We start from the raw sequence: 115,343 nt of genomic DNA, 5'->3' as shown, positions 1-115,343 counted from the left end.
CGATCTTCATATTCTCAAACTCTCAGTTTATCTAGCGCAATATCCTAATTCCTTATTCTAGCCTGTGTTTTCTTATGGTCACTTCATTAGTCCCACTGTGCCTACAATATAGCCTGATGCCCAAAAATGTTGATTTTCAAACTCAAATTATTATTTTCATGTTTACCAGAAATTATTAACGTCCTTTTTCTTTTAAATAGCTTGTAAAACTGGACATGCATATTTCATTAATCTACAGTCGGAAAGGTTGTGCCATATCTAGCTATGAGAAATAAGCCGAAGAATCCAAAAATAGTTCCTCCTATTTTTGGTATTCTTCGGCAATTTTTTGTCAAAGCAACTTCTTGAACCATGTGGATAAGGTCATGAAAGAAGCGATCAGCTCCAAATTTTTTTGAACGAATGTGATAAACATCAAGAAAAGAATTTGACGTTAAATGCTCCCTCCAGGAAGTAATGAGATTGGCAAAATGTAATCCTTGCTTGTCTTTTCATTCTTCATTTTTTTCAGAAGAACATCAACAATCAGACTTGCGATTTCATCAATTGGTTGTCTGATTGTGGTCAATTGTGGGAAAAATTTCTCAACAAATGATGTTCCATCATAGCCAATAATTTTTAGATCTTCTGGGATATTAAGTTTAAGCTGATGAGCAATTTTCATAGTAAGAATGGCTGTTAGATCATCAGAAACAAAAATACCATCTGGTTTGTGACTTAGGATCGTCGACTTGATTTCCATTTCTCGACGAATCGTAGAGAGATTATTAGGAATTTTGAAAACTTTGCCATTTGGATTTTGAAAAGAAAAACCAAGCGCACGTAACCCTGTTGGAGAATCCGTATTGTCATTTCCTGTAATCATAATACTATTTTGACAACCATTTTTTTGTAACGTTTTAGCAGCCAGTTTTCCACCTTCAAAGTTGTCTGAAGAAACAATGGAAACATTGGGAGCTAAGTTTCTATCAAAAGCGACAATAGGTGCTCCCACACGCTCATAATCAGCAATTCCAAGATTATGACTAGATGAGATAATCCCATCAACTTGATTCGCTTCAAGCATTTCAATATATTCCCGCTCTTTAGCAGGATCGTTCTGACTATTGCAAATAATTGTTTTATAGCCATGTTTGAATAATTCGATTTCCAGATACTCAATCAGTTCAGAGTAAAAGATATTACTGATATTAGGAAAAATAAGCCCAATAAGTTGGGGTGACTTTCCTTGAAGTCCACGTGCTAGATTATTAGGTTTGTAACCAAGAGTTTTCATAGCTTCATGAACTTTTTGTTTTGTTTTTTCCGATAGATATCCCTTATTGTTAATGACACGTGAAACGGTAGTTGGGCTAACTCCAGCTAGTTCAGCGACATCAGATAATTTTGCTACCATATTAATATTTTAATTCAAAGTATTTTCCAGTCGGTTCACCTGATTTAAGTTGAATACCATTTTGGTGTTTCTCAGGGAATACGCGACTAGTAAATACTTTTTCTCCTTTATTAATAAAAATCTCAATGATTGAATTATCTACAAAAATGTTAGCAATTGTTTCTTTAGTATCAATTGAGCATTCACGAATCGTACCAAAGTCAGTGGCATATTGAATGCCTGCTTTGCTGCGATCTAAAATAATTTTTCCTTCTTTGGTATCTACAATCAAACTAAGTCCATTTCCTTTACTATCAGAGAAAAGAAGTAACTCCGATTTCTGATTTGGAGGAAACGTTAGTTCAAGTTCATAAGTATTATTTGTTTCTGCTTTTGCTGTAAATTGTTCAGAACTAGCACGTAATGATGTAATAGCTTCTACTGGATATTGGTAAAGTTTACCATCTTTTATTGAAAGTTCTTTTACAAGACTCATTGCTCCCTGATAATCATACTTATCAGTTGGATAATCGATATCAGGTAGTCCAATCCAACTGACAATCAGAGCACGACCATCAGGAGTATTGAATCCTTGAGTCGCATACGCTTCAAATCCATAATCAAGATTTTGAATTTCTGAAGCGCCCACAAGTTTCACTTTTTCTATGTCAAGCGATTGACAGATCTTAAAAGTATTCGGATAGATATTCCCATAATTAAGCTCAGATTTATCCAACCCTTGAGGACAATAAATGAGAACAGGTTTTTTGTCTACAAATACCAGGTTTGGACACTCAATCATGTATTCTGAACCAGTGCCGCTAAAATCAAGGTTTCCAACTTCCTCCCATGTTTCCACGTTATTGTCATCCGCTTTGTAAAGTTTGATAAAGCCTGATTTTTCTAAATTTTGTGCTCCAACAATCGCATACAATTGTCCTTCATAATTAAACATTTGTGGATCACGAAAATGATCAGTTACATCAGCAGGTGGATGAATAAGAACATTCTCACCTTTCGTAATGTTGTAGTCTTTATCCATCCATGCTCCGATTTGAAGTGTATCACGTTCCCAATTTTCATTTCGAACGTTCCCTGTATAGAGTAAGAATAGATTCCCCTCTATTTCATATGCAGAACCGGAATAAGCGCCGTGGCTATCTCGTTTTGTGTCTGGAAGAAGTTCTGCTCCTGTTACATGAAAATGAACTAAGTCATCTGATTCAGTGTGCACCCATTCTTTCAACCCATGAGCAGCTCCAAATGGCCAATTTTGATAAAAAAGCGTATATTTTCCGTTAAAAAAAGAAAAACCATTAGGATCGTTTAACAATCCTGTTTTAGGTTCGATATGATAGCTAGCACGCCAAGGTGATCGTTTTACATTATCCTTAATTTTATCCATCTCATTTTTAGTCCAATCAGAATAAGCACGATATCGTATTTCTCGAGGTAAGTTCATATTTTACTCCTTCAATTTATCTTTTTACAACTAGTATGGTAAACGTTTTCCGTTGAAAAATCAATCATTTCATTCGAAAAAATAAATTATATGACAAACGTTTGACATATTTTTAAGATATGCTAAAATAAATTTGCATTTCAGTGAACCGTTTTCACGTAAAAATAAAAAAGGAGTGATTCGAATGAATTACAGTAAAGTAGCTTCCGACGTAATACAAGCGGTCGGAAAAGATAACCTTATTGCAGCTGCACACTGCGCTACACGTCTTCGTCTCGTACTAAAAGATGACACGAAAGTGAATCAAAAATCTTTAGACGAAAATCCAGATGTGAAAGGCACATTTAAAATTGATGGGCAATATCAAGTGATTATCGGTGCAGGTGATGTTAATTTCGTTTATGACGAACTTATCAAAAAAACTGGACTTTCAGAAATTTCAACAGATGATTTAAAACAAATTGCTAGTAAAGATAAAAAATTCAACCCCATTATGGCATTAATTAAATTATTATCAGATATTTTTGTTCCAATTATACCTGCCCTTGTTGCAGGTGGTTTATTAATGGCATTACAAAACTTTTTAACAGCTGCTGGACTTTTTGGACCAAAATCAATTGAAGAAATGTATCCTGCGATTGAAGGTATTTCCTCAATGATCCAACTGATGTCCGCTGCACCATTTATGTTTTTGCCTATTCTAGTTGGTATTTCCGCTGCTAAACGTTTTGGAGCCAACCAGTTCCTTGGTGCTGCAATTGGAATGATTATGACAACACCACAACTTGGTGGTTCTATGGAATATTGGAATATTTTTGGTTATCATGTCTCACAAACTAACTATGCTTATCAAGTCATTCCTGTGTTAGCAGCTGTTTGGCTATTATCAATACTGGAAAAGTTTTTTCACAAAAAACTTCCATCATCCGTTGACTTTACATTTACCCCCTTATTATCTGTAATCATTACCGGATTTCTAACCTTCACAGTCATCGGCCCTGTCATGTTATTGCTTTCTAACGGGATTACAGATGCGATCGTTTGGCTATATAATGCAACCGGATTTATTGGAATGGGTATTTTTGGTGGAACTTACTCGTTAATCGTTATGACAGGTCTTCATCAATCATTTCCTGCAATTGAAACGCAGTTACTTTCAGCATGGACTAATGGTATTGGACATGGAGACTTTATATTTGTAGTTGCTTCTATGGCGAACGTTGCCCAAGGTGCTGCAACATTTGCTATCTGGTTCTTGACTAAAAATGCTAAAACAAAAAGTCTTGCTTCCTCTGCAGGGGTATCAGCTCTTCTTGGAATTACTGAACCAGCTCTGTTTGGTGTCAATTTAAAATATCGTTTCCCATTTTTCTGTGCTTTAATTGGTTCCGGAGTTGCCGCTGCAGTAGCAGGTCTACTGAAAGTAGTTGCTGTATCACTTGGTTCAGCAGGTTTTCTTGGATTTCTTTCAATTAATGCAACCTCTATCCCATTTTATTTACTATGTGAATTAATTAGCTTTGCGATTGCTTTTGCAATTACTTACTTTTATGGAAAAACAAAAGCTTCAGGCATCTTTGCAGCAGAAGCTCTTACGGATCAAACAGTAACGAATCATTCAGAAAACACCCAACAATCCACAGTTACTTCTGGCGAACCTACTAAAACAAATCATTCTTCAGAAACAATCGTTAGTCCCCTTGCTGGTGAAGTGATTGGACTTGATTCAGTAAATGATCCAGTATTTTCTTCAGAGACTATGGGAAAAGGTATTGCGATTAAACCAACTGGGGACACTGTTTATTCTCCAGTAGACGGTACTATTCAAGTTACATTTGAGACTGGACATGCTTACGGTCTTAAATCGAATGACGGCGCTGAAATACTGATTCATATTGGTATTGACACCGTATCGATGGGCGGTAAAGGATTTATACAAAAAGTTACTGCTAATCAAAAAGTAAAAAAAGGAGATATCCTTGGAACGTTTGATCGTACGCTAATTAAAGAAGCAGGACTTGATGATACAACAATGGTTATTGTGACAAATACCGCAGATTATTCAAAAGTGACACCACTTATTAAAGGAACAGTTACCGCTACTACTGATTTACTTGAAGTTGAATAATGGAATAGTCAATAGTACTGATTATTCTTTCTAACCAAAACATCAATAAACGGATAATTTAAAGGGCAATGCGCGATCTGATGTATGTATTAACTGGAATAATAGCGATTTTTCAAAAGAAAATAACAAATAAACGAGTTAAATTCTTTAAAAATCTGAACAATAAATTGGTTAAATGCATAACTGCCCATGAAATCATCTTTAACTATAAGGAGAAATGTTTTATGCTATACGGTGCAATTGAAGCAGGAGGAACAAAATTTGTCTGTGCAGTTGGTAATGCACAATTAGAGGTTATTGAGAGAGTGAGTTTTGAAACTTTGAATCCAGGAGAAACAATGCCACAAGTTGTTTCTTTTTTCAAAAAATATGAAACAGAATTGTCCAGCATTGCTGTTGGTTCTTTCGGACCTATTGATATCCATCCTGAATCGAAAACATATGGATATATAACCTCAACACCTAAAATACCGTGGAGAAATTTTGATTTTATTGGTTATTTAAAAAGAAATTTTGAGAAAATTCCTTTTTATTGGACAACTGATGTCAATGCTGCAGCTTATGGAGAATATATAGCTGGACATGGTCAAGGCCATTCATTAGTTGTTTATTATACAGTTGGCACAGGTATAGGTGGTGGTGCACTGCAAAATGGAAGATTTATCGAGGGATTCAGTCATCCGGAAATGGGACATATGATTGTACGTAATCACCCTGACGATCACTTTAAGGGTAACTGCCCTTATCATCAAAATTGTTTAGAAGGTATGGCAGCAGGACCTGCTATCGAAAAGAGAATAGGAATTAAAGGTCAAGATTTAAAGGAAGATCATTCTTTTTGGGACATGGAAGCTTTTTACATTGCCCAATGCATTCATAATACTACAATGATGTTTTCACCGGATATTATCATTCTAGGTGGCGGTGTAATGAAACAAGTACACTTACAAGAGAAAATTCATCGTGAATTTTCAAAACTTAATCAGAATTATGTTGCTCATCCGAAAATAGAAGAATATATTGTTTTTCCAAAATTAGGAGATCAAGCTGGAATTATCGGTTGTTTAGGGCTAGCCCAAAAAATAGCTTCTAATTAAACAATGATAGAGTTTTGATAGTAGTTTGACAGAAATCTCCAGCTCTGATAAATAGTTTAAGCAAATCATCTATCTAATATCTCCAATTGTGAATACAATATGGCATTTGCACAGCCATTGGGTATGGTCTAAACGATGTACTTTATTAGGTATTCCTTAGCCCTTCTCACAGCAGTTGGTTTTATCTGTCACTCGATTTGTGAGTTTAACTAGTTCTAGTGATAATAACAGAAAAAGATCAATCAATGTTGTAAACATTGATTGATCTTTTTGTCTCATTTCAGTCTTTTTAAAATGAACACTCAAAAATTTTATTTTTCTGAATCCTCAGTAGTCGTTTCTTCGACTTCTTCTTTCAAAGCATCACCTAAAAGATCACCCATTGTGAAACCAGTATTTTCTTCTGGTAATTCATAGGTTTCAACATCTTTTGGTTCTTCTTCCGATGCTGGTTTTTCTTCTAAAGCCTTGATGCTAAGGGCAATACGATGTTCTTCAGGATGTACTTCTAAAACTTTTACTTGCACTTCATCCCCTTCATGAAGTACTTCATGAGGTGTAGCGATGTGCTTGTGAGAGATTTGAGAAATATGAACCAGACCTTCTACCCCTGGGAATACTTCTACAAATGCACCAAAGCTTGTCAAACGTTTCACTTTTCCATCTAAAACTGAACCAACAGTGGCTTTTTCTTCAATATCAGTCCAAGGCCCAGGCAACGTGTCTTTAATTGAAAGAGAAACACGTTCTTGTTCAGGATTAATCGAAAGAACTTTTACTTTAACTTCATCCCCAACTGCTAAAGCATCACTAGGCTTCGCCACATGGCTATGTGAGATCTCAGAAACATGGACCAATCCATCAATTCCACCTAAATCAACGAAAGCACCAAAATCAGTAATACGAGCTACTCGTCCGTCGATAACGTCTCCCTCGTGAATATTGGCTAGAATTTCTTTTTTCTTTTCTTCTTTTTCCGTTTCCACAACTGCTTTGTGTGAAAGAATTAAACGGTTTTCTGAAGGTTCGATCTCAACGATCTTGAACGCCAATGTTTGACCTTTGTATTCTGAAAAATCAGCAACAAAATGATCTTCCACCATTGAAGCAGGTACAAAACCACGAACACCTACATCAACGACTAAGCCGCCTTTTACGACATTCGTCACAGGTGCTTCGATGATATTACCTGCTTGGAAATCTTTTTCGATATCTTCCCAAACTTTTTTGGCATCCAAACGGCGTTTTGAAAGCAAATAGCTACCGTTTTCTTTATCTTTTCCGATAGTACTGATAACTACAAGTTCTAGAGTATCTCCTACTTTTACTACCTCGTTGATATCTTCAACAGGTGAAGTAGACAATTCTTTAGCAGGAACGACGCCTTCAACTCCGGCACCTTCGATTCCTACCACAACTTGTTTATCTTCGATTACTAAAACTTCGCCGGATACAACGTCTCCAACGTTTACTTCTTGGACGCTATTCATTGCATCTTCCATTGATTGACTGTTTTCTGTTTGATTTTGTTCAAATTCTGTCATAACATTTGTCCTCCTAACCAACATTCTGCCGTAACAACGGTACTAATTTTAGTTTAATTGATTATTAAAAAAAAATAAAGCGATTTCGTTTGGTTTACCCTAAAAATCCTGAGTTTTTCCCTTTTTACAAAAGATAGCCTTTTTCTGTGACCACTTTTTTGATGGATTGGACAACTTCCGTAATCGATTTTCCAGTAGTGTCGATTCGAATGGCATCATCCGCTTGTCTTAAAGGGGATACTTTTCTTGTAGAATCATAATGATCTCTCTCTTGGATTTCCTTCGTAAGAGTTTCCAACTCTGTTGGTATCCCTTTTTCAATATTTTCTTTATAGCGTCTTTGTGCCCGTTCTGTTACACTTGCTACTAAAAATATTTTCACTTCTGCCTGAGGTAAAACAGAAGTACCAATATCTCGGCCGTCCATTACAACCCCACCATGTTCACCAATTTTACGTTGGATCGAAACCAGTGCTTCACGTACTTTTTGATGAGCAGAAACTTCAGAAACTGCCTTGGTCACATCTGGCTGACGAATTTCTGTAGTTACATCTTGGTCTGCCACCAAAACGTGTTGACCGTCTGTCTCTTGGATAAAAGAGATTGGATAGGCTTGGATCAGCTTTACGAGTTGCTCTTCATCTCCAAAAGGTACTTGATGTTTTATCGCTAGATACGTAATGGCACGATACATGGCGCCTGTATCGGTATAAATATAGTTGTATTCTTTTGCCAAAATTTTTGCAACAGTACTTTTACCTGACGAAGCAGGTCCATCTATTGCAATACTGATTTGTGTCATGCTATAACTCCCTTTTCAAAAAAAAAGCCGCAGATTGCGGCTAAGATTATTTAACTTTTAATTGTTGTCCAGGATAAATCATATAATTATTTGGATCTAAACCATTTAATGCAAATAATTGATCAATAGTGATCCCGGCACGTTCAGCTACTTGTTTAGGTCCGTCACCTGGTTGAACAGTCACTGTTGATCCATCTGCAGCAGCCGAAGAGGATGGTGTTGTCGCTTCTTCTACCGTGCTAGTTGGTTGTGTTTCTTGTTGGTAAGTAGACGTTGTCGAAGGCGTTGTTTCCTCTGGTACAGTAGTACTTTGTGGTGTACTTGCTACTACTGATTCTGTCTTAGTAGTGCTTTCAGGCTCCGTACTTGATTCTTTTGTTGATGATACTTCTGATGAGGTCGTACTTTCCACTACAGAAGACGTTGTTGTAGTTGATGATGCACTTGAAGCATTGGAAGACCCATTTCTAATCCAGAAGTAAGCTCCCGCTGGAATTGCAATACACAATACTAATAATACTAAGAAGAGAGACAAAAACAGCGTGTTGCCTTTCTTTTGTTGTCGTTGAGAACTTCTTGAAGAAACTTCGTCTTCAGTGTCATAAATCGGTTGTTCCCATGGCTCTTGTGTTTCATTATTTTCTGATGAATGATGTCTATCTTTTCTGCTCACCTTATTAACCTCCTAATTTCTATCGTGAATATTATACCATAGCCAGAACGCGATTGTCTTATAAATTTTCTATCCAATGTTTTTTTAAAACAAATTTAGTAAAATATCTTGCCACTGTTTTAGCTCTACAGATGGGCTGACTTCTCTATTTTCCTGACTCGTAAGGACTGCTCCATCAATATCACAACATTTTTCTGGTTTTTTTATCAGTTTCTCCCCAAAGTATTCAAGAATCAGCGCTCTTCGACAAGTCTTTGCATTGACATAATGAAGCATTTGTTGTAGTCGATATTCCTTTTCTTTTTCTTGACGTTTTAGCCGATTTAACCACTCTTGCGGATTGCTCGTTTGTGCAATTATTTCTAACCATTTTTGTTGAATCTCATCGAATTGTTCTTGTTCATTGCTATGATATTGCAGATAAATTTCAAAACTTTGTCGTTGTTCTCTAGAAAGTTGATTAAAAAAATAATGAATGCGTTCGTCATTTTCTTTATATAAAAGAATCGCTTCACTCCCCTGTTGGTCTCTTCCCGCACGCCCGATTTCTTGAACATAATTTTCTAAACTATCTGGTAAATCGTAATGGACAACATAACGGATATCTGGCTTATCGATGCCCATACCAAAAGCATTCGTCGCAATCAAAAATTGAAGTTTATTTTGACTAAATTGTTGTTGCAACTGTCGCCTTTGTGATGCCTCTAATCCACCATGATAATAGCCGATAGTAAAACGTGAGCGAAATAGCTGATACAAACGCTCTACCTCTTTCTTTGTCGCACAATAAATAATCATCGAGCCTTTTGCTTGTTTCATCAGGTCCTCTAGATCAGCTTCTTTTTGGGAAGTCTTTTTGACATATAAAGCAATATTTTGTCGATTAACCGAATGGATAATTCGAACTGGCACTTCTTGAAACAAGACAGTTTCAATATCATGTTGCACGGCTGTAGTAGCGGTTGCTGTCAAGGCAAGCGTTACTGGAGAGCCTAATTTCTGAGCAATTTCTCCTAGTTGTTGGTATTCCGGACGGAAATCTACCCCCCACTGAGAAACGCAATGCGCCTCATCGATCACATATAACCCAATTTTTTGTTTTTGTAATTGTTCTATCACATCTTTTTGCGTCAACATTTCTGGACTTAAAAATAAAAATTTATAATTGGACAAATGATTTAACACATAATATCGTTCTGTTCTAGATAGTAAACTATTGAAAGCAACAACTCGCTTTTCTCCTTGTTTCTGTAGTTGCATCACCTGATCTTCCATCAATGAAAGCAAAGGTGAAACAATGATAACCATTCCTTCACGCAGATAACCGGTCAGTTGGTAGCATAGACTTTTTCCATTTCCTGTAGGTAACACTGCGAGGACATCTTGGTCATTCAATAAAGACTGGATGATTTCTTCTTGTCCTGAACGAAACGAAGTAAATCCAAAACGTTTTTGTAGTTCATCCTTCAGCGACATTCTTCAGTTCCCCTTTCAATACACCAATTTGATAAAAACGAAACTCTCCATAGTCTAGTGGTGCGACTTCATTTAATTCTCGATAATTCCATTCTTTGATGTTCGATAGTTGACTTAGTCGCTTAAATGTCTGCTTGGTGATCATTTTTTGATAAGGAAAATCAGTTAAATAAAGTTGCCATTCGATCAAATGATCGGTTACTGTTCCTCTTTTTAAATGACGTATCTTCATTACTTCATCAATTGAGCATCCAGATAAAATCAGTTTTCTCGTCGTTAACATACTTTGATTGAAGTTTTGCATAAGTAGTGGTGAAACCAATTGAAAAAGCAACGAATCTTTTTTTTCTTCGATTGTTTTTAGCAGCAGGTGTACTTGCTTTGCTTCATACAATTCACGTTGCACTTCATTGGTTATTTCTGTTAATTGATAAGTTAATAGACCAGGTGACTGGATACCTGAAAATTGATTAGCCAGAAAGTTAGCCGATTCAGATGTCATCGTTGAAAAGATTTCACTCAGTTCTTGGCTTAATTTTTTTGCTAAGGTTTGTCGATCTAGTTGTGTGTCAGCTAACCATTTTTTTACTTGGATAGTATAATAGGGACTAGTTTCAATCGGTAAGTATTCCTTTTTATTATTTACCAGATGAGAGACAACTTGAACAGCAAACTTGATCAACCGCCAACAATTCTCAGCGGTTCTGCCATAACGATCATAATGGAGCCCTTCTAGATCAATCTTTTTTTCTGCTAAAGCTTTTTCACCTAAATGAGTAATCATCACGCCATCTTCTAGCTGAATAAGGAACTTTTGGTCAACTAATTGGTCAATGATACGTGTAAATTCTTCTTGATTCATTTTAGGAAAACTACCATGTATAAATAATAAATGGTTTAAAAAACTATAAATCAATACCGAACTCGTTCGTTTTCCTGTGATAACTTGGTATAAGGAGCTGATCCTTAACTTGTTTCTTGTTGAAAATAAAGCTAAAATAAATGAAGTCATATTACTCCCCTTAAGAATAGGATGGTCAAAATGTCATTACTATGTAAATTAGTACCTGAGCGCTGTATCGCTTGTGGTCTTTGTCAAATCGAAGCCCCAGATATCTTTGATTATGATGAAGAAGGAATCGTTTTATTTGCGCAAGAACCAGAAGCTCATCAGCAATTTGTTTCTCAAACTGACGAGGAAGCCGTCAGAAAAGCTTATCAAAAATGTCCAGTAAGAGCTATTTTATTAGAGAAATCATGAAAACTAGTTAACCAAATGAATATAGATCAATGTAAGTGTTTCTAATAATGATGATTTGAAAAGTAGGCAGTTGACCTAGAAATGGTGTTTGAACAAATTTCTTTCTATGTTCAAGTGAAAGTTTGAGTTGATTTATCTCTAGTCTATTTATATAAAGATTGTGACTTATGTAGCTCTTCGGCAAAGTTTCTGATAAATGGACTTCTGAATTGCCTTAGATAAAGTCATGAAAGAAGCGGGAAGCTACGATAACAATAAGCTTGAATTTTTTTTTAACAGTTTCTCATGTTTAAAAAAATTCAAGCTTTTTTCAAAGAGCTGATGCACACTTTTTACTCATTTTTAAAGTGAGCTGTAAGATTTAGGTCTGGAACTCTATTCTCCTAACCAATTGATTAACGTATTAATAATCGCTGTTTGTTGGTCTTCATTTGTAATCTTAGCTTTACCGTCTCCCTTTTGTTCCCCATAGCTGCCAAATCCGCCATGATTTCCTCCATTAATCGAAACATATTCTGTTTGCTCAGGTAAATATTCTTTAGCTGATTCATAGGCTTTTTGATTCAAGACTTTATCATTAGAAGCAGTCAGGCTTAATACAGGTAATGTCGTTTTCGCCAATGTACCTTTTTCATCAGGATAGCTTGCTAAGAAAAAGATTCCTTTTAAGTGTTTGTCAGAAGAATGCTGATTAGCATAACGACTCGCCATGACGCCCCCCAATGAGTGTCCACCAATCACATAATTTCGATTTGAAAAGTCTTCTTTGATCTTATCTGCCTTATTCCCACTAAGTATGGCTAAGTCAAGAGGCATCTTAGCGATTGCTACGGAGTACCCACTTTTTGCTAATTGTTCAGCCCAGACACTATAACTAGCTGGTTCAACCAAAGCACCTGGATAAAAAATAACCAGTGGTTTTTGACTTTTTTCTTTCGTCTCAAAAAATAAATAATCTTTTTTATCCTTTCCATTTTGGGCTATTTGACTTGCTTGACTAGATGGTTCATAGGTATTTTGTTGTAAATAGTAGTACCCAGCGCCTCCTGCTAGCCCCAAAAAAATAATTATACCAATTAATACTCGCTTAAATATCTTCACATCTCTCACCTATTCTCCTTTTATCGTACCTATTGATCGATTATAAATTCACACTAAATAAAATACGAATAAATTGCAACTCTTTTTTCTTGAAAAAGAATAAATTTGTTTAGCCAGTGGCACTAAATGCGATCTTTCTTAGACCTGACTCTTCCCGTCAACAAGACCCACTATAACAAAAAAAAGGCTGATGAATGTACATTGACCTTCATCAGCCTTTAACAGTAAGAGAGCAGTTTCGTTCTCTATTGAACTAAAGTGTATTTAGTTGAGCATTTCAAATGATTATTTTCCACACAAACGGTAAACAGCTTCTGCATAGATTTCCATTGCTTTGTACATGCTGCTTAGTTCCCAACGTTCATTTGCCTGATGCATAAAATCAGGGGTATCTGGGAACATTGCACCAAATGCTACACATTGGTTCATCGTCCGCGCAAAAGTTGCACCGCCAGATACAAATGGTTCAGTCATATCACCAGTAATATCACGGTAAGTTCCTAAAAGATTTTTGATCAATTCACTGTCTAATGGAACATAAAGGGAATCTAAGAAGTCAAATTCTTCATAAGTCAAGTCATACTTTTTAGCAGTTTCTGTTAGTTTTTCTACGAGTTCATCTTTTTTGAAAGTTACTGGGATACGCATGTCGACCCCGATTTTAGTTTGTTCAGGAGTGATTTCCAGACTAGCAAAGTTCATTGTCAATTCGCCAGATTGTTCATCCACCGTTTTTCCTACCACGTTTTCACCAGTAGCATTTTCTTGAACTAATTGACCTAAGAAGTTGATTGGAGCAAAATCAAATACTTCAGAAAGAGCAATCGCTAAACGAGAGATTGCATTGACACCTTCTGCTGCGTCTTTGGCATGAATACTTTTTCCAAGAACAACAATTGATTCTCCTTGATCTTCAAAGTCAAATTCATGTTTTTTCAATGCTTCTTTGACTTCAGCTAATTTTTCACCAGCATAAGGAGCTGCATCTGGAACGACATTCAGTGCGCCACCAGCTTTAACTGAAAATTCAGATGTTCCCGGTCCAGTTAGGTAAGCTTGTAGTAATCCTTTTTCAGCATAAATCAATGGAAACTCTGCATCTGGTGCGAATCCTTGCGTAATACCTTCTTCTTTTTCGTTGTATTTATCTAAACAACGCCACAAGTTTTCTTCATCGGTTCCAAAAATAAATCGGATACGTGTATTAAATTCAACGCCTGCATCCATCAAAGCTTTGACAGCATACATTGCAGCGATGGAAGGTCCCTTGTCATCTTGTGATCCTCGTCCAATCAACCAACCATCTTTGACAGTTGGTTCAAATGGTTTAGAATCCCAATTGTTTTCATCGCCAGCTGGAACGACATCCATATGACACAAGATACCAAATAGCTCATCGCCAGATCCGACTTCTGCATAACCATAATATCCTTCTGGATCTTTAAATGTCTTAAATCCTAGATTTTCACTGATTTCTAACACTTTATCCAATGCTTCGATCACTTTTGTCCCAAAAGGATGCCCTTCACCAGTATCTGATTCGTCCAGAACTGAAGGGATTCGAATCAATTCATTTAAAGATTCCAATGCTTGTTCATGATGTTGTTTTGTTACAAATTGTTTCATGTTACTAGCCTCCTAATATAATAAAAAGGTTATGTCAAAACAACAGACACAACCTCTTTTTTCAAACAATAAATAGTTGAGCTTGGATCTTGTCCATTCACATCAAGTAGAAAACCATGTACACTCTAAGTCAACGGTTTTGTCTACTTTGTTATAACATTGCCGCTACACCTAAGATAACACAAATGGCTATAAATAGGATAGCAATCAATTTTCCTGTGAATTTCCACCAAACGGAAATATCAAAACGAGCGATCGCAACAGCCCCCATAACGATTGCTGATGTTGGTGTGATCAAGTTGACCAAACCAGATGCTGATTGATAAGCAGTGATAACTAAATCTTTACCAACGCCTGCAAATTCACCCATTGGTCCCATGATTCCCATAGTAGCTGCTGCTAGTCCAGAAGTTGATGGGATCAAGAATGACATAGGGATATAGAAGATAAACGTTAAGATCAAGAAGACACTAGATGACAATGAACTTAATCCTTGTTCACCCCAATGTAAGATCGTATCAGTAATTAAACCATTATTCATCACAACTTGGATACCACGTGCAACAGCTACCACGATCGCAACACCGATCAAATCTGAAGCTCCTGCCAAGAATTCAGAAATAAAGACTGATTCTTTCATTCCGTAAGTGATTGCCACTACAATAGCCATCACTAAGAACAACATGGTAATTTCTGGGAAATACCATTCTCCTAAAGGAAGCATGTTTTTACCTAAAACAGTTCCGACTACAGGTAACCCTGTTAACCAGTTAGTTAATGATTCAAAAATCGTAAAGTTTTTATTCAATGTTGTCCAAGGAATCAAACTTATGATCATAATACCAAAGGTAATGAAAAATAGGATATTTACATGTTTTTGTCTTTTAGTAATTGATTCTTGACGACCAATTGAATCGATATCAAAATGTTTGATGTCTTCTTCACGTTGTTTATATACAAGTGATTTCGTTGGGTCTTTTTCCACTTTAGATGCGTAACGGTAGACATAAGCAATTGAGATAGCCAATAGTACCACGAACATCAAGAAACGTAACCCGATTCCTTCACCCATTGAGATACCAACTGCTTGAGAAGCGACCCCAGTAGCAAATGGATTAACGGTTGAAGCTAAACAACCAACTTGTGACCCTACTAAAACAATAGCTACTGCAACAACTGTATCAAACCCAACAGCCATCATAACAGGAATCAATAAAGCATAGAACGGAATAGTTTCTTCCGCCATACCATAAGTTGAACCACCTAATGCAAATAAGATCATCAACACAGGGATCAACATTTTTTCTTTCCCTTTAAAGCGTTTTACAACGGAAGCAATCCCTGCATCCAAAGCACCAGTTTTATTGATAATACCTAAGAAACCACCCACAACTAAAATAAAGAATGAAATTGGAATTGCAGCCGGTGTTTCTTTCGTTAATTCCCCAGCAGGTACACCTAGCATCCCATTAATCGGTGCCATAAAGATATCCCATAGCCCCTGAGGATTTTGCTCTACTCGTTCATATGATCCAGCAATGATGTTGCCTGCATCATTGACACTATAATGTCCAGCTGGTATGAACCAAGTTAGTACAGCGATAATCGCAATAATAATAAATAAGACCGTATACGCTGAAGGCATTTGAAATTGTTTCTTCTTTGTTTGTTCCATGTTCTTCTCCCTTTCTTGTAACATTAGAATCTTATAAGAGTGATTCCATCAGTTATTTTATCAAAAAGAATACGATAACCAAAACAATAACCTATTGATTTGGCAAATTTTATTCAAAAATCCTGCTTTCACTCCTTTCTCTATAAAATTTAAGGTAAAGCTTTTTCAATACAATTGTAGCGTTTTCCACTTCCATTATAACAAAACTATTTATCATTCAAAAAGTGATTAATTTCACATTTTGAATCATAAAATACATTTTTATGCATAAACAAAAGAAATACTCAAACACCGTTTATAAAACGCTTACACAACGTGGGTTAATGAATTTTTTTTCATTAAAATTTCCGATATTTTTTTATTTCCTTGAATTCTTTTTAGAAAAAACAATGTTTATTTTCTCATCCCCTTTTTTTCTAATAGTTGGACTACTTTTTCAGAAATACTAGTACTGACAAAAACGGCTCCTTAACTTTTTATATTGTAAAAGTTAAGGAGCCTTGACTGATTTTTTTAATGATAAAATAATTAAGAAAGTGGCATCAATTCATGCTTCCCTCTAAAAATGGATAAACGAGCATGAGCTGCTGTACTATTTATTTGTTGTTCGTCACTGTATGTCTTTGTGCCAACTGGTGTTGTTTCCGACTTAACCATGGCAATAATTTTGCGTGTAAAACCAAAAAGGCAGCACTGACGATAAATCCTTTAATGATATTAAATGGGACGATTCCGATCAGGACATAATTAGCTAACGGCATCCCTAACATTTGATTAGCATTTAAACCTAAAAACATAAGGTACAATGGGGTAATCACAAAATAGTTTGCGACACTCATGAAGATCGTCATTGCGATCGTACCAGAAATCACACCTAAAAACTTATTTTTCCCTACTTGAGTCTTCTTACGGAAGAAGTAGAAAATAGGTAAGGTAAAGATAGCTGTTGCTAAAAAGCTGGCTGTATCTCCTACCAAATTATCTGGTGAAAAGCCAGTAGTGATCAAGTGTAAGATCGATCGTAAGAAAGCTGTAACCAATCCAGCAACTGGACCAAATAAAAACATACTGATCAGTACTGGGATATCACTAAAATCGATCTTTAAAAAACTAAAGGCTGGCATGATCGGAAATGCGATATATTGCAAAACCAATCCGATCGCAGCAAATAATGCCACAGCGACCATTTTTTGTACACGGGTGTTCTTCATTTGAAATCCTCCTGTTAGGACTCCTCTTCAGCGAACTTTTCGACGAACTTTTTGCAAATAAAAAAACTCTCCAATAACAGGGAGAGTTAGAGTTATTTGGCAAAAAACTACGTCAAATAAGCTCTATCTTCTTTATCCAGACTATACTGTCGGTATCGGAATTTCACCGATTCAGCTACTTAGGTAAAGTAGGTCGTGGACTATAACCACCGGTCGGGAATTTCACCCTGCCCCTGAAGACGAACCATTTATAATTTTGTTTACCTTTACATTATACATCGCTTGAGAAAAAATGCAATCATTTATTCTTATAATAAGTAAGTAATCATTTTGATTGATTCAATAAACTGCTGACTTCTTTTTTGTTCAACTCACGATAGTCGCCAGGGCGTAAGCCTTGAAGCGTCAAATCGCCGTATTTTTCTCGTTTTAATTTTTGAACAGGTAAGCCAACTGCTTGAAGCATATTTTTTACCTGATGATTTCTACCTTCATGGATAGTCAATTCAACGATACTATGATTTGTCTTAGGATCCACAGATAATATTTGGTAACGTGCTGGTGAAGTTCGTTTCCCTTCGATTTTTATCCCTTTCGTCAAGGGAGATAACATTGTTTTAGTAGCAATCCCTTTGACTTTCGCCACATATACTTTGTCTACTTCATGTTTCGGGTGGGTCAAACGTTGCGCAAAATCACCGTCATTAGTCAAGAGCAGTATACCCGAAGTATCATAATCTAATCGTCCTACTGGATAAATTCGTTCTTTCACCATTGGAAGCAAATCAGTTACGACTTTTCGCCCCTTGTCATCAGCAACAGCGGAAATCACGCCTTTTGGTTTATATAATAAATAGTACCCGTATTCTTCTTGATAAATCGGCACTTCATCTACTTCGATCAAATCACGTTTGCTAACTTTTACTCCGAGTTCTTTTACTACTTTGCCGTTGACTTTTACTCGTCCAGCCAAAATATATTCTTCCGCTTTGCGTCTGGAAGTGATCCCTGCATGCGCAATTACTTTTTGTAGTCTTTCCATTATATCTGTTCTCCTTCATCCATTTCATCAAAGAATAAGTCGAGTGAAGACTCTTCGTTTAATGAATGCTCCATTGCTTGTATATCTGGTAAGTCTTTTAATGAGTTGAGACCAAAATAATCTAAAAAATAAGGAGTCGTCCCATATAAAATAGGTCGTCCAGGTCCTTCCACGCGTCCTTTTTCTTCAATCAACTGATGAGCAGCTAGCCGTTGAATGGCACCTGAGACTTGAACCCCACGAATTTGTTCGATTTCTACTCTGGTAATCGGTTGTTTATATGCAATGATCGCCAACGTTTCGACAGCTGCTTGTGAGAGAGTATTAGACGTCCCTTGGGCATAGCGTTTCAACAATGGCGCTAACTCTTTTTTGGTTGTTAAAACGACATGTGCCTCTGTTTCCAAAATATGCAAAGCACTAGCTGGATCATTTTCATATCTTGTTTTTAATTCCGTTAATAAAGCCACTGTCTCTTCTTTCGTAATAGTTAACAGATAGCTGATTTCTTCTAACCCGATTCCTTCCTCGCCAACAATAAATAAAATGGCTTCAAGTTCACTTAATTTTGTCATCTTTGGTATCTCCTACTGCTAGATAAAGCATAATTGTTTCATAATTTCCTTCTTGTTGCGCAACGATCTGACCATTTTTCATCATTTCTAATAAAGCCATAAATGTAGTGACTACTTCTGTTTTCGAAGGCGTTTCAAAAAAAGACTCAAAAGAGCATCCCTTATGATGTTGCTTAAGACGCTCTTCAATAAAGATGATACGTTCTTCAATTGTTGTATCATCAGGAGTAATCGTTTTTTCAACTTTCTCTGAGAATTTCTTTCGCTCTAAGATTTTTTCCATCGCATGAAACAAATCAATCTTTTTGACTTGTCCCCGTTTCAATGGTTTCTCTTGTCCAATGAGATCGTCTACTGCAACTGGTTCTTTCGTATAATATAAGCTTCTCTCTTGGGCTTTTTCGGTTAACTGCTCTGCAGCATACTTATACTTTCGATATTCCAATAATTGACTGACTAATTCGTCACGCGGGTCCTCTTCCCAATACTCATCTTCAATGATTGCTTCTTGAACAGGTAACAAAGTTTTGCTTTTGATCGCCATCAACGTGGCAGCCATCACTAGATATTCTCCAGCAACAGCAAGTTCAAGAGTTTTCATCGTATGGATATAACTCATGTATTGCTCAGTGATCATTGCAATCGGGATATCATAAATATCGATCTCCATTTGCTGGATCAAATGAAGGAGTAAATCTAAGGGTCCTTCAAATATATCTAATTTGATATTGATTTCTGTCACCATATTCACTCTTTCTTCTTGTTTCGATCGACCCATTTTGCGAGATATGGACGGGTAATCTCTGTTGGTCGTATGGAAAAGTCTGGGTATTTTTCTTGAAGTTCATCAAGCATTTGAAAGCCCATCTGATCTCCCCGATAAGATGGATTCAATGAAACATCGTGAATAATCAATTCCTGATTTTCACCCCAATAAACACCAATAATCCCTTGAATATTCGTTGAACCTTCTGGTGTGAAGAAAAAAAGTTCATATCCTTCTTCTGTTTCATAGGTATTGATTTCTTTGAGTAAATTCGATTTATCCGTTAGTTTCTTATGAAAACTTAACAGTCCCATAGCAATTTTACGATTTTCTTTTCGGTAATGTGTTAACATTTTTTCACCTTCCTATGACTAAGCCCTTGGAAAATGCTGCTTATAAACATCCGTCATTCTTTTCTTTGTGATATGTGTATAAATTTGTGTTGTTGAGATATCAGCATGTCCTAATAATTCCTGTACCGTTCGAAGATCTGCACCATTTTCCAGCAAATGTGTCGCAAAACTATGCCTTAAAGTATGAGGGGTCACCTCTTTATTGATTCCTGCTTCACGCACTAATTGTTTAAGGTTTTTCCAGATACCTTGCCGTGATAACCCTGTACCATGATGATTGACAAATACATGCGTTTCAGAAGGATTCGCTACAAGGAGGGGGCGTGCTTCGTCTAGATACCGCTCCAACCATTGGATCGCATAATCACCTAGAGGTATGATCCGTTCTTTGTCCCCTTTACCAAGTGTTTGGACCAAGCCGAGCGACAAGTGAAGATCACTTAGCTTTAAACCAACGAGTTCACTGACACGCATACCTGTTGCATACATGACTTCTAGAATTGCTCGATCTCTGATCCCTAGATTTTTTGTTGTATCAGGTGTTTCGATCAATCGTTCAACCTCAGTCAAGGATAAGGTACTAGGTAACTTTTGAACCTTTTTAGGCGTATCAATGTGTTGCATCGGGTCATGATCAGTCAATCGTTCTTGACGTAAGAATTGATGAAATCTTCTCAAGCTAGTAATCATTCTGGTCACGGTTGCTGGAGCTTTCTTTTCATCATGCATCTTTTCCAGATAATTGATCACGACATAGCGATCGACATCTTGCCAGGAAGTGATTTGCTCATCTTCTAAATAGTGAAGATACTGTAACAAATCTCGTTCATAACTTTTTCTCGTATTTAATGACAAGCCACGTTCAATCGTCAAATAGTGGAGATAATCATTAATTTCTTCATTCATAATAATCCACCTCGTGCTCTTCTATCATATCAGATACCCTTCATTTTCGATAGTCTATTTTACAGCTAGGCAAAGAAAAAGCCGTCTAGCAATCAGACGGTTTTGCTTTCTTTTTCTTTAGTGTAACATTTTTGACAAATACCATGAAATGTTAAGCGATGATCTTTTACCAAAAAGTGATACCGTTGCTCCACAATTTCTTCCACTTCACACAATAAATCTTCTTCGACCTCTTCAATCGTGCCACATCGTAAACACAATAAATGATGATGGAAATGTTTTGCTCCTTCTTTTCTCAAGTCATAGCGAGCAACACCATCATTGAAGCTGACTTTATCAATGACTTTCAAATCGGTCAAAATCTCTAACGTCCGATAGACAGTAGCTAACCCAATTTCTGGACTCTTTTTTTTCACTAGAAAAAAGACTTCTTCTGCCGATAAATGTTCTTTCTCATTTTCTAAAAGTACTTGTAAAGTTGCTTCTCTTTGTGGGGTTAATTTGAACCCCGACTCGTGTAATTGTTGTTTCGTTTTTTTCATTACTGACATCGCATTCATAACCATGTATTCAACCCCGACAATTTATAATAATTATAATCAAACAAAAGGAATCTCTTTCTAAATTAAAATAATTATAAGCTAGTTAAGAAAAACATGCAAGGTATTCTCAATTAGATTTTCTAATTCGTTTCGTTACCCCTGCTTCTTGTTTGACTAGTCCTTGTTTTAATAGATTGCCGATTGCTCGTTTAAAAGCTCCCTTGCTTATACCAAAAGTTTTCATGATATCTTCCGGATCAGATTTGTCAGTAAAATGGATTTGCTCATCTGCTGATCGTTCGATGATCGTTAAAATCATTTGTGCATCATCAGAGATTGCTTCATATGCTCTTGGTTTTAATGAAAGATTCAATACTCCATCAGGTCTCACACCAATTACTCGTCCTTTGACTTGTTCACCTAAGCGCGGCTCATTATAGCGTTCTGATGGGTGGATAAATCCGATATAATAATCATCTGTTAAGACGTACGTTCCGGTCAGTTTCAAGCGGTAAGCAACACCTGTAATGTCTTTATTTTTGATTTCTTCTGTTCCACGTTTACTCAATGATTTAAAAATCTTTTCATCGGCTAAACTACCCCAAATTCGGTCTTTGCTATCGACTCTTAAAGCAACCATTAAACGATCGCCTTTTTTAGGCCAAAGTTCTGTCATCGTTGGTAGTTCATCTAATGAGACTACAAAATCTTTGTCGGGTAATCCAATATCGACGAATACTCCTAAATCTTTTCGTGAAGCAGTCACTGTACCAAAAGCATAATGACCAATTCGACTTTTAGGAATCAACGTAGTAAAACGATTTTCATGTTTTTGATTTTGATAACCAAACCCTTCGACTGCTTCACCGATACGATAGGTCCCTTCGGTTTTACTTAATCCAAAAGTTTGTCCATTTTTTTGGACAAAGTAATTTTTTTCATTTTCATCAATTACCATTCCGGTAAATATTGTTGCCAATAATTCATTCATCTTATTTCTCCTTATTTATAAAAGATTCAGCCATCTTTTCTTAGCTATCATAACATAATGTTTCCATGATTAGTAGTTGGTTTGGTCTTAGTCGTCGCAAAAAAACTCAGACATCGTGTATCTGATCCTATATGGTCATCCACTTAGTTCCATACGATCTACGATATCTGAGTAGTATTTGGTCATTGTCTATCTAGCAGATTAATGGCTGCCATTTCCGCCAAACCAGCCTGTTTTACAATTGATCGTCACAATATAAAATGGCAATGCACTTTCACCGATTCCACGCATCAAATTAGATTGGGTTGAAGTAGCATAAAGATTATAGTAACCTTCACCATTTTCGATTCTCGCTTTTTCTAGTTTATATCCACCTGCCACAATGTAGCCTCGTTGAATACAAGTAGCAATAACACTTTGTTGGACTCCTGGTGCCCAATTCCATGCTGGATTAGATGCATCAGCCACATCACTTTGTCGAGTTGACATGATGGGTTGATTGGCTGAATTAGTCTTATTGGTAGTTGAACTAGATTTTGCTTGTTGTGCAGCCAGAGCTGCAGCTTGTTTGGCTGCTTCAGCTGCTTTTTTTGCTTCTTCAGCTTTTTTTGCTTCTTCTTTTGCTTGTGCTTCTTTCTGCTCTTTCGCAGTCAAGGTTTCATCTACTTTTTTTAGTTGATCTTTTAAAGCGACAGCTAGCTCTTCATTTTTGATTTGCTCTACAGCATTTTTTGCTTCGTCATACTGCTCTCTGTTCGCACTGTCTACGACTTGATTATCATGATAGACAACGTTCACTTTATCTTTAGCCGTCTGCAATTGTTTGTATTGGTCCTCTGCTTCGGTTTGCGCTTGCTTGATCAGACGTCCAAAAGCAGTTTCATTTGTAGTCATTGGTTGAATGGCTTGATCCTCTTTTAGTTTGGGATCAGCTGCTAAATGATCATCGTCAATCACTACCGAAGTAAATAACTGGTTGACACGTTGAATATCTTTGATTTTGGTTTGGATATCCTGGAATGTTTTTTCTAATTCAGGGTATTCTTTCTCTTTTTTTACGTCATTCAGATCAGTCTTTAGTTTAGCTAAGTCTTGATTGATCATTGAAGTACGGATAAACTGGTGAGACGGATCTGTATAAAAAGCATTCAAGGCTGTTTGTAGATCTGCCACCTTTTGTTTTTGTCTTTCTTCTTGTGCAGCGATTTGTGCCTGAACATCTTGCTGATGGTCATAATAAGCCCAACCACCGACTCCGAGCAAGACGATTGCTGCTAAAGCCAGATACGGTCCTTTTTTCGATCTTTTTCGTTTCCCCTCATCAGTCTTAGCTGATGTAACTGGTTCTTTTTGTTCCGTTTCTGTCCTTTGATCGATTTCATTTGATAATTCTGTTTTTTCTATAGCTTCTGGTTTTGAAGAATCTTTCTTACGAATTTCTTCTTTTGGTTCTTCTTTTACCGATTCTTCTTTCGGTATTTCTTCTTTTGCTGTTTCTTCTTTCGGTATTTCTTCTTTTGCTGTTTCTTCTTTCGATATTTCTTCTTTTAGAACTTCTCCGTTTGATTGATTCTCTTGTGATGGAGCTGCTTTCGGAATATCTTTTTCTGAAACTTCAGGTTTCAAATTTTCGTTTAACGCTTCGACCTCATGGGTTGAGTTTTTATCGACATCTTCCGCACTCGTTTTTTCTTCGACTTCTTTTTTTCCTATCAAAAGATTTTCTGACGACGATTGGACGTGAGTCGATTTGGTAGCGGTCACTGATTCTTCAGTTTGTTCCTTAGAAGAAAGCAGTTGATTTTCTTCTGAAGTTTGGGGTGCCGTTAAGCGTTCATGATTTTTTTCTGTTGCCGTTTCGAACGTTTCTTCTTGATCAATCGCTTGATGGTCAGTTGGCTGAACAACGCTATCCTTCGTATCAACTGTTTCCTTTTCTTTCGTTTCACGTTCGTTAGTTCCTGGCACTGTACTTTCTTGTTTTGAATCAGTCTCTTTGGCATTTTTAGCTGCGAGTTCCTCTTGGATCATTCGCATCAATTCTTCTGCATGTTCTTCTGTTGTATCTTCTCTATGAGCTTTGATATAAGCAGATAAAATCGAATTTTCTTTTTCATGATCAACAAATTCTTTTAATTCAGCTACTCTTTTTTGTTGTTCTGCTTCGAGTTCATCCGTCATTTCATCGCCGTTAACTTGTTTTTTCGAATCAGTTCCTTCTTCACTTGTTGACGGATTTTTGTTTGCCTTTTTAGTGACTACATCTTCAGCATCATTAGTTTCTGCTAGATTCGTTTCTTCAGATGATTCTTCTTTAAACAAGGCCATGACCGATTCTAATGGTAACTCTGTTAATTCTGACCATTCGATTGGATCATTTAATTCCGTGTCAGGAAAATGTTCTTCTGAAGAATCTATTGGTAATTGACTGTTGTTCTTTTCTTCATTCGTGTGTTGGTCTTGCTCTTTTATTTGGTAACCACAATCAGGACAAATCAACTTTCCTTTGATTTTCTTTGATCCACACGTTGGGCATTTTTTTATCACTGAGCGATCGGCTCCTTTTGTTAGGTTTACGCTACCATTTAATCTACCATATTCTGAAAGTTTCGCCAAGAGCCTATTTTGATCAAACGGATGTCAAATAGTATAACTCGTAAAAATAAAACAAATAATTTATAAAAAGTTTCTTATAATTACGCATAGATACGCATTTATTTATGTTTTCATCATCATAATGTTAATAGCGCATCAATTATTTGTTTATTATGATCAGATTCAAGCTTTTGACTCAGCTATTGACTAAAAAAAATAGCACGGCATCATCTATTCTGATCCCGTGCTACTTTGTTTTCACTAAAGGCTACTCGCTATTTTAAAAGACAGTCATTGTCTATAAGATTCAAAATTTGAATCCTATTTTTACTCTAAGAAATCTTTCAATTGTTTTGAACGTGATGGATGGCGTAATTTACGTAACGCTTTCGCTTCGATTTGTCGAATACGTTCACGTGTTACTCCGAATACTTTCCCAACTTCTTCGAGTGTTCTGGTACGGCCATCGTCTAAACCAAAACGTAAGCGGAGAACATTCTCTTCACGGTCAGTCAATGTATCTAAAACATCTTCTAATTGTTCTTTTAGCAATTCATAAGCCGCATGTTCTGCAGGACTAGTAGCTTCTTGGTCTTCAATGAAGTCTCCTAAATGAGAATCATCTTCTTCACCAATTGGTGTTTCTAAAGAAACTGGCTCTTGCGCGATTTTCAATATTTCACGTACTTTTTCTGTAGGAAGGTCCATTTCTGCACCAATTTCTTCTGGCGTCGGTTCTCTTCCTAAATCTTGAAGTAATTGACGTTGGATACGGATCAATTTATTGATGGTTTCTACCATATGCACTGGGATACGGATCGTACGTGCTTGGTCAGCGATGGCACGAGTGATTGCTTGTCTGATCCACCATGTAGCATAAGTTGAAAATTTGAATCCTTTACGATAGTCAAATTTTTCAACAGCTTTCATCAAGCCCATATTTCCTTCTTGGATCAAATCAAGAAATTGCATGCCACGTCCAACATATCTCTTAGCAATACTTACGACCAAACGAAGGTTTGCTTCAGCTAAACGCTGTTTTGCTTCTTGATCACCTTCTTCGATTTTTAAAGCAAGAGCTACTTCTTCTTCCGCAGTTAATAGGGAAACACGACCAATCTCTTTTAAATACATACGAACTGGATCGTTGATTTTTACACCAGTAGGTGCTGACAGATCTTCTGTTTTTGCTTGTTCCGCTTTTTTCTCTGCACTCTTCAAACTATGGATCGATGGATCTCCGTTTTCATCAACAACGCTGATTCCAGCATCCTCGACTTTTTGGATCAATTTATCCATCTCATCCGCATTCAATGTGAATGGCGTTGCAAGTTTATTTGAAAGATCATCATACACGACTTGTCTTTTTGGTTTGTTTTCTTTGATAAAAGCTGCTACTGCTGCTTCATACTTTTTATTCTCTGTTACATTTGCCATAAAAGAAGGCCCCCCTTGAGTAGCTATTCGGCTTGTTTTAACTGTTTTGTTAAATTAATGATCTCAATCGTTAATTCCAATTCTAATTGCTTGTTTCCAGTTCTTCTAGCCTCTTGCTGCATTTGTTTTTTTAAAGTTATTTCATCAGCTAAACTAGACTTTCTGATTACACGCAATAAGTCTTGGATTTCTCTTGGTGTGCTTTCTTCGGCTACACGCAAATACTCGATTTCCACCACTAAACGCCTTAAATTTTCATCTTGCAAAAAGTCCAAAAACTCCGCAAGGTTGAATTCATCATGTTGTGACACAAATGCATCGAATAAAAAATATACTTCTGCATAAATGTCATGAATAAACTGAAATTGCTGTTCTTTCAAAAAATTACGGACAGATATCTCTTTGAACACTCTGTACAAGAGCATTTGTTCCGCTTTTTCTACTTGAGTCAGCGGTCTCTTTTTCGTTATTGCCGTCCGTGAAATAGCTGGTTCTGGCAATGTCGTTGGTTGGTTGGTTCGATTCGTTTGATTTTCCCTGCGAAAATCCCGTATTTGCTTTTGCAGGGTTTCACGACTAAGTTGAAATTCGGTCGCTAGTTGCGACAAATACATATCTTGTTCGATTGGCGAGACAACTTGACTAAGTTCTCTCGATACCTCTTCTAAGTACTGGATTTTATCTTTTTCATTCTCCAGGTTCTTGTCTTGCTTCAAATAACGTGACTTGAAAGTAAAGACCGTTTCACGACCATGAAAGATCAGTTCATTAAAGGAGTCATTTCCATATTTACGTAAATATTCATCGGGATCAAGTTTTTCCGGAATCACAACGATTGATAATTGCAATCGACTATTTTGTCGTAACAATTCGATCCCTCGATTCGTTGCCTCGAATCCTGCCTTATCTCCATCGTAACAAAAAACTAGTTCTTTGGTTACTCGTTCAATCTGCTGGATCTGTTGATTCGTTAAACTCGTTCCCATGGAAGCTATCCCATTTTTTACACCTGCTTGCCAAGAAGCAATGACATCCATGAAACCTTCAAATAAAAGAACTTCACCGCTTTTTCGGATATCACTACGTGCTTTATCCAAGTTGAACAACACTTGTCTTTTATTGAATAATTCTGTTTCTGGACTATTCAAATATTTGGGTTGATCTTTTTCTTGTCCTTTTTCTGGTGCAAGCCAGCGTCCAGAAAAACCAATCGTGCGCCCTTGAGGGTTTCTGATAGGAAACATGATACGTTGGTAAAACCGATCAGATATTCCTCCATCCTCATGAGAGATAAACAAACCAGAACGTTCCAACACTTCTTGATCGTATGCTTCAGTTTTAAATACTTGTTTCAAAAATGAACGTTCATTCGGTGCAAATCCGATCGCAAATTCTTCAATCAATTCTAGTGTCAAACCACGTTGTAGTAAGTAATCTAAAGCTTGCTCGCCTACTTTCGTGTGTAGCAACATATGATGATATACTTCTGCGGCTTTTTCATGCGCTAAAATCAATTTTCCTGTAATTGAATCGCTATTTTCGAAGGGAAGTGTTTGTTTGCGCCATTGATCTTCTAACTGAATTTGTTCAAAATCAGCAACTTTGACGACTGCTTCTGGGAAACTAAGTCCTTCTAGTTCTTGAAGAAAAGTAAAGACGTTTCCTCCTTTTCCGCAACCAAAGCAATGAAAAATCTGTTTATCTTCAGCCACCGAGAAAGATGGTGTTCGTTCTTCATGAAAAGGACACAAACCTAAATAATTCTTTCCAGATTTTTTTAATTGGACGTATTGACCAATCACCTCAACAATATTCGTTTGTCCACGAATCGTTTCAATGACTTCTTGAGGAATCCGTTGAGCCATGCTTTCACCCCCTGTAAATAGCTAATTGGCATCTGTCAAAGAGATACCTCAGGAGAATAACCGGTAAAAAATCGCACTAACGAAAATCAGTGCGATTTTAAAGGACACAATTATACATGTTTCATTCTATCACAATTCTAAACTTTTTCAAGTATAATACTTGTCATTCTAAGAACAAGCAATGGTTTATTTCGTTGTTGCTAATTTATTCAATAAGTAGTCACGGATATTGGTCTTTCCATAAATCAGTCTCAAAATGATATTAACGATCATAAAACCAATGAAATATGGCCAAGCAGTTCCTAACCCAAGATCAACTTCTAACAGATGATGGAAAAGCATCGCTGCTACATAAATCCCCACAACAGTAGTTACCGCTAAGAAAATTCGCAACGGATTAAATGGATAACACGCTTTGACTACTGCCATACAGCTGATTCCGATCAATAGATAATACATTAAAGTGGTCGTTTGCAACTGGGTAAATGGCAAAACTTTTCCTAAAATATAAACCACAATAATATTCAATACGACTAGCAATGCATTTGGCAATGCATTGATCAATGCTGTTGGTAAATAACGATAGGTAATCTTTCGTTTATCTTGTTCAAACGATAAGAAGAAAGAAGGATAACCTTCAATAGCTAAGTCAATCAATGTGATCTGGATTGGGATGAATGGAAACCCGATTGCAGTAATTGCGCATAAGATAGAAAGAATAAACGAATAGATCGTCTTGATAAAGAAAATACCTGAAACTTTGGTCACATTGTTCACGACACGACGCCCTTCGAATAAGACTTCTGGTAAAGTCGTAAAATCAGAATCAAGTAAAACGAGATTAGCAATTTGTCTTGTTGCACCGTCTCCTTCAGCCATGGCGATACTGCAGTCTGCTTCACGCAGTGCCAATACGTCATTGACTCCATCCCCAGTCATAGCCACAGTTCCACCACTTTGTTTTAATTCATTCACTAATGTTTTCTTTTGTTGTGGACTCACACGACCAAAGACCGTGTACTCATGAGCGGCTTCCCGGACAGCTTTTTCTTCTGTCATCGTAGAAAGATCAACATACGAATCATAATTTGGTAAGCCTGCACGGCGGGCAATATTTGAAACTGTGAACGGATTATCACCTGAAATAACCTTTAGATTCACACCTTCAGCATATAAATAAGCTAATGTTTCTTCTGCATTTTTACGTATTGGATCGTCAATCTCAAACAGCGCGATTGGTTCAACGCCTTTTGGCTCTCCTTCAGTCAAATGTTGTTCAGGAGCGACACCCAGCATCAATACACGGTAGCCATTTGCTTGAGCATCCACCAAACTTTCTGGCAGTTGTGATTTTTCAACCAAACGTTCAGGAGCTCCTACATAGATCACACCTAATTCAGGAAACTCCATCGCTCCCCATTTACGGTCAGAAGAGAAAGCTAACTTTTCAGTCACAGTATAGCGATTAGCTACTTGAAAGTAATCTCTAAGTGCCCGCATGGTAAGATTATTGTCACTGCTTTCAGCTAGATAGGTTCCCATGATTTCAGGAATCGCTTTTTCGTACTTAGGATTTAGGGCTTCGACCCGTTGGATACTCATTTTTCCTTCAGTGATCGTCCCTGTTTTATCCAAGCAAAGCGTATCTACATGAGCAAGTGTTTCAATCGAATACATATCTTGGACTAAGATTCTTTTCTTTGCTAATTTCGTTACACCAGTAGTCAGTGCAATACTAATCAAAAGGACTAAGCCTTTAGGCAACATCCCTAGTAATGCTGCTGCCGAAGCAATAACAGAAATCTTAATGGAAGCATCACGGATAAATAACGCTTCTAAAAATAAAATAATACCTAATGGAATGATAATGAAGCTAGTAAATTTTGATACTTTTCGAATAGAATCGACAAGTTCAGAATGAATCGCTTTATGGGTTTTTGCCTCACTCGTTAGGCGAACTGCATAGTTGTCTGCGCCAACACGAATCGTTTGAGCTAAAACAGAACCACTGGTTAAGAAACTACCTGAAAGCAATTCATCTCCTTCGGTTTTGACAATCAGGTCTGACTCCCCTGTCAATAGTGCCTCATTGGCTTCTGCGCGTCCTGAGATCACTCTTAAATCAGAAGGAATCTGTTCCCCTGCACCAATCTTTACGACATCTCCTAAAACTAATTCTTTCGTTGAAATCGACTGCTCTTTTCCTTCGCGGACAACTCGTACCTCTGATTGCGAAACAATCGATAACTTTCTTACTAGATTTCTAGCATGGATTTCTTGATAGATACCAATAATGATATTCACCACAATGATTGCCAGGTAAGCCATATTGGAATAGGCACCGACCAATAGTAAGCAAATCCCAATACCAAAATTTAAAAAATTGAACAGCGTTAGTATATTGTCACTAAGAATCTGCTTAGTACTTTTGGATGCATCCTCTTGGTAATCATTTTGCTGCCCAGAGGAAATTTTTTGTCTCACTTCTTCCTGAGTAAGACCCTTCATTTCTTTCGTTTCCATTTTTCGCCAACTTTCAAAAAATAATCAATATATTTAAGTCTAGCTTGTTCTATTATTAAAAACAACTTATTTTTTACAAATTTATACAAAATAAGAACACATGATTCTATGCCGCTGAGAAATCCCAGCAAAAATCATGTGCCATTCAACCTTTATTTATATTGTTCTTCTAAACGACTCATCCACCAACCTAATGCGATACCAGCAAAAAATAAAATGGGACAAAAGATGATTCCTAGTAAACTTAAATTTGTGTAATCTGTAGGAACAATCATTACCGTCGAAGCAAAAACAACTCCTAAAATAAAATGGAACAATTTACTATATGCCTTAGAAAAGATAAAATCAAATAACTTTGATAACGTCAACACGCAGACTACCGCGCCTAAACCGATCGGTAAGATCACGTCTAAGCGAGCTTCTTTGAAACCATCAGCCATCGCCTTGTATAACCCCATATAGACTAAAAAATTCGAGGGACTCAGTCCAGGAACAATCATCCCTAAGCCGATTAGACCGCCAGCGATGATCCAAGTTACTGTGTTTTGTTCAACTTGACCATCAAATAGTTGTGATCCGTAAAGTAAAAAGAAATAAGCCACGATCAATGTAACGATCATCAGGATGATATCACCTGATTGCCGCCCTTTCTTTCCAGCTTCTTTCCACAACGCTGGAACAGTACCTACAATACACCCAACAAAAAACCATAAAATCGTCGTTTCATATGTCCCTAATAAGAAACTCACCAAAAAGGAAAGCAAAAAGACTCCACTGATTCCTCCTAATCCGACAGGCAAAAAGAAAAGCACGTTTTCTTTAAAATTTCTGGTTAGATGAGCTAAAAAAGAGATCAATCGTTCGTACATTCCAAAAACAGCTGCTAAAGCGCCTCCGCTTACCCCCGGTAAAATAAAACCCGAACCGATAAACATTCCCTTTACAAAGCGCAATAGCCAGTCTTTTCCTGAATCTTTCGCTACCTTTTCTGTTATGATTTGTTCTTTTTCCACTTTTTTGAGCACTCCTTCTTTCTGATAAGATAAAGATCTAGCAAAAAATCTCAGCATTACACTCAATTAGTTAAAAACTTTGTCATATAACTCAATGAGGTCTTCATTCATCTTGACAACTTTTGTGTAAAACATGTTCCCTCCATTATGATAAAGATAACCGCCATTGTAAAGCAATGAGGGGACTCGCCAATAGCGATACTTGGTTTTTTTCTCATTACCTAAAAGTGGACTCAAGACATTTTTGGAATATTCTTCTGCTATCTCCATAGTATTTTCCCCACCTCGGTTTTTTACGTAGACAATATAATCCTTACCGAAGTTATAGGCTTGTATAGCTGTATCAAGATCACATCCTTGTTTTTTTGCCTCATTGATCATTTCTGCTAAGTAGCTGACTCCTTGATCGATACTTTCTTTTTGATTATCGATCACATTGGCTTTACCATAGGCGCTTTCCGAACTTTGCATCAAATCAATCCCCTTGCCTTTTGATTCTGTTAAAATGATCCCCTTGACCAAAGACTCGTACTCTTCCATATGGTACTTTTTGATTGCTGTTGTTATTTCTGGTTCGTACTTTTCTACTCTTTTAATCGATTGATAGGTTTTTCCTAAGATGATCAATACTCCTATGACCAAGACAATCACTAAAAAAGAGACGATTCTTCGAAAGATTGATTTTTTCTTTTTTTTCATAAACATTCACCTAGTTATTTTGACATCTTTTTTTATCTTACTATTTATTATCGTTCTTGGCTATTTCTTACTAATCATTTGTTCCTTTCCTTAATAAAATCTGAAATTTTCGGAATTTTTTACTATCTTACGAAAATGATCGTTGTTTTTTTAGGAAAACAATTGCTCTTATAGGAGAATTGTCGTTATACTTTAACCAGTAGGTGATTATGTGAAAAAAGAAAAGAAATATGCAAAAATGACTGATGGAACAGAGATCTATTATGAGAAAAGCGGAAATGGCATGCCTCTGTTTTTACTCCATGGTAATGATGGCAGTGGTCGTTTCTTCTCAGAGCAAGTTCCTGTCTTTAGTCAGTTTTATACCGTTTATCTCATTGATAGTCGAGGTCACGGACGTTCAACGAATCAAGCAAATACCTTGTCTTTTCGTTTGATGGCAGAAGATCTTTATACCATCATGCTACTTGAAGGAATTACAAAAGCAAATATACTAGGTTTTAGTGATGGAGCTAATCTTGGATTGGTCTTTTCAAGTTATTATCCAGAGAAAGTACATCGATTAATATTAAATTCAGGAAATACTTTAGTTAAAGGGGTTTTATTCTCAGCGAGACTGCTTAGCTACTGTCATTATATTGGTATGTGGTTGCTTTCTTTAGTTTGCCCATCGCTTAGAAAAAATTTGTTGGTGATCAAATTGTTGTTAAAAGATATCGGTCTTTCAACAGCAGATTTAGAGAAAATTAAATGTAAAACATTGATTATTGTTGGAAAAAAAGATGTGATCAAACTGCAACACTCCCTTTACCTAGCAAAAACGATCCCAAATGCTTCTTTTGTTTTAGTGAACGAACAAGGACATCAGTTAGCTAGAAAAGATCCTCAACGTTTCAATCAAGAAGTATTAGATTTTTTGTCTGAATAATAAGAATAGTAGGTGATTTTTTTGTTAAAACAAGCCTTACAATGGTTCAAAAACCATTTAGGTCTCTTTAAAACAATCTTTTTAATTTCTGTGGTTGTCATTATCGTTAGTGAATTGATCAATATTGGCAAAACACTATCGATTGCTCAATTAGCCGAAACATTTGCAACAATCCCACTTTGGAAGACGGGGTTGATGCTCATTGTTGGATTACTATCTGTTGCACCGATGATTGGGTATGATATCATCCTTAACCGCTTATTGGGACAAAAATTAAAAAAGAGTTATTTATTTGAAACAAGTTGGTTGATCAATACCATCAACAATGTTGCCGGTTTTGGCGGCTTTGTCAGCATCGGATTACGCTCCGAATTATACGGTCATAAAAAAGACAGTAAGCAGTTGATGCAAGCTTTGTCGAAGATCTTTTTATTTCTAATGGCTGGACTGTCTATTTATAGTTTGATTTCTTTTTTTATGGTCTTTTTTGCACCGGTTGCGCCTTTTATTAAGCAGTATTGGATTTGGTTGATCGGTGGTGGGTTATACTTCCCACTTGTTTTTGTAGTCACTACCTTAAAAAAAGAGGGCTACCTCGGAGGACTCTCATTAAAAACACAAGGACAATTGCTGCTTGTCTCGATCTTAGAGTGGTCTGGTGTCTTGTTCACCTTTCTAGCAGTTGGGGCACTTATGGATATCAAAGTCGATTTGTGGCAAACGATACCGCTCTTTATCGCAGCTTCAGTTATCGGAATCGTCTCGATGATTCCTGGTGAAATCGGTAGTTTTGATATCATGATGATTATCGGTCTTTCTGCCATAGGTGTGCCAAAGGCAACTGTAGTCGTTTGGATCTTACTGTACCGAATTTTTTATTACATTATTCCTTTTTTGATCGGGATCGTCTTTTTCTTTAAGAATATTGGCTCAACCTTTGATCAACGTTATTCTGGTATTCCTAAGCAGCTGGCAACAGAGATTGCTCATAAAGCAGTCGTCGTCCTTTTATATTTTTCTGGTATCATGATGGTTCTTTCAGCAACGATCCCACAAGCTTTTACCGAGTTTCGTTGGCTGCATAGTATCAATCCGTTAAGGTTGCATTTTATTATTCAATTCCCAAGTATGTTGTTAGGATTTCTCTTTGTCATTATGGGGCGTGGGATTGCTGCAAGAGTCAAAAGAGCCTATTGGCCAACTATTGCACTGATCTTTTTAGCAGCATCTTATGTGACGATTATTGACTTTAGCTTTACTGCAGCTATTTTCCTATTGTTACTGTTGTTGATCGTAATTGCTTCGAAAAATGAATTATTTAGAGAACAAATCATTTATTCATGGGAATGGTTGACGATTGATGGTGTGATTATTGGTGCTTTAGCGTTGCTTTACATCATTATTGGTGTTTATAATCTGCCAACATTTCCTCATCGTAAGCATCATTTTATTTCGTTCTTTTTGTTCCCGTCAGAAAAGATTTGGTTATCTGGATTATTTGCTATTATTGCAGTAAGCTTTATCATCATTCTTTTCGTCCACTTCCTACAAGGAAAGAAACAGCAAGTCGGCGAACCGTTGGATGAAGAAAAAGCGTTAAATATCCTCCATACCTTTGGCGGAAATTCTGACAGTCAATTGATTTTCTTAAAAGACAAGCGCATGTTTATTTACGAAAAAGACCAAGTTGGAACGGTTTTATTACAGTTTGCTTGTTACAATAATAAATGTATCGTGATGGGCGATCCTTCGGGTAAAAAAGAAGATTTTCCTGCTGCTATCGAAGCGTTTATTGAAGAAACTGATCGTTTGTGTTACCTCCCCGTCTTTTATGAAACGAGTGAAGAAATCGTGATGATTTTACATGAATTCGGCTATGACTTCATCAAAATGGGCGAAGAAGCACACGTTGAATTAGCCAATTTCACTACTTCTGGAAAGAAAATGAAAGGATCACGTGCGATCTTGAATCGGATTGATCGAGAAGGTTTTACTTTTGAGATTATTCAGCCACCTTTTTCTGAGACACAGATGACTGAACTCAAACAAATTTCTGATCAATGGTTAGGAAGCCGAAAAGAAAAAGGTTTTTCACTGGGGTTCTTCTCAGAAGATTATCTACAGCGGGCACCGATCGCTGTTTTAAAAGACCCACAACAAGACTTAGTAGCATTTGCTTCAATCATGCCAACCTACACAGACAATAAAATCGGCACGATTGATTTGATGCGTTATGATCCAGAGAAAGCACCAGCTGGAAGTATGGATTATCTTTTCCTTCATTTATTTGAGTATATGAAAGAGGAACAGATTGAATTTTTCAACTTGGGGATGGCGCCATTATCCAACGTTGGAACCTCAAGAAAAAGTTTTATTCAAGAACGAATCGCTTACTTAGTTTATGAATTTGGTTCACATTTTTACTCTTTCCACGGCTTGCGTGAGTATAAAGATAAATATGCGACTCATTGGACTTCCCGCTATACTTCCTATTCACGTGACAGTTGGATTGCCTATGTCATGATCGCATTATTGATCATTGATAATGCACCAGTTGACCATAAAAAGCGATTAGTAGGTTTAAAGAAATGGTTACAAAAACGCTGAATATGACAACTTATATCTAATGATGGAAGAAAAAAAGACGCATGATTCTAAAAGTCATCTGACTTGTTGAATCGTGCGCCTTTTTTATTTATCTATCCTTTGTTCTTAGGCTTCGATTTCTGTTACGATACCTGAACCTACTGTACGACCACCTTCACGAATGGAGAAAGTCGTCCCGTTTTCAATAGCAACAGGATGAATCAATTCTACATCGATCGTTACGTTGTCGCCAGGCATGACCATTTCCGTTCCTTCTGGCAAAACAATTGTTCCTGTTACGTCAGTTGTGCGGAAATAAAATTGTGGTCGATAATTATTGAAGAATGGTGTATGACGTCCGCCTTCTTCTTTGGTCAAAACATACACTTCTGCTTTGAATTTAGTATGAGGTGTAATTGAACCAGGTTTGGCAATCACTTGGCCACGTTCGATGTCTTCTCTTTGAATCCCACGTAATAACACACCTACGTTATCCCCTGCTTCACCGTAATCAAGCGTTTTGCGGAACATTTCAACTCCTGTTACTACGGCTTTTTGCGTTTCTGGTTTGATCCCTACGATTTCGATTTCATCACCGACTCGAACAGCCCCACGGTCAATCCGACCAGATGCTACTGTTCCACGTCCAGTAATTGAAAATACATCTTCGACGGGTAACAATAATGGTTTGTCCGTATCACGTTCTGGTGTTGGGATGTATTCATCGACTGTGTCCATCAATTCCATGATAGCTGCTTCTGCATCAGGATCACCTTGTAATGCTTTTAATGCTGATCCTTTGATAACAGGTGTATCATCACCTGGAAATCCATATTCGCTTAATAGTTCACGAACTTCCATTTCTACTAGGTCAATTAATTCTTCATCATCGACTAAATCTGTTTTGTTCAAGAAAACAATCAAATATTTCACGCCTACTTGGCGAGAAAGTAAAATATGTTCACGAGTTTGAGGCATTGGGCCATCCGTAGCAGAAACAACCAAGATTGCTCCGTCCATTTGAGCTGCCCCAGTGATCATGTTTTTCACGTAATCCGCATGCCCTGGTGCATCGATATGTGCATAGTGGCGTTTGTCTGTTTCGTATTCCACATGAGCAGTATTGATCGTGATTCCACGTTCACGTTCTTCTGGTGCTGCGTCGATACTAGCATAGTCTTGAGGATTTGCTAAGCCTTTTTTACCTAGTACTGTAGTGATCGCAGCAGTTAAAGTAGTTTTCCCATGGTCGACGTGTCCAATGGTTCCAATATTTACGTGTGGTTTACTTCTATCATAATGTTCTTTTGCCATAATTAACAAACCTCCTAATTAATTTAGAGCTTTAAAGTTTTGCTCTCATCTGTTGTCCATTATAGACTTCTTTGGAAAAATCCAAAAAGAATCTGTCCGCCTTACTTTTTGTAAGTATCGAACAATTTGTATTATACGTCAAACTTGGTCAAAGTCAACCAAGAACACTTATGCTGATTAATGACTAATTTTTCATCAGCCAACCATGCGTAATTGTTGTGACTATCTCCTTGTTTTCACTACAATGGGCTCTTTCGTAACTATCAGTATTCGCGATAAAAACAAATCATTTCTTGTGTCGCTACCGACTGAAATTGGCATTTTTCATAAAATCGACGGGTTCGTTGTTCATTTTCTGTCAATAAAACTTTTTGTCTGACTTTTGGATAAGCTTGTACCATTTTTTCGATTAATTGTGTCCCGATCCCCTTGTTTTGATAAGCAGGATGAACAAGCAAATCTTGAATGTAAAGAATCGTTTCGCCATCCCCGACACTACGGATCAATCCAATCAATTGTTGTTCGTCCCATACCGTTATCACTTTGAGAGATTGTTGGATTCCCAGAGCTAATTGTTGGATGTCCTTCGTATAGGCTGACCATCCTACAGCTGTATAGAGCGCGAACAATGCATCAAGGTCAATTTTTTTCTCTTCGCTGAATTCCATGTGCTTCCTATCCTTTGCTATATTTTTGTATGATGTAATCCGTCTCAATCTGTCGTTAACTCAATCAGATTTCCTTCAGGATCTTGGATAACTGCTTCATAATAACCGTCGCCCGTAGTTCTTGGTCCACTGATCAGTGGAAAGCCTTCTTTTACAAATGTTTCAGCAAATGAATCCACCTCTGTTTTTGTTCCCACTGAAATTGCTAAATGAGCATAACCAAAAGTATCGACTGCACGATCTGATAAAAAAGGCTTTGTAATCAATTCAATCCGACTTCCTGAGGTGAAATTCAGGAAGTAAGATTGAAACCGGGTTTTAGGATTCGTGTATTTCTCTGAACTTTCTGCAGCAAAATAGTTCTCGTAAAACGCTCTCATTTTTTCCAAATCATTAACCCAAATAGCAATATGTTCAACTTTCATTTTGTAACACTCCTTTATATTTTCGTTATCTCTTCCTATCCTTTATACCATTTTCTCTTTATTTGATAAAGAATGATGTGATTATTTTGGCTTTTGCTCTTAGTGATCAGTTCACAAAAGAAATGGTGTTATCTGGTAAAAAGAAAGCTGTCATTCTGAAACATCTAAAGATATGCACTACTTATATAGTTTACACCTGCAAAAAAACCAAGGAAAACTTTATACTGACCGAAAAAAGTTAACTTTTTAATCCAACTTTTAACGTTCACTATAGTTTCTCTTGGCTCTTTTCTTGTCTGCTACATTTTATTGTATTCTCTGAATAAGCATTCTTTTAATAATTATAAACGATTTAATACTTCGTCTACATTTTTGATCATGACTGAGATTGTTCCATCTGGGTTATTAACAAATTCGATCAAATCTGGATTTCGGTAGACGTCTACAGGGACGATTAATTCGATTCCATTGGATAACTTGAATTTTTGTTTACCAAATTTTTTCTCAGAAATTTCTTGGACTTCTCTGACTGGCAAAGCTTCAGCAACAAATCCCTGTTCTTGGACTTCTTCTTGAAAAGCTAATTTCGCTGTGATATTTTCTTTGAAGACTTTTTCCGCAATCATTTCATGGTCTAGTCTGCCCTTTTCCTCGATCGTATCATAAACAGCCTCTTTTAAATCAGCCACTAGATCAAATTCTTCAGTTTCAAATTTTTTCCCTAAACTTTTAGCTACTTTTTGGATCACTTTGACATTCTCTTCTAATGAAGGCGCAGGAACACTTTCGATGACTCTCCCCGAAAAATAGAGTTCTTTTTTTCCAGAAAACTCATATTTTTTTTCAATCAATTCATAGGTTAAATCAGTTAACGCCACCGCAAACGCTTCATCTGCCTTTTGTGATTTTGCCCCCAATATCGCTCGATTCAAAATCAATTGATTGGCGATTCCTGTTTCGTCTGCCTCTACAAAATGTGTATAGGATTCTCGGTAATTGACTTTTAACAAAGCCACATACATCACCGTATCTACTTCATACAAAACAACAAAGACATCAGCGCTTGGTGCTTCTTCGCTTTCTTGATAGATCTCGAACCAGCGTTGAACGATCCCTTCACTTGCTGCTACAAAGTTTTCTTGACAGTCCTGGACTTGTTTCGCCATCATACTTTCAGGTGACAGCTGTCCTGTTTTCGTTTGTGCAGAAGAAATTTTTTGGATTTTCTTTTGTAAAAAATCTCGAATAAACTCTTTAGTCAGATCCAATTCTTGTTGAGAAAATACGGGTGATCCCGTTTCACGATCAATAATATGCATAATTGCTTTTTTTAAATAAATATCCATGTTCTCATTCCCTTCTGGTTTAGTTTACGGAAAATCAATACAAAATACCAGAACGAAAATCATTATTTTCCTTTTTCTGAAAAAAATAATTGTCTCCTAAACAAAATGGATTCCTTTTTTGAGAAAATGCGCTACACTTAAAAGTGAACTAAAAATTAAGGAGTTGAGAATATGGATTCATTAACAAATACGTATCGTTTATCAAATGGTTATGAAATTCCGATTGTTGGTTTTGGTACTTGGCAAACACCGGATGGCGATGTCGCAGTTTCTTCAGTCAAAGAAGCGCTAGCTGCTGGTTATCGCCACATTGATACAGCACAAGGTTACAAAAATGAGGAAAGCGTCGGTCAAGCGATCAAAGAAAGTGGGATTCCCAGAGAAGAGATTTTTCTAACAACAAAACTTTGGAATGCCAATCACAGTTATGACTTAGTGATGTCTTCGTTTGAAGAATCACTACAAAAATTACAAACAGATTATATTGATCTTTTCTTGATCCACTGGCCTAATCCTGTGGCTTTCCGTGACAATTGGGAAGAAGCAAACGCCCAAACTTGGCGAGCTTTTGAAAAGCTGTATGAAGCTGGAAAAATCAAAGCCATTGGCGTCAGCAACTTCTTGCCCCATCATCTGGATGCGTTACAAAAAACAGCCAAGATCATGCCAATGGTCAACCAAATTTTCTTAGCTCCTGGTGAATTACAACCAGCAGTCGTTGACTATGCCAAAAAACACGAAATGATCCTGGAAGCTTACAGCCCACTTGGCACAGGGAAAATTTTCGATGTACCAGAGATGCAGGAAATTGCCAAAGCCCATCAAAAGAGTATTGCTCAGGTTGCTTTACGCTGGTCCTTACAACATGGTTTCTTGCCTCTGCCAAAATCCGTAACTCCTAGTCGGATCAAAGAAAATGCTGAACTTTTTGACTTTGAACTGTCAGAAGAAGAAATGCAACAAATCGATCAATTAGATGGCGTAGTTGGTAAAGCAAAAGATCCAGATACTACCCAATTTTAATTTAAGGATGTTTGATAACAATGACTCCGATTGAACGTTTAGAAAGGCTCTCAGAAGAAATCACTCGTACTTTTCATCCTGATTTTATCTTTTTGATCGGACCAGACAAGATCCAACACTTCCCAGCACGTAACTGGTCCCATGATCAAAAAATCCAAGAGCTAACCAACCGTTTCGATCATTCGCTAATGGTTACGACTTGGCAAGGACATGAAGTGATCTATTCACCTGAACTGTCTGTCTTTGCTTTGATTCCTTGTTCCAAAACAACGTAGCTGACTTCAATGATCGTGATAAGCCGATACACACTGAGTTTTTCTTGCCGGTGTCGTATCGGCTTATCTTTTGATATACACCTAAAAAGAGGAAACATTTCTGTTAAAAACAAATATTTTCCTAAAAAAATACGTATAAATACATACATATCTAAGTTTTTTTCGTATAATCCTTTTCATTTCATCTTTTTTTTCTTATAATCGAAAGGGTATGAGCGAAGGAGAGAACATATGAAGAAAAAACAAAAACAAAAATTACTCAATCAATTCCGTCCTTCTTTAGATGGAATCAGAAGTCAATTATTTCATTCTTTAGAGGATGAAAGTCTACGTCGTTACGGCTTACCTTTACAAGTCATGCTTGATCCGAAAGACCGCCACATCTTAACGATTGGACTTGCAGGAAAAACAAATGAAGATACTCGCATCAATGTACCGATTGATGATAATTTCACAACTGTCTTAAAACGAATCCGTTCAGGAGAAAAAGACATTTTTGAACGCTTCCGTGACAACTTATTGATTGAAATCGTTTCTTATTGGAATGATCAACGTCTTAAAAATGATGAACCAACTGCTCAAGAGGTTTCTACACCTGTTGCTGACTCAAAACCTGTGGAATCACCTAAAACAGCTGAAGTATCAAAAGCGGAAACAACTGAAAAACAACGCTCAACTGAAACTGCCGCTTTGAATTTCGCTGATTTTTCAAGCGCAGTAGCGGAATATCCAAAATTTTATGTAGAAAAAGAAGCTGATACAGCAGTCATCTATGAGAAAACCTCAGATGAACCACGTAAATTAGCTGAAATTTCAATGACAGTAGAAAACCAATTTACAATTGAAAAAGCGTTAGAACGCAAATACAAAGTGAAACTGACATTGATCCCATTGATCGAACAGTTTGCTGCAACAGCTATTTCAGAAAGATAACCAGTTTCACAAATCTATCCACCGCATCAAAAAACGGCTTTTTGTCAAATGATGCCGGTAATGAGAAATCATAAAATGTTAAATGAGCAGAAAGGCAATTGCCCTCTGCTCATTTTTTTATAGTAAAATATTTTTTCTATTACTTTGAATCACCAAAAGCTGTCAATAATCTTCACCAATCTAAAAAAAGATAGAACCAAAAAACCAAGCGGTCTCTTCCCCTTAGTTTATTGGTTATGTTTATCCAGCTTACCCATGTGCATGATAAAAGACATTCAGTTCATAAGCGACACCAGAAATAATTACTGCTAGTAAAAGGACTAAAAGACCTAAAACTACTTTTTGCTTTTTAGAAAAAAGCGTTTTTTTCTTCTCTAATTGCCTTGTTTTCAATATTGAATCTGTGGAGATAAAAGAGAAACAAACAACATAAGACAATAAAACTACTACTGCACTTAACGAAAATCCAGCTAAAATATCACTTGGATAATGGACTCTTAGATATAATCGAGTTGCTGCAATCAGCAATGGATAGCTTATAAGATACCAAGCAACTCTTTTGGTATCCTGACGACTCCAAATAATACTTAACGATAAGATAATTGTTAGGAAAAGCGCAAAGGATAATAAAGAATGTCCACTAGGAAACGAGTAACTCGTACGTATTTCCAATTGTGAAACGGCAGGTCTGATTCGTGCAATGAGCTTTTTTAGAATATACCCAAAAAAACTAACCGCAAAGATATTACAGATATTCCAAATCGCTAACAAATGGTAATTCTTTTTCCAAATATAAAAAGCAAAAAGAAAGGCGAAACATAAGGTCGGACCAATCGTTGCTAACTTAGCAAACAAACGAACAATCGCTGTTAGTTGTGGAAAATTAGGTAAATCGTTCTTTGTATAAACCGCTAAATCTAGTGTTTCGAACCATGGAGGATTGATTTTTACGCATAAAATCAATCCAATCAAAAGACATAATGGAACGATTGATAATTTCAGTGCTTTTTGTTGATAATCACTCATAAAACTTTCACTTACTTTCTAACTTCATCTGACTAAACAAATGACTTATTCTACTTTTTTAAAACCTAAAATCATACCTAATCCGCCTCCCATGATCAACAAGGAGGTTCCTCCTTGACTTAGAAAAGGCAAAGGAATTCCTGTTAAAGGCAGTAAACCAATCGAAGCGCCGATATTTTCTACGATTTGAAATAATAGTCCAAATACGAGTACTACCGCTAGATATAGATTTCCTTTATTGTTTGTCTGTATCGCAGTGTAAATAACTTGGTAGAAAAGATAGAAATATAGAAAAACGACGGTCACGCTACCTAAAAAACCAAACGTTTCGGCAATTACAGTAAATACCATATCTGATTCACGTACTGGTACATAGATTGGTGGTATTTCAGCTGGTCGTCCACTAAATCCACCTGCACTAACAGACAATAAGCTTTGTGATTGTTGGTATCCGATCGATTGACTGTAAGCAAAAGGATCGATCCAAGCTCTCACCCGGTCTAATTGATACGTCTTAAAGTTCAGACTATAAAGGATCTCATTACCGTATTTCGTAAAAACTAGACAAATCAATATGACCCCAATAATAAATAAAAAACTAGCACATACGGCCAAGATCTTCCAATGGACCCCTGCAATCATGAACAGAGCCCCCAAACAAATAATAAATACCAAACTTGTCCCAAAATCTTTTTGCATATACATCAACAAGAAAGTTGGTAAACTGATCAACAGAACTTGAAAGACATAGATCAGATCCGTTTTCACGGTACGTTCACTGACTTTCTTTTCATAAAGCAAGGTGAAATAAACGAGAACTAATGCAAAAGTCAATTTAACCAATTCAGAAGGTTGAAAAGTAAAACTACCAATCCTCAGCCAACGTTTCGTATCGGTTAATTGGTACATCACTGGATCATAAAATTTGTAGAGCAAACTCATAATTGCTAATGAAATAGCATAAAAATAAGGAGACAATCGTAACAATAACGCTGTCTTGATTTTTTGTGTCAGTAACAAAAGTCCTAATGAAGCAATGCAAAAGATTACTTGTTTTAAAACAATAGTTTTATAAGGCACTTGGTCGTAGACTGCTGCTCCATATTGCACACCGATACTTAATAAATAAAAGAGAAAAATCGGCAAAAATAACGCATAATTAAACTCAAATGATTTTGATTTCACACACAACACCTCTTAAACGAAAGTTTTCGTAACCAGAATTTCTCTAATCTTCTTATCAAAACATCCGTTATCAACTAGTATCCATTTTGCCATCCTTTCTATTAGGCAAAAGGAGTCACTTTCACATGAGGAAAAATAAAAGTAGCGTGATCAAAATGTGCTGTGATTTATTTTCAAGTAAGTGGTGTAAATATCCAACTCCAAAAAATAAGCCGAAAATTCACAAAAATCAGCAAAGATTTTTAGAAGTTTCGGCTTATTTGTTAAAGTTGCGTACATCAACAACTATCTCATCGTGTGAGTTTTGACACTAAACAACGTAAAGATTTCTCTTAGCTATCTTATGAAGAGCCTTAATTCGACAATTCCTGTTTTACACATTGGCGTCTTTCGACGTTTCTGCGCAATAGCCTATGTTTGTTTAGGAGCCTCGCCTAACAAGTATTAAATTTGAAAAAAGTATATCCTTTAACGAACAATTTCACAATAGTATCCCGTAGAAAGTTCGCAAAAATTTAGTCATATTTAACCTTTTCCTTAATTTTACCGGCAATTAGCAAAAAAAGAGAGCTTTTGACTAGGAATAATATGAATAAACATATAAATAAACAATAGTAGCTTTTTATCCATTCTGCTGTTATCCCAATCAGTCTCTCTTTTTTATAAATACTTATTTTTTACGTAATTGCATCAAAAATTTTCTAGCTGCGTCCTGATTCATTCCTTCGGCTTTTCTTAGAAATTCAGCGACTTGTTCAATTTCAGTTCCTTGTGCCCCGACTGTGATCGCTAAGGCTCTAGCTTGAAGCGACATATGCCCCTTTTGGATACCGTCTGTCACTAATGCCCGCAAAGCAGCTAAATTTTGTGCTAAACCGACGGCAGCAATGATTTGAGCTAATTCTTTTGCTGATTCAATCTTCAACATGTCTAGTGCAATCTTTGCTTTTGGAAGAATCCTAGAAGCCCCTCCAACTGTTGCCACTGCCAAAGGTACCGTTAATTGTCCAACTAACTTATCTCCAATCATTTGCCAGTCTGACAGGCCTTGGTAAGCACCATCTTTCGCAGCATACGCATGAACGGCAGCTGCACAAGCTCTCGTATCGTTTCCAGTAGCAAGAATGACAGCTTCGATGCCATTCATGATCCCTTTATTATGTGTTGCTGCCCGATAAACATCTAATTTAGCATACTCGGAAGCTTGTTGGATTTTTTCAGCAATTCTCTTTCCTGCTTCAATCGTTTTTCCCAATCGCTCGAAGGGAATCTCACAACTAGCTGTTACTAATGATTCTGTTGCGAAATTACTTAAAATACTAAATAAAATCTCTTCTTTAGGAAACCAGGAACGTATTTTCTGGGCAACACCTTCTAAGATAGCGTTGATGATATTTGCTCCCATCGCATCTTTTACATCAACCAAGAAATCGATCGATAAGTAATCCAAATTATTGCCCTTAAAGTTTCTTGTTGCGATTTCCTGCACTCCACCACCACGTCTCACGATCGAGGGATAACTTGCATTCGCACATGCTAGTAGTTCATCTTGTCTGGCGATGACAGCATCAGTTATGCCTCGATTATCCAGTTCCCCTGATAGTACAATCTGACCACGCATCAGGCGTTGTGGTGTAATTGCTGTAATGTCTCCACATATTTTTGCACCGTTACTGGCTGCAGCAATTACAGACGGTTCTTCTGTCGCCATCGGTACTTGCCTTTTGATTCCATTGATTTGAAAATTAGGTGCAATCCCTAGAGGAATCTCAACTTGACTGATTTGATTTTCAATCAAATGATTGGCTACTTCTTCAGAGAGTGTTCCTACTTTTAATTCATCAGCTTGTGATTGACTGATGATTCCTTCACTAACCAACTGACTCCGACGTTGTTCAGGCGTCAGTTGATAAAACTTTTTTTTTTGGTCACTTGATTGTTCCGTTTCTAGATTTGCTTCAAGTAACATGGCTAGTCCTAAGCCTCCACCAATACATAAAGAAGCCACACCATATTGTTGGTTCATTCGTTTCAAGCCATAACTTAATGTTGTCAAAATACGAGCACCACTTGCACCAATCGGATGACCGAGTGCGATGGCACCACCATCTATATTGACTTTTTCTTCAGCTAGTTTTAAGTTGCGATTGACCACGATCGATGAAGCCGCAAATGCTTCGTTGATCTCAAAACGATCGATTTGATCAATAGAAATTTCTGCTTTTTTCAATAATGTTTGGATTGCTGAGATAGGTGCAATTCCCATGATGCTCGGATCAATCCCAATTTCAGAAACAGCCTTGATTGTTGCAAGATAAGGAAGCCCATGTTTGATCGCATATTCTTTTGAAGCTAAAATCAATACCGATGCTCCATCATTTAACGGAGAAGCATTCCCTGCTGTCACAGTCCCATTTTCGGAAAAAACAGTTTTCAAAGTCCCTAATTTTTCCAGTGTACTATTCCCTCGGATGGCTTCGTCTTTATCCATGATTCTTTGATCAGGTAAAGTAACGGGAATAATTTCTGCTTCAAATACCCCGTTATCGCTAGCTTGAGCTGCTTTTTTTTGTGAGTTGAGCGCATATTGATCTTGTTCTGTTCTCGTAACGGAAAATTCGTTCGCTACTTTTTCAGCAGTTAAGCCCATATGTGCATTTGAGAACGCATCTGTCAGCCCATCATTGACCATACTTGAGATCGGCTCTTCATAAGTTGCATTTTCTGCTTCATATTGCTGAAGCAGTGGCGCACGTGACATGCTTTCAGTGCCTCCTGCGACTACTAGATCAGCTTCACCTAACTGAATCAATTGGCGAGCCAAAATAACCGCCTTCATTCCTGAGCCACATACTTCGTTGACTGTCATGGCAGGAACATGAACAGGGATACCACTATTGACAGAAATTTGTCTGGCAACATTCTGACCATTCCCCGCCTGTAATACATTTCCAAATATTACTTGATCGATGTTTTCTTTATGGATACCTGTTTTTTCTAACAGTTCTTTTGTAATGATTGTTCCTAATTCTACAGCAGAAAAACTGCTTAAACTGCCACGATACTTTCCAATTGGCGTTCTCGCAGCATCTATAATAACGACTTCCTTCAAGTCAGTCACCTCCTAGAAAAATATACCATTGTTTATGCTAAAAACAAATACCTCACTACAGCTTCAAAAAAATCTAGGAATAAATTTTACAAATCCTTAAATATTCGCTTTTTTATATTTCTTTTAATCTTTTTATGATACTTTAGTAAAGTAAGTTTTTTTATCATGAGTAAAGAGGTGTTGAAATGAAAGTAGGGATTGATCGTCTTTCCTTTTTTATTCCAAATTTATATTTAGATATGACAGAGTTAGCTGAACGTCGGGGAGATGATCCTGCTAAATACCATATCGGTATTGGCCAAGATCAAATGGCCATCAACCGAGTGTCAGAAGATATCGTGACTTTAGGAGCAAATGCAGCTACTAGGATCGTCACAAATGAAGATCGCGAGCTGATCGATATGGTTATCGTAGGAACGGAATCTGGCATCGATCATTCAAAGGCGAGTGCTGTAATTATCCATCATTTATTGAAAGTCCAACCTTTTGCTCGTTCGTTTGAAGTAAAAGAAGCTTGTTATGGTGGAACTGCTGCTCTCCACATGGCAAAAGAATATGTAAAAAATCATCCAGATCGAAAAGTTTTAGTGATCGCTAGTGACATCGCCCGTTATGGTCTAGCTAGTGGTGGAGAAGTGACACAAGGTGTGGGTGCTGTCGCTATGATGGTTACCAAAGATCCACGAATCATCACTATCGAAGACGATAGTACTTTCTTAACCGAAGATATTTATGATTTTTGGCGTCCTGATTATGCGCAATACCCAGTGGTTGATGGTCCTTTATCCAACTCCACTTATATCGAATCTTTTCAAAAAGTTTGGAATCGACATAAAGAGGTAACAGGATTTACTTTAGAAGACTATGATGCGCTAAGTTTTCACATTCCTTACACAAAAATGGGGAAAAAAGCCTTACAAAGTGTCTTGGATCAGACAGATGAAGAAACACAAAATCGCTTATTGACTCGCTATGAAGAAAGTATTCGTTATAGTCGGCGAATTGGTAACCTTTATACTGGTTCTCTTTATCTAGGATTGATTTCTCTTTTAGAAAACTCACAAGTGTTAAAATCAGGTGATCGAATTGGCTTATTCAGCTATGGTTCGGGTGCTGTCAGTGAATTTTTCACAGGTTACTTACAAGACGGCTATCAAGATTTCCTATTGACTGAACTACATCAAGAAATGTTAGAAGGTAGAGAAGCTGTCACAGTCGATCAATATGAAACAATCTTCAAGGAAAAATTACCTGAACATGGGGAAACAGCCGAATATTCTTCCGATGTACCATTTTCAATCTATAAAGTTGAAAATGATATTCGTTACTACAAGTAACCCTATGAGACAACTGCCTGATTGATTTAATAGGTAATCAAAAATGTTTGCAAAAAAGCAACTTTTGACATATAGCTACAAAAAGCAGTAAAACAAAAAATAGCGGCTTGCAATTACTTTTGTCAACATTGTTGTGACAATAAATAACTGTAAGTCGCTATTTGATTTTCTATCCTATTTCATAAACTATATGATGCTTCTTAATGTTTAGAACCATTTTTTGAATAGTATATAATATAAAGTTCGATATTCTGATTTTTCTCTTAATGATGTTTGATCCATCATCACCCATAACAATTTTTTTTCAGGTGATCGGTCACTTGGAACCGGATTGACTAACTCTTTATCCCAAAGTTGAGTGGCTAATGACGTAATTCTTTTTTTGAGATCCTCTTTGGCATCATTTTTCAAAGCTAGGTTTTCTAATCCAAATTGGGTTACTACCCAACGATTGGTCGATTGCGTAGTATCAACGATCCCTTCAGAAGAAATGAAGCGGTTTTTAGGTTCTGCATGATAAATTTCAACGATATCACCTATTTTCAATGACACATTTTCTTCACCAGTAACAGACTCTATGCCTTCGATCGTTTTTTCGTATTTCAGTTCTCCTGTACTACTTTTGACCATTACTTTTACATAAGTTTCATTCTCATAACGATAATGAGGTCTCGAATGCGTAACTGAAACAATTGCTTCTTGAGTATCACTGTTCTTGTTTGTTCTAAATGTAAATGAGCCAAACTTCCTGTCATTCACTCCATGAAAATCAATGACTTGGCTATCTTTTACTTCGTCCAACGTAATAACCGCATGATTTGTTGCTTCTTTCACGTAAACATAACTATTCTGTGGGATGAAATACATCATTTGATTTCCAGAGAATTCTGCACAATAGATGCCATTAGGAATGTTTTTAAAAGTGACTACTCCTCCAGTGATTTCTTGAGTAGCTATTTCTTTCGCTCCATCTTTTAAAGTTATTTTGGAACCTTTTAATAGGTTTAAATCTTTCAAACTTAATTCAATCGTAAGATCACCTTTTAGATTTAGCGCAGCAATCTCCTTATTTTGTACCATCTCAAAATTAGAATTGATCAAATAAGATGGGTCGACTAATTCACGCGCACGTGCCAACTCACTTTCTGGTACGACATCAGCTAAAGAAGCGACTGCCGGATAACCATGCGCACGATTTTTTTGGACTTGTACTTGATCAAGCGTCAATCCCCATTTTTCTAAAACACCTGAAAAATCTAGTTGACTATTTTCACTATAGATACGATTCATTAAATCAGGTAAGGTATGATCTTCACGGACGAAATCTGATTGATTAGCTATTTTACGATATTCTTGGTACATTTTAGCAAAAGCCTCATCTCCAGCTTTTTGTTTCAACATCGCTAATAAAATTAGTTTTTCGTTGGCTTTAGCCTCAGCATATGTACGTTTTTCGTAGATCATATGCTCATACATACTTCTTTCTACTGTATCTTTTTTCCCTTCAAATAGCCCGCCTTTTTTATCTGCTTCTTTTCCAAATAGGATATTGTACTCATACTGAACACCAAACAAATTATTTGATATTTCTCCCGTATACATTCCAACTCCATCAAAACCAGCTTGATAGCCATGACCAATTTCATGCAACACTTTCCAACTGTCTTCAGTTAACCAGCACTCGACTGTGCTATAGCTATTTGCTGCCCATTCTGAGGAATAATAAGCACCGCCACGTCCGTTTTTATCTGCTTTAAAGAAAAAACGGTTCACTCCATTTTGATTTTCTTTAGACGAGTTATCAAAACCAGCGATTTGATTATAGTAACCAAACAATTCGATGTAGTGTTCGATCAATTCATCTAAGGAACGGTAATCTTTCAAGTTTCTTACTTTTTCTTTATCATTTTTAGGAACAAGCAATTGAAAATCTGGTCCTTTAATCAAAGCATATTCAGCATCGAACTTGTCCCACATTGAAAGAAACATAGTATCGTCTCCATGATAATTATAAACTGGTAATGGTTTAATATTTTCAGAAGTGACGATTTCATATTCAATCTGAGCAGCTTCTTCTCCATATGGCGTATCAATAAACGGAACCAAAGGATCATCTGCACTTATACTTACCCATTCTGAACCAACTAAGATACTTTTTTCGATACTTGAAGCATTACCTAACAATCTCAATCTTAATTTATTTTTGAATTGTTTATTTGTTTGTCTAATCCTCAATTCAACATTTTCGGACAAGATAAATCCTAAATCCTGGCGATCATGATTTTTTCCTTTATCCATCCCTGCATTGAAGATCCAAGTTGGTTCAGGAATACTAAAAATCTCTTTTTTAATTACCTCTTGCGCCTGAACATTCGTAGAAAACAAACAACCAAAAAATAACACTGATAACCCTATCAAAAAAATCTTTTTCAAACAAAAAACCTCCTGTTATGTAATTTTATACAAATTGCCATTTAATCAAACAAAGCAATCGTATACATTTAAGTATAAATAAAATAGTCAACAACCACAATAAAAATTATACTTTCACTTCAATTAAACTATTTTTTTAAAGAAATAATTAAGATGCAAGCTATAATTTTCCAAAACAAACATTTCAATGATTTGTTATTTTATAAAATAATAAAAATGATTTAAAACAGTTAAGAAAACATAAGACCAATATATCTGACAACTCATTTTTCTCCGTTTATTATTTTAGAAAGATAACCAACAGTCAAAAAATAGTTTTAGGCCGATTTCTTAGAGTGAATTGTTAAGACACAAGCAAATATAAGTGTTTTTTCTTTTACGTTAATTTTCGATTACTCCATTAGCCACAACAAAAAAAGACTGAGCCAATCAATCAAAACATGCCTCAGTCTCTTCTCATCATATCTCTAAAGACGGATAAACGGTGTTCAAAAAGTCATTCCTCGTCAATCCGTCCTAAGAGATAAATCGTTTTTCTCTATATTCTTAGAGTAAACAAAACTAGTCATGCCCATTTTGGGTCACTCCTTCTTGATTAGTAGTAGCCGATAGGTCAACATCGTTGTACTAACAATTTTTTCTTTTGGGTCAAAATATTTTTGAATATACTCTTTAAAAATTGTTTCTTCTAGATATTCTTGATAATAAGCTCTCATAAAATCTTCCGTAATTTCTTCTTTAAACGTATACGTAAATTCTTTTCTTTTATAGGACCATTCTTCATCTTTTAAATAAGTTTCCAATTGATCCATTATTACTGGTGAAGTCACAGCATCTTCTTCGAAAATTCCTAATTGTTTTTCCAACGATGTAAACAGATCTTCTTTAGAAGAGACAACTCTTAGGATGACACAATATTTTTTCATCTTTGTTAACATTCTACTTAACTTTACGGAATCGTCTAAAGCCGGATTAGAAGCAGAGAAAATAAAATCATACGTTTTTCCATTTTCCAGAAATTCAGAAAAAGTCTGTTTCGTTAGATGAATGTTTTCCCTCCCCAATCTAGCTGCTTCTTCAGTAGCAAACTTCAACATTTCATCCGAAAAATCTATCAATTCATATGTAGTTGCTTCTTTTGACATCGCTAGATAGCGTCCAGCGCCACCTGCTACATCCACTATTTTCTCAGTTGGTAATGCAGCTTCTTTTTTTAGATACTCAATGACATCTCGGACAATTGTTTTGTCTGATTCTTTTTGATTCATGTAGTAATCGCTTGCAAAGGCGTCCCATTCTTCTTCGTTCATTTTCATTCCTCTATTTCTCTATTTTTATATCACTTTTTCACTTTTCGGAATAAATAATATACTGACTAATTCATAACCAAAACCTACCTGCTCTTAGGCTTATAGAAATAATTATTTTTAAAATTTCTGTCCTTTCATTATACATGATTCACATGTGTTTTCCTTTCTTTCTATCTCATCAGAGCCAAATTTTTAAATTGCCGATATAGTTCTTCACTATGTATATTAGACAGCTATCATCAAGTAAAGAATAAAGCTGTCATCGAACAAAAAACTGGCTGGTATACATTCGGTTGAATCCCGAAGCCATACCAGCCTGTTGGTGAAATACTCTGCTATTAACTTTTGAATAGCACATCAAAAAATTATCCCAGGTATTCCTTTTTATTTCTCTTTTTGTACGTGTACAAGGATCAGTTTTGTGATTTCCATTAAAATGATCGTTACTAAGGCAATCCCGATTGACGTAAAGACTTCTGTCAAACCAAATGCTGCTGGAATTGAAAAGACTTCTTTCAAGCCTGGGATCATCGTCAAGCAATACAATGCACTACATACTACAACAGCTAACAATACGCTTCGATTTGCGAAGAAACCTGCTTGGATCGCTGTTTGTGTGTTAGAACGCGCAGGGAACGTTTGTAATGTTCGACACCAGATCAATGTAGAAAATGACATTGCTACGCCAAATTCTGGTGAATGTTGCATTCCTAACCACTGCGCAAAAATGACTGCGATACCGATTAGTACGCCACGATAAGTAACCGAGATCAATGTTTTATCGGTAAAGATTCCTGAATTTGGATCTCTTGGTGGACGTTTCATTGTAGCTGGTTCGGCTTTTTCTGTTCCTAAAGCAATCGCTGGTAATGAGTCGTTGACTAAGTTGATAAACAATAATTGTAATGCTGTAAATGGATTGGACCAATCAGCAACTAAAGCGAAGACAATCGCAATGATCGCACCTAAGTTTCCAGAGAATAAATAGGCAATCGCCTTTTTGATATTATCAAAAACATTACGTCCTACTTCTACGGCACTAACGATTGAAGCAAAGTTATCATCGGTCAAGACCATCGCTGCCGCATCTTTCGATACATCCGTACCCGTACCCATGGCAATACCGATATCCGCTTGTTTCAAGGCCGGAGCATCATTAACACCATCGCCTGTCATCGCAGAAATGTGTCCTTTTGTTTGCCATGCACGTACGATTCGGATCTTGTTTTCAGGAGATACACGTGCGTATACAGTCACTTTTTCCAAGACTTCGTTTAATTGATCTTCGGTCAATTCATCTAACTCTGTCCCTGTAAGTGCTTGATCTCCTTCTGCAAAGATCCCAATTTCTTTCGCGATCGCAACAGCAGTCGTTTTGTGGTCTCCAGTGATCATAATTGTTTTAATTCCAGCGCTTCGAGCTTCTTTAACTGCTTGTGTGACTTCTGCTCTTGGAGGATCGATCATGGCAAGTAATCCAACTAGAATCAAGTCATTTTCATCTTCAAATGACAACTCTGGACTTTCAATTGGGCGATAAGCAAAGGCTAAAACACGCAATGCCTTGTTTGAGAAAGCTTCATTTTGTTCTTTGAATTGTTTCATCAATTCCTCTGTCATTGGTACAACTTCACCATTTAGCAAGACCTTTTTACTGCGAGCAAACACGATATCTGGTCCACCTTTAACAAAAAGATAGTGTCCCTGATCAATGTTATGAGCAGTCGACATTAATTTTCGATCAGAATCAAATGGTAATTCAGCTTTTCTTGGATAGTTGTTACGGATTTCTTGATACGGTTGATTCAATTTTTCACTAAAATCAATAAACGCTACCTCTGTCGGGTCTCCAAGTTTCGTACCATCTTCACTGATGGAAGCATCATTGGCTAATACACTGATTTCAATCAACCGTCTTTCATCGTCTGTCCATTTTTTTGGATCATCGGTAAAATCTCCAGTCGAACCATTCGCTAGATAATAATCAACTACCGTCATCTTATTTTGGGTCAATGTCCCAGTTTTATCTGTACAAATAATACTAGTCGAACCCAGTGTTTCCACTGCTGGTAATTTTCGGATAATAGCATGTCGTTTCGCCATTTTATTGGTTCCCAAGGATAAAACGATCGTTACGATTGATTGTAATGCTTCTGGGATGGCAGCAACCGCAACAGCGACTGCAAACATTACTGCACTAACGATATCAGCAGTTAAATCACCTGTGCCGCCGCCAAGATAGATTCGGAACAATTGGATACCTAAAATAACTAACGATAAAGCTAAAATCGCTAAACTTAACTTCTTACTAAATTTATCTAATCCACGCTGTAGTGGTGTTACTTGTTCAGTTGTTGATTCAAGTAACCCTGCCACCTCACCGATTTCTGTGTTATTTCCAGTAGCGGTAACTAAGAATTTCCCACGACCATAAGTAATGATTGTTCCACTAAATACCATGTTGATACGATCACCAATCGGCACTGTCTGACTAATATCAGTTACTTCTTTTTCCGATGCTGTCGATTCACCAGTTAGCATCCCTTCATCCACTTTCAATGATCCAGCTTCTAACAACCGACCATCGGCAGGGACATAATCTCCCGCTTCCAATAAAACGATATCTCCTACAACCAGTTCATTCGCAGGGATCGTTTTTTCTTTTCCATCACGAATCACACGTGCATCAGGTGCAGAAAGATTTTTCAATGCCTCTAAAGAACCTTCTGCTTTCTTCGTTTGGATCACACTAATCACGGAGTTCAACATCAATACGGCAAAAATAACGAAAAATTCGATATAATCTCCCATGACCATTTGAATCAAAGCGACAATCAATAAGACAATAACCATTGCATCTTTAAAAGTTTCTAAAAACAATTTCCACGTTGGCTTCTTAGGTGCTTCTTTTAACTGATTCAATCCGTCTCTTTCTAACTTTTCTTTTGCTTGCGATGTACTCAAACCATCGATTGAGCTCTGTGTTTTTTGCATCAGCGAGTCAATTGGTTCTTTATAGACAACTTGCTGAGCCTGTTCTTTGTTTTCCAAATTCCATCCCCCATTTTGTTTTTCGTTACCAAAAAGTTTTCTGACTGAAAAAAAAGAGACCTAAGACAAATGCGGATTTGTCTTAGGTCTCACCATTTCATACAATACCAGAAAACCAAATGGTTAACTTACTGTTGATATTATCACAACAAACGTTGTCGGTTACTCCCCTAAGGAGATATTCAACTATATTCTTATCCTACATGAATGAATAGAAAATTGCAACCACTTTGCCTTGTGGTTCTTTATTTTTTCAAACCACTTTATAATCTCTGCAACTTCAAATTTAGGATTCTAAGGATTCTCATGATATAATACTGTTTGTTATTCTAAATAAGGAGGAAGCTATTTTGGTTATCACTATTCTCACGATCCTTTATTTCATCAATGCACTAATTGCTTTAGTAACTATTTTAATCAAACCTCGTGACGTAGCTGCAATCTGGGCGTGGTTGCTCGTACTATTTGCTCTTCCAGGTCTTGGATTTATCCTATATCTCTTCTTCGGTCGCGGATTGACTGATAAGAAAAAATTTTATTTGAGACAAAGCGACTTGAAAGAACTAGAAAATTTTCAAGATTTCAAAGGAGATACGATCGATCACTATGATCCCGTCATGGATAATGAAGAGCATCAACAATTTGTTGACTTCTTCTCTTCTTTAAATCGCATGCCATTAACCCGACGTAATTCCGTCACTTTATTAACAGATGGTCAACAAAAATTAACTTCTCTATTAAGTGATATTCGGCAGGCAAAGCATTCGATTCATATCGAATATTATGCATTCGTCACGGACAACATCGGACAACAAATCTTGACATTACTTGAAGAAAAAGCTGCTGAAGGGGTTGAAGTCCGCTTATTATATGATGCGTTTGGCTCACACGGCACTAAACCGAAAGACTTTAACCGTTTGATCCAAAATGGTGGTCACGTCCATACATTCGTCACGTCACAAAGAGCATTACTTCGATTCCGATTGAATTATCACGATCATCGTAAAATCGTCGTGATCGATGGTAAAATCGGCTATACCGGTGGCTTTAACATCGCCAATCAATATGTCAATCCAACCAAAAAGTTTGGTTATTGGCGTGATACTCATATTCGAATCTATGGCGCTGCTGCTTCGTTATTACAGCTACGTTTTCTAACGGATTGGAATGTTTCAGTACCCGAACAAAAGAAGGTTGCCTATCATCTTGATTACTTTTTTCAAAAAGAACTTGGGAAAGACGACAAGCATGAAAATACTTCGATTCAATTAGTATCAAGCGGTCCTAACAACGAACGTGAACAAATTAAATTATCCTTTATTAAATTGATCACAGCTGCTAAAAAACGGGTATGGATTCAAACACCTTACCTGGTTCCAGATGAAAGTGTGATCGCTGCCTTAAAAATTGCCGCTTCTTCTGGCGTAGAAGTCAAGATCATGATTCCTAATAAACCTGATCATCCGTTTATTTACCGAGCAACCCAATATTATGCACGTCAATTGATCAAAGAAAACGTTCAAATCTTGGTTTATGAGAATGGTTTTTTACATGCGAAAACATTGATCATGGATGATGAAATTTGTATGGTCGGCTCTGCCAATCAAGATGTTCGAAGTTATCGGTTGAACTTCGAAACCAGTGCTGTCATTTATGATCCAGCCTTTTTAACCCAGTTAGCAGATCAATTTTTACAAGATGAAAAACAATGTACACCGATGACCACGGAAACAGTCAAAGAAATGTCTGGCTGGTTGTTATTCAAACAACAAATTTCTCGTTTGTTTTCACCTATCTTATAAATCATAAACATTCAAATTTAAAATGAGTTTTTTGCTTGATCCACAAAAAAGGCTCTATAATTTATGGGACTGAAGAATCAGAATTGATTTTTTCAGTCCCATTTTCATTTTTACTATTAAAAACATTATGATTCACTTATACTTTTTTGAAAAATTATAAAAGCAAAAAAAAACGATTCTTTTAGATAGCTATTGATTCTTTTTTGAAGAACAGTTTTTTGCTGAGAGTTGCTTTTCTGCTGCCCAGTGATTAATGGGACCATACTTGTGACCGACAATGATTTCTTCACCAATTGCAATATTGACGTAGTCTTTTGCCGTTCGGATTGCTTCTTCTACTGTTTTTCCCTTCGCTAATTCTGCAGCGATGCAAGCCGACAATGTGTCTCCTGTACCGTTGATTCGATCTGTCGGATAAAAGACTGCACTTAACCAAAATGATCGTCCAGATTCCAGCAACACATAATCTCTTACTTCTTCTTGATTACTTTCTTTCGTATGAAATCCTTTGATCATCACATTTTTGGCACCCATTGCTTGTAAGTCAACAGCGGCCTGAACATAATCTTCATCTGTCGTTAAGGTTCGTCCAGTTAATTTCTCTGCTTCATAGAAATTCGGCGTCAAGACAGTCGCTAACGGTACTAGTTTTTCTTTCAGACTACTTAAAGCAGCCTCTTCTAATAATAGATTTCCATGCTTCGTCACGATTACTGGGTCGACCACTAAAGGACCGAAGTTATACTGTTGATAATTTTTAACTACTGTTTCAATCAATTCTGCATCAGCTAGCATACCTGTTTTAGCCGCTCTTATTTGGTAGTCTTCAGCGATCAAAGAAAATTCTTTATCAATGAACTCACTTGGTAAGGTCACACTTGCTCCGATCCCATAAGAATTTCCTGCCACACAAGCCGTCATAACTGATACACCATAGACGCCACGGGTAAAGAAAGTATGCATATCTGCTTGCATTCCTGCACTTCCATCACTGTCTGATCCCGCGATCGTCATGACTTGTACATATTGGTCGTTCATACACTTCATTCCCTTTTTTATTTTTCCAACTCATTCCCTATTCTACACAACTATACCACTTCTTACTTTAAGGAATCAAATCGTAGTGGATGGACAATTGTTGATTGCAGCTTTTGTCAAATTAGTAATATTCAAGATATCTCCTTAAGAATAGTGATCTTTTTAACTAATCACTTACTAATTAGTTAAAAAGATGAAATAAGCAAAATACAGCATAAAAAAAAAACCGAAGATAACTGACATAAAAGAAATGATGCTCAGCTTCTTCGGCTTACTTTTTTATTTGCTTCTTCAGTGTACTGCTCAGTTCTAGCATCCTCTCACTAACTAGCGAGTGACGTTATTTTACTACCAACACATTGCACGGTGCATGTGTGACTACATAAGAAGTAGTTGAACCAACTAAGACACGTTCCACGGCATTCAATCCTGTAGCCCCCATAACAATCAAATCAATTTTTTCCTTTGATTCATTGAAATTTGCAATCAATGTTTTCGGATATCCATACAAAATATACGTCTCGATATCTGTTAGTCCCTTTTCAATTGCTAAGTTGCGATGCTCTTTCATTTGGTTTTCTGCAACTTCATCTAATTCCTCTTGTAAGTTCGTTGTAACAAATGCAAAATCACCGAAATAGTTACCCGTTACTTCGTTTACGTACAAAATGTGTAGCTTTGCCTGATTTCTTTTTGCAATTGTAACTGCTTCAGAAAAGGCTTTTTCTGCTTTTTCTGATCCATCAATTGCTACTAATATATTTTTATAGGTGTCTGCCATTGAAACCGCCTCCTTTACAATCAGTGTAGCACGATTATTTTAAGGGAACAACTAATTTACTAGCACTGACCAAACTTAGCGATTCGCTTGTCTTTGAACTTGTTCATGCGTTTTTCTCTCATTAGAGCTGTAACCTTCTTGGCTTGCTTTTTCTTTTATCTGAGTCATATGCAATTTTTTTATTAGTGGCTCCCTTTGCCTTAAATTACTTTTCGATTCAAAATAATCCGTGGCAGGAAATAACTTCTTCTTTTCGTTCGTCTCTGTTAAAACCATATCATTATTTAACTTCTCATGCTTGGTCACTATTGACTCTAATGATATTTCAGTCTGTCTTTCCTTATTCACTGGTTCTTTTTCTTGAAGTTCTTTAGGTAATACTCTTTCTAAATTTGAAGCGATACCTGTATAAAAATTGATTATTTTTTGTGCTTTACCCCGTAATCTCCATTGATCAAAATTACCACACGCTTGAAAAGAGTATAATTTAGGTCTATAAATTGGGTTTAAATTTATATTCTTGAACCCAACATAATCGACGAGGATCGCTCGTAAATTTTCACAGCACCAAGCTGGATTTTCTTGATACAAATCATAGATTTGTTTTTCTACTGTCATTTGGCTTCTTACTTGCGGGGCATGTTTTCGTGCAAACTTCCTAATGTTAGTATTTCTTATAGCGAACTCATTATCGACAATTTCACGAAATTCTTTTGAAGAAGTTAGCGAAACAAAAGGAAGTCTGTCCTGACATTTTTTCAGTAATTTTTTCCCTATTTCAGGTTGTTCCTTTATTAAATTTAGAATAATTGGATAATTCGAAAGATGATCCCTAAACTTTTCTTCTACACTTTTATCGGAGTCATCCTTGTTAATCTTGACTACTGATTGTTCGATTGCTGCTATTAATTCTTCTTTTACTATATTATTTTCCGCTTTGTCGGTTGGAATATTCTCTATTAGAATTCCTTTTCGTTCCATATGTTTTTCAATTACTTTTGCAATTGTTTTAAGTATGGATATATGATTATTATCGTTTACTATAGGACCTTCATCAAAAGTGTCTATCCACTTTTGCATTTGCCCGTATGTAAAATGGATACCCGTTTCCTCTAATCTTTCTCTTGTTATTTGATATTCTTTATCTATTTCCTCCAAATTCCTAATTTTAGGAGGCAAAATTTGTTTAACTATTTCTGGAAAGTAATAGACAAGTTTTTGCTGCTCTAATGTTTCTTTCATTTCATCCATCAATGAAAATAAGAATCTATCCTTTTCTTGTTTTACATTTTTATTTGTTGAGGGGGCCTTCCATTTAGTCTGATCTAGTTGATTTATAGGAGCTACAGAATCAATTTTCTGATAAAATTCAGAGCGATTTTCATCAGTCAATGATGAATCAACATGTTGTAGGACAAACTCTCTAATTGGTGTAAAGGATGTTTGACGATAAACTGCTACGAGTGGATCAATCTCTTGTTTTTTTTGGTTTACTACTCGCTCCAATTCCAATGCTGTTTGATGATTGATTTCTTCTGCAACTGCACGGATGACTTCTTTTTCAGTAATCAATTTGTTTAGCTTTTCTTTTTCAGTTACTGTTAAATAATCCCTCAAACAGCTAGAAATTTTCCCTTTAAAAGATAAGTCTGTTTTTTTAAGACAAACATCTACATAAGCTTTTAATTCAAGTTTTGATAAGTTATCCTTCTGTAAGAATAATGGAAGAAACGGGTCGTTTTTTAGGTAAGCGTAAAACTTTTCCCTTTCCTCCAAACTTAAATTTGGTTTCATTACTGTTTGAATCGCTGCTTCTCTTTGCATATCTGTATCTAAATTTTCAGCTAGTTCTTTGATAAATTGCTGTAATTGTTTATTTTTCGTAACAGAATCAACATTAGCCTGACCTATCTGTATTCCTTTACTCCCATCCTTTTGATAGTTATAAACGCCATTCCTTACTAATTCTTTCAGTTGGTTATCATTCTCAATCTGCTGCTGCTTCTTTTCAGTTTCCAAAATATTTTTTTGCTGCGCCATGTCGAGCTTTTGATTATAAATTTCTATTATTTGTTTGGCTCTTCTTTGACTTTCCTCATTAGGAGATAGTAGAATATCTTTCGCTTTTTCATTGATACCAGTTGATGCCAAATATTGGATTAAATCTGCGCAAAACGGGAGGTCTTGCTTACCTAGCTCATAAATTTGTTCAGATAACTCTGTATCTTCCCCTAAATCTTCTCTTGCAAGTTGATGTGCTGAATTTTTAAAATGAGCAACGACGGTTGGCGTTATCTTTGCAAAATCTTTCAACGGAACTGCCGGAGCAATTTTTTGATAGTATGTAAATAGTTTTTTGACTCTATAGTCTTTTTCTGCGAGCGCTAAAATTTCTTCATCCGTTTTCGATTGACTTGCTTTCACTTCTTGGCTAAATCGTTCTAATCTTTTCTCTATTCTCTTCTTTACAGCGATAAATAAAGGCTCAATTTCGTCTACAGATTGCCATGTAGGTAATAAAATGATTCGGCTAATAAAACCGGTAATATTCGATTGTTTCTGTTTATTAAGTTCTAATACTGACTGCCAGTTTCTTCCCTTTTCTTTATCATACAGTACCCACTTATCCTTTAATTTATTTAAAGCCTTATTTTTTTTTGGTAGAGATAAAATGTGTTTCCCATTATGAGATTTTTTTTTGACTGAACTATATATATTTTCAAAATGACTGTCCATATATCTATATTTATCATCATCATCAAAACGAGAAATTAGAGCAAGAAAAACTTGTAATTCTTCCTTGACACTTTTTGGTTCATCGTTTTTTTTGCTTTCTATTTCTTCGGTAGACTTCTGGACATAAACCATCCTCTCAGCTAGAGAAGACAGATTATGCTCTCTCAATCTTCCTATGTCTTCAAGGCTGATTTTTGTTCGATAGTTCTCCCCATTTTTTTGTTGAGAATGACGTTGTCTTTGAATAAAAGAGTCAACTTCAAAGGTTAATTTACTAGATTTGCTTAGTTCATAAAGTGCAATACGTTTTTTAAATTCTAAATGTTTTTCAGCATCTAAAGACAATTGTGCTTGATTTTTGATGAACTGCTGAGTATCAACTGAATTCACTTTTTCATACATCTCCGTAAAGAAGCCGATTGATACTCCTATGTCATATCTTAATCTTTCATATGCGCTTGGGCCTATTTCGTTAACTATTGTTAGAAGTTGTTTTTTTTCTAAAATCAATTCATCAATATCGATTTGGTTTGGGGTTGCGACATTTTTTTTCAAGTTTTTTATTGTTTCTAAATCACTTGGTATTTCTTTAGCTTCAAGGTAGGCTAGATAATAAATGATCATTTCACTTTTTGATGATACTTCATGGTCAATAAAATACCGTAGTACTTCATCTTTAAAGTCAACTGTCGGTAAAGTAAAGTCCGTTTTTCTACTTTCCTCTTGGAGTTGGTTGTTTATATCAAATGCTAGGTAATTACTTTCAGTCAAATATTTTTGAGCTTGTTCTTTAATCATTTCTCGAGCTAGTATCGAATCACTGTTATTATATATCGCTCTGAAATAATCATATGTTCCCCTTTTTTTCCCTTGTTGGATTTTTTCAAGTTCGAACACAATATCGCTTTCTAAGTATTTTGCCAGCAATAATAATTGTCTTTTCTCTGAGTATAGCGTTATCACTTCTTTTTTTTCTTTATCCGTTAAATCTTTAATCAAAACTTTTTCAAAAATTATTTGGATATTATTCGGTAATTTTTGTGCATCAAGATACGCCAAGTAAAAAGCCCGAACTTCATTAGCAGATAAGTATTCCCTCTTAAGAAAACGACTTAGTCCATTTTCTTGAAAATCTACATTTGGTTGTGTGACTGATTTTTTTCTAAATTCATCTTGAAATTGGGTATGAATTTCAAATTCAACATACTTACTTTCCGTTAGGTATTTTTTGGCTTGTTCTTTGATTCTTTCTTGATGCTTTTTCGAATCGGTATTTTTATACGCCGCTAAGGCCACTAAAAAATAATCATCTGTTACCTGTTTTTTGCCTTGTTGGATTGCTTCAAGTTCATATACAGTCTTTCTATCTAATTCTTTTGTCAGTAGTAACAATTGTCTTTTCTCAGGAACAAGCTCTAACGCTTGTGCTTTTTCAGCAGAAGTTAGCTCGTTCAATAAGAGGTATTTCAAAGTATCTTTTAGAGAATTTGGTAATGTCGTCTCTTCAAGATAAGCCAAATAATACGCTCGTTCCTCGTAAGCCCTTCTGCTTTTTCCATCCACGAGTAGATGGAGACTTTCTTGTAAACGATCATTTTCATTCCATTTTCCCTGAGATCGTTGTTGTCTTGTCCTGAGCATAAAATCCAAATAATCAAATGTAGTTAAATACTGTTTTGCATAGTCATCAATGATATATCGTTTTTCTTCAATCGTTGTATGTAAGTAGATATGTGTGAATAGATCTGTTGATGCTTTTCTAAATCCTTTTCGGATTTCTTGCAATGCAAATAAGTAGTATGGTTCTACCTCGTTTGTCAGAGATAATTCAACTTGTTCCTGTTCTTTTTTAATTGGCAAATAACTATAGTCAGGATCTGTGGTGGGATGTTCCTTAAGATAGGAGTTAACGGTTGTCTCCATAAACGTATTAAAGTTGGGGTGGTTATCAGAAAAAACATAGGGCTCCACCATTCTTTTAAATAAATCATTTTTCAATTGTGTCGAGGATAATTTCCGTTTTAAAATCAAACTGGCTCGGACTACATCATCCATTTGATTCCCCCATTTTCTTTTTGTACTACTAGAAGGAGACACCAAATCAATAAATATTTGTTCGATATTATTCATTGATTTAACTATTTTTTCATTCTCGAATGGATGTAAATAATGATAAATTTCCATGGATTCACTTAGTTCGCTATCATCTAATGAATAACTAGCATAAAATTGCTCTTTAAACTTTTTTTCCTTTTTATCTTTGATATCGTTTATCAACTCTTGAAAAGCCACACAAAAATTTGCCTTTTCTTCTAAAGAAAATAATTTTTTTTTAAGGAACAACTCCCTAAAATTTTGTCTTGTTCCATAGTCAGCCTTAGCGATTAACTGTGTAACCTCTTGCCAGTCTAAAAATATTTTTTTTTGATTTTCTGGCAATCGTTTCAATATACTTTTTTCTAAAATTTCCTTTTTATTCTGAAAAACATGTCCATATAGTACATCTTGTTCATCTAATAATTTATTCAATAAATAAATACTATCCGCCAATAAGTTGGGATTGTTGTATAGGTTAATTGTGATCCACTCTTCATTTTCTTTACAAGATACTTCATTTCCTCTAATCTCCATATATTCTTTCTCATAAAAGTCTCTTTCCATTTGCATTTCTCCGTTCTTCATTAATATACTTAGTTTTTTAGGGAACAACTAATTTACTAGCACTGACCAAACTTAGCGATTCGCTTGTCTTTGAACTTGTTCATTCGTTTTTCTCTCATTAGAGCTGTAACCTTCTTGGCTTGCTTTTTCTATCTGAGTCATACGCAGCTTTTTTTCTAGCGACTTCATTTGTCCTACATTACTTTCTGATTCGGATTGACCAAGAAAAGGATATAGTCTCTTCTTTTCGTTCGTCTCTGTTACATCCATATCATTATTTAACTTCTCATGCTTGCTCACTATTGATTCTAATGATATTTCAGTTTGACTTTCCTTATTCGCTGATTCTTTTATCTGAGTCAAACGCAGTTTTTTGTCTAACGGCTCCATTTGTCCTAAATTACTTTTCGGTTCAAAATGATTTGTGGCAGGAAATAACCTCTTCTTTTCTCTCGCCTCTGTTAAAGCCATATCATTATTTAACTTCTCTTGGTCGCTTACTATTGACTCAAATGATACTTCAGTTTGGCTTTCCTTATTCGTTGATTCTTTTTTTTGAAGTTCCTTAGGTAATACTTTTTTTAAATCTAAAGAGATATCTATATAAAAATCGGTTATTTTTTTGGCTTTATTTAGTAATCTCTGCTGACTAAAACTCCTATCCACTTGAAAAGAGTATAATTCAGGTCTATATATTGGGTTTAACTTTATCTTCTTGAACCCAGCATAATTGACGAGGATCACTCGTAAATTTTCACAACACCAGAATGGATTTTCTTGATACAACTTATAAATTCTTCTTTCTTCAAACAATCGTGCTCTTTTTTCTCTCGCATATTCTAATGCAAAACGTCTAATCCCGGTATGTTTTTTGAGGAACTCTCTATTCATCATCTGAAGAAATTCTTTTGAAGAAGGTAGCGAAATAAAAGGAAGTCTGTTCTGACATTTTTTCAATAATTTTCCCCCTATTTCGGGTTCTTTCCTTACTAAATGGTTGAAGATTGGCTGAGTCGAAAGATGATTTATAAACTGCTCTTCTATACTGATCCTAGGGTCATTCTTATTAATCTTAGCTACTGATTGTTCGATTTCTTTTTTCAGTCTTTCTTTTATGCTATTTTTTTCTTCTTTTTCGGTGGGGATATTTTCTATTAGAGTTCCTTTTCGTTCCATATGTTTTTCAATTACTTTTGCGATTGTTTGAAGTATGGATATTTGAATATTATCGGTTACTATCGGGCCTTTTTTATATGTAGCTTCCCAATTTTTCATTTGATCGTCTGTAAAATGGATACCTAATTTTTCCAAACTTTCTCTCGTTACTTGATGAGAATTAAATTCTCCGACTATTTCAGGAAAGTAATAGGCGATTTTTTGTTGTTCTAATGTTTCTTTCATTTCATTAATTAGTGAAAGAAAGCCTATTTTAGTTTCTTGTCCTAATTCCTCTTTGTTTGTTAAGTGTGCCCCAAAATTAGTCTGATCTAGATGCTTTATAGAAGCTGCAGAACCAATTTTCTGATAAAATTCAGAGCGATTTTTTTCAGTTAGTGATGAATCAACTTGTTGTAGGACAAACTCTTTAATTGCTGTAAAGGTTGTTTGACGATAAACAGTTACGAGTGGATCAATCTCTTGTTTGTTTTGGTTTACTACTCGCTCCAATTCTAAAGCTGTTTGATGACTGATTTCTTCTGCAACTGCACGGATAACTTCTTTTTCAGTAATCAATTTATTTAATTCTTTTTTTTCAGTTATCGTTAAAAAAGCCCTCAAATTGCCAGAGATTTTCCCTTTAAAAGATAAGTCTGTTTTTTTAAGACAAACATCTACATAAGCTTTTAATTCAAGTTTTGATAAGTTATCCTTCTGTAAAAATAATGGAAGAAACGGGTCGTTTTTTAGGTAAGCGTAAAACTCTTTCCTTTCTTCCAAGCTTAAATATGGTTTCATTACTGTTTGAATCGCTGCTTCTCTTTGCATATTTGTATCTAACTTTTCAGCTAGTTCTTTTATAAATTGCTGTAATCGAGTGTTGCCCGAAACAGAATCAACATTAGCCTGTCCTATATGTATTTCTTTCCCATCACCCATTTGATAATTATAAACGCCATGTCTTACTAATTCTTTCAGTTGGGTGTCATTTGCAATCTGCTTTTCTTTCCTTTCCTTTTGTAGAACTTTTTTTGATTGCTTAGTTTGCCGTAGCTTTATGAACTTTTGATGACAATTTTCTATTATATACTCGGCTCTGTCTTGACTTTCCTTATCAAAAGATTTCGGAATACCTTTCGCTTTCTCATTTTTGTCAGTTGATAGCAGATACTTAATTACATCTACACAAAACGGTAGGTCTCGCTTTCCCAGTTCATAAATTTGTTGAGATAATTCCGCATCTTTTCCAAAGTATTCTCTTGCAAGTTGATGTGCTGAATTGTTAAAATGATCAACGACGGTTGGCGTCGCCTTTGCAAAATCTTTCAACGGAACTGCCGGAGCAATTTTTTGATAGTATGTAAGTAGTTCTTTGACTTTAGGGTCTTTTTCTGCGATCGCTAAAATTTCTTCATCCGTTTTCAGTTGACTTGCTTCCACCTCTTGGCTAAATCGTTCTAATTTTTTCTCTATTCTCTTCTTTACAGCGATAAATAAAGGATCAATTTCAGCTACATATTGCCATTCAGGCAATAAAATGAATTGTTTAATTATTTTGATATACTTCGATTGTTTCTTGTCATTCAGATCTAACACGAACAGCCAGTTGCTTCTATTTTCTTCAATAAATGGTACCCTCAGATGTTTCAATTTATTAAACGTTCTAACTGATTGTGGTATAGAATAAACTTGGTTCCTCAGATGAGCATAATGTCTGACGTACCTGAATATATCTTTCAAATTACTATCTATAAATGTATATGAATCATTACTATCAAAACGAGAAATTAAAGTAATGAAATCTTTTAATTCTTCCTTGACAGTTTTTTGTTCATCGTTTTTTTTGCTTTCTATTCCTTCGATAGATTTCTGATCTAAAACCATCGTCTTAGCTAGAAAAGACAGGTTTTGCTTCCTCAATTCTTCTATGTCTTGGAGACTGACTTTCGTTCGATGGTTCTCCCCATTTTTTTGTTGATAATGACGTTGCAGTCCAATAAAAAAAGCAACTTCAGAGGTTAGTTCGTCAGACTTGCTTAATTCATAAAGTGCAATGCGTTTTTTAAATTCTAAATGTTTTTCAGAATCTAAATACAATGATGCTTGTTTGTTGATAAACTGATGATGCTCATTAGACTTCACATTTTCATACATCTCCGTAAAGACACCGATTGATATTCCTGCGTTAGTTCTTAATTTTTCATATACACTTGGATCTATTTTGTTAGCTATTGATAAAAGTTGTTTTTTTTCTAAAACCAAATCCTCGACATCGATTTGACTTGGAGTTACGACAGCTTTTTTTAAATTTCTTATTGTTTCTAAATCACTGGGTATTTCTTTAAATTCAAGATAGGCTAGACAATAAATGATCTTTTCATTTTTGGATAATACTTTATGGTCAACAAAATACCGTAGCGCTTCATCTTTAAAGTCCACTGTCGGTAAAGTCAAATCCATTTTTCTACTTTCCTCTTGGAGTTGGATCTTTATGTCAAATTCCAGATAATTACTTTCAGTCAAATATTTTTGAGCTTGCTCTTTAATCATTTCTCGAGCCAATATCGAGTCACTCTTTTTATATATCGCTAAAAAATAGTCATCTGTTCCCTTTTTTTTACCTTTTTGGATTACTTCAAGTTCTAATATAATGTCGCTTTCTAAGTATTTCCCCATCAGTAACAATTGTTTTTTTTCTAAAGATTGCGTTATCACTTCATTTTTTTCTTTATCCGTTAAATCTTTAGTTAAGTGTTCTTCAATAATTACTTGGATATCATTCGGAAATTTTTGTGCATCTATATACGCCAAGTAAAAAGCTCGAATGTCATTAGCAGATAAGTCTTCCCTCTCAATAAATCGTCTGAATACTTTTTCTACATTCGGTTGTGTAACTGATTTTCTTCTAAATTCTTCTTGAAAATAGGTATAAATTTCAAATTCAACATACTTACTTTCAGTTAAGTGTTTTTTGGCTTGTTCCGTGATAATTTCTTGAACCTTTTTCGAATTGGTTTTTTCATATAACTCTAAGAAATAAGCGTACGTCACCTTTTTTTTGCCTTGTTGGATTGCTTCAAATTCATATACAGTCTCTATATCTATTTCTTTTACCAACAGCAACAATTGTCTTTTCTCAGGAGCAAGCTCTATCACTTGTCTGTATTCACCAGAAATTAGCTCGTTCAATAAAAGGTATTTCAAAGTATCTTTTAGAGACTTTGGTAATGTCGTCTCTTCAAGATAAGCCAAATAATACGCTCGTTCCTCGTAAGCCGTTCTGCTTTTCCCATCTACAAGTAGATGGAGATTTTCTTGTAAAGAATTGTTTTTATTCCATTTTTTCTGAATATGTTGCTGTCTTATCCTGAACATAAAATCCAAATAATCAAATTTAGTTAAATACTGTTTTGCATACCCATCAATAATATCTCTTTTCTCTTCAATTGTTGTCTGTAAATAGATATATGTGAATAGCTCTGTTGATGCTTTTCTAAATCCTTTTCGGACTTCTTTCAATGCTAATAAGTAGTATGGTTCTACCTCGTTTGTCAGGGATAATTCAACTTGTTCCTGTTCGTTTTCAATTGGAAAACGACTATAGTCAGGATCTGTGGCAGGATTTTTCTTAAGATAGGGGTTAACGATTATCTCCATAAACGTATCAAACTCGGGTTGTTCATGGGAAAAAACCTGAGGTTCCACCATTTTTTTGAGTAAATCATTTTTCAATTGTGTCGAGGATAATTTCCGGTTTAAAATCAAAGCGGCTCTGACTACATCATACATTTTACGTCTTTTATCTGTACTACTGGAAGGAGACACCAAATCAATAAATAGTTGTTCGATATTGTTCATTGATTTGGCTATTTTCTCATTCTCGAATGGATATAGATAATGATAAACTTCTATGGATTCACTTAGTTCGTTATCATTTAATGAATAATTAGCATAAAATTGCTCTTTAAACTTTTTTTCCTTTTTATCTTTGATATCGTTTATCAACTCTTGAAACAGCACACAAACTTTCGCCTTTTCTTCTAAAGAAAATAATCTTTTCTTATGGAACACCTCCATAAGTTTTTGTCGTGTTGTAAGATTGCCTTCAGAGATTGCCTGGGTGACTTCTTGCCAATCTAAAAAAATTTTTTTCTGATCTCCTACCAATCGTTCTGATATACTTGTTTTTAAAATTTCTTTTTTCTCCTCCGTATCCTTTCGAGGTAGTACATCTTGTTCATCTAATAATTTATTCAATAAATAAATACTATCCGCCAATAAGTTGGGATTACTGTCTAGGTTAATTGTGATCCACTCTTCATTTTCTTTACAAGTTACTTTACTTCCTTTAATCTGCATATAGTCTTTCTTATAAGAGTCTCTTCCCATTTGTTTTGCTCCTTTTATTCAGAAATTGCCCTCATTATGTCTTTATCTATCTAATTTTCTATCAATCGATTGACTGGCTTTTTCTTCAAGTCAGGTGGCAATTCTGAAGAATACTGAACTCAAGAAACATGAGTTCAGTATTCTTCGATTATAACTAAGTTTTTCTGATAATTATCTATCGTTAGACATGCCCCTCTCATTTGTGCTTTCACCTCTGTTTATTGACGTGCCGTGTGTTCTTTCTGATACCATTGGTGAATTAATAGGGTGATTTCCTGCTTTTTCCATTATTTGTTGCATGCTAACTTGCGTTCTTTGATTGCCCTTCACTGATTGATCATTTTGCGTGATAAAATCAAATGAGCTCATAGTACTTTTTGTTTGGGTTGGAATGTTTTTCTGCAATTCTTGTAATTCTTTCGGAAGTATCTTTGGTATACCCGCATAATCGACAAGCTGCTTAGTCATCTCTAGATTACGGTTTTTATTGTGAAACGCAACAATTGCCTTAGCTGTTTCAGTCGGTCTTACTTCCTGATTTAAAATGACAGAAGGACTCCAATCAAACGGCTGACTTGATTGCTCTATGATTGGTGTTGAGATTGGCCTTTCAACATTTCCAACTACTTCATTAGCCACTTTATTAACTACTTTTTTGCCAGTCAATTCGCTACGAAAGGACGGAAGTGGGTATAGGTCATGGTATCTTTCTACTATCTTCTCCATTTTATTTTGTATTAAAATATTTGGATGTATTGGTAAAGGGTTAGGTTGCTTATTAGTGTATTGTGCGCTCAAGTACTGAATCATTTTTGCACAATATAATGGATCCAGTTTCCCTAGCATGAAAATTTGCTTTGCTAATTTTTTTCCTGGACTTTGATATGTTTCCTCAATTTGATGCGCTAAATTGGCAAAATAGGTAGACACCATTGGAATCGTCTGAGCATAATTTTTTAAAGGATAAGAAGGCAGCATATTTTGGCAACAAACGAGTAAATCTTTAAGGCCCGGTTCGTTTTCTACAAGTTCTAAAATCCGTTTATTCGTTAATGACACGTCACCTTTATCCTCATATTCCTTTTGAATCAACGTATCTAAATATGGAATATACTCATGTACCTTCTTTTCAAACTGAACGAGCAATGTATTTAGTTTATTATTATAATTTAAGTTGGAATCTGACAGAACCTCCGCAATTTGTTCTTTTTCTGAATTTAGTCCTTTATCAAGATTTTTGAATATTCTTCTTAGTATTTGATCTCTACTTACCTCTTTAAACGTTACACCCATTGCTCTAAATTCACTTTTTAATTGACGATTGATTTCAATCGCTGTTTTATCATAGGACACAATAGCTTCTCTTAGTTTTAGATCTTGATAATCACACTTATTGTTCGTTAATATTTTTACAACAACTGGCTGAAGTAAATTGGCTGGTGCAATCTCATCTAGTTGTTCTTTAATTTTTTGGAGTTTAATAATCCTACGATCATTGTCAACGTGAAATTTAGCATCACCCCAAATTGAGTTAAATGTATCAGAATCATGAAACTTAACTTTAATTATAAATCCTTCCAATTCTTCAACTTTTAAAGAAGTCTTGATCTCTTTTTTTTCTAAATCGTTTAGATGCGCGATGGAGCGGTCGATTGCTTGATCTTTTAAACGTTGTTCCCAATGTGGAAATCTCACTTGGACTTTGACCAAAGAATCGATTAGTTGTTCCTTGTTTAATCGCCTAAGTTCAAGAGGATCTAAAAGATTAGCATTGACTTGATGCAGCCCGCTTCTCACTTGTAACTCTTCAATGACTGGAAGACTCATTGTTTTCCCAAATACTCGTTTAAGTTGGTTATAGACTGCAGATGCTTTTAAATCTTTCCCACCTTCTTTGATTATTTCTTGTAGTTTGACTTGTTTAGTAAACTCTAAATGTTCTTTTTGATTTAAATGTAACGATGCCTGTTCTTTTATCCATTGTTGGGTATAGGGTGATACGTTGTTATATATATCTGTAAAGAAATCAATTGTTGCTGCTTTGTTTTCTTTTTTTATTTTTAAGAATTCCAATGTACGTTCTGGGCCTATTTCTTCAGACAAGTGGATAAGTCTTTGTTGTTCTGAAATGAGTTCTGATAATTTCAGATTTTCGTCTACAGTTAAATCTTTTTTCAAATCGTATATCAAACTTTTTTTGATATCCATTGGTATCACTTGTTCTTCTATACAGGCTAAGTAATATGCTCTAATTTCATGTGATGATTGCATTTTTTGATCAAGAAACACCCGAATTTTATTTTCGCTAAACTTAATATTCGCTAGCTTTAATCCTTTTTCTCTCAATGCATCTTGCATCTGACTTTTCACTGCAAATTCAGCATGATCAGCAGGACTTAAATATATTTTTGCTTGTGCTTTGATGTATTCTTGGTTAGTCGTTGAATAGGATTTTTCATAAATATCTGTGAAAAAACCAAGCCTTCCTTCTTGTTTTCCTTGCTGTATTTCTTCAAGCTGAAATACAGTTTTTAAGTCTAGTTCTTTTGACAATTGGATAAGGCTTCTTTTTTGAGGAACTAAGGCTTGCACTTCATTTCTTTCTTCATTTGTTAAGTTTTTCTCAAAATATTGTTGTAAACTCTTTTTCCAACTATTCATTCGGCTAAGTGGTTCGTATTTCATTTCTAGATAAGCTAACTCATAAGCTCTAATTTCGTTAGGAGATAAATTTTTGCGACTAAGAAATGGATTAAGAAAATCTGTTTCTTCCCATTCCTGTAAATTTTTTTTACTCTCTCCTTCTCGTATCACGTGACCTATTTCAAATCTCACATAGTTTTCTTCACTTAAATGTTTTTTAGCTTGCTCTTTGATGAATTGGCGACAAGTTACCGAAAAAGCTTTTTGATCTATCTCTTTGAACAATTGAGATAGGACTACTTGGTCTCTTTCCTTGATATTGTCAAGCTTAGTTGCAAGTTCTGGACCTACTTCTTTTCCTAATTGTAAATATAATCTTTTTTCTGAAATTAGATCCTTCACTTCTATAATATTTTCTGGTGTTAAACCGTTCAAAAAAGTGTTTTTTAACTTTTCTTTGCTATTTCGGTTTATTTGTTGCTCTTCTAAATAAGCTAACCCATAAGCTCTAATTTCGTTAGGAGATAAATTTACATTTCTAATAAATGGATCAAGAAATTCTGTTTTAGCCTCTCTCTGTAACGCTTTTTTTCTCTCTACAGCTCGTACCATTCGAATTACTTTATATCGAACATAGTTTTCTTCACTCATAGTTTTCTTCACCTAACCTTTTTTTAGCTTGCTCTTTGATGAATTGGCGACAAGTCACTGAAAAAACCTTTTGATTCATCTCATTGAACAATTTCAGTCGTTCTACTTGATTATCTTGATTGCTTCTTTCATATCTGACTGCAAGTTCTAGCCCTACTTCCTTCCCTAATTGTAGACATAATCTTTTTTCAGAAACTAGATTCTCCACTACTTTAATCTCTTCTGGTGTTAAATCTTTCAAAAAAGGTTTTCTCCAAAGTTTTTTGATATTGCTTTCCAGTTGTCGCTCTTCTAAATAGGCTAAACAATAAGCTTTCACTGCATAAGGAGATAAATCTTTCCGTTTAAGCATAGATTTAAGTACAGGTAAAGAAGTGGATTCTTGTTTTATTATATGATTTTGTTGTTCACTATTATGTACTATAAATTCAAATTCCAAATAGCCTACTTCGCTTAAACATTTCTTCGCTTCTCTAGAAATTTCTGTTCTATTCAATGCACCATACTTTTTATAAATAGCTGTAAAAAAATCTACTGTTGCTTTTTGCTTTCCTCGCTGTATTTCTTCAAGGGCTAATAAATCATGCGGTTCTATCTCTTCTATCATCTGAATATTTTGTTTTTTCAAAAGCTTGACTTCTTCAAGTTTCTTTTTTTCTTTTTTTAATAAATTTTTCTCCAAAGTTTTTTTTATTTTATTTTTGGTTTTCGGTAATAAGTTACTTTCATCGATATAAATTTCATAAATCGCTATTTTTTCCAGATGAGACATGTCAGGCAAACGGAGTAAATTGGGAAGTATCTTATCATAAAAAAACAGAAGCGACAGATTGTGCTTCTTCTACAGGCACCTTTATTTTCTTGTTCAAACCATTGATTGTTTGAGATAGTTCATAATATGTATCATCCAAACCATTATTTTTTTGCATGCGTGGAATCGCATGGTTTTTGATAAATGAATCCCATTTTTCTTCAAGAACGGGTTGATTACCGGAGTTTTTTATTTCAGTAAATATTTTTGTTTTTAGTTTCTCTGACTCTATCCCTCGATCCAGAACCATAACTGCTCTCACTAAATCATTAAACCGAGTAGGGCTAGTCTCACCTTTATTTACCAACAGTTTGATCAACAAATCATTGACCTGTGCTTCCAGTCTTTTAGTTGATTCTGCTTTTTTTTCATTAGAAATCTTATGATAAAAACTGTAGATATCGATTGTTTTCTTTCGTGATTGCTGATCTAATGACTGAACATCTTTAAACTGATCTTCAAACGCTCGGTCCGCTTCATTAGTTATTTTGTTTAACAGCTTATGAAAAGTAACGTAAGTTTTCGCCATTCCCCCTAAAGATCTGTACTTTAACAATTCATTTTTATGAAGAGTATTTATCCACTCACTGACTATTGCTTGTTCGTTCACAGTTAAACGCGGCATAACATATCTTTTATAGTTAACTTGGTGTTGTTCCCAATTCCTTGGAGCAAATGCCGGCTTATTCATGAATAAAAGATTATATAAATAAATACTATCTGACATCAAATTCGGGTTATTCTTTAAATTGATCGATTCATAGCCATTTTTTCCATAGTCCACTCGATCTGCTTTAAAATATACATTAAATAAACCTTCGTTTTTTTCCATTCGATCTCCTTTTATTTATCGACAGTTTTTGTAAATTGCAACAAATTTTAATCACTCGTATCCATGTTCTTACTAGTTTGGATAACTGTGTCGGTTCACACTGCTTTTTAGTATTGTATCTACCATTTTTTATGTAATAAACTAATGAAATTGAGACAAAAAGTTTTTATTCTCAAGAAATGAGCCGATAAGCCGAAATTTCTGAAGATTGGTAAAAATAATAAAATCGTTTATTGCGATTATGACCTTTGTACTTCACAACTTTTTGTCCCAGTTTCATTCGTTTTTATTCTAAAAACTATTTACAAAAATTTTTAGGCTTCAAACCCATTTTTCAAGGCTACGGTTTTAAACCAATGGCCCGACTTTTTAATCGTCCGTTTACCGTCTTTGTTTAGATCGACAGCAATCAGTCCATAACGGTTTTTATAAGCGTTCGTCCAAGACCAGTTATCCATGCAAGTCCACATGTGGTAACCCACACAATTCGTTCCTTCTTGGATTGCCTGATGCACATATTTCAGATGGTCTGTGACAAAAGTGATCCGATAATCATCTTCAATCACGCCTTCCGAGTTAACGAAACGTTCTTCCCCTTCTACACCCATACCATTTTCAGAGATATAACATTTGATATTGCCATAGTTCTCTCTCGTATTCGTCAAGATATCATAGATCCCTTTTTCATAAATTTCCCAACCACGATAGATATTCATTTTTTTATTAGGCATATCATAATAATCAAAATAATCTTCTGGCATTGGTCCATTCTGATGATCAATCGGTGTTTCTTTTGCCTTGATTCTCCGAGGTTGATAATAATTGATTCCTAATAGATCAATCGTATTTTCTTTGATAATCGTTAAGTCATCGGGCCCCATCTCTGGCATTATCGCTAATTCTTTCACAATAGCAATCAACTCTGATGGAAACTCTCCTTTTACTGCAGGATCAAGAAAAGAACGATTGAAAAAAGCATCAGCGATTCTAGCAGCCTTGACATCCTCAGGGTTTGTTTCGTCTCGCGGGTAGCTAGGAGTTAAATTCAAAATGATTCCAATTTCTCCTTTTTGTCCCATCTTATGATAGGCTTCAATTGCTTTGGCACTTGCCAAATTTTCGTGGAAACCAACTTGAATAGCCTCTTTTAGATTGATATGGTTAGGATAATGGAACTGATAGAGATAACCGCCTTCTACTGGAACAATCGGTTCATTATGGGTAAACCATTTCTTTACTAAATCCCCAAATAACTCAAAACAGGTTTTTGCATAGGCCACATAGGCGTCAACCGTATCACGAGACAACCAGCCACCTGTTTGTTGTAATTCTAAAGGCATATCAAAATGATATAAATTGACAAATGGTTCAATTCCCTGCTCCAGTAATTCTGTAAAATATGAGCGGTAAAATGATACAGCCTGTTGATTCACTTCTCCTTTTCCTTTAGGGAATAGACGACTCCATTGAATGGATGTTCGGAAAGTATTATGACCTGTCTCTTTCATCAATTGAACGTCTTCTCGATATTTCGTGTAAACTTGAGAGGTTTTCTCAGGACCAACTTGATTGAAAAATTTTTCTGGCTCTAGATCATACCAATAGTCCCAAATGTTTTCTCCTTTCCCATCTCCTTTGATTCTGCCTTCTGTTTGTGGTCCACTTGCGGCGGTTCCCCACCAAAAATTCTTTGGAAAATCATAGTGTTTCATTTCATAATCCCTCAATTCTTTTAGTAATTACCGTAATCATAAACAATCACTGAAAATAAATCAATACTTTTGATAAAAATGACTAGACATTTAAACAGACAGACGTTATACTACGTTTGTAATCGATTGCAAAATAAATTTGAGGTGAAAAAAATGAATGGTTTTATGGATAAACTTTCTCAAAAAATTATGCCCTTAGCCAATCTTTTAGGGCAAAACCGTTACTTAACTGTGTTACGGGATGCATTTATGTTGTCATTTCCGCTAACAATGTTTGGATCAATTGTGGTCGTTGTGAATAATCTACCGTTCTTCAGTGATGGTACCAAAGGCACGTTAAGCACCCTTTTTGGCAATGGTCAAAATGCGACGATGAGTATCATGTCCGTTTTTGTTACATTTGGTATCGGCTATTATTTATCAAAATCATATGATGTAGAAGGTATTTTTGGTGGCGCTGTTTCATTCGCAAGCTTTTTGATTCTCACACCTTTTGTGATGACAACAGCTGGTGGTGAAGAAGTTTCGGGTGTCCTATCACTTGATCGTCTAGGTGCTAAAGGAATGTTCATTGGAATGATTGCTGCCTTTTTAGCTGCGGAAATCTACTGTCGAATCACCAAACGTGGTTGGCAAATTAAAATGCCTGATGGCGTACCACCTGCAGTAACGAAATCTTTTGCTGCTTTGATTCCAGCTGTAGTCACATTGACTGTTTTCTTGATCATCAACGCTGTCATGACTGGCGTATTTAATGCGAACCTTCATGACTTAGTCTATGAAGTTATCCAAAAACCTCTAACTGGTTTAGGTAGTAGTTTACCTGCCACGTTGATTGCCTTATTCTTTGTTCAATTTTTGTGGTTCTTTGGTCTTCACGGTCAAATTATTGTTAATTCTGTTATGGACCCTATCTGGAATACATTGATGCTTGATAATTTAGAAGCTTATCAGCATGGGAAAGAACTACCACATATCATCACAAAACCATTTATGGAAACCTTTACCGTTGGTATCGGTGGCTCTGGAATGACGTTAGCAGTAGTATTATTGATGGCTTTTGTCTTGAAGAAAAAACAATACCGTGATGTTGGTCGTTTAGCGCTAGCACCTGGAATCTTCAATGTCAATGAACCTGCAATTTTTGGTCTACCAATCGTATTGAACGCAACCATTTTGATTCCTTGGGTCGTTGCTCCTTTGGTCGTGACAACGTTCAACTACTTGATGATGGCAGCTGGCATCGTTCCTCCGCCTACAGGTGTTTCAGTTCCGTGGACTGTGCCGATCATTGCTAGTGGTGTTTTAGCTACCAATTCATGGCTAGGCGGTCTCTTACAAGTAGTCGATTTTGTGATCGTCGCTTTTATTTGGTACCCATTCTTAAAAGTATTAGATAAACAACCTGATTTAGACGTTGTGTAAAGCCTTATCTACTCACCTGTGAAGCAAATCATCTTCTTTCTAATAGAGATTAAGCAAATTTTATAATCTAGCATGAACAGTCAAAACATGGAATGATGTGAATTGATTTGTTCATGCTTGTTTCATTGAAATGAGTGATTCAACAACTAAACTTCGTTATTTCTTTCTTGTCGAACGAAATAACTTTCGTTATACTCAATACGAGGTGAATAACGTGCCAAAATATGAAGAAATCGCAAATGTTTTAAGGGAAAGAATCCGTTCAAAAGAATATCCACCAAACAGCTTTTTGCCTAATCAGATCACTTTAGTCGAAGAATTTGGCGCAAGTCGAATGACCATCAAAAAAGCCATCAATATTCTGGCTATGGAAGGATTAGTTTATTCGCAAAGAGGGGCTGGAACCAAAATTTTAGATCATCCTTTTATCGAGAAAGATACCTCCCCTGCCAATGAGTATGAGGGACTCAGTCATCAAATGAAGCGTCGTCATCGTTCACTGACGAGTCAAATCATTCAATTTGATGTCGAGTTTCCGAACCCATTTATTCAAGAAAAATTAATGATTGGTGCCGAACAACCTGTTTATAATATTCACCGTTTACGAATTTTAGACAACGAACCTTATATTTTGGAACATACATTTATGCCTGTACATTTAGTTCCAGGGCTAAAAAAAGAACATCTGCTTTCTTCTATCTATGATTACTTGCACCAAGATCTAAATCTTCATTTTGCAGGCGCCTATCGAGCAATTTCAGCAGATAAAAGTACGCACTTTGATCAGGAATACTTGAATTGTTCGGAAATAGATCCTGTTTTGGATGTGCAACAAGTCGTTTATCTAAAAGATGGTCAGCCCATCGAATATTCATCTAGTAGAAATCGGTTTGATGTCCGCAACTATTCCTTACTTGATGTCCGTTCAAACTAAAAAAATCCGTTTCAAAAATGGGAAACTATTGTGAAACGGATTTTTTGGTGTTTACAAAAGAGCAGAGTCAAACAGAATAATTGCCAGAAACGTTCCCACTCACTATACTGTAACTAACACAATACTTACTTTTTGTAAGTTTAAAGGAGGAACTCCCATGGATACTCAAATCAAAGGCATCCACCATGTTACCGCTATGACTTCAAGTCCCACTAAAATTTATCGTTTTTTTACGGATATTTTAGGAATGCGCTTAGTAAAAAAAACGATCAACCAAGATGATATCGAAACGTATCACCTTTATTTTACAGATGAATACGGCTCCCCTGGAACTGACATGACTTTTTTCGCTTTTCCTAATCAACCTCAAGGAAGTAAAGGAACGGATACGATTTCTAGAGTGTCCTTTCGAGTACCAACTGATGAAGCATTGACTTATTGGTTCAAACGCTTTGAAGAAAAGAATGTTCTTCACTCTGCGATCAAGGAACGTTTTTCAAAAAAATATCTGGAGTTTGAAGACTTTGACCATCAATTCTATCAATTGATTTCTGATGAAAACAATACAGGTGTTGCTGGTGGTACTCCTTGGAAGAACAGCAATATTCCATCAGAATATGCAATTACAGGCTTGGGACCAGTTTTTGTCCGAGTGAGTCAAATGGAACCATTACAGTTACTATTAGAACAGACTTTAGAGTTTAAACTTACTGATCAAACAGGAGCTTTTTCGCTCTTTGAAGTCGGTCAAGGCGGTAATGGAGCAAGCATCATTGTTGAACAGCGAGCAGATTTACCAAAAGCAATCGAAGGATTCGGCAATATCCATCACCTTGCCTTGCGTGTCGCTGATGAAGAAGCCTTACGTCACTGGATCCATGTGATCAATCAGATAAACGTACCAAGTTCAGGGTTTGTGGATCGCTTCTACTTCCAATCAGAATACTTCTTAGCTGCCACCCACGTTCTCTTTGAATTAGCAACAGATGGACCTGGTTTTTTTGGCGATGAATCAGCAGATACAGCTGGCGAAAAACTATCACTCCCACCACAACTCGAAAGTAAAAGAGAAGAAATCGAAGCGTACATTCGTCCCTTCGATACTCAGGATGCCAACCAACAACGAGAATGATCTTCTTTCTATCCAGACAGTCGTTTTCAAGAAACATAACTTTCAAGAAAAAGAGGTCAAATCATGGAATATTTTTTTCAAGCGGGAAAACAAACAAGTAGAAATTTACTCCTTCTTCATGGTACAGGTGGCGATGAATATTCTTTACTTGAAACCGCCCAGTTTCTTGAACCGGATGCTACGATTCTTTCTTTTCGTGGTTCAATCAAAGAAGACGGAATGAATCGCTTCTTTCGACGGAATGGGTTGAATCAATTCGATTACCAGAGTTTAGCAGAAGAAACGGCGCTTCTATACCATGAAATCTCAGCAGTTAGCCAAAAAGAAAACATCTCGTTACATGACTGGGTGATCGTAGGCTATTCCAATGGAGCGAATATCGCTGCTCACTTGCTATTATCAAGAAATACTGAGCTGCGAAAAGGAATCCTTTTTCATCCAATGTCTTTAAACGTCAATTATCCAGCAAAAGTAATGACTGATACTCAGATCTGGCTTTCTTACAGCAAGACCGATCCAATCGTCTCCTCTATAGCGATTACGAATCTGATCAAAGATTTTGAAATGCAAAAAGCTCACCTCACATTCCAAGAAACGTTTACTGGTCATCAATTAACAAAGGCTGAATTAATTGCCGCAAAAAGTTGGCTTTCTTCGCTTTCGGTTAACTAATATTGGACGAAGGTTGTGATGCATCGGATTATTTTTTCAAAGTCTCTTTTTCAAAGACTCTATAATGAGGTACGCTCCAAAAGTTGTACGTGAAAACGACAATTTTTAGGGCGTATTTTTTTGTTTCGACCTTTACGCACGAAACAGAAAAATGAATGTAAGTGCTAGATCCAACTATCCATTTTTCTCAAATCATCTCTTTTAATTTTCATTTTGGAAAATCCTTCTTGGTTCCCCCTCATTTTAAACGCATCATATTAAAGATAAATAGAAACATTCCTCATTTGAAAAAACTGTAGAATATGGATTTCTATTATAAAAATTAGAAAAAAATGAGTTTTTGATTAGCTAGATTTCCGAAAAATTGCTATAGTTTAATTAATCAGAGTTGCAATCATTTTAGCGTTCGCCAATTTTTTGTCGAGTTAATATGGTTCACTCATTAGGGAGGGGGCACGATGCTTCACAAAAAAAGAAAACAGATTCAACAAGTAATCTTTCTGTTATTGACACTTCTGTCAGTGCTTGCACAAACAAATGTTGTTCAAGCAGTTTCGTTAAATTTATTTGGTACGACTACCGTAACTAATAACAGTCAAACCAGTCCAAATGCGCCTTTTTTAAATCGAGTAAATGTCCCTGTCACTTTTCTCATTGAAGGAAAAAATGGCATCAGCGCTGGGGTTATCACAACTGGCGATAAATATGCCATTTTAGAAGCACCGACTGAAATGGTCGGGTATATCCAACCTAATGGGAATGCGACTGTTCAAACTACTGTTACTGTGCCACTTAGTCAGTCCCCTTTACAATTGATTTTGCCGACCATAACCTCTGTGATTTCGTTGATCGTCAACTCACCTTTAGTTTCCACACAAAATAAAACAGCGGTTAATCAGGCATTGTCAGAATTACGTTCGGAAACTTTTGGTGCCCAGAATCTTACTCTAGCTATCGTCCCACGCTCAAGCACTCAATATGGCGTAGCGATTAGTCAAGGGCTATTACCCATCCTGACAACGACATTAAAAAATCGGATTCAAAATTTATTAACGATCGTCCAAGCTTTACCGCTGATTGGGACTGTTTTAGGAACATTATTGTCCCCCTTTGTCACAGCTTTGTCTCAATTTATTACGAGTTTAAATTCACCAACTTCTGATAATAGTAAAAATTTGGTTGCTGCTTCGATTTTAGGTAATACGAGTGTTTCGCTACCATTTCTTTTATCTTCGCCCAAATTGATCCAAGATCTAACAGCTAATTTTAAGGGCGGTTTTATTCAAACAGATCAGTCGACGATTCAGTTAGGAACTACTACTGGTACAACACCTGTTTATTTTTCAGCCGGAGCACTCACTTGGCAGACCACAAGCTTGCCGACTCACTTGAACTTTGGTCAGCACTTGATCCAGACCCAACAGGATGAGCACTTAGTAGCCACCAATAACAATCAAGTAACTACCGGATCGATTTCGATTACTGATACACGGACAGTTGTAAAAAATTGGCAAATAAAAGTCCAACAACTTAGTCCTTGGCAAAACGGAACCAATCAATTAACGTCCCAATTACAAATCTCAACAGCAGATTTAACAACTACCTTTCCTATCACTGGGATCACAAGTACTGCTAATCAAATGGTCCCTCTATCTATAGGCACGCAACAAACATTACTCAAATTAAATGGTGTAACTGATCCTGGTCAAGTCCAATTAGCAATCAATCAGTTCTCATTAGCGGTTCCCAAAGAAAGTCTGAAAACAAAGGGAACCTACCAAACAATGGTGGAATGGCTCTTATCGGATACACCGTAATTTATTTAGGAGGAAGAAGAAATGAAAAAGAAAACGTTATCTTTTTTTGTCTTGGGGATCAGCTTGTTTTCAAGTTCTCTCGTTTTTGCTGATTCACAAACCCAAGGAGAAGTGGCCTATGTGGAAGGCGCACTTGAATTTGACTATGCTGGCGGTATACCAACTAATTTAGACTTTGGGGATCATCCCCTGCAAACTGCAGCTGCTGAAAACTGGATTGCTACTGCTACAGGTGAACAAACCGGCTCTACACCTACTACTGGAACCGTAGCTGTTCGAGACAACCGAGGAAATCCTGCAGCTACATGGACAGTCAAGTTATCTCAAACTGACCAGTTCAAAACAGCGGATGATGTTGAGCTATCAGGTGCACAGCTCAATTTATCTTTTGGCGCACTTACAAATAACTTAGGGTTAGCCCCTACCAGTGCCTATGAAAACGATGAATTAGCGATCCAAGTATTCAATCAAGATGCTACGATTTTAGATGCAACCGCAGGTCAAAACTCGGGCGATACTGCACTAGCGATTAATCAATTCAGCTTATCTGTTCCAGCGAATACAAATAAAGTAGCCGAACAATATACTACTACATTAAATTGGACTTTCTCATCCAGTCCAACCAACTAAGAAAGGAGGAATGATCGTGAAAAAGTGGTTTTGGATACTACCCTTCTTCTTTCTACTGATGGGAAATCTTAACATCTACGGCGAATCCTTACAAAGTTTTGATGCACAAATGCAAGGCAATGAATCAACACCATCAACAAACGACAATTATTTTGATCTACAACTAAAACCTGGACAGGAATCGACTTTGAATGTCTTAGTCACGAATCTAAAAGAAACTGAGATCACGATCATTCCGTCCTTTAATCGTGCAAAGACTAATCAACTAGGTGTTGTTGAATATTCTGGTAGAAATCAAGATCGTCCTAATAATTTGCCCATTGATATCGAGAAAATTGTTTCTGTTGATAAGCAAAAGTTTACTCTTGCGGGACATGAACAAAAAAAGATTCCTTTAACCATCAAAATGCCAGAAAAAGATTTTGATGGAGTAATTGCGGGTGGGCTCTATCTCCAAGAAGAACCAAAAAAAGATATACAAGGAAATATTCAACATGTCTTTTCTCGGGAGATTGCTGTCTTACTTAAAACACAACTAAACAAAATCCAACCGAACTTAGAACTAAAAAAAGCAGCACCTACCCAAATCAACCAGAGAAATGCCATCAAAGCAACTTTGGAAAATACTAATGCTGCTTATCTATCTAGTGCTCGTATACACTATGAGATCAAAAAAGAACAACAACAAACCCCAGTACTAACTGGGACCCAGCCCATTTCGTTCGCCCCTAACAGCGGCACAGACTATTTGATTTTTTTAGAAGGAAAAGAATTCGAACCAGGAACCTATCAGCTAATGACGAATGTCAAAAACAAGGAAATCAATTGGCAGCAAAAGATAAATTTTACTATTTCGCAAAAAACAGCTGCAACTTATAATGAACAAAATATATCTACTACAAAGGATGAGCCGCAAAACAATTGGCTCCTTTGGCTAGCTGGAGGTATTATTTTCGCTCTCGTCCTCATTATTGTCTTTTTACTGTATATTGTAAAAAAGAAAAAACGATAACTGTTATCAAACAAAAACTAACTCTACCTAAATTTTCACGAGGCAGAGTTAGTTTTTATTTCTGGTATAGTTTTTATCGAAGGATATACCACCAACCTCATTTGTTCTTTTTCACGAACAACAGTAATTCCATCTATTTATTTCTAACTAACAGCTTCTTATTGTGATTCTCCAAATCGAATGGTATCTCCAATCGCAAACTCTGGAAAGATTTGAGGCTCTACAACGATTGCTCCTGGCAAGACTTCGTTTTCTCCTGTGCGGAAATAAATGGAGATATGACCGAGGGTTTCAAAGTTATGATTGGCTTCACTGCCAACTTCTTTGATTTGATATTCTTGGTTGCCGATGGTCAGTATATCCCCTGTTTTGATGACATTTTTAGCCGTTTCATGATTGTCATGAACCACACAGATGTCTTTTAATTCAGGTGGTACCTGTTGTCCGAAAAGAATCATTAAGTACTCTGCCGCAAATTCTTCCACTAAAGAACCAACCTCAACAATCTTTGTTGTGTGCATGGTTTTCTCCTCCTTCTATGATAACGTCGTATCTTGTAAATGACGTAACTGCCAAACAGTGGTATTGGCATCTAGTTCAACGTCATCTTCAGTTAAGAAAGAACCCGCCCGTATAAAACGTTTTGCTATTACTTCCCCAGAGATCAGTCCGATCGGGATATGTCCCTCTCGCTTCATTTCTTCGTGGGTCTCAAGTACTCCTCGGACACAAAAACCACCGATTCCATCTAAATGATCCCCAGGTTGAATATCTTTTTTCGCTACCGCAACGGTTTCTGAAATTGGGGCGCCTAATGGAACAATGGCATGATCTTGTTGTAAGACAGCTTTTGCAATCGTAATTGGTGTTTCTAAACTTGCTAAATGATACGGGCGATATAAGATATGATGATCCCGTTCCCCTTTCTTCATCAAGTAATTCATTTCTTCAGCTACTTCGCTATTTTGCCCCTTAACGATAACAAAGACGCCTGGCGCTAAACCATCCACATATTCCACTACACCAAATTGAGATAAGACCCCACCATTTTCCTTTAAATCTAACGAAGTAATGACAGAATCTAGATCCCCTTTCAAACCATGCATACCTACCTTGTCAGGGATATAGCCAATCGCATTTGATAAAAGATTCATTTCAGCCATTGTTTTTGTCCCATCTTGGAAAGCAGCTAGCATGTGAGGAGCCATTTGTTTTTTCTGAGCTTCTTTTTCAGCAGTTGCCGGATTTGCGGAAATATTCAATTGATTATTCTTCCCTTTTCCCGCAACTAAGACTTCCATCCCCATAGACGAAGCAAATTCAAATAATTCGGTGGTTGCTGCAGGTTCATCGCCATCTGATCCTGTATAGATCAACCCTGCTGAATCATAGAGTTTATGCATCAAAGGTCCAATAGTGATATCGATTTCAACATTTAATAAGACAAGATGTTTTTTTGCTAATAACGCTTCAAGCGCAATTTTTGCTCCTGCTTCAGGTACACCAGTAGCATCTACGATTACTTCATTCCAATCAGAGTGAATAATTTCTTTAGCATCTGTTGAAATAAGGACATCATTTTTAACTTTTGCTGAAGCTAGATACGCTTCTTTCGCTTTTTGTGCATAATCAAGGGACAAGTCACTGATTCCTGTTACGATCATCCCTGGAATTGACGCTATTTGTGCAATCATTCCCCTGCCCATTTGTCCTGCACCAATTACACCCACTTTGATTGGATTTCCTGTTTTTTCTCTTAATTGTAATTCACCATATAAAGTCATCTTATGTATTTCCTCCACTCATTCAATTTTTTATGTTTTTTTATAAATATTCTCTAAAGATTCGGTTCACTAATATTTTAGGCGAATTGGCAAAATTACCAATTGTCGAGCCCGCAATATGAGGGGTGATCGTGAGATTATCTAATGTTAGATAAGTATGGTCTGCGGGTAATGGTTCCTGTTCAAAAACATCCACTGCCGCTCCCGTAATCTCTTTGTTTCTTAATGCTTGAATCAAATCTTGTTCATTGACTAATCCAGCACGGGCACTATTGATGAAAACAGCAGAAGGTTTCATTTTCTTGAAGTGCGACTCATTGATCATATGTTTTGTTTGAGGAGTCAATCGATAATGCATCGAAAAGATATCTGCTTTTTCCACCAGTTCCTCTAAGCTAACTTGAGTATCAGGGGACGTACCATCAAAATAATCATCAAAGAAAAGAACGTTACATCCAAAAGGTCGCAACAAATGAGCAACTCGTTGGCCAATTTCGCCATAACCAATTAAACCAATCGTTGACTCTTTTAATTCAGGTGCTAATAGCCCATTAGGATAGTACTTTTGCCACTGATGCTCTCTTAATTTTTGATTTCCTCGTGCGATATTTCGTATTTCTGTCAAAATCAAACCAACAGTAAATTCCGACACACTAGTCTTACTTCTGCCAGGAGTATTATAAACAGCAATTCCTTTTTCTTCGGCATAGCTAACAGCGACATTTTCTGTACCTGCTCGCAGTACGCCAACTAATTCCAAATTTTCCGCCCGTTCGATCACTTTTTTACCAATCGGTGCAAATTGAGTAATGATCCACTGATACTCTTCAATATTTTCTAAGAGATACTCTGGTAATTCGACTGCATCACACCCATGTTTTTCAATCTTGATATTATCTTTTTGCAGACTATCTAAATCAGAATGCCGCCATTCTTTGATGTCTACAGAAATTCCTTTTGTCGCTAAATCTTTTAAGCCTTCTTCCATCATTTCTCGATCAATAAATAAATCTGCGATTGCTAAACATTTGATCATTCTTTATTCCCCTCCTCATTTAATACAACTGATACCCGATAGCTTCCTAGGGTACTAGCGATCTCGAATGCTTTTTGGATATCCATTAATGGAACTTTGGTTTCAATCAATTTTGATACATCGACACGCCCTTCATTCAGGAGTGTAGCTGCGTCATAAAAATCTTCTAATGTGGAAGCATACGTACCGATCACTTCGAGACGCATATAATGAATCGTATTTGGCTGGATAGCCATTTCAGGCGCAGGATAACCTGCAGCATAAATCGAGATTTTCCCATCTTTTTCTTTCACCATCTCAAGGGATTGATTCATCGCTAAAGTGGATCCGACTGCCACAATCACACTATCAGCCCCTTTTCCATTTGTGAGTTCTTTGACTTTTTGGACTGGATCGGTTTGACTTGCATCAATCGCTTCAAACCCTAATTCCTTGATTAGAGCTAACTTTTTAGGCATGACCTCAGAAATAATGACCCTTGCGCCCATTGCTCGTGCTGTTAGTCCATTAAGAAGTCCCATTGTTCCTCCACCGATGATCACGATCGTTTCTTTCCCAGGCACTATTCGTAATTTTTTCATATTTTGAACGACGGAGGATAAAGGTTCGACAAAAGCAGCTTCTGAGGCAGATAAAGTTGGTCTCATCTTGACGAAGCTCTTGGCTTTACGAACAAAATAATTCGCAAATCCAAAAATCCCATAAAACTCTTTTGAATAATTCTTTCCAAATTGCCGTTTGTTTTCACAATTCGTAATTTCACCAAATTTACACTCATCACAGTAACCACAATAATCATAAAGTACACTGACTCGATCGCCGATCTGGTAGGTATCGCCGACAGCTTTGCCTTTTGCTATGACAATTCCTGAACATTCATGTCCGCCAGCCATAGGATAGCCTTGATGTTCTCTAAGTCCTAACCATTGTTGATAGTCAGTTGTACAAATGTTACAAGCTTCTTGTTTTACTAACAATTCATCTTCTGCCAATTCAGGCATCGGTATTTCCTTGATCTTTGCATTCTTCTTCTCAGCTAAATAGCCAAACGTTATGTTTTTAGGTTGCATTTTTTCACTCCTATTCTATAATCCAATTGAAAAGGCATACGCAATGATAACTGCGATCGGACCAGTTAAAATTCGCGAAAACAACACAGCTGGTACACCATTAGAAATCGTTTCTGGTTTTGCTTCTCCCAAAGTCATTCCTACGGGTGCAAAATCACAGCCAACTTGTGAATTGATAGCAAACAGTGCTGGTAGAGCGTAATGTGGCGGGATTGTACCATTAGCGATCTCTGTTCCGATCAATAAACCAATCACCGAAGCAATCACCGCCCCTGGTGCTAATAAAGGAGATAAAAACGGCAAACTAGTAATAGCACCTAATAGAACTAAGCCAAGTAAGCTACCGCCTAAAGGTGACAAAAACTTCGCAATAATATCCCCAATTCCTGTATAGTTGATAATACCAATCAAAGTTGCAACAAAAGCCATAAATGGAATAATATTTGTTAGCACGGTATCGATCGTTTCACGCCCTGCTTGATACATGATATTGATAAAGCTCCCCGCACCACGTCCGATGGTATCGATCAAGCCAAAAATCCCACCTTTTTTATTGCTATGATTTTTCTTTTCAGTGGTTTCTTTTGTTATTTCTGTAGTTGTTTCCGGTTTATTTGTGTTGATATTTGATGTTTTTTCATTCTTATCTTCTTTATTATGTACTTGTGCAGCTTCGCTCTCACTAATAATTTCTATGTTTGTAATCGTTGTTCCTGAAACAAAAATATCTTCTGTCATAAATTTCGCCAACGGTCCAGAAGGCGCTTGCAATTTTACGTTGATTGTTGGGATCTTCATTCTTGGATACGTTCCACAGCGTGCTGTTCCGCCACAATCAATGACTGCACACAAGGTTTCTTCTTTTTCCACTGGATTTTTAAATGCATCAACCGCTGTTACCCCAGCTAATTCCGCAATCTTTTCAGCGACGGGATGAATGCCCCCACCGGTTACGCTGATAACGTACTTCTTACGTTCATCATTTAACGGAATGGTTAATGGTCCTCCCCAGCCACCATTTCCTTTATGGATAATTAGTTTTTTCGCTTCCATCTCTACCTCCATTCTCAGTTTCGTCTATGCTTCTGTTGTTTTTTTTGCTTCTCTTTGTGTTAAGAAACGAGCAATTTTTTCTGTAATGATTCCTCGTACTAAGATGATCATAAAAGCAGCTAATAAATATCTTAGACCTAATTCACTTTGATTTCCCACTTTACCAAAGCCAGCTGCCACACCAAGATAAACAAATAGTTCTGCTGAATTTGCATGAGGAAATAATCCCACGATGGGATGAAGCATTGAAACCGTTGCATCATAGTAAGCTGCCTTGTGTTCTTCTTTTAAAAATCGTCCAAATGTATAACACATTGGATTTGTTAAAAAGAAACACGCTAAAAACGGAATCAATGTATAGCGTAATAACGTGAATTTCGTACATCGTTGCATGAATCCAAATACTCTTTTTTCTCCGATAATTTTTATTAGAGCGTTTACAAAAAGAATCAAAGAAATCAACAGCGGAACGATCGTCGTTAAAAATCCAACAAAAGTATCTGCTCCAGCTTGAAACATTCCCATAAAGCCATCTGACAACTTCACCAGAAAATTCAAATCCCATTCCTCCTTTTAAGATCAAATTGCGCGCTTTTATCAAAAGACAATTTATTTGTCATATGATACCACACCAAGAATATATCATTTGACAAAATTAATGTCAATTGATTTTTTCGAAAAAATAAAGTACACTAAAAATGGAAATGTTTTTTATTAAATGTATGACAGTTATGATTACCCGATCGACTTGATCTATTTAAGTGAAGTGAATAACTGGAGTGAAACGATCAATTGGAGGAAAAAATGAGTAAGTCTGAAGAAAGAAACATGGTGAAAGTAGCAACTTTATATTATAAAGAAGGTCTGACACAAGCACAGATTGCTAAGAAAATGGGAGTCTCTCGTTCACTCATTTCTAAATGGTTAATTGATGCTCGAAAAGCAGGTTTCATTGAATTTTTTATTAATAGTGAAAATATCTATGCCATTGAATTAGAAACCGAACTAGAGAAAAAATTTGCCTTATCTTTTGTTAAAGTGGTGGACACAACTAATCTATCTTATCCAGAAATCGAGAAAATGGTTGGACAAATTGCAGCAATTTCTTTAAAAGATAAGATTGCAGCTGCGAAAACAATCGGGATTTCATGGGGAAAGTCAATCAAAAGCTTAGTTACTCAATTTCCATTTGAGAATTATCCTGATACAACATTCATTCCATTAATCGGCGGCATGGGATATGATCATTTTGATATCCACTCCAATCAACTTTGCCATGAATTTGCTCGAAAGACGCGTGGTTCTTCAAAATATCTTTACACTCCAGCACTGGTTTCTAATGAGATAATCCGTCAAGAATTTGAAGGTAATATCTACATTGATAAAATTCTCTCTGAAGCCAAAAAAGTCGAATTAGCACTTGTCGGTATCTCCTCCCCTGATCATTTCAACACGATGGAAGAAATCGGGTATACTAATAAAAAAGAAATGGCACAATTAAGAGGGATTGGTGCAGTTGGGGACATCAACTCCCGTTTTTATGATAAAGATGGGCAAGAAGTAAATCATCCAATCAATAAGCATGTGGTTGGCCTAAGTCTTGAAGAGCTTAAAGCGATTCCTGAAACCATCGCTATTGCTTATGATGATGCGAAATGGCAAGGAATCTATTATGCTTGTAAAAATCAACTGATTGACTCCATCATTACTACCGACACCATTGCGGATCACTTGATTCATATGGATATTTAGCAATGACAAAAACGGAAGTTACGTAAGAGCAGTTCCGCTTCTCACCTGTTTCCTTTATCTGCTCTTGAATCTCCTAACTATTTCCGCTATGATTAAAAAGTAATAAAATATGATTTTGTTTGCAGGGGGACGCTGTTGCGTTGAGAAGGTAAAACCTGACCCTTTGAACCTGTTTGGTTGATACCAGCGTAGGGAGCAAATGTCCTTTTTGTTGATGCGAAATCAAAACAAACAAGACATTCTTCTTTCTAGGGGAATGTCTTTTTCTATTTTAAGGAGGATTACAGATGAAAAAAGTGCTTAGTATTGCAGGATCAGATTGTAGTGGTGGCGCGGGTATACAAGCCGATTTAAAGACTTTTTCTGCTCATCGAGTGTATGGAATGTCGGTTATCACCTCAGTCGTAGCTGAAAATACGGTTCGTGTATTGACCTACCAAGATATTTCCCCTCAAATCATCAAAGATCAAATGGATGCGGTTTTTGAAGACATTTTTCCCGATGCCGTAAAAATTGGGATGCTTTCTAGCCAAGAAACAATGCTTGCAGTGACCGAAAGTTTAAAAAAATGGCAACCACAAAATATTGTTTTAGACCCAGTGATGTACGCTAAAAACGGCAATGCGTTGATGGAGCCAACTGCGATTGATACACTGATTCAGACGGTTCTTCCCTTAGCTAACTTGATTACACCTAATATCCCAGAAGCAGAAAAAATTGCTCAATGTACGATCTCATCAATAGCAGATATGGAACAAGTCGGACGAACCATCTACGAAAATAGCGGAACAGCTGTTTTAATCAAAGGTGGGCATAAATCTGGTGAAGCTACCGATGTGCTCTTTGATGGAAATAAATTCTATCACTTTACTGCAGAACGAATCGAAACCAAAAATACTCATGGGACAGGGTGTACGTTATCTTCTGCTATTGCTTCTGAATTAGCTCTAGGGAAATCCTTAGAGCAGGCTGTCTGTGAAGCAAAGAAATACGTTACACTTGCAATCCAACATTCGTTGGCGATCGGTCAAGGACATGGTCCTACGAATCATTTCTACTCGCTTTACCAAAATACCGTTGAAGAGGAGTAATTTTATGTCATCATTCGAAACGATTATCCAACAGATTCGTGCATGCAATCCGTTGGTTCACCATCTAACGAACTATGTAACAGTCAATGATTGTGCCAATATTACTTTAGCTATTGGTGGTTCTCCGATAATGGCTGATGCGATTCAAGAAGTAGCAGAAATAACAGCTAAAACGGATGCACTCGTTCTCAATATAGGAACCTTGAATGAACAAACCGTCGATTCGATGATTCTTGCTGGCAAAGAAGCGAACAAGCATGGAATTCCGGTCATATTCGATCCAGTCGGTGTGGGTATTTCTCAATTTCGTATGGATGTGACTAAAAAGTTATTAAACAGTATCCATTTTACAGTCATTCGTGGAAATTATTCAGAAATCCTTTGTCTAGCAGGTATTCAAACTTCAGCTAAAGGAGTAGACACTTCGCTTGTGAATCAAAAAAAAGAAACTGAAGTCATCAATATTGCACGAACACTAGCTTCTTCTTTTCACTGTATCATCGTCATAACCGGCGCAATCGATATCGTTTCAGATGGTGTTCGAACGATGCAGGTAAAAAATGGTTGTGCTGCAATGCGCCATGTTACTGGTACTGGTTGTATGTTAGATTCTCTAATTGCTAGTTTTTGTGGTGGTTATTCCGATGATTTTTTTGAAGCAGCCGTAAGTAGCGTGATTGCCATGGGAGTTGCTGGTGAATTAGCTTTTGAAAAGGCAAAAACCAAAGGAACAGGTAGTTTACGTACTCATTTAATAGATGAAATAAGTAAACTAACGGATCAAACCTTATCAGAACGAGGTGACTATATTGCATTCGATGATTGATTACCGGCTCTACCTTGTAACAGATCCACTCTTGTTCAATACCAATACACTGCTAGAAGCTGTCTCACAAGCACTTGAAGGAGGCGTTACTGCTGTCCAACTCCGAGAAAAACAGTTAGATTCTAGAAAGTTTTACGAAGAAGCCATACAGATAAAGCGATTAACCAAAAGATATAACGTTCCCTTGATCATCAATGACCGCCTTGATATTGCTCTGGCATGTGATGCAGACGGTCTCCATATAGGTCAAAATGACTTACCCTTAACTATAGCTCGTAAGCATCTTGGACCAGATAAACTAATCGGTGTTTCAGTACAAACGGTTGAAGAAGCCATCGAAGCAGAAAAAAATGGTGCGGATTATCTAGGAGTCGGTGCAATGTTTCCTACAGATACCAAACCAGATGCAATACATGTCACAACTGAAGAATTAGAAAAAATCTGTGCGCAAATCTCGCTTCCAATCATTGTGATCGGTGGAATCAATCAGCAAACAATCCCAGCTTTTCACTCACTTCCCATTCAAGGTTTTGCTGTCGTATCTGCTATTTTGTCAAAAAAAGATATCAAAAAAGCCAGTCAGGAACTTTTAGGATTGATTGATCAGACGATTGGGAGGTAAATCAATGTCATTTTCAAAAAATTTAAAAATCGAAGCTTATGACAGCTGGGAAAAAGGATTTAATCATCCATTTATTCAAGAATTAGGAAAAGGTATTCTTGCTAAAAAGACATTTCAATTTTATTTACTACAAGATTACTTGTATTTATTTGAATATGCTAAAGTATTCGCATTAGCTGCCACCAAATCAGACAATGAACATCAATTATTTCATTTTGTTGAAGCACAATACAGTATTCTAGCAACAGAACTTGACTTACATCGCCAATATATGTTGGATTATGCTATTGAAAAAGAAGAATTTAACACCGTACAACCTTCTTTTTACAATCGCTCTTATACAAAAAATATGCTAGCAATCGGCCATAGTGGAGGTGTAGCTGAAATCATCGCAGCTATCCTTCCATGTGCTTGGACCTATTACGATTATGCGAGTCGTTTAAAAAAACGATATCAATCGAGTTTAGAAAAGAACCCCTATCGCTCCTGGATTGATTTATATGCAGATCCTAGTTTTGAAAAATCATTTGAGTGGATGTTTGACCTGTTGGATGAATTAGTCGAAATGAAAAGTGCGAAAGACCAACAAAAAATAAAACAAATTTTTATATCAAGTTTGGAATTTGAGTATCTTTTTTGGGAAATGTCTTATCATGAAGAAATGAATCTGATTCCATTATCAGAATAAATTGTATAGTGATTTCAGTAGACAACTTCTTCTGCTTTCGTTTAAAGCAGATCTAGTAAAACATGTTAAGTCTAGGACACTCACCTTTTAGTCTCTAGACCAGACGAACACTCAATCATTGTAGGACTGATAGAGTATTCTATCGGTCCTGATTTTTTATAAAAAACTACTACACTACCGCTAAGATGAAGTTATTCAACCCATCAATCTGAAAGAACTTATTTGATCACGCCAAACTACTAAGTAAAATTGTGTATGTCTTTTACTGCTTTGAGAATAACCGTTTGTCTAGTCCTCATCGGTGATTGCACTCATTCGACATAAAAAATAGTAATCTCTCTATAAAATTAACTGACGAAAATATAATCATAAAAAACACAAATTCTTTATTGAACCAAATAGAAATTTCCCATAAACTCACATTCCTAAGTCACACATTGCGTCTTTTAACCAAGGATGTAAAACGAAAATATCCGTTAAAGCCCACTCAATATAGGTTTTACACCCTTGATCTAAAGAGATGTCTAAAGCTTTGTTCAATTGTTTTAAATAAGGAGCACTATGGTCTCTATCCCATTTAATCTTATCTGCAATGAAAACAACTTTATCTAAACTAGAAGCATTTTTTTTAAGCGTTGTATGACATTCAATAGCTGATAATATTTCTCTATCCTTGATATTGAATAGTTCTTTTGCTATACATACTGATTGTTTTTGGTGGAGAATCATAGGTAGTTTCTCTTCTTCTTTTAGAACTTCCTCCCCTAAACTCTTTTGTAGTTCTATCCTTTCATCATCAGGAATGACTACGCTAATATCATGTAACAAACCAGCAAGATAGGCTTTATCTTTTGGTACGTTAAACTTTTCTGCAAGTTCTTTCGCCTTGTTGGCTACTTCATACGAGTGAAAGACGGTTTTATCTTTCCCATAATAATTCAAAAATTCTTTGACTTGTATTTCAATATTTTTAGAACTAAAGGGTATCTTATACTCAATAATATTCTTCATTTTGACTCACCTTCCAATGAATGCCTTTACATTATTATGTATTAATAAGGTCAAAAATAAAGTTCGACAATCATTCCATCCTCTGATAGTTTTGCTCCTTTTTAGCTTTTCGATTCCCATGGATCAGGGTACAACGAATAAAATCATCAAATCAATCTAAGTGCGTTTTGATTTCTTACTGTCTGACTTATTCCTATCAGATAACAAACCATAAGTGGCATAAGCAGGAATTACTACAGCTAAGAACATTTTAACGAGAAACTTAAAAACTTTCATATGATTCACCATCCTTTATATGTTACTCATACTTTATCATACTACCTATTAATAACCCAGCTATCGCAGGCGATCGTTTATCCTTAGAGACTAACTACTTCTTACTTCTCCCTCATTATTTCATGAGGTTGTGAAAAGAGTGTCTTGACCTGAGCGCTCACCAAGTAAAAACTGCGACGAGTAATCGCAGGAGCATTAAGGATGAAAATCTCGAAACAGCTTCCCATGTTTTGAGATTTTTTGACTTATCGCCGAAGGTCAGCTCTTTGAACACCGTGAATCAGAGGTCGTGAAAACATCGGGTAGCTCTGATGACAATAAGAAAGAATTTTTTGAAACAGCTCCTCATGTTTTGAAAAATTCAGGCTTATTTCAAGGAGCTGATGTTTGAACACCGTTTATTCGTTTTTAGAGATACTAGAATACTATCTGTCATGGTAATACTATTTTAACCAAATAAAAAGAACAGAAAGAAATTTTCTTCTTTCTGTCCAAATGATTCTAAGAATTTTCTTTACCAACATCATTTGACAAAGAGACCAAAAATGTAAGATTCATTAGTGGCTCTATGATACCCGAAGGCTGGGGTTTAGCTAGAACTCTGATTATTTTAATTAGATGATTACCCATCTCGTATTTTCTTAGTTCAGTTTAACTAGATGATTTATTTCAAAACAAGATTGCTGACTTAAATCCTAATTCAGCATAATCAAACAAATATGCTGCATCAATTCATCTCACATTTTAATTTTGTAAAAAATTGATATTTGTTTCACAATTTTATTGTAAAACAAAACAATGCTTATTGGAACAAACACCCCTAACATCAAGCGGAATAATCCATTTATAGGTGTTATTTCGCCATGCCTCATATTAAAAATTTGAATAGGTATCATATGAAACAAGAATATATTCTTACTATAGGAGTTTAAATTTTCAAAACTTTTGATTTTACTTTTAGAAATAACCAGCAGTCCATACAAACTAAAAATAAAAGGGATTGTGAAATACATAAAATTCTTATCGATTCCTTGATTATAAAATGTGATTATCCCTTCGACTCCTCCTAAAAAACACGCAGCGACTAGTCCATATATTAATAACTTTCGATGCTTTTCTAAATTATGTACATTATCAGCCAAAACAAACCCTATGGAAATAAAGAGTGGACTAAAGAATAACCCATTTCTTGTAGTAAAAAAAATATTAAAGTATTTTTCCATAACTGATATGACCATTGGATTTGATATAAATAAGGAATACGTTTCAAGGGAACCAACAGAAAAAAATAAAAAGCAAATCAGAAAAATCCATTTATATCTAAATCTTTGAAACATATATTTAACTATAGCTAATGAACTTATCAAAGCAGGAAAATACCATAAGTGATAGAAGCTTCCAGTATATAGGAAACTAACTACCAATGCCAATAATATTGACCATAAATTCCACTGAATATCAACTGTATCTTGTAACAGTTGAACACCAAACGGAATGTACAGCAAAAACACTATAGTATATAGACGTACTATTCTTCTTAGCCACATCTTCGAATAGCCTTCCCTCTTACTATTTATCCGAAAGAAATATGCATTATTTACAAAAAAGAATGGAACAGCAATACGACAAACCATACTTTTTAGAAAAAAATGCACTATCGGGTGACTAGTAATGGTCCCACAATGAATAACAACAACACAAATCGTCGCAATAAACTGAGCAATAAATAGTTTTTGATTCTTATTATCCATAATCCCTCCAACAAGCAAATTTGACTTTAATAGGCTAGAAATAAAAATAGAATATGTACCAAAAAAAATTTGGAGATAATTAACTCTAACATCTATATTTTCTCTTTCCTCTTTAATTTCTTAAATCCACAATACTATATTAATTATAGTATTGATTAATGTAAAAAACATTAGACTAAAGTCCAATTCATTTAATTCATAATTGTATAGAGTGGGAGCAATTTTAAACTATTGAGGTATTCAAAAAAACAATAGATAGATCCCTATTTTTTTAAAATTAGATGATTACCATTATTGTATTTTCTTGGCTCAGTTTGATTAGATGAATTATTTCAAACACAGATGAGTGGGTAAAAACGACTTTCACTATACCTAGAAGCCAGAAAAATCATAGGCTATCTAACGTTTGAATCCCTGTAGAACCCTCACCCATGATAAGGACCATTTTCTGCTCTTTGTAGTAGCGATAGCAACTCATAAAAATCATCAGATAGAAAAACGTTTTCTTCATCTTCATTACCTCTATTCATTTTAGCTTCTTATACGGCAGTAGGTACGGTTCTTTTCATGATGTGGAATGTTTTTCTGTATAGAGAGTAGGACAATAGTCCGCTTCAAAAAGAAAATGGCTCTATAACAAAAAAATCTGGGTCAGAATGAACCTCATTCTGTCTCAGATTTTTTTTAACACCACGCATCAGTTCTTATTGACAAAGAGCCGAAATTTTCTTCTTTCTGTCCAAATGATTCTAAGATTTCTCTTTACCTACATCATCTGGGTGATTATTTAACTAATACATCGATAGATCTGCTTTTATTTCCTTTTTATTTACTTCTTTTTTTAATCCCCAAACCAATGTTATTAGGAAAGCAACAGTGAAACCAATAATTTGAGAAGCTATTCCTCCATAAAAACCGACATCAATTCCTTTACTATTGATAATTAACGGGATTCCTAATAGTCCAAATCCGCCAAAAGCATATTGTACTGTATTTGTCATACCAGCAATCATTGCCCCTACACTGCCACCAATTACAGCTGCAACAAGAGGTCTTTTCAACGGAAGTAATACTCCATAAAGAGCTGGTTCAGCAACACCTATTAAAGTAGTGACTCCTACTGAATAACACAACGCTGTTAAATCTTCCTTTTCTGATTTCAGTCCTGCAGCAAAAGATGCTCCTGCAATCGCAAATTGACTTGCTAGTAATAGTCCTAAAATTGGATTATACCCTTGCACTGCTATATTGCTAATGAAAATAAGGATAAATAGCCAATGTAGTCCTAGTATAATTAATAAAATCCATGTTCCACCTAATACTATTCCAGCTATAATTGGGCTAAAGCTATACACTAAGTCCATCATTACAGCGATAATTTTACTAAACCAAGATACAAAAGGTCCGATAGCTAATAAAGAACTAGGAATAATAACTATCAAAATAAGCATTGGTTGAATTAAAAAACGTATCTCTCTTAATGGGATTTTCTGAATTTGTTTTTCAATTTTTGAAGCAAACCATACTGCTATAATTACTGGAAAGACAGAAAAAGTATAATCTGTCATATTTACCGAGAGACCTAAAAAAGTTAAATTTCCTTCTGAAATATAAGGAATAAGTGAAGGATAAATCATTGACGCACCAATAATCATTCCCAAATAGCTATCTATTTTGAAATATTTTGCCGCTGAGGCACCGAGTACAACTGGCATAAAATAGAAAAATGTATTTGAAATAGCAAATATAATAATATATGTCCCTGAATCATCTTTAAGAATATGACTTACTTGCAGAATAGACAATATACCTTTAATTGTACCTGAAGCAGCTAATATCCCTAGAACGGGAGAAAAAATACCTGAAACAGTTGCTGAAAATGCATCAAATACATTCCTTTTATTTGTCACAGCAACTTCTTTTGAAAAATTCACGTTACCCACTCATTTCCCTCCTACATAAAATTACCAACAAAGCGATTAAACGAGTTTCTCAAGCAGTGATAGTATAAAAATCAAGAAATCAATTCTCTATAAATTTCTTAATCTTTATTTTAACTAGCAGACCGGACATTTAATATTCAATCAATGTAACACTTCCTGAAATTCCTACTGGGTCTAAATATAAGTATTGAGATAAGTAGTCCTTCACATGACGACCTAAATTATTTACAACAGCTACCTCCAATTCATTTTTACCTACCCTAAGTTTTTCGGATAAATCAAAATTATACGGATATGAAATTTTAGTTCCAATCTCCTCGCCATTTAATCGAACTGTTGCTATTTCAGATAGATCTGAAATATTCAGAGATAACTTTTCGCTTTTAGATTCGAAGTAAGTTTTATAAATTAATTCACCAGAAAAATCACTAAATTCAGGTAACTTTGTTAGATTCGGTAGCTTATCAAAATTCCAATTTCTTCTTTCAGGTAATCCATATCCTCTAACAATTTCCACAGACCAAGGATAATGATTTAAAGATGATTCATTTATTCCAACTTCATCCACCTCAATACGTTGTTTAAGTTCATTTTCAGTATAAAAAATAAGTGTTTCTCCGCGATCTAAATAGACCTGGTACTTACCTTGTATTTTAGTTGGTCGAACAATCCTATTTTCAATTGGATTATAGATTAATAAATCTTCTTTTGTTGGAAATGAAGCAGCAAATTCTAGTGGTTCATACAGATCTTCGTTAAATAGCATGAATATCTCTCCATCTTTTTGAGTATAGTGATAATACCTCAAATATGGAGAAACTTTATCTACTTCTAATTGATCCACTTGATTTCTAAGATTCTTATTTAAATCGCTTAAATTACTTACTTTACATTTTTCTTTGATCTTCTCAAATAACTCTGTATCCGTTATGTTTTCACTAGTCCCTAATGGATAGCCGTCTACAAAAATAACTGATACGCCTTTATCTGCTAGACGGGTTATCTGATTAAGCAATTTGATTGGTAGTCTTTCTGAATACGGTATGATCAATGTATTGAATGTCATTTCATTTAACACAAATTTTGAGTCAACAATAAGTGCTTGGTTGGTTAGCATGTCTGCAGAAACGATATTAAAACCAATTTGATTTTCAGTTAAAGTTCTAGCAGGCTTTTGAAATAACATATAGTCTCCAGACCACTCTGCTTCGGCATGATATAACACTCCAACTGAACTAGTAAATTTCCCTTCTGAAAGCAAATAACTGATTCGATTTACATATTCAATCAACTTATTCATATATGGAAATTGCATATTATGACCATGTGCATAAAAATGTGGTGGACAATCAGGATCTGGAAATTTTTTCATTGTAAATGCATGAGGAACAAAATAATTTACTCCATTTACTAGCATGTGATCTGTTATCCATTTCATTAAACGAAGTCCTTCAGACCAGCCATATGCTCCATAAACTTCACACATCGTTCTTCCTTTTTTTTGTGGGTCTAATTGACCTAGTGAGGAACCTAATTTTGCTAATCCATATGTGAAAAATTCTCCATCCCAACCGGTACTTGTATACGACTTAAATAAACCATTGTTTTGGCGAGGAATCAATTGATGTAATACAACATCAATTCCTGACATCTGCTGTCCTGCCATTGACCTAAAGAAATGACCAGCACCATAACCTAAACGAGCATGAGCGTTATTATCTTCAATCACATGACCAATATATTCAACATTTCGATTATTACACCATTCTCCAATGACCTCGGAGAAATTCTCTGAATACAACTGACTTACTAAATTCATATACTGGTATCGAACTTCGTGCGCTTCTTTATTTTCACCAGTAAACAATAGCAATAAATAGGGGTATATTTTATCTTGAGGAATCCTCATTTTTTCTGCTAATTCAACCTCTAACCCTTTTCTCCATGATAGTTGCATTTCTTGTCTTCCAATTGATGCATTTGGTCCTTTAACATTACCAAAACGTGGTTCATCAGAAAAAAATCCAGCAATTGTTTTTCCAAATTCTTTACCAAAATGCTTATAATGAGGCTCATAAACGGTATCTATTAATACTTGTGTGGATTCTTTAACTAATGGGTTTAAGTACCCTTTTGTGGCTTCTTCCCCACCTTCGAATGTAGTGTACAAAGCAAAAATGGTCCACTCACCTTCAGGTACACTCCAAAATAGCGTACGTTCATTCATATACTCACTAAGATCAATAATTATTTCTTCATCAATTTCACTGTAGGCTGTTTTCTTAGCTGCAAAAATACCCAAGATCTCATTTTTTATGTTATTTGAATGAGCCGAAAGCTTTTCTATCTCTGTCCCAACATTCATTATATTTGGCCGTTCTGAAACCAACCAATCTAGCAGAATTTCTGCATCTTCTCGTGGTCCAACAAAATCCAATGACTTCATTGCTAAGAACTGTTTTTGTAAATGAGGATACTGTGCTTCGATTACTCCCGCTGCATAGCCTGTTGGAAAATGCTTATCGTCTAGTACCCAGACAGTCATGTTTAGCTTTTTACATTCTTTAATAATAAATGACAAATCAGACCACCATTGCTCCTCTAAAAAGTTCTCATACGGCCTTGATTCAATGCAAATCGATTGGATACCTACATTAGAGATTTTTTCTAAATACTCACCAATTATCTGATGATCTTCTCCATGCATCCATAAAAAAGGTAAAAAATGATTATCATATTCTCGGTTAATTGCCTTAACAATTTTCTTCAATTATCTAATTTCCTCACTTTCTATTTTTCATACATATGTAAGAAAATTTTTTATTTTCTTATAATATGGTATTATGATTACATTCATCCATCAATGTCAAAACACATGTATTTTTATATCATTTTCTACGAAAGGAGTGCTTCTACTCTCATGGAGCTGCAATTACTAGAAAAAAACTTGTATAAGAAAAATAAAAGTGAACTGCGTTATTTAGAAACCCACACTCTTTCAAAATCTTATGAATTCATGAAATTCAAGATGATTAACCAACAAAAAGTCTATATATTTGATGGCTATATTCCTAAAAATGACGACTTTACCATTCAAAAACATAATCGATTTGCTCCAGTTCCTACACACATACACAATTTCATAGAGATCAATTATATTTTTAATGGTCAATGCACACAAATCATTGATGGCAGAGAAGTTCTCCTTACCAAAGGACAAATTTGTCTAATTGATACAGATGTCCCTCACTCAATTAAAGAAACAGGGGAGCAAGATATTATAATCAATATATTGATTCATAAAAACTACTTTAAAAACCAGCTGCTCTCAAATTCTTTAAATAAAGGTATCATTACAGATTTCATAATGAATGTCATATCTGAAACTGCCAATCACCGTCAATACATTATTTTTAAAAACAGGGACTTTGAAAAAATTCACTCTACAATTTGTGATATGTTGCTTGAATCGTACTCTCCAAATATAGGAGATAAACAAGTCATTAGTCATTATCTTAGTATCTTTTTTATTAAGCTGCTTCGAGACTTTGATTATGAAACAAACGGTCAAACAAGCCGCAAAGAACAGGAAATATTGGAAATTCTAAAATATTTGGAAACAAATTATGAAAGTTTGGATTTATCTTTATTGGCCAAAAAATTTAATTACACACCAAATTATCTAAGCACCTTATTGAAAAAGAAAATTGGAAAAAGTTATTCAGAAATTATTTTAGAGAAAAAACTAGACCGTGCACATGCGCTATTACAACATTCTGACTTAACAATTAATGATGTAGCCATTGCAGCCGGTTTTACAAACCCAACTTTCTTCTATAATAAATACAAAGAAAAATTCAATAAGCTACCTTCGGAAAGATAATAAAAGATAGCAGACGCAATGTAACAGACTTCTATTACTTTAAATTTCTTAAAAAGTAACTAAAATTGTTTAGCTACTTTTTAAGAAATGTCGTCATAATAAATCAACTGTCTTCTTGCGTTAAAAGAATTTCTCTTCTCTCTTTTTTCGAGGAGAAGAGAAACTTTCACTTACCCAGTTACTTTGCTGCTCACAATACTTCTTGTCATGGATTAAATATCTATGACCTCTACCTGCAGTATAAGAAAAAACTGAACCTTTAGTTTCTACAAGTCCATGAAATATTTTATTTGTTTTTATACATTCAAATTCGACAGACAATTCTATATTTTTATAAGATATTTTGTAAGGCCAGTTGCTTAGTTGATTCGGCATAAAAGAAGCCATGTACTCATTTTTTTATAATTGAAGATTGATATATTAATGTCTTTACCGTTTTTTAAAGACAGCACACTCAATTTTTTCCACATCCCTATATCCTGAACCATAGCAAATATCGAGTTCTCATAGTATTAAACTTTCACTTTAGCTGGACTAATCCAATTGGTTGTTTTTCAACCGTATCAGAGTCAGTCTTCATTTCTATCAAGTCTATTATTTCAGTATCCGTGAACACAACTATCACTGGGTTTCCTTTCCCTTTGGCTTCTATTAAAGGCCAATCAACCTTCATTAATAAGGTATTTTCATCAACCGTTTCCCCTATATCTATCAGCAACTCAAAAGGTTCTCCATTCAGCTCAACTGTGTCTAAACCTATATGAATAAGTATTTCCAATCCCGCATCTGTTTGAATACCTATCGCATGCTTTGTTGGGAAAATATTTACTACTTTACCGATGACTGGAGAATATATTTCATTACTATTAGGAATAACTGCAAATCCATCACCTAACATTTTTTCAGAAAATACCCCATCGTTGATATATTCAATAGGGATAACTTTTCCTTTTACTGGACTAAAAATAGTAATATCTTTACTTTTATTCTTTTTAAATATTTTGAACATAGTATTTCCTCCTAAATTTTTAACATACTTTACCGTCAAGAAAAGCCATGACTTGTTTTATTACCTTAAAAGAAACAAGGGAACAAGTTCACGGCCTTAATCATTATTATTTAGTCTAAAATTTTGTGAGAAGCATAGAAGTTTCTATCTTTGCTTGCCATATACTTGCTTTCACTAATGGAGAATTTTTCTTCCAAATGAATATCGTTTGCTGAACTCCCTACTAACAAATCAAATTCGCCCGCTTCAATCTTCCACTTCATATCTTCATCTAGAAATGCAAATTGACTTGGTGAAATAGAAAACTCAATTTGCTTACTTTCATTTGGTTCTAATACCACTTTACAAAATCCTACTAATTCGCGCTCTGGTCTAACCATTGACGCAACTTTATCTCGAACATAGACCTGCACAGTTTCTATACCTGTTCTATCACTGATATTTTGCACCGTAATTTGAATACATACTTGTTCAAATGGCTTAATCTCTTTATTCTCAACATTCAAACCACTGTATTCAAAAGTGCTGTATGACAATCCATAACCAAAGTAGTATCTTGGCGTATGAGGTAAATCAATATAAGTCGAAAAAGGTGAATCTGTTCCTACATGGTAGCTTGATCCTTGACTATGATTATAGTAAAGTGGTGCTTGCGCTGAGCTATAGGCAATAGAAACTGGTAATCTGCCACTAGGATTATTTTTGCCAGTAATTGTCTCAACAATTGCTTGGCTACCGTATTCCCCCGGATTCCAAGCTTCAATAATTGCTTGAGCGTATTTATCAGCAGCATTACTTGAAATAGGTCTACCATCTAAATGAACAACGATAAAAGGAATTCCCTTTTCTCCTAGTTTTTCTAGAAATGCTTCTTGACAGACAGGAAGATTGATACTGCTTGAATCAACACCTTCACCCGTTGAACAAGATGTCCCCCAACCATATTTTCCACCTACCGTGACAATCGTTATGTCAGATTCTTCAGCAAGTTTTAACGCTGGTTCATGTTGGCTCATATCATCACCAACATATGGATAGCCATATTCATAACTCACTTCTGCTGTAGGGCATGCTGTTTTAAATTCTTCAAAAATATTGTTGCAATGCTCGTAGGCTTTCCTGGCAACTTGTTCCAATTTAGGAATTTCAAGCTCTATCATACTACCAGGATAAGTTGCTTTCTTTTGATTTCTCCATAATACGTCAGAATCTTGAACTTCTATACCTGCCATTGTATTTCTTGCACCCATAGCTAACTCAACAACACTCATATATGAATAACCGCCAAACAAACTTCTTACTGATTTACCTAAATGACCAATAATTGCAATTTTTTTATTATCAGTATTTAATGGTAAAATATTCTCATTTTTTAAGAGAACTAGTGATTCTCTTGCATATTGCAGACTAACCTCTTTAGAACTTTTAAGGTTGAATATTTCCGAAATTTCTTCTTCAGATTTTGCAAATGGACTTTCAAAAAGTCCTAATTTAAATTTTTCGATTAGAATTCGTAGAACAGCCTCATCAAGTAATTTGGGATTAATTTCTCCTTGATCAATCAATTTAACTAAATTATCACTATAGGCTTTAGGTGTTGGAAATTCCATATCAAATCCTACATCTAATACTTTAGCAGCCGTATCATCGGCATTCTCACAAACATGCATACGAGTATACAGTTCTTCAATTGAAGCATAGTCAGATACTAGTAATCCATTAAATCCCATTTCTTTTCTCAGCAAATCCTTTAAGATTTTTTTTGAAGCCGTAACAGGTTCACTGTCAACGGTACCATACTGGTTCATTACAGATCTCAAATTACCTTTAGCTATTGCTGCTTGGAATGGTTTGCCAAATATTTCTTGTAATTCTCTAGGAGGGATATTGCTTGCTGCTGCATGGATCCCTCCTTGCCCGGCATGATATCCAATAAAGTGTTTGCTAGTTGCCATAATTTTGTAATTTGAATTTTCACCTGAGTTCTGAATTCCTGAAACATATGAGGTACCCAGTGCTGAGACTAATGTAGGATCTTCACTGTAACTTTCTCCATATCTTCCTAATCTAGCATCTCTTGTAACATCAAGAACTGGGGCTAGAGCATGTTTGATCCCCACTGCGTCCATCTCTTTTCCTACTACTTGTCCCATTGCTTTTTCTAAAGATGGATTCCAAGCAGAACCTCTGCCTATCCCAGTAGGAAAACTCGTTGCTTCAGGCATCAATACACCAGTTAATCCTTCTATATGAAACAATGCTGGAATAGAAAACCGACTATTTTTCATCACTTGTTTCTGGTAAGTATTTAACTTCTCTGCAACCATTTCTTTTGAATCATCCCATGCAGCTGCAAGGAAAGCCACTGCCCCTACACCATGAGAAAAATCATTTTCCAAGTTAGGACCATTTTTGTCTTTCGGATTGTAGCATTGTAATTGAGCTACTTTTTCTTCTGTTGTTAATCGTTTTAGAAGATCATGAGCTCTTTCTACATTTGATAAGTTTGCATTTTGATAATTCAATTTTTCTCAAACCTTTCTTAATTTGATTACTACACCTATACTAAGCTATATCCAGTTTTTCATCTGGCTTTGTCATAAAGAATGTTAAGACTGCACTAATACCAAATGCAACGAAGAAACAAATTATCCAGCCAATCAAAGAATTGGGATTACCATTTGGATTCATGTGAGCACCAAATGTTAAAACGCCTCCAACTGTTGCTGGAGAATATTGGTTAACTCCAAGAAATGAAGACAGCATGCCAGCGATACCACCAGAAATCATAGCCGCAATAAATGGTTTTCTGTAAGTCAAAGCAACTCCAAAGATTGCAGGCTCTGTAATCCCAAATAAGGCAGAAGTCATTGTTGAAAAACCAAGAGCTTTTTTCGTTTTGTCTTTTGTTTTCAAAGCAAAACCAAGTGATGCACCTGCTAATGCCCAAACTCCCATACCTAAAATTGGGTTAAATGCACTAGAACCTTCTCGTAAAACAATATCCGTCAAAACAGGAATCAAAGCATAGTGGATACCAAACATTACACATACCTGCCAAAATGCTCCGAAGAATAACCCTGCAAGAATTGGGCTTAAACCATACATTCCAGTTACAACGCCACCTAATAGTTTCCCAACTTCTGTAAATACCGGTCCAATTGCAAGAAACATTAAAGGAATCATAACAACAATAACAATCATAATCTTGATAAATTCTAAAAATTGCGGAATATACTTATCTAAAAAGTGTTCAAATTTTGCTGCAATCATTGTACCAATTAGCATTGGAAATAGAGAATTACCATATCCTACTTGTGGAACAGTAATACCAAGAAAATTAATAGCCTCCGCTTCTACACCCAAAGCTGTAACAATTGCAGGAAATACCATACTTGAAGCAATTGCTGCCGCAATATATGGATTTGACTTCATGTATTTTGCTGTAGAAAACGCAATCATTAGTGGCATTAAATATAAAAAACCATCGTTGGCTGCTGCCCAAATAATATAAGTTCCATCAGTCTCTTTTAATAATCCAGCTAAAACAAACAGAGCCAGCAATCCTTTAAATACCCCAACTGCTGCCATTGTTGGTACAAGTGGATAAATTGTATTCATTAGCATTCTTGAAACTCTGTTAATCAGTTTTTCTTTATTTTTGTCCCGAATTGAATCAAGTTTGTCCTTCATTCCAGTAACATCCTCAGACATTTCAACTCCATCAGCTGTTACTACCTTACTGCTTGCTTCATTACTCAAAATGTTCTCTACTTCTTTATAGGCATCATTCACAATATTTCCAACAACTACTTGATATTGACCACCTGCTCTCATTACTCCAAGAACTTTATCTATTTTTTTTACTTTATCATCGTTTGCTTTAGATTCATCTGCTAATACAAATCTTAATCTTGTTACACAATGGGTGACACTTACAATATTGTCTTTCCCACCAACTTCATCTACAATTTGTTTTGCCATTTCTTTCAAACTCATTTTGGGCTCCCCTTCTCTATTTATTCGGATTCCAGTGTGGATGCCAAATTATTTGTGGTATTCCACTACTTAAGTCAATAGGTAGCCAGACATATTCTGAAATGCTTGTATCTATGTTCCATGAACTTTTCTCAATTTTTTTCGTCAGGTCAACAACCCAACGATCGCCTATTGCGATGTACAACTCCTTATTTGGTACTTTAAATACACTACTTATTTGTGAATTAAAAGAATTTTTCTCATTGTCATTTATACACGGATCACCTGTTATATACCATGGACCATGTATATTAGATGCTTTCGCTGCTAACGATGAATTTGGATAGTAACCTGTCGTTCCAGAGGTAATCATAAAATATTCATTATCCTTCTTAAATACAGCAGGTGCTTCTCTTGCAATCGGCGGTCCATAAAAATGTAAATGAGTTGTGTATTTACCTGTTAAATCTAGATAATTGTCAGTTAAATCAGCTATTACTATTTCTGTATGAACCTTACCAAAGACTAAGTATGCTTTTTCATCGTCATCTACGAATAAGTCAAAATCGCCACTGCTCATGTCCAATGGAATCAGTTTATTAACAATTTTGAACTCTCCTGTTATTGATTTGGAAGTAGCTACTCCCATATATTGGTAGTTCCAATCTCTTGGATTTTCGTCAGTTCCTACAAGTTTCACCCACATAACAAATTCATCATTTTTTTTATTATAAATGATATGTGGGCGATCCATGATTCTTGATGGATGTAACGGATTTCCTAAATCATTAGATGACTTTAAAATAGTCCCCTCAAATTTCCAATTAACCAAATCCTCTGATGAATAACAATTGACTCCATTGTGCCAAATACCAGAGCCAACTTTGGTGTTCTCTTTATTCTCACCATAGAAATAATAAAGTCCATTCACGTAAATTACACTACCACCATGCGCTTGAATCCGATTACCATCTGTGTCAAACCATGGTTGACCCGACTTTATCTCTTGACACATACTTTATCCCCCTTATTTATTTAGTATGTCTTGAACAACACTAATATAACGCTTTCAGAAATTGTTCACAATGTCATATTAACTTTACTTTCTTATCATATTCTACGATTATTTTCGTTCATTTTTCTATTTCATTCTATAAAAAAAGAATATACTGATATACTTCCTTCTATAATTTAAATCTAATTCTTTTGAAAGTAATCGGCTCTATACTTTTTAATATTGGTAAAATTTGCCAACATCTTTTTATGATTTAAAAGTACAAAAAAGACACCTTGAAATCCTTTAGAATTAATTTAATGAACCAATTCATAAGTGGGTTCACAATGTCTTATACACAGCTTGTTAAAGATACCCTAATTATTCTAGACCTAACTATCTATTTCGAAGAATATTGTTTAAGCAGAGAAATCAGCCATCTACCGGAAACCTGTGCAACAACTTTACAAACGTTTAAAAGGTTTCTGACTCAGACTAAAAATCTTCTCTGATACAGTTATTCTGCTTAGAGTTTTCGAAATTTTTATCCTTTTAAACGACGGATCATTATCTGTCAAGGTAAAACTATTTTAATTAAATAAAAAGAACAGAAAGAAATTTTCTTCTTTCTGTCCAAATGATTCTAAGATTTCTCTTTATCAACATCATTTAACAAAGAGACCAAAAAGAAAACCCCTAATGTAAGACACATTAGGGGTTCATTATGATACCGGCGGCCGGGGTCGAACCGGCACGCCCTTAACGGGCACTGGATTTTGAGTCCAGCGCGTCTGCCAATTCCGCCACGCCGGCGTAAAAAAACTGGGGTAGCTGGATTCGAACCAACGCATGAGGGAGTCAAAGTCCCTTGCCTTACCGCTTGGCTATACCCCAATAAGAAAGGGCGAATGATGGGAATCGAACCCACGAATGCCGGAGCCACAATCCGGTGCGTTAACCACTTCGCCACATTCGCCATTATAAACAATGTTATTTTATTTCTCAATAAAAAACTAAGATGAGTACATCTTAGTCAATACCGGCGGCCGGGGTCGAACCGGCACGCCCTTAACGGGCACTGGATTTTGAGTCCAGCGCGTCTGCCAATTCCGCCACGCCGGCAAGTTGATTTTATTAGTACTAAGGCGGTAACCGGATTTGAACCGGTGATGAAGGTTTTGCAGACCTCTGCCTTACCACTTGGCTATACCGCCATTATACTATTTTCAATCTATAAATGAAATTATAGAACTGGGGTAGCTGGATTCGAACCAACGCATGAGGGAGTCAAAGTCCCTTGCCTTACCGCTTGGCTATACCCCAATAAAGAAGGGCGAATGATGGGAATCGAACCCACGAATGCCGGAGCCACAATCCGGTGCGTTAACCACTTCGCCACATTCGCCATGGCAGGGGCAGCAGGAATTGAACCCACACTAACGGTTTTGGAGACCGCTGTTCTACCTTTAAACTATGCCCCTATGTAATGGAGGAGAGTGGATTCGAACCACTGAACCCTAAGGAACGGATTTACAGTCCGTCGCGTTTAGCCACTTCGCTACTCCTCCATGGTGGCGCGGGACAGAATCGAACTGCCGACACACGGAGCTTCAATCCGTTGCTCTACCAACTGAGCTACCGCGCCAAATTTTAAAATGTATTAATTGAAAAAGAATGACGGTTCCGACGGGAATCGAACCCGCGATCTCCTGCGTGACAGGCAGGCATGTTAACCCCTACACCACGGAACCAGTTCATTATGGAGGTTAACGGGATCGAACCGCTGACCCTCTGCTTGTAAGGCAGATGCTCTCCCAGCTGAGCTAAACCTCCATTTTTCAATTAATGACCCGTACGGGACTCGAACCCGTGTTACCGCCGTGAAAGGGCGGTGTCTTAACCGCTTGACCAACGGGCCAGGAAAATGCTACGGAGAGTAAGGGATTCGAACCCTTGAGACAGCGTGAACCATCTACATGATTTCCAATCATGCTCCTTCGGCCTCTCGGACAACTCTCCAGAGTGAAAGAAGCTCATTACTCTTTCTCATAAATGAGAACTCCGGCAGTAGGACTCGAACCTACGACATCATGATTAACAGTCATGCGCTACTACCAACTGAGCTATGCCGGAATCACCTTGTTCGTTTTTTACAACGAACACACACATAAGATAATCTTATGGGGGTTTATATAAACCGCGTGGCGACGTCCTACTCTCACAAGGGGCAACCCCTCACTACAATCGGCGCTAAGAAGCTTAACTTCTGTGTTCGGCATGGTTACAGGTGTATCCTTCTCGCTATCGCCACCACACTGTGGTGTTATCATTATTGAGTTTGCTTTTGCTCACTCAAAACTGGATTTGAAGTATTTCGTAAACTCTACCGAGTTTTTTCTTTACCAATGTGGTTAAGTCCTCGATCGATTAGTATCAGTCCGCTCCATACATCACTGTACTTCCACTCCTGACCTATCTACCTGATCATCTCTCAGGGATCTTACTTTCTTAAAGAAATGGGAAATCTCATCTTGAGGTGGGCTTCACACTTAGATGCTTTCAGCGTTTATCCCTTCCCTACATAGCTACCCAGCAATGCCCTTGGCAGAACAACTGGTACACCAGCGGTAAGTCCATCCCGGTCCTCTCGTACTAAGGACAGCTCCTCTCAAATTTCCAACGCCCGCGACGGATAGGGACCGAACTGTCTCACGACGTTCTGAACCCAGCTCGCGTGCCGCTTTAATGGGCGAACAGCCCAACCCTTGGGACCGACTACAGCCCCAGGATGCGACGAGCCGACATCGAGGTGCCAAACCTCCCCGTCGATGTGGACTCTTGGGGGAGATAAGCCTGTTATCCCCAGGGTAGCTTTTATCCGTTGAGCGATGGCCCTTCCATGCGGAACCACCGGATCACTAAGCCCGACTTTCGTCCCTGCTCGACTTGTTGGTCTCGCAGTCAAGCTCCCTTCTGCCTTTACACTCTTCGAATGATTTCCAACCATTCTGAGGGAACCTTTGGGCGCCTCCGTTACCTTTTAGGAGGCGACCGCCCCAGTCAAACTGCCCATCTGACACTGTCTCCCACCACGATCAGTGGTGCGGGTTAGAGTGGCCATAACGCAGGGGTAGTATCCCACCAGCGCCTCCATCGAAACTAGCGTTCCGATTTCTACGGCTCCTACCTATCCTGTACATGCGGTACAGACACTCAATATCAAACTACAGTAAAGCTCCATGGGGTCTTTCCGTCCTGTCGCGGGTAACCTGCATCTTCACAGGTACTAAAATTTCACCGAGTCTCTCGTTGAGACAGTGCCCAAATCGTTACGCCTTTCGTGCGGGTCGGAACTTACCCGACAAGGAATTTCGCTACCTTAGGACCGTTATAGTTACGGCCGCCGTTTACTGGGGCTTCAATTCGTACCTTCGCATACGCTAAGCACTCCTCTTAACCTTCCAGCACCGGGCAGGCGTCAGCCCCTATACTTCATCTTACGATTTTGCAGAGACCTGTGTTTTTGATAAACAGTCGCTTGGGCCTATTCACTGCGGCTGATCTTAGATCAGCACCCCTTCTCCCGAAGTTACGGGGTCATTTTGCCGAGTTCCTTAACGAGAGTTCTCTCGCTCACCTTAGGATTCTCTCCTCGACTACCTGTGTCGGTTTGCGGTACGGGTCGTTGTTTTCTCACTAGAAGCTTTTCTCGGCAGTGTGACATCAGGAACTTCGGTACTATTATTTCCCTCCCCATCACAGCTTGTCCGTACAGACAGAAGCATTTGACTCCTATCAAGACTTACTGCTTAGACAGACATTTCCAATCGTCTGCATTCCTTAGCCTCCTGCGTCCCTCCATTGCTCAAACAAAAACAACGAGTACAGGAATATCAACCTGTTGTCCATCGCCTACGCCTGTCGGCCTCGGCTTAGGTCCCGACTAACCCTGGGCGGACGAGCCTTCCCCAGGAAACCTTAGTCATTCGGTGGACAGGATTCTCACCTGTCTTTCGCTACTCATACCGGCATTCTCACTTCTAAGCGCTCCAGCAGTCCTCACGATCTGCCTTCAACGCCCTTAGAACGCTCTCCTACCAATACACCTAAAGGTGTACTCCACAGCTTCGGTAATATGTTTAGCCCCGGTACATTTTCGGCGCAGGGTCACTCGACTAGTGAGCTATTACGCACTCTTTAAATGGTGGCTGCTTCTAAGCCAACATCCTAGTTGTCTGTGCAACCCCACATCCTTTTCCACTTAACATATATTTTGGGACCTTAGCTGGTGGTCTGGGCTGTTTCCCTTTCGACTATGGATCTTATCACTCACAGTCTGACTCCCGGATATGAATGAATGGCATTCGGAGTTTATCTGAATTCGGTAACCCGAGATGGGCCCCTAGTCCAAACAGTGCTCTACCTCCATCATTCTCAATTCCGAGGCTAGCCCTAAAGCTATTTCGGAGAGAACCAGCTATCTCCAAGTTCGTTTGGAATTTCTCCGCTACCCACACCTCATCCCCGCACTTTTCAACGTACGTGGGTTCGGTCCTCCAGTGCGTTTTACCGCACCTTCAACCTGGACATGGGTAGATCACATGGTTTCGGGTCTACGACTACATACTCAAACGCCCTATTCAGACTCGCTTTCGCTGCGGCTCCGTCTCTTCAACTTAACCTCGCATGCAATCGTAACTCGCCGGTTCATTCTACAAAAGGCACGCCATCACCCATTAACGGGCTTTGACTTGTTGTAGGCACACGGTTTCAGGTTCTATTTCACTCCCCTTCCGGGGTGCTTTTCACCTTTCCCTCACGGTACTGGTTCACTATCGGTCACTAGGGAGTATTTAGCCTTGGGAGATGGTCCTCCCGGATTCCGACGGAATTCCTCGTGTTCCGCCGTACTCAGGATCCTCCTAGGTGCCTTCCAAATTTCATCTACGGGGTTTTTACCCTCTTTGACTGACTTTTCCAAGTCATTCGACTATCTGAAAGAACTACCATATTGGAGTCCTACAACCCCAATGAGCAAGCTCATTGGTTTGGGCTTTTCCCGTTTCGCTCGCCGCTACTCAGGGAATCGAATTTTCTTTCTCTTCCTGCAGGTACTTAGATGTTTCAGTTCTCTGCGTCTACCTCGAATGCGCTATGTATTCACGCAAACGTAACATCCTATAAAAGATGCTGGGTTCCCCCATTCGGAAATCTCTGGATCATAGCTTACGTACAGCTCCCCAAAGCATATCGGTGTTAGTCCCGTCCTTCATCGGCTCCTAGTGCCAAGGCATCCACCGTGCGCCCTTATTCACTTAACCTTATCAACCTTGCGGTTGGGTTTTGATCTTTCTTCTAGCGATAGAAGTCCGATCAAGAAAATAAGCAATTGAACTTATTAAAAAACTCATTCAACGCGGTGTTCTCGGTTTGTATTACTAATTTACTTCAAATATCCAGTTTTCAATGAACAAAATGTTTTAACAACTAATGTTGTTAATGGAGCCTAGCGGGATCGAACCGCTGACCTCCTGCGTGCAAAGCAGGCGCTCTCCCAGCTGAGCTAAGGCCCCGATTTATTTTTGAGAGTAGACCTCTCAAAACTGAACAAAGTATAAAACAAACAGTGTAGTCTCCGTAATATTCCTTAGAAAGGAGGTGATCCAGCCGCACCTTCCGATACGGCTACCTTGTTACGACTTCACCCCAATCATCTATCCCACCTTAGGCGGCTGGCTCCAAAAGGTTACCTCACCGACTTCGGGTGTTACAAACTCTCGTGGTGTGACGGGCGGTGTGTACAAGGCCCGGGAACGTATTCACCGCGGCGTGCTGATCCGCGATTACTAGCGATTCCGGCTTCATGTAGGCGAGTTGCAGCCTACAATCCGAACTGAGAGAAGCTTTAAGAGATTAGCTTAGCCTCGCGACTTTGCGACTCGTTGTACTTCCCATTGTAGCACGTGTGTAGCCCAGGTCATAAGGGGCATGATGATTTGACGTCATCCCCACCTTCCTCCGGTTTGTCACCGGCAGTCTTGCTAGAGTGC

The 115,343-nt window shown here is 36.5% G+C and carries 80 protein-coding genes, 16 tRNA genes, 3 rRNA genes and 3 riboswitches (1 of these 102 running past the window's edge); of the genes, 23 read left to right on the top strand and 76 right to left on the bottom strand.

From position 1 onward, the window contains the following. Window positions 1–433: 433 nt before the first annotated feature. Together IGJ27_RS04720 and IGJ27_RS04715 are read right to left on the bottom strand one after the other, a co-directional pair. Window positions 434–1,396, bottom strand: coding sequence for a LacI family DNA-binding transcriptional regulator (locus IGJ27_RS04720; protein WP_010737356.1), 963 nt, complete (start codon window positions 1,394–1,396; stop codon window positions 434–436). A 1-nt stretch (window position 1,397) separates the two neighbouring features. After that, a complete protein-coding gene (locus IGJ27_RS04715; RefSeq protein ID WP_178306050.1) occupies window positions 1,398–2,837 on the bottom strand; it encodes a sucrose-6-phosphate hydrolase in 1,440 nt (479 codons plus the stop codon). 184 nt (window positions 2,838–3,021) lie between these two features. Here IGJ27_RS04715 and IGJ27_RS04710 point away from each other — a divergent pair, with 184 nt between their 5' ends. Together IGJ27_RS04710 and IGJ27_RS04705 are read left to right on the top strand one after the other, a co-directional pair. Further along, window positions 3,022–4,965 (top strand): sucrose-specific PTS transporter subunit IIBC, encoded by a 1,944-nt coding sequence (locus IGJ27_RS04710; RefSeq protein ID WP_178306051.1) that lies wholly within the window; start codon window positions 3,022–3,024, stop codon window positions 4,963–4,965. Window positions 4,966–5,189: 224 nt separating this feature from the next. Further along, on the top strand, window positions 5,190–6,062 hold the full coding sequence (locus IGJ27_RS04705; RefSeq protein WP_373191442.1) for an ROK family protein: 873 nt from the start codon (window positions 5,190–5,192) through the stop codon (window positions 6,060–6,062). A gap of 311 nt (window positions 6,063–6,373) precedes the next feature. Here IGJ27_RS04705 and rpsA read toward each other — a convergent pair whose 3' ends face one another. The 5 genes from rpsA to IGJ27_RS04680 form a co-directional block, all read right to left on the bottom strand. Next, window positions 6,374–7,606 carry a 30S ribosomal protein S1 gene (gene rpsA, locus IGJ27_RS04700; protein ID WP_053766444.1) on the bottom strand — a complete coding sequence of 411 codons (1,233 nt, stop codon included), beginning with the start codon at window positions 7,604–7,606 and terminating at the stop codon, window positions 6,374–6,376. 124 nt (window positions 7,607–7,730) lie between these two features. Then, a complete protein-coding gene (gene cmk, locus IGJ27_RS04695) occupies window positions 7,731–8,408 on the bottom strand; it encodes a (d)CMP kinase (RefSeq protein WP_010719569.1) in 678 nt (225 codons plus the stop codon). A 46-nt stretch (window positions 8,409–8,454) separates the two neighbouring features. Further along, window positions 8,455–9,081, bottom strand: a complete 627-nt coding sequence (locus IGJ27_RS04690) for an SAG1386/EF1546 family surface-associated protein (protein WP_178306052.1) — start codon at window positions 9,079–9,081, stop codon at window positions 8,455–8,457. An 84-nt stretch (window positions 9,082–9,165) separates the two neighbouring features. Continuing rightward, window positions 9,166–10,557 carry a RecQ family ATP-dependent DNA helicase gene (locus tag IGJ27_RS04685; RefSeq protein ID WP_178306053.1) on the bottom strand — a complete coding sequence of 464 codons (1,392 nt, stop codon included), beginning with the start codon at window positions 10,555–10,557 and terminating at the stop codon, window positions 9,166–9,168. Then, the gene (locus tag IGJ27_RS04680; protein ID WP_178306054.1) at window positions 10,541–11,569 is read right to left on the bottom strand and encodes a helix-turn-helix domain-containing protein; all 1,029 of its coding nucleotides are present in this window, start codon (window positions 11,567–11,569) and stop codon (window positions 10,541–10,543) included. The genes IGJ27_RS04685 and IGJ27_RS04680 overlap by 17 nt, the downstream gene beginning before the upstream one ends. Window positions 11,570–11,599: 30 nt before the next feature. Between IGJ27_RS04680 and IGJ27_RS04675 the strand changes: the two genes are divergently transcribed. Then, the gene (locus tag IGJ27_RS04675; protein WP_010719573.1) at window positions 11,600–11,818 is read left to right on the top strand and encodes a ferredoxin; all 219 of its coding nucleotides are present in this window, start codon (window positions 11,600–11,602) and stop codon (window positions 11,816–11,818) included. Between the two features lie 375 nt (window positions 11,819–12,193). On the opposite strand, the gene IGJ27_RS04670 is transcribed toward IGJ27_RS04675, so the two are convergent. The 17 genes from IGJ27_RS04670 to IGJ27_RS04590 form a co-directional block, all read right to left on the bottom strand. Beyond that, window positions 12,194–12,919, bottom strand: coding sequence for an alpha/beta hydrolase (locus IGJ27_RS04670; protein WP_053766480.1), 726 nt, complete (start codon window positions 12,917–12,919; stop codon window positions 12,194–12,196). 285 nt (window positions 12,920–13,204) lie between these two features. Next, complete coding sequence (locus tag IGJ27_RS04665; RefSeq protein WP_178306055.1) at window positions 13,205–14,545, bottom strand: M20 family metallopeptidase; 1,341 nt, start codon at window positions 14,543–14,545, stop codon at window positions 13,205–13,207. 151 nt (window positions 14,546–14,696) lie between these two features. Continuing rightward, window positions 14,697–16,220: a YfcC family protein gene (locus IGJ27_RS04660; RefSeq protein WP_178306056.1), complete on the bottom strand. Its 1,524-nt coding sequence runs from the start codon at window positions 16,218–16,220 to the stop codon at window positions 14,697–14,699. Between the two features lie 596 nt (window positions 16,221–16,816). Continuing rightward, window positions 16,817–17,431, bottom strand: a complete 615-nt coding sequence (locus IGJ27_RS04655) for an ECF transporter S component (RefSeq protein WP_010737347.1) — start codon at window positions 17,429–17,431, stop codon at window positions 16,817–16,819. Window positions 17,432–17,552: 121 nt separating this feature from the next. Further along, window positions 17,553–17,676: riboswitch (FMN riboswitch) on the bottom strand. Window positions 17,677–17,756: 80 nt separating this feature from the next. Then, on the bottom strand, window positions 17,757–18,473 hold the full coding sequence (locus IGJ27_RS04650; protein ID WP_010719578.1) for a pseudouridine synthase: 717 nt from the start codon (window positions 18,471–18,473) through the stop codon (window positions 17,757–17,759). Continuing rightward, window positions 18,473–19,048: an SMC-Scp complex subunit ScpB gene (gene scpB, locus IGJ27_RS04645; RefSeq protein ID WP_010719579.1), complete on the bottom strand. Its 576-nt coding sequence runs from the start codon at window positions 19,046–19,048 to the stop codon at window positions 18,473–18,475. The genes IGJ27_RS04650 and scpB overlap by 1 nt, the downstream gene beginning before the upstream one ends. After that, a complete protein-coding gene (locus IGJ27_RS04640; protein WP_306172388.1) occupies window positions 19,032–19,799 on the bottom strand; it encodes a segregation/condensation protein A in 768 nt (255 codons plus the stop codon). Before IGJ27_RS04640 ends, scpB begins: the two co-directional genes overlap by 17 nt. Beyond that, on the bottom strand, window positions 19,796–20,167 hold the full coding sequence (locus IGJ27_RS04635) for a hypothetical protein (protein WP_010719581.1): 372 nt from the start codon (window positions 20,165–20,167) through the stop codon (window positions 19,796–19,798). The genes IGJ27_RS04640 and IGJ27_RS04635 overlap by 4 nt, the downstream gene beginning before the upstream one ends. 18 nt (window positions 20,168–20,185) lie before the next feature. Then, the gene (xerD, locus tag IGJ27_RS04630; protein WP_010719582.1) at window positions 20,186–21,073 is read right to left on the bottom strand and encodes a site-specific tyrosine recombinase XerD; all 888 of its coding nucleotides are present in this window, start codon (window positions 21,071–21,073) and stop codon (window positions 20,186–20,188) included. 92 nt (window positions 21,074–21,165) lie between these two features. Then, window positions 21,166–21,639, bottom strand: coding sequence for a ferric iron uptake transcriptional regulator (gene fur, locus IGJ27_RS04625; RefSeq protein WP_010719583.1), 474 nt, complete (start codon window positions 21,637–21,639; stop codon window positions 21,166–21,168). A gap of 103 nt (window positions 21,640–21,742) precedes the next feature. Then, complete coding sequence (locus IGJ27_RS04620; RefSeq protein WP_010719584.1) at window positions 21,743–22,606, bottom strand: CvfB family protein; 864 nt, start codon at window positions 22,604–22,606, stop codon at window positions 21,743–21,745. A 201-nt stretch (window positions 22,607–22,807) separates the two neighbouring features. Next, window positions 22,808–25,153: a cell division site-positioning protein MapZ family protein gene (locus IGJ27_RS04615; protein ID WP_178306058.1), complete on the bottom strand. Its 2,346-nt coding sequence runs from the start codon at window positions 25,151–25,153 to the stop codon at window positions 22,808–22,810. A 375-nt stretch (window positions 25,154–25,528) separates the two neighbouring features. After that, window positions 25,529–26,638 carry an RNA polymerase sigma factor RpoD gene (gene rpoD, locus IGJ27_RS04610; protein WP_010719586.1) on the bottom strand — a complete coding sequence of 370 codons (1,110 nt, stop codon included), beginning with the start codon at window positions 26,636–26,638 and terminating at the stop codon, window positions 25,529–25,531. Window positions 26,639–26,661: 23 nt separating this feature from the next. After that, complete coding sequence (dnaG, locus tag IGJ27_RS04605; RefSeq protein ID WP_178306059.1) at window positions 26,662–28,503, bottom strand: DNA primase; 1,842 nt, start codon at window positions 28,501–28,503, stop codon at window positions 26,662–26,664. 186 nt (window positions 28,504–28,689) lie between these two features. After that, window positions 28,690–31,011, bottom strand: coding sequence for a cation-translocating P-type ATPase (locus tag IGJ27_RS04600; protein ID WP_178306415.1), 2,322 nt, complete (start codon window positions 31,009–31,011; stop codon window positions 28,690–28,692). A 167-nt stretch (window positions 31,012–31,178) separates the two neighbouring features. Then, window positions 31,179–31,961, bottom strand: coding sequence for a DUF368 domain-containing protein (locus IGJ27_RS04595; protein ID WP_225792594.1), 783 nt, complete (start codon window positions 31,959–31,961; stop codon window positions 31,179–31,181). 144 nt (window positions 31,962–32,105) lie between these two features. Next, window positions 32,106–32,738, bottom strand: coding sequence for a lysozyme family protein (locus IGJ27_RS04590; RefSeq protein WP_053766455.1), 633 nt, complete (start codon window positions 32,736–32,738; stop codon window positions 32,106–32,108). Between the two features lie 211 nt (window positions 32,739–32,949). Between IGJ27_RS04590 and IGJ27_RS04585 the strand changes: the two genes are divergently transcribed. Both IGJ27_RS04585 and mprF read left to right on the top strand, forming a co-directional pair. Then, entirely contained in the window at window positions 32,950–33,666 is a 717-nt protein-coding gene (locus IGJ27_RS04585; protein WP_010719591.1) for an alpha/beta fold hydrolase, read from the top strand. A 21-nt stretch (window positions 33,667–33,687) separates the two neighbouring features. Then, window positions 33,688–36,273, top strand: a complete 2,586-nt coding sequence (gene mprF / locus IGJ27_RS04580) for a bifunctional lysylphosphatidylglycerol flippase/synthetase MprF (protein ID WP_178306060.1) — start codon at window positions 33,688–33,690, stop codon at window positions 36,271–36,273. 105 nt (window positions 36,274–36,378) lie between these two features. Here the strand turns inward: mprF and tuf are convergent, their stop codons facing one another. The 4 genes from tuf to IGJ27_RS04560 form a co-directional block, all read right to left on the bottom strand. Then, a complete protein-coding gene (gene tuf / locus IGJ27_RS04575; protein ID WP_010719593.1) occupies window positions 36,379–37,566 on the bottom strand; it encodes an elongation factor Tu in 1,188 nt (395 codons plus the stop codon). A 263-nt stretch (window positions 37,567–37,829) separates the two neighbouring features. Further along, window positions 37,830–38,234 (bottom strand): GNAT family N-acetyltransferase, encoded by a 405-nt coding sequence (locus tag IGJ27_RS04570; RefSeq protein WP_178306061.1) that lies wholly within the window; start codon window positions 38,232–38,234, stop codon window positions 37,830–37,832. Between the two features lie 44 nt (window positions 38,235–38,278). After that, the gene (locus tag IGJ27_RS04565; protein ID WP_081128729.1) at window positions 38,279–38,659 is read right to left on the bottom strand and encodes a VOC family protein; all 381 of its coding nucleotides are present in this window, start codon (window positions 38,657–38,659) and stop codon (window positions 38,279–38,281) included. A 341-nt stretch (window positions 38,660–39,000) separates the two neighbouring features. Further along, complete coding sequence (locus IGJ27_RS04560; RefSeq protein WP_010719596.1) at window positions 39,001–40,005, bottom strand: nucleoid-associated protein; 1,005 nt, start codon at window positions 40,003–40,005, stop codon at window positions 39,001–39,003. A 171-nt stretch (window positions 40,006–40,176) separates the two neighbouring features. Between IGJ27_RS04560 and IGJ27_RS04555 the strand changes: the two genes are divergently transcribed. From IGJ27_RS04555 to IGJ27_RS04545, 3 genes are all read left to right on the top strand, one after another. Then, window positions 40,177–41,028: an aldo/keto reductase gene (locus IGJ27_RS04555; RefSeq protein ID WP_178306062.1), complete on the top strand. Its 852-nt coding sequence runs from the start codon at window positions 40,177–40,179 to the stop codon at window positions 41,026–41,028. A gap of 20 nt (window positions 41,029–41,048) precedes the next feature. Next, window positions 41,049–41,303 (top strand): hypothetical protein, encoded by a 255-nt coding sequence (locus IGJ27_RS04550; protein ID WP_010719598.1) that lies wholly within the window; start codon window positions 41,049–41,051, stop codon window positions 41,301–41,303. A 231-nt stretch (window positions 41,304–41,534) separates the two neighbouring features. Then, window positions 41,535–42,236, top strand: a complete 702-nt coding sequence (locus tag IGJ27_RS04545; protein ID WP_178306063.1) for a hypothetical protein — start codon at window positions 41,535–41,537, stop codon at window positions 42,234–42,236. 249 nt (window positions 42,237–42,485) lie between these two features. On the opposite strand, the gene IGJ27_RS04540 is transcribed toward IGJ27_RS04545, so the two are convergent. The 3 genes from IGJ27_RS04540 to IGJ27_RS04530 all read right to left on the bottom strand — a co-directional run bounded on the left by IGJ27_RS04540 (window position 42,486) and on the right by IGJ27_RS04530 (window position 47,559). Then, on the bottom strand, window positions 42,486–43,262 hold the full coding sequence (locus IGJ27_RS04540) for a phosphatase PAP2 family protein (RefSeq protein WP_178306064.1): 777 nt from the start codon (window positions 43,260–43,262) through the stop codon (window positions 42,486–42,488). 45 nt (window positions 43,263–43,307) lie between these two features. After that, complete coding sequence (locus IGJ27_RS04535; RefSeq protein WP_010719601.1) at window positions 43,308–44,447, bottom strand: FtsW/RodA/SpoVE family cell cycle protein; 1,140 nt, start codon at window positions 44,445–44,447, stop codon at window positions 43,308–43,310. Between the two features lie 281 nt (window positions 44,448–44,728). After that, window positions 44,729–44,896: riboswitch (M-box (ykoK) riboswitch) on the bottom strand. A gap of 221 nt (window positions 44,897–45,117) precedes the next feature. Further along, complete coding sequence (locus tag IGJ27_RS04530) at window positions 45,118–47,559, bottom strand: hydroxymethylglutaryl-CoA reductase, degradative (RefSeq protein WP_178306065.1); 2,442 nt, start codon at window positions 47,557–47,559, stop codon at window positions 45,118–45,120. Between the two features lie 185 nt (window positions 47,560–47,744). Here IGJ27_RS04530 and IGJ27_RS04525 point away from each other — a divergent pair, with 185 nt between their 5' ends. Next, on the top strand, window positions 47,745–48,896 hold the full coding sequence (locus tag IGJ27_RS04525) for a hydroxymethylglutaryl-CoA synthase (protein WP_010719603.1): 1,152 nt from the start codon (window positions 47,745–47,747) through the stop codon (window positions 48,894–48,896). A 207-nt stretch (window positions 48,897–49,103) separates the two neighbouring features. Here IGJ27_RS04525 and IGJ27_RS04520 read toward each other — a convergent pair whose 3' ends face one another. From IGJ27_RS04520 to IGJ27_RS04510, 3 genes are all read right to left on the bottom strand, one after another. Next, the gene (locus IGJ27_RS04520; protein WP_256733990.1) at window positions 49,104–51,329 is read right to left on the bottom strand and encodes a putative mucin/carbohydrate-binding domain-containing protein; all 2,226 of its coding nucleotides are present in this window, start codon (window positions 51,327–51,329) and stop codon (window positions 49,104–49,106) included. 581 nt (window positions 51,330–51,910) lie between these two features. Next, entirely contained in the window at window positions 51,911–52,639 is a 729-nt protein-coding gene (locus tag IGJ27_RS04515) for a class I SAM-dependent methyltransferase (RefSeq protein ID WP_178306066.1), read from the bottom strand. 384 nt (window positions 52,640–53,023) lie between these two features. Continuing rightward, on the bottom strand, window positions 53,024–55,690 hold the full coding sequence (locus IGJ27_RS04510; protein WP_010719606.1) for a cation-translocating P-type ATPase: 2,667 nt from the start codon (window positions 55,688–55,690) through the stop codon (window positions 53,024–53,026). 350 nt (window positions 55,691–56,040) lie between these two features. On the opposite strand from IGJ27_RS04510, the gene cls reads away from it, so the two are divergent. Then, window positions 56,041–57,492 (top strand): cardiolipin synthase, encoded by a 1,452-nt coding sequence (gene cls, locus IGJ27_RS04505; RefSeq protein WP_010737327.1) that lies wholly within the window; start codon window positions 56,041–56,043, stop codon window positions 57,490–57,492. A gap of 189 nt (window positions 57,493–57,681) precedes the next feature. Here cls and thiD (IGJ27_RS04500) read toward each other — a convergent pair whose 3' ends face one another. The 8 genes from thiD (IGJ27_RS04500) to IGJ27_RS04465 form a co-directional block, all read right to left on the bottom strand. Continuing rightward, on the bottom strand, window positions 57,682–58,530 hold the full coding sequence (gene thiD / locus IGJ27_RS04500) for a bifunctional hydroxymethylpyrimidine kinase/phosphomethylpyrimidine kinase (RefSeq protein ID WP_088745315.1): 849 nt from the start codon (window positions 58,528–58,530) through the stop codon (window positions 57,682–57,684). A 340-nt stretch (window positions 58,531–58,870) separates the two neighbouring features. Next, a complete protein-coding gene (locus IGJ27_RS04495; protein WP_010719609.1) occupies window positions 58,871–59,311 on the bottom strand; it encodes a universal stress protein in 441 nt (146 codons plus the stop codon). Between the two features lie 75 nt (window positions 59,312–59,386). After that, window positions 59,387–64,708: a hypothetical protein gene (locus IGJ27_RS04490; protein ID WP_256733991.1), complete on the bottom strand. Its 5,322-nt coding sequence runs from the start codon at window positions 64,706–64,708 to the stop codon at window positions 59,387–59,389. A gap of 72 nt (window positions 64,709–64,780) precedes the next feature. Next, on the bottom strand, window positions 64,781–70,255 hold the full coding sequence (locus tag IGJ27_RS04485; RefSeq protein ID WP_438791691.1) for a hypothetical protein: 5,475 nt from the start codon (window positions 70,253–70,255) through the stop codon (window positions 64,781–64,783). A gap of 171 nt (window positions 70,256–70,426) precedes the next feature. Further along, entirely contained in the window at window positions 70,427–73,549 is a 3,123-nt protein-coding gene (locus IGJ27_RS04480) for a hypothetical protein (RefSeq protein WP_178306068.1), read from the bottom strand. Continuing rightward, window positions 73,542–74,321: a hypothetical protein gene (locus tag IGJ27_RS04475; protein ID WP_053766463.1), complete on the bottom strand. Its 780-nt coding sequence runs from the start codon at window positions 74,319–74,321 to the stop codon at window positions 73,542–73,544. The genes IGJ27_RS04480 and IGJ27_RS04475 overlap by 8 nt, the downstream gene beginning before the upstream one ends. Before the next feature lie 34 nt (window positions 74,322–74,355). After that, window positions 74,356–75,192, bottom strand: coding sequence for a hypothetical protein (locus tag IGJ27_RS04470; protein WP_256733992.1), 837 nt, complete (start codon window positions 75,190–75,192; stop codon window positions 74,356–74,358). Between the two features lie 314 nt (window positions 75,193–75,506). Next, a complete protein-coding gene (locus IGJ27_RS04465) occupies window positions 75,507–76,904 on the bottom strand; it encodes a glycoside hydrolase family 1 protein (protein WP_178306069.1) in 1,398 nt (465 codons plus the stop codon). 153 nt (window positions 76,905–77,057) lie between these two features. On the opposite strand from IGJ27_RS04465, the gene celB reads away from it, so the two are divergent. From celB to IGJ27_RS04430, 7 genes are all read left to right on the top strand, one after another. Then, complete coding sequence (celB, locus tag IGJ27_RS04460; protein WP_010719614.1) at window positions 77,058–78,329, top strand: PTS cellobiose transporter subunit IIC; 1,272 nt, start codon at window positions 77,058–77,060, stop codon at window positions 78,327–78,329. A 214-nt stretch (window positions 78,330–78,543) separates the two neighbouring features. Continuing rightward, the gene (locus IGJ27_RS04455; protein ID WP_010719615.1) at window positions 78,544–79,263 is read left to right on the top strand and encodes a GntR family transcriptional regulator; all 720 of its coding nucleotides are present in this window, start codon (window positions 78,544–78,546) and stop codon (window positions 79,261–79,263) included. 157 nt (window positions 79,264–79,420) lie between these two features. Beyond that, on the top strand, window positions 79,421–80,395 hold the full coding sequence (locus IGJ27_RS04450) for a VOC family protein (protein ID WP_034867486.1): 975 nt from the start codon (window positions 79,421–79,423) through the stop codon (window positions 80,393–80,395). Window positions 80,396–80,458: 63 nt separating this feature from the next. Next, entirely contained in the window at window positions 80,459–81,067 is a 609-nt protein-coding gene (locus IGJ27_RS04445; protein ID WP_088745320.1) for an alpha/beta hydrolase, read from the top strand. A 458-nt stretch (window positions 81,068–81,525) separates the two neighbouring features. Continuing rightward, window positions 81,526–82,884 carry an adhesive domain-containing protein gene (locus IGJ27_RS04440; protein WP_178306070.1) on the top strand — a complete coding sequence of 453 codons (1,359 nt, stop codon included), beginning with the start codon at window positions 81,526–81,528 and terminating at the stop codon, window positions 82,882–82,884. Window positions 82,885–82,905: 21 nt separating this feature from the next. Next, window positions 82,906–83,514 carry a WxL domain-containing protein gene (locus IGJ27_RS04435; RefSeq protein WP_010719619.1) on the top strand — a complete coding sequence of 203 codons (609 nt, stop codon included), beginning with the start codon at window positions 82,906–82,908 and terminating at the stop codon, window positions 83,512–83,514. Window positions 83,515–83,530: 16 nt separating this feature from the next. Beyond that, a complete protein-coding gene (locus IGJ27_RS04430) occupies window positions 83,531–84,526 on the top strand; it encodes a DUF916 and DUF3324 domain-containing protein (RefSeq protein ID WP_178306071.1) in 996 nt (331 codons plus the stop codon). Between the two features lie 158 nt (window positions 84,527–84,684). Here the strand turns inward: IGJ27_RS04430 and IGJ27_RS04425 are convergent, their stop codons facing one another. From IGJ27_RS04425 to srlA, 6 genes are read right to left on the bottom strand one after another with little or no spacing between them, the layout of a single operon-like run. After that, entirely contained in the window at window positions 84,685–85,047 is a 363-nt protein-coding gene (locus IGJ27_RS04425; RefSeq protein ID WP_161652080.1) for a PTS glucitol/sorbitol transporter subunit IIA, read from the bottom strand. A 15-nt stretch (window positions 85,048–85,062) separates the two neighbouring features. Continuing rightward, on the bottom strand, window positions 85,063–86,310 hold the full coding sequence (locus IGJ27_RS04420; RefSeq protein WP_178306072.1) for an NAD(P)H-dependent oxidoreductase: 1,248 nt from the start codon (window positions 86,308–86,310) through the stop codon (window positions 85,063–85,065). 40 nt (window positions 86,311–86,350) lie between these two features. Further along, complete coding sequence (locus IGJ27_RS04415; protein ID WP_178306073.1) at window positions 86,351–87,346, bottom strand: 2-hydroxyacid dehydrogenase; 996 nt, start codon at window positions 87,344–87,346, stop codon at window positions 86,351–86,353. Further along, window positions 87,343–88,416, bottom strand: coding sequence for a zinc-binding dehydrogenase (locus IGJ27_RS04410; RefSeq protein WP_053766471.1), 1,074 nt, complete (start codon window positions 88,414–88,416; stop codon window positions 87,343–87,345). Before IGJ27_RS04410 ends, IGJ27_RS04415 begins: the two co-directional genes overlap by 4 nt. A 15-nt stretch (window positions 88,417–88,431) precedes the next feature. Then, window positions 88,432–89,469: a PTS glucitol/sorbitol transporter subunit IIB gene (gene srlE, locus IGJ27_RS04405; protein WP_010737302.1), complete on the bottom strand. Its 1,038-nt coding sequence runs from the start codon at window positions 89,467–89,469 to the stop codon at window positions 88,432–88,434. Between the two features lie 24 nt (window positions 89,470–89,493). Beyond that, window positions 89,494–90,027 carry a PTS glucitol/sorbitol transporter subunit IIC gene (gene srlA / locus IGJ27_RS04400; protein ID WP_010737301.1) on the bottom strand — a complete coding sequence of 178 codons (534 nt, stop codon included), beginning with the start codon at window positions 90,025–90,027 and terminating at the stop codon, window positions 89,494–89,496. Window positions 90,028–90,273: 246 nt separating this feature from the next. Between srlA and IGJ27_RS04395 the strand changes: the two genes are divergently transcribed. From IGJ27_RS04395 to tenA, 5 genes are all read left to right on the top strand, one after another. Next, window positions 90,274–91,221: a sugar-binding transcriptional regulator gene (locus tag IGJ27_RS04395; RefSeq protein ID WP_010719627.1), complete on the top strand. Its 948-nt coding sequence runs from the start codon at window positions 90,274–90,276 to the stop codon at window positions 91,219–91,221. Between the two features lie 113 nt (window positions 91,222–91,334). Beyond that, window positions 91,335–91,433, top strand: a riboswitch (TPP riboswitch). 75 nt (window positions 91,434–91,508) lie between these two features. Continuing rightward, on the top strand, window positions 91,509–92,312 hold the full coding sequence (gene thiD, locus IGJ27_RS04390) for a bifunctional hydroxymethylpyrimidine kinase/phosphomethylpyrimidine kinase (protein ID WP_053766473.1): 804 nt from the start codon (window positions 91,509–91,511) through the stop codon (window positions 92,310–92,312). 4 nt (window positions 92,313–92,316) lie between these two features. Continuing rightward, entirely contained in the window at window positions 92,317–93,138 is an 822-nt protein-coding gene (gene thiM, locus IGJ27_RS04385) for a hydroxyethylthiazole kinase (protein ID WP_053766474.1), read from the top strand. Then, window positions 93,131–93,760: a thiamine phosphate synthase gene (gene thiE, locus IGJ27_RS04380; RefSeq protein ID WP_438791711.1), complete on the top strand. Its 630-nt coding sequence runs from the start codon at window positions 93,131–93,133 to the stop codon at window positions 93,758–93,760. Before thiM ends, thiE begins: the two co-directional genes overlap by 8 nt. A gap of 4 nt (window positions 93,761–93,764) precedes the next feature. Further along, window positions 93,765–94,448, top strand: coding sequence for a thiaminase II (gene tenA / locus IGJ27_RS04375; protein WP_053766476.1), 684 nt, complete (start codon window positions 93,765–93,767; stop codon window positions 94,446–94,448). Between the two features lie 417 nt (window positions 94,449–94,865). On the opposite strand, the gene yqeK is transcribed toward tenA, so the two are convergent. The 4 genes from yqeK to IGJ27_RS04355 form a co-directional block, all read right to left on the bottom strand. Then, complete coding sequence (gene yqeK / locus IGJ27_RS04370; protein WP_053766477.1) at window positions 94,866–95,459, bottom strand: bis(5'-nucleosyl)-tetraphosphatase (symmetrical) YqeK; 594 nt, start codon at window positions 95,457–95,459, stop codon at window positions 94,866–94,868. Window positions 95,460–96,472: 1,013 nt separating this feature from the next. Beyond that, a complete protein-coding gene (locus IGJ27_RS04365) occupies window positions 96,473–97,486 on the bottom strand; it encodes an acyltransferase family protein (protein WP_178306075.1) in 1,014 nt (337 codons plus the stop codon). A gap of 791 nt (window positions 97,487–98,277) precedes the next feature. Next, window positions 98,278–99,429 carry a PTS transporter subunit EIIC gene (locus IGJ27_RS04360; RefSeq protein WP_178306076.1) on the bottom strand — a complete coding sequence of 384 codons (1,152 nt, stop codon included), beginning with the start codon at window positions 99,427–99,429 and terminating at the stop codon, window positions 98,278–98,280. 130 nt (window positions 99,430–99,559) lie between these two features. Next, entirely contained in the window at window positions 99,560–102,199 is a 2,640-nt protein-coding gene (locus IGJ27_RS04355) for a glycosyl hydrolase (protein ID WP_256733877.1), read from the bottom strand. A 150-nt stretch (window positions 102,200–102,349) separates the two neighbouring features. On the opposite strand from IGJ27_RS04355, the gene IGJ27_RS04350 reads away from it, so the two are divergent. Further along, window positions 102,350–103,312 (top strand): AraC family transcriptional regulator, encoded by a 963-nt coding sequence (locus tag IGJ27_RS04350; protein ID WP_178306077.1) that lies wholly within the window; start codon window positions 102,350–102,352, stop codon window positions 103,310–103,312. Between the two features lie 120 nt (window positions 103,313–103,432). On the opposite strand, the gene IGJ27_RS04345 is transcribed toward IGJ27_RS04350, so the two are convergent. From IGJ27_RS04345 to IGJ27_RS04230, 24 genes are all read right to left on the bottom strand, one after another. After that, a complete protein-coding gene (locus tag IGJ27_RS04345; protein WP_178306078.1) occupies window positions 103,433–103,687 on the bottom strand; it encodes a hypothetical protein in 255 nt (84 codons plus the stop codon). Window positions 103,688–103,832: 145 nt separating this feature from the next. Next, window positions 103,833–104,321, bottom strand: coding sequence for a PTS sugar transporter subunit IIA (locus IGJ27_RS04340; RefSeq protein WP_178306079.1), 489 nt, complete (start codon window positions 104,319–104,321; stop codon window positions 103,833–103,835). 110 nt (window positions 104,322–104,431) lie between these two features. Next, a complete protein-coding gene (locus IGJ27_RS04335) occupies window positions 104,432–106,846 on the bottom strand; it encodes a glycoside hydrolase family 3 N-terminal domain-containing protein (RefSeq protein WP_178306080.1) in 2,415 nt (804 codons plus the stop codon). Between the two features lie 40 nt (window positions 106,847–106,886). Further along, a complete protein-coding gene (locus IGJ27_RS04330) occupies window positions 106,887–108,320 on the bottom strand; it encodes a PTS transporter subunit EIIC (RefSeq protein WP_178306081.1) in 1,434 nt (477 codons plus the stop codon). Window positions 108,321–108,336: 16 nt separating this feature from the next. After that, window positions 108,337–109,314, bottom strand: coding sequence for a family 43 glycosylhydrolase (locus IGJ27_RS04325; RefSeq protein ID WP_178306082.1), 978 nt, complete (start codon window positions 109,312–109,314; stop codon window positions 108,337–108,339). 707 nt (window positions 109,315–110,021) lie between these two features. Continuing rightward, window positions 110,022–110,106: transfer RNA gene (locus tag IGJ27_RS04320), tRNA-Leu, on the bottom strand. 9 nt (window positions 110,107–110,115) lie between these two features. After that, window positions 110,116–110,187 (bottom strand) — tRNA-Gln (locus IGJ27_RS04315). A 9-nt stretch (window positions 110,188–110,196) separates the two neighbouring features. Next, window positions 110,197–110,269, bottom strand: a tRNA-His gene (locus IGJ27_RS04310). A gap of 61 nt (window positions 110,270–110,330) precedes the next feature. Beyond that, a tRNA-Leu gene (locus IGJ27_RS04305) sits at window positions 110,331–110,415 on the bottom strand. A 21-nt stretch (window positions 110,416–110,436) separates the two neighbouring features. Continuing rightward, window positions 110,437–110,507: transfer RNA gene (locus tag IGJ27_RS04300), tRNA-Cys, on the bottom strand. Between the two features lie 37 nt (window positions 110,508–110,544). Then, window positions 110,545–110,616: transfer RNA gene (locus IGJ27_RS04295), tRNA-Gln, on the bottom strand. 9 nt (window positions 110,617–110,625) lie between these two features. Further along, a tRNA-His gene (locus IGJ27_RS04290) sits at window positions 110,626–110,698 on the bottom strand. A 2-nt stretch (window positions 110,699–110,700) separates the two neighbouring features. After that, a tRNA-Trp gene (locus IGJ27_RS04285) sits at window positions 110,701–110,774 on the bottom strand. 6 nt (window positions 110,775–110,780) lie between these two features. After that, window positions 110,781–110,861: transfer RNA gene (locus IGJ27_RS04280), tRNA-Tyr, on the bottom strand. 1 nt (window position 110,862) lies between these two features. Beyond that, window positions 110,863–110,938: transfer RNA gene (locus IGJ27_RS04275), tRNA-Phe, on the bottom strand. Window positions 110,939–110,971: 33 nt separating this feature from the next. Further along, window positions 110,972–111,044 (bottom strand) — tRNA-Asp (locus IGJ27_RS04270). A 9-nt stretch (window positions 111,045–111,053) separates the two neighbouring features. After that, a tRNA-Val gene (locus IGJ27_RS04265) sits at window positions 111,054–111,126 on the bottom strand. Window positions 111,127–111,139: 13 nt separating this feature from the next. Then, window positions 111,140–111,211: transfer RNA gene (locus IGJ27_RS04260), tRNA-Glu, on the bottom strand. Window positions 111,212–111,223: 12 nt separating this feature from the next. Then, window positions 111,224–111,312, bottom strand: a tRNA-Ser gene (locus IGJ27_RS04255). Between the two features lie 40 nt (window positions 111,313–111,352). Then, window positions 111,353–111,426 (bottom strand) — tRNA-Asn (locus tag IGJ27_RS04250). Between the two features lie 66 nt (window positions 111,427–111,492). Beyond that, window positions 111,493–111,608 (bottom strand): 5S ribosomal RNA (gene rrf, locus IGJ27_RS04245). 92 nt (window positions 111,609–111,700) lie between these two features. Next, a 23S ribosomal RNA gene (locus IGJ27_RS04240) occupies window positions 111,701–114,614 on the bottom strand. A gap of 179 nt (window positions 114,615–114,793) precedes the next feature. Continuing rightward, window positions 114,794–114,866 (bottom strand) — tRNA-Ala (locus IGJ27_RS04235). A 78-nt stretch (window positions 114,867–114,944) separates the two neighbouring features. After that, window positions 114,945–115,343: ribosomal RNA gene (locus IGJ27_RS04230) — 16S ribosomal RNA — on the bottom strand (it continues 1,161 nt past the right edge of the window). The 16S, 23S and 5S rRNA genes sit together here with 16 tRNA genes alongside, the layout of an rRNA operon.

Source organism: Enterococcus sp. DIV1726a, from assembly GCF_051710985.1.
Classification (GTDB): Bacteria; Bacillota; Bacilli; order Lactobacillales; family Enterococcaceae; genus Enterococcus_B; species Enterococcus_B hirae.
The sequence above is the reverse complement of the archived record's forward strand: the minus strand, read 5'-3'. Positions and strand labels throughout refer to the sequence as shown.

Excerpts from the sequence above, each read along its gene's own strand:
- tuf (WP_010719593.1), bottom strand. The coding sequence starts at position 37,566 with ATGGCAAAAGAACATTATGATAGAAGTAAACCACACGTAAATATTGGA.
- IGJ27_RS04685 (WP_178306053.1), bottom strand. The coding sequence starts at position 10,557 with ATGTCGCTGAAGGATGAACTACAAAAACGTTTTGGATTTACTTCGTTT.
- IGJ27_RS04465 (WP_178306069.1), bottom strand. The coding sequence starts at position 76,904 with ATGAAACACTATGATTTTCCAAAGAATTTTTGGTGGGGAACCGCCGCA.
- IGJ27_RS04560 (WP_010719596.1), bottom strand. The coding sequence starts at position 40,005 with ATGGATATTTATTTAAAAAAAGCAATTATGCATATTATTGATCGTGAA.
- IGJ27_RS04425 (WP_161652080.1), bottom strand. The coding sequence starts at position 85,047 with ATGCACACAACAAAGATTGTTGAGGTTGGTTCTTTAGTGGAAGAATTT.
- IGJ27_RS04680 (WP_178306054.1), bottom strand. The coding sequence starts at position 11,569 with ATGACTTCATTTATTTTAGCTTTATTTTCAACAAGAAACAAGTTAAGG.
- IGJ27_RS04555 (WP_178306062.1), top strand. The coding sequence starts at position 40,177 with ATGGATTCATTAACAAATACGTATCGTTTATCAAATGGTTATGAAATT.
- IGJ27_RS04495 (WP_010719609.1), bottom strand. The coding sequence starts at position 59,311 with ATGGCAGACACCTATAAAAATATATTAGTAGCAATTGATGGATCAGAA.
- rpoD (WP_010719586.1), bottom strand. The coding sequence starts at position 26,638 with ATGGCAAATGTAACAGAGAATAAAAAGTATGAAGCAGCAGTAGCAGCT.
- IGJ27_RS04660 (WP_178306056.1), bottom strand. The coding sequence starts at position 16,220 with ATGGAACAAACAAAGAAGAAACAATTTCAAATGCCTTCAGCGTATACG.
- rpsA (WP_053766444.1), bottom strand. The coding sequence starts at position 7,606 with ATGACAGAATTTGAACAAAATCAAACAGAAAACAGTCAATCAATGGAA.
- IGJ27_RS04540 (WP_178306064.1), bottom strand. The coding sequence starts at position 43,262 with ATGAGTGATTATCAACAAAAAGCACTGAAATTATCAATCGTTCCATTA.
- srlE (WP_010737302.1), bottom strand. The coding sequence starts at position 89,469 with ATGGAAGCGAAAAAACTAATTATCCATAAAGGAAATGGTGGCTGGGGA.
- thiE (WP_438791711.1), top strand. The coding sequence starts at position 93,131 with ATGATTGATTACCGGCTCTACCTTGTAACAGATCCACTCTTGTTCAAT.
- IGJ27_RS04635 (WP_010719581.1), bottom strand. The coding sequence starts at position 20,167 with ATGTTAACACATTACCGAAAAGAAAATCGTAAAATTGCTATGGGACTG.
- IGJ27_RS04345 (WP_178306078.1), bottom strand. The coding sequence starts at position 103,687 with ATGCCGAATCAACTAAGCAACTGGCCTTACAAAATATCTTATAAAAAT.
- thiD (WP_088745315.1), bottom strand. The coding sequence starts at position 58,530 with ATGAACGACCAATATGTACAAGTCATGACGATCGCGGGATCAGACAGT.
- yqeK (WP_053766477.1), bottom strand. The coding sequence starts at position 95,459 with ATGAAGAATATTATTGAGTATAAGATACCCTTTAGTTCTAAAAATATT.
- IGJ27_RS04365 (WP_178306075.1), bottom strand. The coding sequence starts at position 97,486 with ATGGATAATAAGAATCAAAAACTATTTATTGCTCAGTTTATTGCGACG.
- tenA (WP_053766476.1), top strand. The coding sequence starts at position 93,765 with ATGTCATTTTCAAAAAATTTAAAAATCGAAGCTTATGACAGCTGGGAA.
- thiD (WP_053766473.1), top strand. The coding sequence starts at position 91,509 with ATGAAAAAAGTGCTTAGTATTGCAGGATCAGATTGTAGTGGTGGCGCG.
- cmk (WP_010719569.1), bottom strand. The coding sequence starts at position 8,408 with ATGACACAAATCAGTATTGCAATAGATGGACCTGCTTCGTCAGGTAAA.
- scpB (WP_010719579.1), bottom strand. The coding sequence starts at position 19,048 with ATGACAAAATTAAGTGAACTTGAAGCCATTTTATTTATTGTTGGCGAG.
- IGJ27_RS04485 (WP_438791691.1), bottom strand. The coding sequence starts at position 70,255 with ATGGGAAGAGACTCTTATAAGAAAGACTATATGCAGATTAAAGGAAGT.
- IGJ27_RS04565 (WP_081128729.1), bottom strand. The coding sequence starts at position 38,659 with ATGAAAGTTGAACATATTGCTATTTGGGTTAATGATTTGGAAAAAATG.
- IGJ27_RS04720 (WP_010737356.1), bottom strand. The coding sequence starts at position 1,396 with ATGGTAGCAAAATTATCTGATGTCGCTGAACTAGCTGGAGTTAGCCCA.
- celB (WP_010719614.1), top strand. The coding sequence starts at position 77,058 with ATGAATGGTTTTATGGATAAACTTTCTCAAAAAATTATGCCCTTAGCC.
- IGJ27_RS04705 (WP_373191442.1), top strand. The coding sequence starts at position 5,190 with ATGCTATACGGTGCAATTGAAGCAGGAGGAACAAAATTTGTCTGTGCA.
- IGJ27_RS04445 (WP_088745320.1), top strand. The coding sequence starts at position 80,459 with ATGGAATATTTTTTTCAAGCGGGAAAACAAACAAGTAGAAATTTACTC.
- IGJ27_RS04325 (WP_178306082.1), bottom strand. The coding sequence starts at position 109,314 with ATGTGTCAAGAGATAAAGTCGGGTCAACCATGGTTTGACACAGATGGT.
- IGJ27_RS04570 (WP_178306061.1), bottom strand. The coding sequence starts at position 38,234 with ATGGAATTCAGCGAAGAGAAAAAAATTGACCTTGATGCATTGTTCGCG.
- IGJ27_RS04590 (WP_053766455.1), bottom strand. The coding sequence starts at position 32,738 with ATGAAAAAAAAGAAAAAATCAATCTTTCGAAGAATCGTCTCTTTTTTA.
- IGJ27_RS04395 (WP_010719627.1), top strand. The coding sequence starts at position 90,274 with ATGAGTAAGTCTGAAGAAAGAAACATGGTGAAAGTAGCAACTTTATAT.
- IGJ27_RS04435 (WP_010719619.1), top strand. The coding sequence starts at position 82,906 with ATGAAAAAGAAAACGTTATCTTTTTTTGTCTTGGGGATCAGCTTGTTT.
- fur (WP_010719583.1), bottom strand. The coding sequence starts at position 21,639 with ATGGTTATGAATGCGATGTCAGTAATGAAAAAAACGAAACAACAATTA.
- IGJ27_RS04420 (WP_178306072.1), bottom strand. The coding sequence starts at position 86,310 with ATGACTTTATATGGTGAATTACAATTAAGAGAAAAAACAGGAAATCCA.
- IGJ27_RS04595 (WP_225792594.1), bottom strand. The coding sequence starts at position 31,961 with ATGTTTATCGGTTCGGGTTTTATTTTACCGGGGGTAAGCGGAGGCGCT.
- xerD (WP_010719582.1), bottom strand. The coding sequence starts at position 21,073 with ATGAATGAAGAAATTAATGATTATCTCCACTATTTGACGATTGAACGT.
- IGJ27_RS04490 (WP_256733991.1), bottom strand. The coding sequence starts at position 64,708 with ATGGAAAGAGACTTTTATGAGAAAGAATATATGGAGATTAGAGGAAAT.
- IGJ27_RS04665 (WP_178306055.1), bottom strand. The coding sequence starts at position 14,545 with ATGAAACAATTTGTAACAAAACAACATCATGAACAAGCATTGGAATCT.
- IGJ27_RS04515 (WP_178306066.1), bottom strand. The coding sequence starts at position 52,639 with ATGAACGAAGAAGAATGGGACGCCTTTGCAAGCGATTACTACATGAAT.
- IGJ27_RS04440 (WP_178306070.1), top strand. The coding sequence starts at position 81,526 with ATGCTTCACAAAAAAAGAAAACAGATTCAACAAGTAATCTTTCTGTTA.
- IGJ27_RS04620 (WP_010719584.1), bottom strand. The coding sequence starts at position 22,606 with ATGAATGAATTATTGGCAACAATATTTACCGGAATGGTAATTGATGAA.
- thiM (WP_053766474.1), top strand. The coding sequence starts at position 92,317 with ATGTCATCATTCGAAACGATTATCCAACAGATTCGTGCATGCAATCCG.
- IGJ27_RS04415 (WP_178306073.1), bottom strand. The coding sequence starts at position 87,346 with ATGATCAAATGTTTAGCAATCGCAGATTTATTTATTGATCGAGAAATG.
- IGJ27_RS04650 (WP_010719578.1), bottom strand. The coding sequence starts at position 18,473 with ATGGAAAGACTACAAAAAGTAATTGCGCATGCAGGGATCACTTCCAGA.
- IGJ27_RS04350 (WP_178306077.1), top strand. The coding sequence starts at position 102,350 with ATGGAGCTGCAATTACTAGAAAAAAACTTGTATAAGAAAAATAAAAGT.
- IGJ27_RS04340 (WP_178306079.1), bottom strand. The coding sequence starts at position 104,321 with ATGTTCAAAATATTTAAAAAGAATAAAAGTAAAGATATTACTATTTTT.
- IGJ27_RS04330 (WP_178306081.1), bottom strand. The coding sequence starts at position 108,320 with ATGAGTTTGAAAGAAATGGCAAAACAAATTGTAGATGAAGTTGGTGGG.
- IGJ27_RS04545 (WP_178306063.1), top strand. The coding sequence starts at position 41,535 with ATGAAGAAAAAACAAAAACAAAAATTACTCAATCAATTCCGTCCTTCT.
- IGJ27_RS04655 (WP_010737347.1), bottom strand. The coding sequence starts at position 17,431 with ATGAAGAACACCCGTGTACAAAAAATGGTCGCTGTGGCATTATTTGCT.
- IGJ27_RS04675 (WP_010719573.1), top strand. The coding sequence starts at position 11,600 with ATGTCATTACTATGTAAATTAGTACCTGAGCGCTGTATCGCTTGTGGT.
- dnaG (WP_178306059.1), bottom strand. The coding sequence starts at position 28,503 with ATGGCTCAACGGATTCCTCAAGAAGTCATTGAAACGATTCGTGGACAA.
- IGJ27_RS04480 (WP_178306068.1), bottom strand. The coding sequence starts at position 73,549 with ATGAGTGAAGAAAACTATGTTCGATATAAAGTAATTCGAATGGTACGA.
- IGJ27_RS04715 (WP_178306050.1), bottom strand. The coding sequence starts at position 2,837 with ATGAACTTACCTCGAGAAATACGATATCGTGCTTATTCTGATTGGACT.
- IGJ27_RS04525 (WP_010719603.1), top strand. The coding sequence starts at position 47,745 with ATGAAAGTAGGGATTGATCGTCTTTCCTTTTTTATTCCAAATTTATAT.
- IGJ27_RS04450 (WP_034867486.1), top strand. The coding sequence starts at position 79,421 with ATGGATACTCAAATCAAAGGCATCCACCATGTTACCGCTATGACTTCA.
- IGJ27_RS04710 (WP_178306051.1), top strand. The coding sequence starts at position 3,022 with ATGAATTACAGTAAAGTAGCTTCCGACGTAATACAAGCGGTCGGAAAA.
- IGJ27_RS04410 (WP_053766471.1), bottom strand. The coding sequence starts at position 88,416 with ATGCAACCTAAAAACATAACGTTTGGCTATTTAGCTGAGAAGAAGAAT.
- IGJ27_RS04470 (WP_256733992.1), bottom strand. The coding sequence starts at position 75,192 with ATGGAAAAAAACGAAGGTTTATTTAATGTATATTTTAAAGCAGATCGA.
- IGJ27_RS04550 (WP_010719598.1), top strand. The coding sequence starts at position 41,049 with ATGACTCCGATTGAACGTTTAGAAAGGCTCTCAGAAGAAATCACTCGT.
- IGJ27_RS04600 (WP_178306415.1), bottom strand. The coding sequence starts at position 31,011 with ATGAAGGGTCTTACTCAGGAAGAAGTGAGACAAAAAATTTCCTCTGGG.
- IGJ27_RS04475 (WP_053766463.1), bottom strand. The coding sequence starts at position 74,321 with ATGTCTCATCTGGAAAAAATAGCGATTTATGAAATTTATATCGATGAA.